Below are 110657 nucleotides of genomic sequence, written 5' to 3' on the forward strand. Positions count from 1 at the left end.
CGCCGGCAATCGCATTCTCGCGTAGAACCGCCAGCCGCAGGTCGGCACTCTTGCCAGGCTCGACCAGCTCAATATGAAACCCTGATTTTTTCCCGGTCGCCAGCTCGTCGAGGACCGAGTTGACCAGCGCCGTCTCCTTGTCGAGACCCTCGGTCGCTGCCGGCCGCGCCACCACGAGCCTGTAGTCGATGGCGAGTTCCGCGACGCGCGCATATGCACTGGCCGGGATGTCGGCCAGTTTCAGCGCCGGCTTGCCGTCGAGTTCCACCGGCTGCACCCAGCTCTCCAGGTTCCTGGCCGACTGCACCTCGACATAGCCGAGCGCGTCGGAAAGCTGCGACAGGGCGGAAGGCAGGATGGCGAGCTTGCTGCCGGGGGTGAGGCGCTGCAGCAGCCCGGCGCCGATCGTCGCCGCGCCATCCTTGACGACCAGCGGCCATTGCATCACCGCGTCGGTCCTGTCGGTGCCGAAGACGCGCGCGTCGAGCTCGCCCTCGAAGAGCGGCGTCGGCCGCGTGCGGCTGTCGGCCGAATATTGCTGCAGCACCGCCTGGCCGAGCTGGCGGTAGGTGACGTTGGGGTTCTCCGCCAGCTTGGACAGGATGGTGAAGGTGAACAGGCCGAAGCGCGGCGCGTCGGCGGTGCCCTTGGGCAGCGGCATCTCCGGCGTCGTCTCGATCGTCTGCGCGGCATAGAAGGCGACCAGCTTGCCCCTGCTGGTCGGCTCCGCGCCGGTCGGCGTCAGGTTGAAGGCCGGCTTGCGCTGGCCGTTCTCGTCGAGGCCGCGCGAGGCGCTCGCCGTGATGTCGTCATAGAGCTTCAACGCCGCCGCCCGCTCGGCCGCGCTGCCGCCGACCAGATCGGCGAACTCGACCTTGCGCTCCATCTCGTCGTCGACCTCGGCGGCGCGCGTCGCGGTGCCGGAATGACAGCAGTCGAACAGCACCCAGACGAAGGCGCCCTTGTCGCGGATGGCGTCGAGTGCTGAGCCGACTTCATCGTCGACCAGCGCGTTGGGCACGCCGGCATCGCGCTTGACCCATTTCTCGATGTCGACGGGGAGGAAGATCTCGTCGAGGCCGTCGGTCTCGTTGCCCTTCTTCGCTTCCGGCTGCTGCGCGCCGTGGCCGGACAGGTGCAGATAGACGAAGTCGTCGCGCTTAACCCTCGCGGCGAGGTCGGCCAGCGCCGCCTTGATCGCGGCGTGCGTTGGCAGGCCGGCGGCGCCTTCGACGTCCTTGGCGAGCAGGGTGATGTTTTCCGGCGCGAACTTCACCGGGGACGGCGTGTTCTTCAGCAGGTAGTCACGCACCAGGCCGGCATCGTTCTTCGGCCCGATCAGCCAGTTCTTCTTCGGCAGGTTCGGATAGTCGGTGCAAGCAACCAGCAGCGCATGATAGGTGCGCTGGGCGGCGAGCGCGCGAAACGGCACCGCGCCGGCAAGGCTGAGCGCGGAGGCGCCAGCAAGCAGCGTCCGGCGCGTCAATCTGATCATGGATGCCCCCCAAGCACGATCATATTCCCAAGCGCGGCAACCCTTGTCGATGATTTTGTCAGTATTTTGAAGGTTGACTGCCAGCGCTGTCCATGGCGACGGAAACAGTGGCAAAAGGCACGGTTCGTCGCTATCTCAATGGAATTGAAGCCGTTTGCCTGCGCAAATGGCGTTACCGCGAAGCAAACAGACCGGAAGCAGGATCATGGCGGCAAGGGATGTGCTGACGAAGAACCAGCTGTGCGTGCTCGAAAAGCTCGAGGCCGCCAGCGGACCGCTCAGCGCCTATATGCTGCTCGACCAGTTGCGCGAACGCGGGTTCCGGGCGCCGCTGCAGGTCTACCGTGCGCTCGACACGCTGGTGAAGACCGGCTTCGTGCATCGGCTGGAAAGCATCAACTCCTTCGTCGCCTGCGCCGAGCCGCACGACCACGGCCATTCGATGACCGCCTTCGCCATCTGCGACACATGTGGCCAGGTGACGGAGATGTCCGATCATGATGTCGACCACCGGCTCCACGAATGGGTGCGCTCGACGGGCTTCGCCGCCAAGAAGGCGGTGATCGAGTTCCGCGGTGTATGCGCCAAGTGTCGGGCCGAGGCGGCCTAGGGTCTATCGATATTCAGGTGAGGCCGGCCTGCAAATCGCGGGCTCCTGCGCTTCCGGTGCTCACGTACTTCAAGTACGCTCCGCTCCGGTTCTCGGAACCCGCCTAGTTTGGTCGCTTCGCGCCCGTCTTCGACTCCGGCTCGGCCTGACCTGAATCTCAACAGACCCGGAGCGAATCGCTTCAGCGCGCGGTCGACCAGGCGAACCAGAAAGCGACCAGGGCCAGCAGCGCTGAGAGCAGCCGTCTGGCAAACCGTTCCCTTTGGGGATCGTTGAGGAACGGCTCCAGCGTTCCCGCCAAGGCGACGATGACGCCGTGGACAGCCGTCGCGATCGCGACATAGACCGCGGTGAGCAGGACGGCCTGGGAGAGGACCGGCCGCTCGGCCTCGACGAAGGTCGGCAGCACGGCAACGTAGAAGATCGCCGCCTTGGGGTTCAGGAGGTTGGTGACCAGTCCGCGCAGGAAATGCTTGCCGTCCGTGCCGCCGGCGCTCGATACAACATCCGTCCCCGCGGTCCAGCCCTCCCAGGCGAGGTAGAGAAGGAACAATACCCCGGCCCAGCGAAGTCCCTCGTAGAACAGGTGCGATGCCTGGATCAGTTCAGCGACGCCGAAGGCCGCGATGGCGCCGACGATGGCCAGTCCCGACGCGATGCCCGCCACCGTGGCAAAGCCGGCGCGGCGTCCTTCGCTGGCGGAGATCAGCGCCAGATAGGTCATGTTCGGACCCGGCGTCAGTTCGATCAGCAGGCAGGCAAGCGAGAAGGAGAGGACGGTGGCTGTCGAGGGCGGCAGCAACACGCTCACATCAATGCGCCTCGTCCCAATTGTTGGCGGCCCGCGCATCGACATGCAGCGGCACCGACATCGACACCGCCGGCATCGGCGCGTTCTCCATCACACGGCGCACGACGGGGAGCGTCGCCTCGACCTCGGCCTCCACCGTCTCGAAGATCAACTCGTCATGCACCTGGAGCAACATGCGGGCCGACAGGCCCGCCTTCTCCAGCGCCTCCTCCATGTGGACCATGGCGCGGCGGATGATGTCGGCGGCGGTGCCCTGCAGCCTGGCGTTAATCGAGGCGCGCTCGTTGAAGGCGCGGATCGACGGGTTGGATGACCGTATCTCCGGATAGTGGATGCGGCGGCCGAAGATGGTTTCGACGAAGCCGTGTTCGCGCGCGTAGGCCTTGGTCGCCTCGATGTAGTCGCGGATGCCGGGGAAGCGTTCGAAGTACTTCTTGATGTATGCGCCGGCCTCGTCGCGCGGGATCGACAGCTGGTTGGCGAGACCGAAGGCCGAAATGCCGTAAATGATGCCGAAATTGATCGCCTTGGCGCGGCGGCGCACTTCCGAAGGCATGCCTTCGACCGGCACGTTGAACATCTCGGACGCGGTGATGGCGTGGATGTCGGCGCCGTCGGCGAAGGCCTGCTTGAGCTGCGGGATCTCGGCAACGTGGGCAAGCACGCGCAATTCGATCTGGCTGTAGTCGGCCGAGACCAGCTTGTGGCCCTTCTCGGCGATGAAGGCCGTCCTGATCTTGCGGCCTTCGGCGGTGCGCACCGGGATGTTCTGCAGATTGGGATCTGAGGACGACAGCCGGCCGGTCGTCGTCGCCGCAAGCGCGTAGGAGGTGTGCACGCGCCTGGTGCCGGGATTGATGAAGCCGGGCAGCGCATCGGTGTAGGTCGACTTCAGCTTGGTCAGCTGACGCCAGTCGACGATCTTGCGCGGCAGCTCGTGGCCTTCGGCGGCAAGGTCTTCGAGCAGCTGCGCCGAGGTCGACCATTGCCCGGTCTTGGTCTTCGAGCCGCCCGGCAGGCCCATCTTGCCGAACAATATGTCGCCGAGCTGCTTGGGCGAGCCGATGTTGATGCGCTCGCCGACGATCCCGTAGATCTCCTCCTCGACGCGGGCGGCACCTTGCGCCAGCTCGCCCGACAGCCTGGACAGGATCTGCCGGTCAACGGAGATGCCGCGCTGCTCCATGCGGGCCAGCACCGGCACCAGCGGCCGCTCCAGGCGTTCATAGACGGAAACAAGCCCCTTGGCGGCAAGCCTTGGCTTCAGCACCTGCCAGAGCCTCAGCGCAATGTCGGCCTGTTCGGCGGCGTAGGCGGTCGCGCGCTCGATATCGACCTGGTCGAAGCCGATGGCGCTCTTTCCCGATCCGGCAAGCTCCTTCTTCGAGGCTGGCGCATGGCCCAGCCATTTCTCCGAAAGCCCGGCCAGGTCGTGGCCGCCTGACGTGCCGGCGTCGAGCACGTAGGAGATCAGCATGGTGTCGTCGAACGGCCCTATTTCGATGCCGTGGCGGCTCATCACGACGACGTCGTATTTCAGGTCCTGGACGATCTTGAGGACCGACCGGTCCTCGAGCAGCGGCTTGAGCAGCGCCAGCGCTTCGCGGATGGGGATCTGGTTGTCGAGCAAGCCGCCGCCGAGCAGGTCGCCGTTGCCGCTCTTGTGAACCAGCGGCACATAGGCGGCGCGGCCAGGCGCGATTGCCATGGACAGGCCGACCAGCTCGGCCTGCATCGGGTCGGGCGAGGTGGTCTCTGTGTCGAAGGCAAGGACGCCGGCATTCCTTGCCTCGGCGATCCAGTCCTTCAAGGTCGCCGCATCGCGAATGGCGACATAGGCCGATGTGTCGATCTTGCCGGCTGACGCCTGCTCAAGGCGAAGCGCCGAGAGCAGGGACGGGGTGTCGCCCTGCGGCGGGGCGTTTTCGCCCCTGACGGCCGGTTTTGCGGCGCCGTTGCCGTTGGGCGCGGCCGGCGGCGCGCCGGCGCCGACATCGGGGCCGTGCGCGGTGTCGGCGCGCTCGACGGTAACGGTGGAAGCCTGGACGTCGCCAATCTCGGTTGCGGTCGCTTCGCCGACGCGGCGGGTCAGCGTGGTGAATTCCATCGTCTTCAGGAAGCCGATCAGTTTCGGGCCGTCCGGCGCATGCAGCACCAGTTCGTCCAGGCTCTCCTTCATCGGAATGTCGTTCTTCAGCGTCACCAGCTGACGCGAGATGCGCGCCTTGTCGGCATTGGCGATGATGGTTTCGCGCCGCTTCTCCTGCTTGATCTCGGAGGCGCGCTCAAGCAGCCCGTCGAGGTCGCCGAACTGTTCCAGCAACTGCGCCGCGGTCTTCGGCCCGATACCGGGAACACCCGGCACGTTGTCGACGGAGTCGCCGGTCAGCGCCTGCAGGTCGATCATCTTCTCCGGCGGCACGCCCCATTTCTCGATCACCTCGGGAACGCCGATCTGGCGGTCCTTCATCGGGTCGTACATGCCGACGGTGGGGCCGACCAGCTGCATCAAATCCTTGTCGGAAGAGATGATGGTTGCGTCGGCGCCGGCCTCGCGGGCCAGCCGGCAATAGGTGGCGATGATGTCGTCGGCCTCGAACCCTTCCATTTCGATGCAGGGCAGGTTGAAGGCTACGGTTGCCTGGCGGATCAGGCCGAATTGCGGGATCAGGTCCTCGGGCGGCGCCGAGCGGTTTGCCTTGTATTCCGGATAGAGCTCGCTGCGGAAGGTTTTGGACGAATAGTCGAAGATGACGGCGAAATGCGTCGGCACGACGCCGACATCGGTGTTGCGGGCGTCCTGCATCAGCTTCCACACCATGTTGCAGAAGCCGAGCACGGCATTGGTCGGCAAGCCGTCGGATTTGCGGTTGAGCGGCGGCAGCGCGTGATAGGCGCGGAAAATGTAGCCGGAACCGTCGACAAGAAAGAGATGATCGCCTTTTTTCATGCCGGCAGGGATAGCGCGGCAAGACGGCGCGGTCCATGCCAAAGGCGGCTGAGCCCACTGGTTCCGGCAACACCCTGACAGACCGGCACCGGCAGGTCTGCGCGCTCACGCGCATGTTACAAAAGTGTAATACTGGTGCCCTTGAATCGCCACGTTCACAGACCCAAATAAGGGCCATCGGCAGTTTTCGCCGAAGTCCGGAGCAAGGCCCGTCCCCCGCCTATCCCGGACAACTGCGGCAGCCTATCCCCCCTCTCCGGGCTGCCGCAACGTTTCGAGTAAGGCCGCCGTGGTTCCCCCTCCACCACGGCGGCTTTTTTCGTCTTCAGGTCCGACATTATCGGTCTGAATGTTTTTCGGCGCCCAAACAGCCTTGGTCCAACGATCCCGGCTTTTCGTTTTCGGCTCGTCCCTTTAGGGTCGGCGCAAAAATCGAAAGGCCAGAAATGTCCAGAATCTCCCCCGTCCTCGACCGTCTCGACAAAAATCTCGACCAGAGCCTCGAGCGGCTGTTCGGCCTGCTCGGGATCAAGTCGATCTCCACCGACCCGGCCTATGCCGACGACTGCCGCACGGCGGCCGAATGGCTGGTGGCCGAGTTGAAGCTGATCGGCTTCGACGCCAGCGTGCGCGACACTCCCGGCCATCCGATGGTGGTGGCGCATCATGAAGGACCGGCCGGCGCCCCGCATGTGCTGTTTTACGGCCACTACGACGTGCAGCCGGTCGATCCGATTGAGTTGTGGGAAAACGATCCGTTCGCGCCGGGGATCAAGGAGATCGAGCCCGGCCGCAAGGTGATCACAGGACGAGGCTCCGCCGACGACAAGGGGCAGTTGATGACCTTCGTCGAAGCCTGCCGCGCCTGGAAGCAGGTGTATGGCAATTTGCCGTGCCGCGTCACCATCCTGTTCGAAGGCGAAGAAGAGTCCGGCTCGCCGTCGCTGAAGCCGTTCCTCGACGCCAACAAGGCCGAGCTCAAGACTGATTTCGCGCTGGTCTGCGACACCAGCATGTGGGACCGCGAGACGCCGTCGATCTGCGTCTCGCTGCGCGGCATGGTCGGCGAGGAAGTTGTCGTCAAGGCCGCCAACCGCGACCTGCATTCGGGGCTTTATGGCGGCCCCGCGGCCAACCCAATCCGCATACTGGCCAGGATCCTGGCCGATATCCACGACCAGGACGGCCGCGTCACCATTCCGGGCTTCTATGACGGCGTCGAGGAAACGCCCTCGCAGGTGCTGACATCGTGGGAGACGCTTGGCGAGACCGCCGAGAGCTTCCTCGGGCCCGTCGGCCTTTCGATCCCGGCCGGCGAAAAGGGCCGTTCGGTGCTCGAACTGACCTGGGCGCGGCCGACAGCGGAGTTCAACGGCATTATCGGCGGCTATACCGGCAAGGGCTTCAAGACGGTGATCGCGGCGGAGGCCTCGGCCAAGGTGTCGTTCCGCCTCGTCCACAAGCAGGACCCCAAGAAGATCCGCGCCGCGTTCGAGGCATTCGTGCGGGAGCGCATTCCGGCTGACTGTTCGGTCGAATTCCACCCGCATGGCGGCTCGCCGGCGATCCAGCTTTCCTACGACTCGCCGTTCCTGGCCAAGGCCAAGGAGGCACTGTCCGAGGAATGGGCGAAACAGGCGGTGATCACTGGCGGCGGCGGCTCGATCCCGGTGGTCGGCGATTTCCAGACCTATCTCGGCCTTGAGTCGCTGCTGGTCGGTTTCGGCCTCGACGACGACCGCATCCACTCGCCCAACGAGAAATACGAGCTCACTTCCTTCCACAGGGGGCAGCGTTCCTGGGCCCGCATTCTCGACGCACTGACGCGTTGAGGCGGCGGAAAGACAAGTTTCTGTTGATTTTTCGTCGGATCGCGGTGAGGACGAAACGAATGGCGCACGCCGCGATCCGGAGACAATGATGAGCGACATCCGCTTCCACAAGAACGACTTGCCCGACCTGTCCCACTACAACGTTGGGGCAGTGGCCATCGACACCGAGACGTTGGGCTTGAACCCGCATCGGGATCGGCTCTGTGTCGTGCAGATCTCGCCCGGCGACGGCAGCGCCGACGTCATCCAGATCGCGCCTGGCCAGAAGAAGGCGCCGAACCTGGTCAGCCTACTGCGCAACCGCAGCGTCACCAAGCTGTTCCATTACGGCCGCTTCGACATCGCGGTGCTCTACAACGCCTTCGGCGCAACGGCGGAGCCGGTGTTCTGCACCAAGATCGCCTCGCGCCTGACCCGCACCTATACCGACCGGCATGGGCTGAAGGACATTTGCGGCGAGCTTCTCGGAGTCACCCTGTCGAAGGTGCAGCAATCGTCAGACTGGGCGGCGGAGACTTTGTCGCCCGAACAGCTCGAATATGCCGCCTCCGATGTGCTCTATCTGCACCGGCTGCGCGAGGTGCTGGCCGCGCGGCTGGCGCGCGAAGGCCGCACGAAGGAGGCGGACGCCTGCTTCCGCTTCCTGCCGACGCGTGCCAAACTCGACCTGATGGGCTGGGGCGAGGAGGATATCTTCGCCCATAGCTGACGGCCTCGGGAGGACGACATGGCGGAGAGAAAGCCGATATCAAGCGCGCCGACCGACGGCTCCAAGGTCACCGTCTACTGGAAGGACGGCAATGGGGTGATCAACGAGTCGATCGCGCAATTTCGCGACGGCGGCTGGTGGACCTATATCGACAGTACCACCCAGAAGAAGGTCGAACCGACCAGCTGGCGGCCTGCTTCCAGCGACGATGACGACTAAGCAATTCCAGGAAAAGTGTGAAGCGGTTTTCCGTCCGGAGTTGCGTCAAGACAAAGAGCTTAGGTCGGCCGCTGGCGGGCAGGATTGCTTTGGCTTAGCCTGAACCCGTTGATATCGAGGCCGATTCGGGGGCTCGCCCCTCTGTCGCCCTCCTGCTCAGAGGAAAGCGCAATGGGTATCGAAAGCCTTCTCGTCTTCATCATCATCGGCGCCATCGCCGGCTGGCTCGCCGGCCTGATCGTCAAGGGTTTCGGCTTCGGCCTGATCGGCAATATCGTCGTCGGCATCGTTGGCGCCTTGATCGCCGGCTGGCTCTTCCCAAGGCTGGGGTTCGCCATCGGCGGCGGCATTCTTGCCGCGATCATCCACTCCACCATCGGCGCGGTGATCCTGCTGGTGCTGATCAAGCTGGTGAAGCAGGCTTGATGCCTGGCGTGGGCATCGAGGGCGCGCGATGAAGCAGAACACGCTCTATCTGATCATCGGCGCGCTACTGGTCGTGGTCATCGCGCTGGGCGTCTATGTATACCGCGAGCAAACCCGGCCGAAGGGCGTCGAGCTCAAGATCGACGACAAGGGCATTTCGATCCAGCAGAATTGATGGGATCGGGTCGGCGCCAGTGGCGCCGACCGCTTGACCGGCTCGTCTATCGGCTTTCACCCGGGCCGCCTCTCCGGTTGCCGCGCGATCCCCTGGGCTTTTGCAACCGCCGCGCTACTTCCCTTTCGTGGACCCCGGTTCACTGATTGGCAGATTGGGAGGTTTCTATGGATCGCCGATTATTCTTGACGGGCATGCTGGGCTTGGCGGGGGCGGCCGCAGTCGTCAGCGCGGTTCGGCCCCTCAGCGCCGTGGCCGGCATTCCGGACGCCAGAAGCGGTATCCTCGACGAGCTCGAGGCGCAGGACAAGCAGGCCTGGGAGGACGACGGCACCGAAGCGGAGCTGCAAACCGTCTCGCATCGCCATTGGCATCGGTGGCATCGGCGCAGAAGGCGGCGTGCCTGGAGACGGTACTGTCGCCACTATTGGCGGTATGGCCGCCTGCACAGGCGCTGCTATCGCCGGCGCGTCTGGATCTGGTTCAGGCTTTAGCCGCTAGCGCCTGCTTCTGTCCCGGCCGGATGATCCAGCCGGGGCAGAGGCTCGCAGGCTTCGGGCAGGCAGCGCCGCCGCCGCGCCGCAAACGCTACACGCGCTGCTGGACCATGACGGCAACCGTAGCCGCGAGAGGCTGTAACCGGCGGCTTGCCAAGCATTTGATTATCAATCTCTTTGAATTTTCCCGACTTAACCCGCCTTTAAACCGCCGCATCTACTCTGCACCCGGAGCGCCATAGGCACCGGGACAGCGCAGCGCATGGCGAACCGCAGAGACAGTCGCATCGAACCGAGCTTCGACGGACCGCCCCAGGCGCAATCCTCGGCCGGGTTTTCGGTGAGCGAGGAGGATCGCGTCGTGCCGGGCAGTCGCAAATCCGCCGCTAGACGCAAGCCGGCCAAGAAGTCGTCGCGGCGCGGGCGCGATCGCAGCCGGCGCGGCCTGTTCGGCATTCTCGCCCGGCTGGTCTACTGGTGCTTCGTGCTGACCATCTGGGGCGGCATCGCGGCGGCCGGCATCGTCGTCTATTACGGCGCCAAGATGCCGGCGGCGACCACCTGGTCGATCCCCGACCGCGCGCCCAACATCAAGATCGTCTCGGTCGACGGACAGCTCATCGCCAATCGCGGCATGAGCGGCGGCGAGGCCGTCGGCCTGCACGAGATGTCGCCCTACATCCCCGAGGCCGTCGTCGCCATCGAGGATCGCCGCTTCTATTCGCATATCGGCATCGATCCGATCGGGCTCTCGCGCGCCATGGTCACCAACGTGCTCGGCGGGCATTTCTCGCAGGGCGGCTCGACGCTGACGCAGCAGCTGGCCAAGAACCTGTTCCTGACGCCGGACCGCACGCTCGAGCGCAAAGTGCAGGAGGTGCTCTTGGCGCTGTGGCTGGAGCACAAGCACACCAAGGACCAGATCCTCGAAATGTACCTCAACCGGGTCTATTTCGGCTCCGGCGCCTATGGCGTGGAAGCGGCCTCGCGGCGCTATTTCGGCAAGAGCGCGCGTGACGTGACGCTCTCCGAGGCGGCTCTCCTCGCCGGTCTGCTCAAGGCGCCGTCGCGGCTGTCGCCGGCGCGCGACCCGAAGGCGGCCGAGGAGCGGGCGCAACTCGTGCTCGCGGCCATGCGCGACGAAGGCAAGATCAGCGGCAAGGAGCTGACGAGCGCGATGAGCGCGCCGGCGACGCGCGCGCCGTCCTACTGGACCGGTTCGGAGAACTATGTCGCCGACACCATCATGGGCGAGCTGCCCGACCTGATCGGCGACGTGCGTGGCGATATCGTCGTCGACACGACCGTCGATCTCACCTTGCAGAACCTTGCCGAGCAGTCGATCCGGCGGCTGATCGACGAGAGCGGCAAGAAGCTCAACGTCACGCAGGGCGCGCTGGTGTCGATCGACGATTCCGGCGCCGTGCGCGCCATGGTCGGCGGCTACGACTATTCGACCAGCCAGTTCGACCGCGCCTCAGAAGCGCGCCGCCAGCCGGGCTCGGCCTTCAAGCCCTTCGTCTACATGGCCGCGCTCGAGGCCGGCCGCACGCCGGACAGCGTGCGCAACGACGCGCCGATCAAGATCGGCAAATGGACGCCCGACAATTACGGCGGCAAATACTACGGCAAGGTGACGCTGGCGACCGCGCTGGCGAAATCGCTGAACTCTGTCGCCGCCCAGCTCACCATGGAGGTCGGGCCCGACGCGGTGGTCGAGGCGGCGCACCGCATGGGCATCCAGTCCGATCTGCAGTCGAACACCTCGATCGCGCTCGGCACGTCGGAAGTGACGCCGCTGGAGCTGACCTCGGCGTATGTGCCGTTCGCCAATGGCGGCTACAAGCCGGACATCCATTTCATCCGCCGCGTGACCACGGCCGACGGCAAGGTACTCTACGACAACAATGGCGGCAGCGCGCCGCGCGTCGTCAGGCAGGACATTGTCGGCATGATGAATTCGATGATGACCGGCACGGTCGAGACCGGCACCGCCAAGAAGGCGGCCTTCGCCTGGCCGTCGGCAGGCAAGACCGGCACCAGCCAGAATTCGCGTGACGCCTGGTTCGTCGGCTACACCGCCAACCTCACCACCGGCGTCTGGTTCGGCAATGATGACGGCAGCCCGATGAAAAAGGTCACCGGCGGCGCGCTGCCGGCGCAGGCCTGGCACGAATTCATGGTCGCGGCGCATGAGGGCGTGCCGGCGAGGCCGCTGCCCGGGACCTGGAAGTCGACGCCGTCCGACACCGTCGTGCCCGACGAGATACCGTCGGCCGACGCCTCGCAGCCGGCGCCGGTGCCGCAAGCGTCGGTCGGTCAGTCGGCGCCTGTTGCCAAGGCGCCGACGCGGCAGGCACGTCCGGCGGAAACGGTCGACGCCGATGGGTTCGACATGCCGAGCGATGGCGGGACCACCGCCTCGGTCGGCCATCCGGTTCCGCCGGGCGACGTCGGCGGCCCGACCAAGAAGCGAAAGACGTCGATTCTCGACATCCTCAGTGGTGGCTGAGCGCGTTCCATCCCGGCAGAGCCGGGATGGGCTCTATCTCCTTGTTTGACTGTGTTCTTTTCCGAAAACCGGTTGCCACTTTTCGGGATCACGGAACTCGCCCCTCGCCAGCGCCGCCGCCTTCCGCTACATGTCCGGCCGGAGACCGCGACATGGCTGAACTCGACACCAGGAAAACCATCGTGCTGACCGGCGCCAGCCGCGGCATTGGCCATGCGACGGTGAAGCGCTTTTCGCGCGAGGGCTGGCGCGTCATCACCTGCTCGCGCCAGGCTTTCGCCGAGGACTGTCCCTGGCCGGCCGGGCCGGAGGACCATATCAAGGTCGATCTCGCCGATCAGGAGGATGTCGGCATCGCCGTCTCGGAGATACGTCACCGGCTGGAGGCGCATGGCGGCCAGCTCAACGCGCTGGTCAACAATGCCGGCATCTCGCCGAAGCTGAAGGACGGCAACAGCCGCATGAATTCGATAGACACGCCGATGCATGTCTGGCGCGACGTGTTCCAGGTCAATTTCTTCGCGCCGATCATGCTGGCGCGGGGCCTGTTCAAGGAACTGGCGGCGGCCAAGGGCTCGATCGTCAACGTCACCTCGATCGCCGGTACCCGTGTGCACCCGTTCGCCGGTACAGCCTATGCGACGTCGAAGGCGGCGCTCGGCTCGCTGACGCGCGAGATGGCGCATGATTTCGGCCCGCACGGCATCCGCGTCAACGCGATCGCGCCGGGCGAGATCGATACAGCGATCCTGTCGCCCGGCACCGACAAGATCGTTGAGACGATCCCGCTCAGGCGCCTCGGCGCCACGGCGGAAGTCGCCGACATCATCTTCTTCCTGTGCTCGCAGCAGGCGTCCTATGTGACCGGCTCGGAAATCCACATCAATGGCGGCCAGCACGTGTGAGCGGCTGACTTCGAGCCAGGGACGGCTCATCCGGTCATGGTGAGGACTGCCTTGCCGCTGAAGCTGCGCTGTCGCAGCGCGTCCAGGGCGTGGCCGATTTCGGTCCACGGCACGGTCAAGGCGACCCGGGTGTCCAGTCGGCCAGCCGCGACCAGGTTAAGCAGCGAGGCGATATCCACGCCAATGGCAGGACCCGATGTGTAGTAGGCGAAGGTCTGCAGCCTCGCCCCCTCGTGACCCGGAACGAACTGGCGGAATCCAACGGGCGTGAGTTCGCCGCTGCTCGAACCGAACATGACAATGGTGCCGCCAGGTGCGACGCGTTCGATCGCGTGCGCCAGGCTTTCGCCGCCGATCGACTCGGTGATCAGCGAAAACGGCCCCTCGGCCAGCTCGATCGACTCGACGACCTGTTCGGCCCCAAGGGCGCGCAGATCCTCTTGATGCCGCGCGGCGGCGACCGCGGTCACGAACCCGCCTTGCTGGCGGGCAAGCTGGATCTGGAAACGACCCACCGCGCCGCTTGCGCCGGTGATAAGGACCCGCTGGCCGACCAGGTCGCCGCCCTGGCGTAGCGTCCTCAGCGCCGTCGTGCTCGCGACCGGCAGCGTGGCTGCCGGGACGAAGCCGACCGCATCCGGCAGGACGGCGAGACGGTCGGTCGGAATGGCGACGCGTTCGGCCCAGCCGTGCTCGTCGACCAAAGCCGCAACCCGGGCGCCGACGGCGGGCCCGGAGCCATCGGCTGCTGCACGTTCGACGACGCCTACGACGTCCTGGCCGGGGATCCAGCCCTTCGGGCGGATGGTGAGCAGGCGCAGTTCACCGCGGTTCAACGAGGTTGCGTGGACAGCCACCAATGCTTCATGCGCATTGCAGTTTGGCTAGTCCGTCTCGGTGAGCTTCAGCCTGTCGGGGCTGTCGGAAGAGATAGCGAGAGCAAGCATGGCCCACCTTTGAAATTGGCGGTTCGGAACGTGATCGATTGCGACGATGACGGCAGGACCTTATCGACTTTCGGGGTTGAAGAATTTAGATATAATGCCAAATGATCGCTAAAAGCAGTCAAGCATGAGACAGCCGCTCCGCTGGCCCTGGCTGGATTTCGATGTCGACGACGTAGTTGCGCCAGCGATCGCCGTTCGCGTCGACGTGACCGAGACCAAGGCCGAGGTGCCGTCACATTGGCATCGCAAAGGGCAGCTCGTTTTCGCGCTCGGCGGCGGGGTCACCTGCCGCGTTCCCGGCGGCCTTTGGATGGTGCCGCCGCATTGCGGGGTCTGGGTGCCGAGCCGTATGGAGCACAGCAACATCGCGACCGCCAACGCGCGGATCTTCTTCGTCTATATCGAGCCGGGCGCGGCGGAATTGCCGGACCGCTGCTGCACGCTTTCGATATCGCCGCTGCTGCGCGAGCTGATCATCGAGCTGTCGGATTGCGCGCCGGAGGACCGAAGGTGCGGTTTCCTGGGAAAGGTCCTGCTCGCCGAGCTGCCACTCATGCCGGTACAGCAATTGCACCTGCCGATCTCGGCCGAGCCGCGCTTGCGGCGGATCGCCGAAGCGCTGGCCGACGATCCCGCCGACCGCAGCACATTGGCGGAATGGGCAAAGCGCGTGGCGCTCAGCGAGAGCAGCCTGGCGCGCCTCGTGATGAAGGAGACCGGACTGACCTTCGGACGCTGGCGCCAGCAACTGCACCTGATCGTCGCGTTAAGGGAACTGGCCTCGGGCGCCAGCGTGCAGCGGGTCTCGGGCGATCTCGGCTACGAGTCCGTCACGGCCTTCATCACCATGTTCAAGAAGGCGCTGGGCAAGCCGCCGGCAAGATATCTCAGCGACATCGCGCAAAACGGCGGCTCCGCATTCGTGGCGTGATCAACCAGCCTGCGGGCGGGCGGTTGGCATCCACCGGGCTATCTGCCGTCAGCCATCGTGCAGGATCGGTTCAGGCAGCGGACGGTTCGGCCGCGTCTGGCCTGTGGCCAAGCACCTCTTCGACGATACCGCGGGCAATTTCTCGCTCGCCCATGATCACTGCGTCGGCGCCGAGGCCTTTGAGATGCTCGACCTCGGCATCGGAATGAGCTCGCGCGATCACGCTGATGCCGGGATTGGCGGCGCGCGCCCTGAGCACCACCTGGCCGGCCTCGAAGGCGTTGGGGATGGCGAGGATCAGCCGCTTGGCGCCTCCCGGATTGGCGGCTGAAAAGACGCCCGCATTGGCGGCGTTGCCGGCGACGGTCTCGATGCCGTCCGCCTCGAGTTTTTCCAGCGTCTTGTCGGCGTCCTCGATCACCAGGAAGGGCAGGGCGGCCTGCTTCAGCGCCGCTCCGACCAGGCTGCCGACACGGCCGTAGCCAATCAGGATGGAATGACCGGCAAGTGAGGTTTTCGGTGGCGGGCCGTCTTCCGTTGGCGGTGAAGCCGCTACCGAAGCCACCTGGCCGGGCTCTGTCGCCGGGCCAAGCGGCTTTGCCTCCTCGGCTGGAGCGGTCTTGGCGGCACGCGCCTCCAACCAGGGCTTCATCCAGTCGACAACGAGGAACATCAGCGGATTGAGCAGGATCGACAGGATGGCGCCGGCGAGGATCAGGTCACGGCCCTGTTCGGGCAGGAGCTTCAGCCCGACGCCGAGCTCGGCCAGGATGAAGGAGAACTCACCGATCTGGGCCAGGCTGGCCGAAATCATCAGCGCCGTTGCGATTGGATAGCGGAAGGCGACGACGATGACGAAGGCGGCCAGCGACTTGCCGACGACGATGATGGCCAGCGTCGCCAGGATCGGCCAGCCATTGCTGACCAGGCCGAACGGGTCGAACAACATGCCGACCGAGACGAAGAACAGCACCGAGAAGGCGTCGCGCAGCGGCAACGATTCCTCGGCCGCCCGGTGGCTGAGCTCGGATTCGCTCATGATCATGCCGGCGAAGAAGGCGCCCAGCGCCAGCGAGACGCCGAACAGTTTTGCCGCCCCGAAGGCGACGCCCAAGGCAATCGCCAGCACCGCCAGCCGGAACAGCTCGCGCGACCCGGTATGGGCGACATAATGCAGGATCCAGGGGATGACGCGGCGGCCGACCACCAGCATGACGATGACGAAGGCCACCACCTTGGCCAGCGTGACCCCGACGACGCCCCAGATGCCGTAGCTCGCCGGCAGCGCCAGCAGGCTGGCATGGTCGTCGGCCTGCGGCACTCCGCCGAGCACGCCTGCCAGCGCCGGCAAAAGCACCAGCGCCAGCACCATGGCGAGGTCCTCGACGATCAGCCAGCCGACGGCGATGCGGCCGCGCTCGGTCTCGATCAACCGCCGCTCCTGCAAGGCGCGCAGCAGCACCACCGTCGAGGCGACGGACAGCGCTAGGCCGAAGACCAGGCCGGCGCCCAACGACCAGCCGAGCAGCCAGGCAAGGCCGACGCCGAGTAGCGTGGCGAAGCCGATCTGGACGATGGCGCCGGGCACGGCGATGGCGCGGACCGACAGCAGGTCCTTGAGCGAGAAATGCAGGCCGACGCCGAACATCAGCAGGATGACGCCGATTTCGGCAAGTTCGTTGGCGAGGCTTGCGTCGGCGACGAAGCCCGGCGTGTTCGGCCCGACCAGAACGCCGGCTACGAGGTAGCCGACCAGCGGCGGGATACGGAAACGGTTGGCGAGCGCGCCGAAGACGAAAGCCAGCCCCAGACCGGCGACGATGGTGGCGATAAGGGGCGTGTCATGCGGCATTGTCTATGGGGCGCCTTTCAAAAAATCACGATGTCGGATGGGGGCGCCCGAGGCCGCCGCCCTTCGCAATATGGGGGTTCGGACGACCGCGAGGCAACCCGTAATGCCATGAAATCGAAGGCAAAGGCGAGAAAGGCCAGACGGAACGAACTGTGTCCGCCGGGCCTTGGCCATCAAGCCGCCTGGAGCAGGCTCTCGATCCCGGGGATGGTGTGGTTGGTCAGCGTCTTTGGAATTTCCGCCGTTACCTTGTCGCCGACCAATTTGTGAAGCTTGCGACGCATCTCGCCCAGCACTTGCGGCGGCGCGATCAGCACGATCTCCTTGAAGGCACCGCGATTGGCGAGCCCGTAGAGCCGCTCGGCGATTTCGTCGGCGAAGCGGTCCTTGCCGATGCGATGCCAGTCGGTGTCCTCGACCGCGCTGCGGTGGACGGAAGGCCCATCATTGTAGCGGCCGGGGCGATCGCTGCCTTGCTCCCGCGTGGCGGGGTTCTCCTGCTCCATCTCCTGCACGACCTGCAGGTCCGGATTGCGGGTGTTGCCCTCATTGCGCAGGAACAGCGCCTTCTCGCCATCGGCGACAATTATCCAAAGGCCATGTTTCAGCGTGACATTGCTCATGCGGCTTCTCCTGCTTCTGCTGTGTGGTGAAACCATTTGCGGCGGGAGGCCGAGCGGGTTCCTTATGGCAAACGCCCTCTCAGGCAGGAATGTTCCGATTTCGGCGAACGCTCATTCAATGGCGCGATCGAGCCCCTTCCGAATTTGGCGGCTTTAATCTACTGAATTGGTAGAATTTAGAAAAATCTGTTTTGCGGCACGGAGCATTCGCGGCTAAAAACGCCTTAGATCAGGGCCCGCAACAGCGGCTTGAATCCGATCGTCTCCCGCATGTGGAATTTTTTTCTCCTGCTCTTCGCGCTTGCGAAAAAGCGATTGCCTGCCATCGTGGGATGCGCGAGTGCTTTCCTTCTGGTTTTTCACGCCCGCGCGTAAAACTGCCAAACTGTTCAGGAATCTGCTCGCCATGCCGCAGGCCATTGCCAAGCTCAACGCCTTCCCCGTCTTCATGCGGGTCGAGGGCGAAGCCGTGGCCATTGTCGGCGGCGGCGAGGCGGCGCTGGCCAAGGCGCGTCTCGTTGGCCAGTCGAGCGCCGTGCTGCGCATCATCACGCAAGCCCCCGAGGCCGAGCTTTTGGCCTTCATCGCCGCGACCGGCGCCATCCACATCGATGCCGCCTATGAGGCAGCGCATCTCGAAGGTGCCGCCCTGGTGTTCGCCGCCAGCGGCGAGGAGGTGCTCGACCGCCGTGTTGCCGAGGATGCGCGCCGGTTGGGCATTCCGGTCAATGCGGTCGACCGGCCCGAGCTTTGCGATTTCTTCACGCCGGCGCTGGTCAATCGCGCGCCGGTCGCCATCGCCATCGGCACCGAAGGCGCCGGCCCGGTTCTCGCCCAGATGCTGCGCGGTCGCATCGACCGCATGCTGTCGCCGTCGCTCGGCGCGCTGGCCACGCTTGCCGCCTCCTTCCGCGGCGCCGCCGAGCGGCTGCCGAATGGCACCGGCCGCCGCCGCTTCTGGCGCGATTTCTTCGCCGGCGCGCCGGCGCGTGCCGTTGAGGCCGGCGAACTGTCACAGGCGCATGATGCCGCCGTCGAACTGCTTGTCTCCAATGCGCCGTCCTCGGGTCACATCGCGCTGGTCGGCGCCGGTCCGGGCGCCGAGGATCTGCTCACGCTCCGGGCGCATCGCCTGCTGATGGAGGCCGACGTCATCGTCCATGACGCGCTGGTGCCGGAGGCGATCGTCGCCATGGGCCGCCGGGACGCCGAACGCCTGCCGGTCGGCAAGCGCAAGGGCTGCCATTCGAAGAGCCAGGAAGAGATCAACGCGCTGCTGGTCGAGCTTGGCCGCGAGGGCAAGCGCGTCGTGCGGCTGAAGTCGGGCGACCCGCTGGTGTTTGGCCGCGCCGGCGAGGAAATGGCGGCACTTCGCGATGCCGGCATCGCCTATGAGGTGGTTCCGGGCGTCACCGCCGCCTTCGCCGCGGCCGCCGATTTCGAACTGCCGCTGACGCTGCGCGGGGTGTCGTCGTCGCTGGTGTTCACGACGGGCCATGATCTCAAGGGCAATTCGCTGCCCGACTGGGCCAAGCTCGCCATCTCCGGCGCCACCGTCGCCGTCTATATGGGCCGTTCGGTCGCGGCCGAAGTCGCCGGCCGGCTGATCGAGGCAGGGCTCTCGCCCGACACGGCGGTCGCCGTGGTCGAGAATGCCAGCCTCGGCACCCGCCGCCGCTTCCATGGCACGCTGGCCGACCTGCCGTCGCTGGAGGCGCGCGCCGATCTCACCGGCCCGGTCATGACCATCATCGGCGACGCGGTCGCCGGCGCCAATTTCGACCGTTCCGAGCCGCTCGCGGCACACAGGCATGAAGATACGGCCAGCGTAGCGGCCGAAGGAGTAGAACAATGAAGGTTCTGACCGCGAACAGGCTCACCGACGGGATCGCCGTCTGGTACGCCGATGGCGGCTGGGCGGAGACGGTCGGTGGCGCCGACCTCGCCCATGACAAGGCGGCGGAGGACCGGCTGGAAGCGATCGGCGCCGCGGCGTACGCCAACAACGAGGTGGTCGACGTCAACCTGATCGACGTCATCGTGGTCGACGGGTTGGTCGAGCCGGTGCGGCTGCGCGAAAAGATCCGCGCCGCCGGGCCGACCATCCGCGCCGATCTCGGCAAGCAGGCGAGCCCGGAAGCTGTCCGGGCATAGACCAAAACAGGCAATGCGGGCGGACGCGCCCTGAAAGACGAAGCATGTACCGTTACGATGAGTTCGACCACGATTTCGTTCAGGCCCGCGTCGCCGAGTTCAGCGACCAGGTGCAGCGCCGGCTTGCCGGCGAGATCACCGAGGACCAGTTCCGGCCGCTCAGGCTGATGAACGGCGTCTACCTGCAGCTGCATGCCTATATGCTGCGCATCGCGGTGCCCTATGGCACGCTGAACAGCAAGCAGATGCGCATGCTCGGCCACATCGCGCGCAAATACGACAAGGGCTACGGCCATTTCACGACGCGCCAGAACATCCAGTTCAACTGGCCGGCGCTGTCCGACATTCCGGCGATCCTGGCCGATCTCGCCAGCGTCGAGATGCATGCGATCCAGACCTCCGGCAACTGCATCCGCAATGTCACTGCCGACCATTTCGCCGGTGCCGCCGCCGACGAGGTCGCCGATCCGCGACCCTATGCGGAGATTCTCCGCCAGTGGTCGTCGGTGCATCCGGAGTTCTCGTTCCTGCCGCGCAAGTTCAAGATCGCGGTGACCGGGGCCGAGCGCGACCGCGCCGCCATCCAGACGCACGACATCGGCCTGCACCTGAAGAAGAATGCTGCCGGCGAGCTCGGCTTCGCCGTCTATGTCGGCGGCGGCCAGGGGCGCACGCCGATGGTGGCCAGGAAGATCCGCGACTTCCTGCCGGAAGCCGACCTTTTGTCCTACTGCACGGCGATCCTGCGCGTTTACAATCTCTACGGCCGCCGCGACAACAAGTACAAGGCGCGCATCAAGATCCTCGTCCACGAGACCGGCGTCGAGGAGATCACGCGCCAGGTCGAGGCCGAGTGGCAGGAGCTGAAGGACGCCGAGCTGAAGCTGCCGGAAGCCGACATCGCTGGCATCAACTCCTATTTCGCGCCGCCGGCGCTGGTCGAGCGGCCGGAAGGCGACGCGGCGGTGAAGCTGGCGCGGCTCGATTCCAAGAGTTTCTCGGAATGGCTCGACCAGAATGTGGTGACGCATCGCCACCCCGACTATGCTGCGGTGACGATTTCTCTGAAGGGCATCGGCGAGGTGCCGGGCGATGCCAGCGACAGCCAGATGGAGGCAGTCGCCGACATCGCCGAGAAATACGCCTTCGACGAATTGCGCGTCAGCCATGAGCAGAACCTGATCCTGCCGCATGTGGCGCGCGCCGATCTGAAGGCCGTCTACGACGCGCTGGTCGACATTGGTCTCGCGACCGCGAACTCCAATTTGATCAGCGATATCATCTCCTGCCCGGGCCTCGACTATTGCGCGCTGGCGACGGCGCGTTCCATTCCGGTGGCGCAGGAGATCTCGCAGCGCTTCGCCTCGCTCGAGCGGCAGCGCGAGATCGGCGAGCTGAAGCTGAAGATCTCCGGCTGCATCAATGCCTGCGGCCACCACCATGTCGGCCATATCGGCATCCTCGGCGTGGAGAAGAAGGGCTCGGAACTCTACCAGGTGACGCTCGGCGGCTCGGCCGACGAGAACACCTCCGTCGGCGAGATCATCGGCCGCGGCTTCTCGTCGGAAGAGATCACCGACGCCATCGAGCAGATCGTCGATACCTATCTCGGCCTTCGGCTCAGTCCCTCGGAACGTTTTATCGACGCCTACCGCAGAGTCGGTTCCGCGCCGTTCAAGGAGGCGCTCTATGCTGGCGAAACCAAGGCCGCTTGACCGGGTCCTCGATGTCGAGGCCGGCGTCGCCGCCGAGGCGGCGGGGCTCGACGCGCTTTATGGGCACCTCAGCCCGATCGAGGTCATAGAGCGTTCGGCGAACGAGTTGTTTCGCGGCGGCATCGCCGCCGTCTCCTCCTTCGGCGCCGATTCCGCCGTGCTGCTGCACATGATCGCCAAGGTCGACCGCGCGCTGCCGGTGATCTTCCTCGACACCGGCAAGCATTTTGAGGAGACGCTCGGCTATCGCGATGCGCTGGTCGCCGATTTCGGCTTCACCGATGTCAGGGTGATCAAGCCGGAGGAGGCCGCGCTCGAACGCGTCGATCCGACGGGCAGGCTGCACGAAACCAACACCGACGCCTGCTGCAACGTGCGCAAGGTCGAGCCGATGGCGCGTGGCGTCGAGCCGTTCCGCGCCTGGTTCACGGGGCGCAAGCGCTTCCAGGCCTCGACACGCGCCGCCCTTCCGGTCTTCGAGGCCGTCGGCTCGCGCATCCGCATCAATCCGCTGGCGCACTGGACGACCTCGGACCAGGCCGACTACATGCGCCAGCATGCGCTGCGCGAAAATCCACTGGTCGCCTATGGCTATCTGTCGATCGGCTGCTTCCCGTGCACGCAGCCGGTGCAGCCGGGCGAGGACGCGCGCAGCGGCCGCTGGGCCGGGCATGCCAAGACCGAGTGCGGCATCCATCTGTCGGGGCTAGAAAAGTCGCTGACCGACGCATCACTTTAAGGATACGCCGCTATTCAGATGAGGCCGGCCTGCAAACGGCAGCTTCCTGCGCTTCCGGTGCTTACGTACTTCAAGTACGCTCCGCTCCGGTTCTCGGAAGCCACCATTTTCGACTCGGCCTGACCTGAATAGCGACATATCCTAGCACTCTTAGGGCATTAGGAATTTTGATGACTGAACCGACCAAATCGGAAACCCGTCTCTGGACCCCGAACGGCTTCCGCGAGGACGACTGGACCCATGCCGAGAGCGCCGAGGCGCTGGCCGGCAATGGCCGCTTCATCCTGCCGCTGCAGGCGTTCCTGGGGCTCGACCCGGAGGCTCGCAAGCCGGCCAGGGAGCGCATCGGCGTGCTCTTGCTGCCGGGCGACGAGCTCGACAAGATCGTCGGCCTGCTCGACCAGTTGTCGCTGGTGGCGCTGGCCTTTCCGGCGTTCAATGACGGCCGTTCCTTCTCCAAGGGCGAATTGCTGCGCAGCCGCCACCATTTCGAGGGCGCCGTCCGCGCTACCGGCCAGGTGCTGGTCGACCAGCTGCCGCATATGCTGCGGGTCGGTTTCGACGAGTTCGAAATCTCGAACCCGGTGCTTTTGAAGCGGCTGGAGGACGGACATACCGGCGGGCTGGGGCTCTACTACCAGCCGGCCGCCGAGCCGGAGGCCAAGGGGCCGAAATACTCCTGGCGACGCAAACGCGCCGGCTGACCCTGCGGTAACTCGCTCACGTCTTTACAACGCGTGCAAGCAAGCCTTCTCTGACGCCACGGACGGAAACATCCGCCGGGAGGAGAGGATGCGCTACGACTATGTCATCGCCGGCGGCGGTTCCGCCGGCTGCACGCTTGCCGCCAGGCTTTCAGAAGATCCATCGACGACGGTCTGCCTGATCGAGGCTGGCGGCGAAGGCAAGGATCTCTTGATCCGCGCGCCGGCCGGTATCATCGCGCTGCTGCCGGGGCGGCCGAAGATCAACAATTGGGCCCTCGAGACGGTGCCGCAGGAGGGTCTCAACGGCCGCAAGGGCTATCAGCCGCGCGGCAAGGCTCTGGGCGGCTCAAGCGCCATCAACGCCATGCTCTACACGCGCGGCCACCGCCGCGACTATGACGAATGGGCCGATCTCGGCTGTGACGGCTGGTCGTGGGACGAGGTGCTGCCCTACTTCCGGCGCGCCGAGGGCAACCAGCGCGGCGCCGACGCGCTGCATGGCGGCGATGGCCCGCTGCGCGTTGCCGAGCAGCAGGAGCCGCGTTCGATTTCAAGAGCGTTCGTCGAGGCCTGCGGTGAAAACCAGATCCGCCGCAACGACGACTTCAACGGACCGGAGCAGGAAGGGGCGGGGCTCTACCAGGTCACGCAATTCTGGGGTGAACGCCGCAATGGCGAGCGCTGCTCGGCGGCGGCCGCCTATCTGCATCCGGCGATGAGCCGGCCGAATCTGACAGTGATTACCGGCACGCATGCGACGGGCGTCGTGCTTGACGGCAAGCGGGCGAAGGGCGTGCGCTACCAAGCCGGCAAAGGCGAAGCCGTGGCGGAAGCCAAACGCGAGGTGATCCTTAGCGGCGGCGCGTTCGGCTCGCCGCAGCTGCTGCTTTTGTCGGGCATCGGTCCGGCGGCCGAGCTGGCAGTGCACGGCATTCCGCTCGTCCACGAACTGCCAGGTGTCGGCAAGAACCTGCAGGACCATCTCGATTTCATCCTGGCCTGGAAGTCACTCGAGACGGACCTGATGGGGATCGGCTTGCGTGGCATGCCGAGCCTTATCAGGCATATGCTGCGCTGGCGCAGGGACGGCACCGGCATGATCGCCACGCCCTACGCCGAGGCCGGCGCCTTCCTCAAGTCCGATCCGGCGATCGAACGGCCCGACCTGCAGCTGCATTTTTGTATCGCCATCGTCGACGATCATGGCCGCAAGCTGCATATGGGCTATGGCTTCTCCTGCCATGTCTGCGTGCTGCGGCCCTATTCGCGCGGCGAGGTCGGGCTGTCCAGCCCGGACCCGCTGGCGCCGCCGCGCATCGACCCGCGCTTCCTCGAGGACGAGCGCGACGCCGACCTTCTGCTCAGGGGCGTGCGGATGATGCGCGGCATTTTGGAGGCGCCGGCGCTGACCAGGTATCGCCAGAAGGAAATCTACACCGCCGGCGCTGCCAGCGACGCCGAGCTGATGGCGCATATCAGGGCCCGCGCCGACACGATCTATCACCCCGCCGGCACCTGCAGGATGGGCATCGACGACATGGCCGTGGTCGACCCGCGGCTCAAAGTGCGCGGGCTGGAAGGGCTGCGCGTCGTCGACGCCTCGGTGATGCCGACGCTGGTCGGCGGCAACACCAACGCGCCGACGATCATGATCGCGGAGAAGGCGGCGGATATGATCAGATCCGCCGCCTGACCTTGCTTGGTCGGACCAGCTTGCCCGATTTTTCTCCGGAAGCCTTGGCTTCGTTGCTGGCTTGGTGCCATAGAATCAATCTGGTCTGACCAATCTTGCGTTTTGGCCTTCCCCTCCGGCTCGCTTGCCCTTAGGATAAGGCTATTATTTCGCGGCTCGAAATAAATAGCCAGCTAAGGGAGGAACCGACATGGCAGGCAAGAAGATTCTGATGCTCGTTGGCGAGTTCAGCGAGGAGTATGAGATTTTCGTCTTCGAACAGGCCATGCACGCGGTCGGCCATACGGTGCATGTCGTTTGCCCCGACAAGAAGGCCGGCGACATTCTGAAGACCTCATTGCACGATTTCGAAGGCCACCAGACCTATACGGAAAAGCTCGGCCACGACTACATCCTCAACAAGACCTTCGCCGAGGTGAACCCGGCCGACTACGATGCCGTCTACGCGGCTGGCGGGCGCGGGCCCGAATATATCCGCATCGACAAGCGCGTGCAGGCGCTGGTCAGGCATTTCCATGAGACCGGCAAGCCGATCTTCACCATCTGCCACGGTGTGCAGATCCTGATCGCGGTCGATGGCGTGGTGCGCGGCCGCGAGGTCGCGGCGCTGCAGTATTGCGAGCCGGAGGTGACGCTCGCCGGTGGCATCTACATCGACGTCGCGCCGACGGGTGCCCATGTCGACGGCAATCTGGTGTCGGCGAAGGGCTGGCCCGGCCTTGCCGCCTTCATGCGCGAATGCCTGAAGGTGCTCGGCACCGAGATCCGCGACGGCAAGGCGCTGATGCGCGACGAACGCAAGGCGGCCTGAACGGCTTTCGGCGAAGCCGCCGCGCTTTCGGGTGCGGCGGCCAGTCTGAAGTGGTTCCGGACGGAAGGCTACGGCGAAGTCGCCGAGCCTAACCGTTTCACACTTTTCCTGGGATTGCCCTATGCAGTCGTCATCCGCGCTTCGCGGAACGATACGAGCTTGCGACGGTTCTCGTCCCACAGCGCCAGCTTGACACAGCGCAGGCTGTCGAGAAGCGTGACGCGGCCGATGTGGCGCAGCTCCGGATAATCCCGCAGCACTTCCGGCAAGCGATAGCACGGCACCTTGGCGGAGAGGTGGTGGACGTGGTGGACGCCGATATTGCCGGTGAACCAGTTCAGCACCGGCGGCAGGTCGTAGTAGGACGAACCATGCAGCGCGGCGTGCTGGAATTCCCATTCGGAATCCTTCGCCCATTCGGTCTCCTCGAACTGGTGCTGGACATAGAACAGCCAGACGCCTGCCGAGCCGGCGAGGATGACGATCGGCAGATGGACGACCAGGAAGGCGCCGGGGCCGACACACCAGATCAGCGTTGCCGCGGCGAGCGTGATGCCAAGATTGGTCGCCATGGACGATACCCAGGGCGTGAGGCCGCCGCGCATCATGCCGACCGGCAGCCTCTGCTCGAAGATGAAGAGCCATATCGGACCAAGGCCGAACATCACCAGCGGATGGCGATAGAGCCGGTAAGCGAGGCGGCCGCGCCAGGATAGCTGCCGATACTCGGCGACGGTCAGCGTCCTGATGTCGCCCATGCCGCGCTCGTCGAGATTGCCGGCGCTGGCGTGATGGGTGGCGTGGGCGCGCCGCCAGCAATCATAAGGCGTCAGCGTGAGCACGCCGAGGACGCGGCCGATCCAGTCGTCGGCATAGCGATTGGCGAAGAAAGAGCCGTGGCCGCAATCGTGCTGGATCATGAAAATCCGCACCAGAAAGCCGGCCGCCGGAACGATCAGGATCAAACCCCACCAATGACCGTAGGAATAGGCGGCCGAAGACAGCGCCCAGAGCGTGACGAAAGGGATGAGGGTGATGGCGAGCTCGATGGCGCTGCGCCGCCGGTCAGGCTTCTTGTAACGCGCCAGGATCTTCAACCAGGCGCGCTTGCTGTTGGCCGCCGTCTCGGGGGAAATCATATTCATCAGGAACCATAGGCAGAGCTTCTCGCCGCCGCAAGGCGTGGTTCACGCGAAATTACTGCGCGTAATTGTCACGCGATGTCCGCGTGTGGTGATCTACTGGCGGCGATCGCTGCTGGCGATGCCGGCTTCGATGCCGTCCAGGCGGTCCAGAAGCTCGCGAAAGTGCTCGGGTATGTCGCTCTCCAGGCGAAACGACGGCAGCGTGCGTAGAAAGCGCATCGTCGCCTCATTGCCGAACTGCCGCTTGATATCAGCGGCCAGCTCAGCGCGCTTATCGCCCTTGTTGCCGGTCATCGTCCCAAAACATCCTGTGTTGGTTTCGAAACTCCCTCAACCCGACAATGGTTCCCGCACCATCGCTTTCTTGCAAGTGAAGCCGGTGGTTAGGGTAAAATTTGATTTAATAGCGAATGGGTCGCTTCAGGCGCCTAAGAACACCGCCGGGGCGCTTGCCCCTTGATTTTTGGCCTTCAAACCTCGATATCGGGCGCAAATCCACACCATTCGGAATGACGGGAAACGGCGATGAGCGACCAGGCAAAAGACGAACGCGCGCCCGAGGATATGGAGCCCACCGAGGCGGGCGGCGAACGTACGCAAGGCAGCGTCGACGGCGACTACGAGGCGCTGGTGCGGCTGCTGAAGGAAAACGAGGAATTGAAGGACCGCGCGCTTCGCGTCGCGGCCGAGATGGAGAACCTGCGACGCCGCACCGCGCGCGACGTGCATGACGCGCGCGCTTATGCGGTGGCCAATTTCGCCCGCGACATGCTGTCGGTGTCGGACAATCTGCGTCGCGCGCTGGACGCCATTCCGGCCGAGGCCATGGCGTCGGGCGATGCCGGCTTCAAGGCGCTGATCGAAGGCGTCGACCTTACCGAGCGCGCCATGCTTGCGGCGCTGGAGCGGCATGGGGTGAAGAAGCTCGTGCCGGAAGGTGAGAAGTTCGACCCGAACTTCCATCAGGCGATGTTCGAGGTGCCCAATCCCGACGTTCCCGCCGGCACCGTCGTTCAGGTCGTGCAGCCGGGCTATTCGATCGGCGAGCGGGTTCTCAGGCCCGCCATGGTCGGCGTCGCCAAGGGCGGTCCGAAGGCCGCTGCCGCCGAGGCGCCGGTCGAGCCGGGGCCGGTGAACGAGCAGGCCGAGAAGGATGCGTGAGTAGGATTAGGGATTAGGCAGTAGGCAGTAGGGAAATCAAGGTGGTCGTATGAATCGCGCGGCTTCGTGCTAATCATATTCCCAAACCTCCCAATCCCTACTGCCTAATCCCTACTGCCTCATGCCCTTGAACCCCATCGAGCTTCTCGACTATGCCGGCGTCGCCGTCTTCGCGGCGACCGGTGCGCTTGCCGCCTCGCGCAAGCAACTCGACATCATCGGCTTCCTGTTCCTGGCCTGCGTCACCGGCATCGGTGGCGGCACGTTTCGCGACGTCATCCTCAACCTGCCGGTGTTCTGGGTCGCCAACCGCGACTATGTGCTGATTTGCGTGGTGGTCGCGGTGCTGGTCTTCTTCAGCGCCCATCTGGTCGAATCCCGCTACAAATTGCTGCTTTGGCTCGATGCGATCGGCCTCGCCGCCTTCTCGGTGATGGGCGCCGCCAAGGGCCTCGCCATTACCGGCTCGCCGGTCGTCGCCACCATCACCGGCGTGCTGACCGCCACTTTCGGCGGCATCCTGCGCGATCTGCTGGCGGGGGAGCCATCGGTGCTTCTGCGCCCCGAGATCTACGTCACGGCGGCGCTGGCGGGGGCGGCGCTTTTCACCGTCGGCGACCTTGCCGGACTGCCGCCGCTGGCGGCGGGCCTGTTGGGTTTCGCCGCGGCATTCGTGGTGCGCGGCGGCGCGCTCAAATTCGGCTGGGCCTTCCCGTCCTACAAGAGCCGGCCGGGACGGCGGCCGGAGGATATTCCCTGAGAGAGGGATTAGGGATTAGCGAATAGTCAGTAGTCAGTGGAGCGTGAATATGACGTCTTCACTACTGCCTACTGCCTACTGCCTACTGCCTACTCGCGTCACGCCGCGAAGCGCTGGGCTTCCCCGCCATAGTAGTTGACGTAGCGCGCGCCGATCTCCTTGACCGGCATGACGACGAAGACGTCGACGGTCGAGAATTCGTGATCGATGACGCAGCCGTCGCCGATGCGGGCGCCGACGCGCAGGTAGCCCTTGACCAGCGGCGGCATCGCCGCGATCGCGGCCTTGGCGTTGACCGCCTCGATCGGCATCAGGTCCATGGCGCAGTAGCGGCCGGCGACCGCCTTGACGTCCCAGGCCGAATTGGTGCGGCAGTGATGGGCGAGATAGGTCAGCGCCTCGGCATGCGCCGCCGGCACGATGCCGTGGAACGAGGCGCAGCCGGTCATCACGCCGATGCCATAGTGGTTGATGTAGGCCCAGATGCCTTGCCACAACGCCTCGATGGTGCGCTTGGAGCGGTATTCCGGCAGGACACAGGAGCGGCCGAGCTCGAGGAAACGCTGGCCGGGATGACGGGCGATCAGCTTGGTCAGCTCGAATTCGCCCTCGGAATAGAAGCCGCCGGCCGTCGCCGCGATCTCCTGCCGCAGCAGCCGGTAGGTGCCGACGATGCGGCGGTGTTCAGGGCCGGGGAGGGAGGTGTCGAACACCAAAAGGTGATCGCAGAGCGGGTCGAAACGGTCGGCGTCGCGCCGGTCCTGCGCCTGGAACAGGTCCTTCCGGGCGCCAAGCTCGTCATAGAATACCCGGTAGCGCACTTCCTGGGCGGCGGCGATCTCGGCTTCGTTGCGGGCAAGCCGCACTTCGAGATTGCCGATGCGGCCGAGAGGGGCGCCTGTTGCGACGGCATCGGCGGTCCGCGCGGCGAGCAGGGCGCCGCCGGCGTTCGGCCGAGTGTCACATTCCGGCATAACTGTATGCACGAGTGATTCTCCTTCGAGCCATCCCTCTTGGCACGGGGATACGGTGTAGGTGCAACAGGATTGTGACAGTACCGTGATACGCATCAGCGGGCAATACTTCGTCGGCTGGCGAATGCCCTCAACCGGCTACCTTTAGCTGGGCAAAGCCAGGCAATCCAAGGCGTGTGCGAAGGGCAAAAAATTCAGGCCGCGACCTGCGCCTCGACAGCGCTGACCAGGGCGTCCGGGTCGAGCGGCTTGGTGACGAAGCCGCTGGCGCCGTGCGCCAGCACGGTATGGCGGGTCTTTTCCTGGCTATCCGCCGACAGCACCATGATCGGAACGGGCGGCACGGCCAGCGCCTCCTCGTGGCGGCGGATGGCGGCGATGGCGTCCAGCCCGTCCATGACCGGCATGTGCAGATCCATCAGCACCACGTCGAAGCGGTGCTTCAGGCCGGCATCGGTGACGGCCTCGACGGCGGCCTTGCCGTTGCCGACCACCTTGACACGATGCCCGGCTTTCAAAAGCGTGGCGCGGGCGAGCATGGCGTTGATGTCGTTGTCCTCGGCGATCAGCACCGACAGACCCTGATCGGCACGGCGACCACCGGCGCGCACTGGCGGCGCGCCGTGCTTGTCGGCTTGTGGCTGGGGCGGGGCGGGCGCGTGGCTGGTCAAAAGCACACGCAGCAGCGTCTCGCCGCGCACCGGCCGCGCCAGGAAGGTGGCGTAGCCGTTGGCGCGGAATTCGCCGAGCATGCCGCGGTCGGTCGGCGCGATCAGAGTGATCGCCTCGCAGTTGACAAAGCCGTTCTGGCGCAAGCGCTTGAGCAGGCGCCCGTCGCCGTTTTCCATGGCGGCATCGACCAGAAGCACGTCGCAGCCCGTGGCGAAAGGCATCGCCTGGGCAAGCGTCGTCGCCAGGTCGACGGCGCCGCCATGGGCGCGGATGGCGCGGGCGATGGCGTCGGCCTCGACCGCGTTCTTCGACACGATCACGGCGCGTCGGCCGGACAGGATGTCCTGCCGGTTCTGCGGCGGCTCGGTCGCGGCCACGGCCGGAAGCTCGAAGACGAATTCGGATCCCTCGCCGAGCCGGCTGGACACGGAGATCGAACCGCCCATGGCGGTGACCAGGCGCCTGGAGATGGCAAGGCCGAGGCCTGCGCCGCCATGCACCCGGGTCGAGGTGCCGTCCGACTGTTCGAACTCCTCGAAGATGCGTTCCATGTCCTCTTCGCGCAGCCCCGGACCCGTGTCGGTGACGGTGAAGCAGATGCGGTCGGTGGTCTCGGTGCGCGCCCGCGCGACGCCGAGCAGCACGCCGCCGGTGTCGGTGAATTTGATGGCGTTGCCGATGAGGTTGAGCAGGACCTGGCGCACCCGGCCCGGATCGGCGGTGATCATCTGCGGCACGTCGGGCTCGACATGGCAGCCGAGGCCGATGTTCTTGGCGAAGGCCTTCGCCGCCATCAGCTCGATGATGTTGTCGGCGATTTCGCGCACCGATGTCGGCTGCGGCTCGGGGTCGAAGCGGCCGGCCTCGATCTTGGAGTAGTCGAGCAGATCCTCGATCAACGCCAGCAGCGCGCTGGCCGAAGTCGAGACGGCGCCGACATAAGTGCGCTGCTCGGGCGAGAGGTCGGTGTCGACCAGCAGCTTGGCCATCCCCATGATGCCGTTCATCGGCGTGCGGATCTCGTGGCTGACAGTGGCGAGGAAGCGCGACTTGGCCTGGCTGGCATATTCGGCGCGCTCACGGGCGGTGATCAGCGAGGATTCGGCGCGCTTGCGGGCGGTGATGTCGCGCGCGATCGCCCGGTGCGAGACGGCACCGTTGTCCTTGTCGCGCACCGACAGCTCGATCCAGGAAAACCAGCGCGGGCCGTTCGGCGTGCGGACGGCGACGTCGGTCGAGCTCAGGCATTCATGATCGGAGAAGGCGGCATCGGGAACGATCCCGACATCGATGCCGAGCTCCGACAGCGTCTTGCCGGCAAGATCGCGCTGGTCGATTTCGACGAGGTCGGCGAAAACCTTGTTGGCATAGACGATGTGGCCGTCGCGATCGCGATGGACGACGAGATCGCCGAGCGCGTCGATCAGTCCGCGAAACCGCTCCTCGCTCTCCTGCATCTCCCACATGCGGTCGGCGAGCGTCTCGATCTCGGCGCGGCTGCGGGCGGCGGTCTCGTCGAGCAAGGCCGCGGCGCGGCGCTCGCTGCGCTTGTTGCGCAGATGCATGCCGAGGCCGCCGAGGCCTGTCACCAGCAGACCGAGGGTGACGAAGATCGGCGCGCCGGTGAGGTGCGCCAGACCCGCCAACACGGCGATGGCGACAACGGTGAGAAAAGCCAGGCCTTCGGGATTGGCGGGCGGGAGCACGGGCGCCAGCGGCGGCGCGGCGACAAGCTGCCGCTTCGGAGCGGCAGGGGCCGGCCCGTCCACGCCTGCGGCACGTTCCGCCGCCTTGATGCCGGATTCCGCGATCATGCGGAAAGCCATGCCACAGAGACATTATGGAAGATTGCGGCGGATCGCTCGAATTTTAACGGTCGCGCGGTTTTCGCCCGTCAGCGCTCACATATCGACTACGACGCGGCCCCTGATCCTGCCCTCGACGATATCGCGCGCGGCGTCGATGATGCCGTCGAAACCGATCGTCCTGGACAGCCTCGCGAGTTTGCCGTGGTCGAGGTCGGTGCCGATGCGGCGCCACGCCTCCAGACGGACCGCCTTCGGCGCCATCACCGAATCGATGCCGAGCAGCGAGACGCCGCGCAGGATGAAGGGAGCGACGCTCGCCGGCAGGTCCATGCCGCCGGCAAGTCCGCAGGCGGCCACGGCTCCGCCATAGGCGGTCATCGACAGGACATTCGCCAGCGTGTGGCTGCCAACCGCATCGACGCCGCCGGCCCAGCGCTCCTTGGCCAGCGGCTTCGCCGGCTGAGTGAGCTCATCGCGCGAAATCACCTCGGCGGCGCCGAGGTCGATCAGATACGGTCTTTCGGCATTGCGGCCGGTCGAGGCGATGACATGGTAGCCGAGGCTGGAGAGGATCGAGATCGCGACGGAGCCGACGCCGCCGGCAGCGCCCGTTACCACCACCGGACCGCGATCCGGCACGATGCCGTGCCGTTCCAGCGCCATGACGCTGAGCATGGCGGTATAGCCGGCGGTGCCCACCGCCATCGCATCATGCGGGCTCATGCCGTCGGGCAGCGGCACCAGCCAGTCGCCGTTGACGCGGGCGCGACCGGCAAAAGCGCCGAAATGTGTCTCGCCGACGCCCCAGCCGTTGAGGATCACCTTGTCGCCCTTGCGCCAGTCGGCATGCGAGGTGGAGATCACGGTGCCGGCGAAATCGATGCCCGGCACCAGCGGCCAGCGGCGGATGACCGGCGCCTTGCCGGTGATGGCCAGCCCATCCTTGTAGTTGATCGTCGTCGCCTCGACGGCGACGGTGACGTCGCCCTCCATCAGCTCGGCCTCGGTGAGGTCGGTGATCGCGACCGACTGCTTCTTGTCGGCGTCGCGCGAAACGAGGATGGCTTTGAAGGTTTCGGACATTTTTTCTTCCCGGTTGTGCGCTGCCCGGACTGTGCGGCCTCAGCCGCGCCCGGTCAATCTTGCGAGGGCTTGGGCTCGTGTCGCCAGCCGATCAATTCGTCGAAGAGGACAAGCGCGGCGCCGACCGAAATGAAGGCGTCCGCCAGGTTGAACACGGCGAAGGACCAGACCGGCGTGTGGAACAATATGTAGTCGATGACATGGCCGTAGGCGGCGCGGTCGATCAGGTTGCCGAGCGCGCCGCCGATGATCAGTGCAAAGCCAATCCTGGCAAGCACATGGCCCGCTGGCGTGCGCGTTGCGAGATAGAGCACGAAGGCGACGACGAGGACGGCGATGACCACCAGGCCGGTATCGCCGAAGGACTGGAACATCGAGAAGGCGATGCCGGTGTTGTAGGTGCGGAACAGCGCCAGGAAAGGCAGGAGATCGACCTTCTCCTGGAAAGCGAGGCCGCCCTCCACCAACTGCTTGATCCACTGGTCGAGCGCGATGGCGACGACGGTCAGCAGGGCATACGGGGACCAGGACCTCACGATTTGTTGCCCTCTTCCTTGCCCAAGATCTTGTCCGGAAACCGGACGCCGCTTTTTGGGATCATGGTCTAGTCCGGCCCCAGCTTCAGCGCACCGCGGCGGATCTCGAACAGCATGATGCCGGTGGCGACCGCCAGGTTGAGTGAATCGGCGCGACCGGCCTGCGGAATCCTGAGCAGCCGGTCGCAGCTTTCGGCCAGGCTGTCGGGCAGGCCCTGCTGCTCGTTGCCCATCAAAAGCAGCACCGGCCCCCGGGTGAAATCGACCGAGCGGTAGTCGACCGCGCCCTTCAGATGCGTGCCGGCGACGAGGCCCGGAAAGCCCTTGCGCCAGGCGAGAAAAGCCTCCGGCGTCGCCTTTGCCACCGGCACGGCGAAGATCGAACCCATCGTGGCGCGCACGGTCTCGACGGAAAACGGGTCGGTCGTGTCGCCGACCAGGATGACGCCCTTGGCGCCGACCGCATCGACGGTGCGGATGACGGTGCCGAGATTGCCGGGGTCGCGCACCCGGTCGAGCGCCACCCAGACGTCGCCGTCCGAAGCGCGGATCTCCTTCAGTGGCAGGACCTTTTGGGCAAAGACGCCGACCACCATTTGCGGGTTGTCGCGGCGGGTGATCGCCGTCAGCACCTTTTCGGAGACTTCAAGCACGGTGCCGCCGGCGGCGACGGTGCGCGCCGCGACCTTTTCCACCGCCGCGTTGCCGCGTCCGGCCTTGGCGAAGACCAGCGTCTTGATCGACCAGCCGAGGTCGAGCGCGTCGATGACCAGCTTCAGGCCTTCGGCCATGAAGGCATTCTGCTGGTCGCGGAATTTCTTCAGCGCCAGCGCCTTGATGTCCTTGACGAGCGGGTTGGCAAGGCTGGTGACTTCCTTGACCTGGCCGACGGCGCGCGAGCTCTCATAAGCGTTCATTCAGGCCACCCAGCGCGAGAACAGCGAGGTCGACAGCGCGCGGCCGGCAGACTTCTCGCGGATGATCAGCTCGCCCGATTCGACCGTGCCGCCCATCCCGGCGAAGGTGTCGCGCATCAGGGCATGGATGGCGAAGAAGGAGGCGCGGATCGAATAGGCGGTGAGCACCACGGCAAGCGGCTTCGGCGTCAGGATCGAGCGGCAGAGGTCGGTCAGGCCGGGCAGGTCCTCGAACAGTTGCCAGACCTCGCCCTTCGGTCCTCGGCCATAGGCCGGCGGGTCGAACAATACGATGTCGTAGCGGCTGCCACGGCGCTCCTCGCGCTCGGCGAATTTCACCGCGTCCTCGACGATCCAGCGGATCGGCTTGTTGGAGAGCCCCGCCATCTCCTGGTTCTCGCGGGCCCAGCCGATCGCTTTCTTGGACGCATCGACATGAGTGACCTCGGCGCCGGCGCGCGCCGCGACCAGCGAGGCGAGGCCGGTATAGCCGAACAGGTTGAGCACCTTGACCGGCCGCCTGGCCGCCGCGATCAGCCCGGCCATATGGTCCCAGTGCGAGGCCTGCTCGGGGAAGACGCCGACGTGCCGAAACGAGGTGAAGCGGCCGAGATAGTCGATGCCGTCATGCTTCATCGGCCAGGTCTCGCCGAGCGGTGTTCGCGGAAAACGCCAGCGGCCGATGCCTTCCTCGTCGGTGTCGCCGGTGAAGATGGCGTCGGCGCGCTCCCAGTCCCTGGCCGGCAGCGCCCTTTGCCAGATCGCCTGGCCCTCCGGCCGCACGATGCGGTAGGGGCCGTACTGCTCGAGCTTCTGGCCGGCGCCGCTGTCGAGCAACGCATAATCGGCATTGGGCGCCACTTCGAGGATCAGCGGCAGCCGCTCTGCAGGCGGCAAGCCATCGCGACGCGCAAGGACGCGCGGTGCGGATTTGGGCTCCGATCGCTCCGGAGTCTTGGCCTCATGCCGTTCGCCCGACCTAATCGGTGGTCTCGTTGCCGTGTGCTCCTGGCGCGGCCGCACGGGTTCGGCCCCGCCCTTTGCGGGCGGACGGTTGTCGCGGCGTTTGTCGCGAAAAGACTTCAAGCAGGAGCATCTCCGGGACCGAGTGGCCGCTTTTGGCATGAGGGCCGCGGCGGTGCAACAAGCGATGATGGTCATGCTGTGGCCGCCACGGACTTGTGTTTTTGCGCGTTTCGTCTATGAGGGCCGGCTTGTTGTTTCTGGAATGGGAGCGAAAGATGACGAACATCTTCACAGCGCACCCCGCAGGGGTTCCGGCGTAAGCCAGCGTCTTGCTGCCTGCCGCCGGTCGAACGGATGCCTGAAGGCGTCCGACACCGGACCTGTATCCAGAAGTGTTCCATCATGGGCAATCTTATCGGGGGCCTCGGCCCCTCTTCGTCGTGCGCCGCACCGGCTGCGCATATCCAGCATTGTTTTTCGCCGCAGACATGGATCGAGGGCGCGGCGCTCGAGCAACTCAGGCACGTCGCGGCCTTGCCCGGCGTCACCTCGGTTGCGGCCTTTCCAGACCTGCATCCCGGCAAATACGGCCCGACCGGCATTGCCGTGTTGTCGCAGCGCTTGCACCCGCAGCTGATCGGCAACGACATCGGCTGCGGCATGTCGCTGTTCGAACTCGACTTGCCGCTGCGCAAGCTCAAGATCGACAAAGCGGCCGAGCGTCTGCGCCAGCTCGAGGCGGAGGATGTCTTCGATCCGGCCGAGGCACTTGGCCGATCGGATCTGCCGCCGGATCTCTATCCCGAGGCTTTGGGTACGATCGGCGGCGGCAACCATTTTTGCGAACTGCAGGCGGTCGATGAGACGATCGGCGCTGCCGGCGAAAGCCTGTTCGACCACCAGAAACTCTATCTGCTGGTGCATTCCGGCTCGCGCGGCCTGGGCGCGTATGTCTTCGGGCAGATGCTCGAAGGCCAATCCGCGCTCACGGCCGGGCTCGATCCCGACAGCGCGGACGGCATGCACTGGCGCCGCCAGCATGATGTCTGCGTCGCCTGGGCTTCGCTCAACCGCAACCTGATCGCGGAGCGTGCGGCAAGCGTGCTGAAAAGCGATGTTCGGCTGGTCGCCGACATTCCGCACAACCTTGTGCGCGAACGGGTTGACGGCCTGGTGCACCACAAGGGTTCGGCTGCGGTTGCAGCCGGAGACATTGCGCCGATCGCAGGGTCGCGGGCAAGCCTGAGTTATGTCGTGCAGGCCCGCGATGGCACGGGTTTGTCGCTGGGCGGGATTTCGCATGGCGCCGGCCGCAAGTACGACCGCGCCACGATGCATGGCCGCGTCGGCCGCAACAGGTCGGAGCGCGACGCGCTGTTGCGAAACGCCTGGGGCGGGCAACTGATCTGCGACGATCGCAACCTGGTCATCGAGGAGGCAGCGACCGCCTACAAGGATGCCGGCCAGGTGGTGCGGGACCTCGCCGAGGCGGGCCTGGTAGTGGCACTGGCGGCGATGAAGCCGCTGGTGACCTACAAGAAGGCTGTCGAAGGTCCGCCCGACCGGACACGCGGTAAACCGATCCGTGACCGCCAGGGAAGGAGGGATCGCCATGCCCGCGATTGATCTTCTGGTCACCTCCGGAAGCGGCCCGGCGGAATGCCGCGTCGCGCTGATGGCGCTGGTTGGCATCATCGAAGCCGAGGCCGACAGGCGCGGCTGCACGATCGATGTAACCTTCGGCCACAAGCCGGATAGGCACGGCGCCAAATCCGCTCTGCTCGGTCTCGATGGCGCGAACGCCGCCGCGGTGGCGGCGGAATATTGCGGCACCGTCAAATTCGTCTTCAAGAGCCCAGTGCGCCCGGGCCACAAACGCCAGAACTGGTTTGTCGGCGTGAAGACGGTGGATCTGGCGGCGGCAGCGCCTACCGAGGCTTCGATCGCGGCTTCCGATGTGCGCTTTGAAACGCTGCGCGCCGGCGGTCCCGGCGGCCAGCATCAGAACACCACCGACAGTGCGGTGCGCGCCGTCCATCTGCCAACAGGCATTGTGGTGACGGCACGCAACGAGCGCTCGCAGCACCGCAACAAGGCGATCGCGCTGCGGCGGCTGGAAGCGATGCTGCGGGTTCTCGCCGACCGCGAGGCCGAACAGTCGAAGGCGGAAATCTTCATCGCCAACAAGGCGCTGGAGCGCGGTAATGAGGTCAAGGTGTTTCGCCTCTGAGCGGGCATCTCTGAGCAAAGTGGGCGTGGCCGAGTCGCGGGATGTGGATCGTCCTGGCTTCCTGCCGCGCCCATGCGGTCCTATCGTGGAGTTGGTCCCAAGTCCCGAGAATCATGTCCCGTTCCGAACGTCTGCTCGACCTGATCCAGATCCTGCGCCGTCACCGCCGGCCGGTCAGCGGCCGCACGCTCGCCGGCGAAATGGGCGTCTCCATCCGCACGCTCTACCGCGACATCGCGACGCTGCAGGGGCAGGGCGCGCCGATCGAGGGCGAGGCAGGGCTGGGCTATGTGCTGAAGCCCGGCTTCATGCTGCCGCCGCTGATGTTTACCGACGAGGAGATCGAGGCCATCGTGCTGGGCTCCCGTTGGGTCGCCAAGCAGCCGGACAGGCGGCTTTCAGCCGCCGCGACCGATGCGCTGGCCAAGATCGCGGCCGTGCTGCCGGACGACCTGCGCGAGGATCTCGACGCCACCACGCTGCTGGTCGGGCCGGGCGCCGAGGCCACCGAAGGCATCGACCTCAGCCTGGTGCGCCGGGCCATCCGCGACGAGCGCAAGCTCGGTTTCCTCTATCGCGATGCCTCGGGTGCTGGCTCGGAACGCACGGTCTGGCCCTTCGCGCTCGCCTTCTTCGACAAGGTGCGGGTGGTGGTGGCCTGGTGCGAGACGCGGCAGGATTTTCGCCACTTTCGCGCCGATCGCATTTCTGGGCTCAATGCCACGGATATACGCTATCCGCGCCGGCGGCAGGCTCTACTCAAGGCGTGGCGAGCGACGCTGGACGCACCAAAGCGCGGGCCAGAGGCCTGACGTTTCTTTCCGCGCTCTTGCAAATGACTGCTGCCAGAATCTGACAGTGGGGCGGCCTATGCTCCTCCAATCGAAACCCTGGAGAGCAGACATGAACACCCCAAATTTCATTATCCTCTATGTCGACAGCCCGGAGCGGAGCGGCGCCTTCTACGGCGCGCTGCTCGGGCGGCAGCCGGTCGAGGCGTCGCCGACCTTCGTGCTGTTCGTGCTCGACAACGGCTTCAAGCTCGGGCTGTGGTCGCGCCACACGGTGGAGCCGGCGGCGGCGGCCGCGGGCGGCGGAGCCGAGCTCGTCTTTGCGCAGGACACGCCGGCCGCGGTCGACGCTGCCCATAGGGACTGGGCCGGGCGCGGCCTGAAGATCCTGCAGGCGCCGACGGACATGGATTTCGGCCGCACCTTCGTCGCGCTCGATCCCGACAACCACCGGCTGCGCGTCTATTGGCTGAACGATGGAGAGCAGGGATGAGTGCGCACTGGATCGCCGTCGCCTCGGCGGCGCATGTCAGGATCGGTCGCGAAGGCGGCTTCATGCAGGTCAATCATGGCAAGGCGCCGCCGCTGCGCCGCGTCAAGCCGGGCGACGGCATCGTCTACTATTCGCCGAGCACGGTCCTCGGCGAAAAGGACGGCCTGCAGTCTTTCACCGCCTTCGGCACGGTGCGCGACGGCGAGCCCTACCAGGGCTACATGGGCGCCGGCTTCACGCCGTTCCGGCGCGATGTCGACTGGGCGAAGGCTGAGGAAGCGCCAATCAAGCCGTTGCTCGACCGGCTCGACTTCACCGCTGGCAAGGCGAACTGGGGCTACCAGTTCCGTTTCGGCCTGTTTTCAATCAGCGCGCATGATTTTGCGCTGATCGCCGGGGCAATGGGTGCTGAACTGGCGAGCGAGCCTATCGCTTGAGCGCCTCGTAGACGGCGATGCCGGCGGCGAGGTCCTCGAGCGCGGCGCCGACCGACTTGAACAGAGTGATCTCGCCATCGCCTTGCCGACCCGCTTTCTCGCCGCGCGCCAGCTCATGCAGGTCGGCGATGATGGCGTCCGGCTTGAGCACGCCGGAGGCCAGCGGCTGGACGATGTCGCCCGCTTCCTTGGTGGCGCCGGCGCGGGTGTCGACATAGACGCGGGCGCGCCGGATCGCTTCGTCGTCGCTTTCGCGCATCGTCGGCGTGAAGCCGCCGACAAGGTCGACATGAGCGCCCGGCTTCAACAGCGCGCCCTTGACCAGCGGCTGGGTGGTGATGGTCGCCGAGGAGACGATGTCGGCCTCGGCAAGCTCGGCGTCGAGATCGCCGGCGGCGCTGGCCGGGAGCCCTTCGGCACGCAAGCCGGCGGCGACCTTCTCGGCATTGGCAGGCGTGCGGTTCCAGATGCGGATGCTGTCGATCGGCCGCACCGCCGAATGCGCCTTGGCGAGGAAGGTCGACAGCGCGCCGGCGCCGACAACCAGCAGCCGTGAGGCGTCCTTGCGGGCGAGATAGGAGGCGGCAAGCGCCGAGGCGCACGCGGTGCGCCATTGCGTCAGCCGCTGGCCGTCGATCAGCGCCTCCGGCTCACCGGTTGCGCCGTCGAGCAACAGGTAGAGCCCCATCACGGCCGGCTTGCCGATGGCATTGTTGTCAGGCGAGACAGTGACGATCTTGACGCCGATATGGCCGCCTGCCGAGGTGCCGGCGGCGTTGAAGTCGGTCCAGGCCGGCATCAAAAGCAGCGTCGAGGCGGCGCCATCGGGACGGTCGACCGTGTGATGGTGACGGACCGGCTGCACGGCGCCGTCGCGGAAAGCGGTGCGCAGCGTCTCGACCAGCCCGGGAAAGGTGAGCGCCTGGTCGACCTCGGCGGCCGAAATGGTCAGCATGAGAGACTCCGTGGAGTGAAGGCGCGCCCGGGAAGCCGCAAATCTTGCGGCATCCGTTTCGTGCCCAAAGGCTTCAGGCGGTCGGCTTCGGCAGGGCTGCACCCTGCGGCGACTGGGGCGCGTGGCTGACCGCCTGGCGCAGGTTCTCGGCCTCGACGCCGCGCTGGCGCGCCAGCTTGCGGTAGCGGCCCTGCTTCACCCAGGTTGCCAAGCTGCCGACGATCATGCCGATGGCGAGAGCCAGGAAAAGGAAGACGAAGAGCGGCAGCTTCAGCGTCAGCGCGGGATTGCCGGGGTTGAACGGGTCGAGCGTGAAGGCAATCGGCTCGCGGTTGGCGACGGCGAGCGCGATCAGGATCACGGCCAGCGGCACGAAGACAACGACGAGCATGAAGCGGTTGAACATCTGATTTCCTGTCGAAAGCAGGCCTGTCGGAGGGCCGGCGCGTGAACTCGCGCCTATTTGCCGCCGTTCAGCCTTTCGCGCAATTCCTTGCCGGTCTTGAAGAACGGCACCCACTTCTCCTCGACCTCGACGGATTCGCCGGTGCGCGGGTTGCGACCGGTGCGGGCGGGACGATTTTTCACCGAAAAAGCGCCGAAACCACGCAGCTCGACCCGGTTGCCCTCGGCAAGCGCGTCGGTGATCTCGTCGAAGATCGCACCCACGATGTTTTCGACGTCGCGCAGGAAAAGATGCGGATTGCGCGTGGCAATGATTTGCACAAGCTCTGATTTGATCATGAGAACGGCTCCCCGGAAAGCACTTCGGTCAAATTATGCGGATGATTTTATTTGCTTTTTCGCTCGCCTCGAACGGCGCGTCAAGGGTGCCAGACCGAGACGAGACCGTCAAGAAACAAGCGGTCGGCTCCAATTTCGTGAATGACGTCGTCGCCGGCGTCGGGCAGGCCGAGCGCGCCGGCGATGGTTTTCGCCATCGTCTTGGAGAACAGGAAGCCGCCGCGCCTCTCAGTGTCCTTCCATTCCACCACCTTGAGCTTGGCGTCGACGCCCTTGGTCGACAGCCAGTCGATCGCCTCGGTCTCGCCGCCGACGGCGTCGATCAGATGGTTTGCGAGAGCCTGGCGGCCGGTGAAGATCGAGCCGTCGGCAAGCGCCAGCGCCTGCTCGTGGGTCATCTTGCGGCGGTCGGCGACAATGCCGACGAACCAGTCATAACTGTCGAGGATGAGCTTGCGGACCATGGCGCGCTCGTCGTCGTTGGTCGGCTTGAAGGGCGAGGGCGAGGCCTTCAGCGGCGAGGACTTGACCTCCTCGAGCTTGATGCCGAGCTTGTCCATCAGGCCGCTGACGTCCGGATATTGGATCAGCACGCCGATCGAGCCGACAATCGAGGATTTGCGGGCGACGATATGATCGGCGGCGCTGGCTATCATGTAGCCCGCCGATGCCGCGAGCGTGCCGACCTCCGCCACGACCGGCTTGTCGGCGGCGAGCTTGCGCACCTCCTCGAAGATCGATTCACCGCCGACCGTGGTGCCGCCGGGCGAATCGATCGACAGGATGACGCCCTTCACCTTCGAGGACTCCCGGATGGTCTCCAGCCGCTTGATCAGCTCCTCGTCCTCGGTGATGGTACCCTCGATCCTGACCTTGGCGATGTGGTCGACAGCCTGGCCGGTGAAGTCGTCGCGATAGACCCAGGTCGACAGCGCGATCAACGCGATGGCCGCGACGGCGAGCGCGGCAACACGCCAGAACGTCAATTTGCGGCGCAAGCGGCGGCGGTCGATCAGGTCGTCGGCTCTCATTGCCATGGTCAGCCTCTCGGTCGGTGGGAAGACATGCTTTTAAAGCAAGCGCCAGCGCCCGGCTACCGTTTCGTGGTAGGGTTGCGTCAAAGCGCCCGCGCGATGCGAGCCGGCGTTTCATGAAATTTTAACGCCGCCCGTCCGTATCTGCTATGAAGTGCGTAGATTGTGTCGACTTCACTTTCGTTTGTACGGCGGAAGCTGTCACATTTTTGCGGTTTTCCTCCGCTTGTGCTTGCTTACGGGGGCCGGCATCCCACCTATAGGCGGTGATTTGGCGGGGCAAGGGTTTATTAGAAATTAGTCATGCTAGCGCGATCGAACGAAACGACCAATGCCGAGACGGCTTTGGCGCCAGCGGCGCCAGCCGCCACGCGGGGTGATGCGTTCGACCTCGCGCAGCGGCATTCGCGCCGCGTGCGCGTGCTGAAATTCGCCGTGCCGCTGGTTGCGGCTGTGATCGCCATTGCCTTTCCGGTCTACTCCTATCTTGCAGCCCCGGTGTCGATCTCGGTGCAGGCCGAAGGCAGCGCCTTCGCCGATGGCAAGCTGGTGATGGCCAATCCCAAGCTCAACGGCTTCACCAAGCAGAAGCTGCCCTATTCGCTGACGGCGCTGCGCGCCATACAGGACGTCGGCAAGCAAGGCATCATCGACCTGGAAGGCATCAATGCCAAATTGCCGTTGACGCCTGACAACGTGGCGACCGTCAACGCCACGCGCGGAGTCTACGACCGCGACGGCAACACGATGAGCCTGACCAGCGACATCACGGTGACGACGACCGACGGCATCGAAGCGAAGCTCAAATCGGTCTTCCTCGACATGGGCAAAGGCACTATGAAGACGGATGAACCGGTCGATGTCAGCCGTGGCGGATCGCGGATCACGGCGGATTCGATGGCGGTCCAGGACAATGGCAAGGTTCTGGTCTTCGAAAACAAAGTGCGCGTCAACATCGATCCCGCCAGCTTGAAGGCGGCAGAGCAACGGAGCGGAGAATCGAATGCGTCGCAGTAGTTCGGCACGGCTTTTGGGCGCGGTCTCGGTGCTGCTGCTGCTGGGCGTGGCGCCGTCGCTCGCCCAGTCCGGCGCGACCAGCCAGGTCTCCGGCCTCAAGCTCTCCGGCGACCAGCCAATCCAGATCGAGAGCGACAAGCTCGAGGTCCGCCAGGCCGACAGCGTCGCCGTGTTCAGCGGCAACGTCACCGTGACGCAGGGGCCGACCACGCTCAAGGCCGGCAAAATGACGGTCTACTACGTCAAGGATCCCAATGCCGCCAAGGGCGCGGCCGCCGGTGCATCGGCGATGACCGGCTCGGCCAACATCGACCACCTGGTGGTCGACAACAAGGTCTACATGAAATCGAACGACCAGATCGCCACCGGCGACAATGGCACTTTCGACATGAAGACGCAGGTGCTCGTCCTTTCCGGCAAGGAAGTGGTGCTGTCCCAGGGCCCCAACGTGCTGAAGGGCTGCAAGCTCACCGTGCAGATGAAGAGCGGCCTCGCCCAGGTCGACGGCTGTGGCGGGCGCGTCATCATGTCGATGACGCCGCCGCCGAAGTCGGGAGCGCCGAAGCAATAATGTCTGGCGTATCGTCGCTGCTGGCCCGCCTTCCGGGGTGGGCCGCCGGCAAACCAGCGGCGCCGGCGACGGTTTCCGTCGATTCCGCGAAATTCAAGGGCACCTTGATCGCCAAGGGCCTGACCAAGAGCTACAAGGGCCGCAAGGTCGTCAGTGGCGTGACGCTCGGCGTGCGCGCCGGCGAGGCAGTTGGGCTGCTCGGCCCCAACGGCGCCGGCAAGACAACCTGCTTCTACATGGTTACCGGTCTGGTGCCCGTGGACGAAGGCACGATCGAGATCGACGGTTTCGACGTCACCTCGATGCCGATGTACCGCCGCGCCCGCCTCGGCATCGGCTACCTTCCGCAGGAAGCCTCGATCTTCCGGGGCTTGAGCGTCGAGCAGAACATCCGCGCCGTGCTGGAAGTGGTGGAAAAGAGCCGCAAGGAACGCGAGCGCAGCCTCGACGAACTGCTCGAGGAATTCCACATCAGCCATCTGCGCAAGGCACCGTCGATGTCGCTGTCCGGCGGCGAAAGGCGGCGCCTGGAGATCGCGCGCGCTCTCGCCACGCGCCCGGCCTACATGCTGCTCGACGAGCCTTTCGCCGGCATCGACCCGATCGCGGTGGCCGACATCCAGCAGCTGGTGCGGCATCTTACGGCGCGCGGCATCGGCGTGCTGATCACCGACCACAATGTGCGCGAGACGCTCGGCCTGATCGACCGCGCCTATATCATCCACGCCGGCCAGGTGCTGACGCATGGCCGCGCCGACGAGATCGTCGCCAATGCCGATGTGCGGCGCCTCTATCTCGGCGAGGGTTTTACCCTCTAAACAAGAAACCCAGGTTTCGGCGCAATTTTTCGGTGATTTTCGGGATTCTTGTCCGATTTTTGCCTGAGATAACGCTCCGGTAAGCGGGTTTTGCTACCGTTTCCCTTGACAAGCAAAAGCTGGGCCAGTTTGGTGGTTCGGCCGGAAAATCTGTCCCGGCTGGTCCTGTGCGTAGACGAGGCGTTTGAAAACCAACCATGGCGCTGGCGGCGAAACTACAGCTACGGCAGTCCCAGTCGCTGGTGATGACGCCGCAACTGATGCAGTCGATCCGGCTGCTGCAGCTTACCCATGTCGAGCTTGAACGCTTCATCGACGACGAGATCGAGCGCAACCCGCTGCTGGAGCGCGCCGAGCCGCAGGACGACGCGGCGAGCGACCAGGCGCAGAAGAGCGATGCCGCGCCGGAGCCAGCAGCTGATGGCGACTGGTTCGAAGCCGAAACGCAATGGAGCGCCGAGGCGATCTCGGACAAGCTCGACTCCTCGCTGGAGAATATGTTTCCCGACGATCCCGGCACCAGCGAGCGGCTCGGTCCGGACCTCACCGCGCAATGGAAATCGGCTTCCGGCAGCGGCATGGGCGTGTCCTCGTTGGAAGGTTTCGATGTCGGCGACATGGCGGCCACAGCGATCACGCTGCGCGAGCATGTCGGCGAGCAGATCGCGCTCGCCTTTGCCGATCCGGCGGCGCGGCTGATCGCCGGCGAGCTTGGCGACGGCCTCGACGAGGCCGGCTATCTGCGCGCCGACATGGGCGAGATCGCGGCTCGCCTCGGCGCCAGCGAAGCGACTGTGGCCAAGGTGCTCGGCATCTGCCAGACATTCGAGCCGGCCGGCCTGTTTGCCCGCGACCTCGCCGAATGCCTGTCGCTGCAGCTTGCGGTGCGCGACCGGCTCGATCCGGCGATGCAGGCGCTGGTCGCCAATCTCGAGCTGCTCGCGCGGCGCGATTTCCAGGCGCTGAAGCGGATCTGCGGCGTCGACGAGGAGGATCTCCTGGATATGCTGGCCGAGATCCGGGCGCTCGATCCGCGGCCCGGAATGGCGTTTTCGGGCGGCGCCAGCGACGCCATCGTCGCCGATGTCGAGGTGCGCGCCGCCAATGACGGAAGCTGGACGGTCGAGCTCAATGCCGAGACGCTGCCGCGCGTCCTGGTCGACAATGTCTATTTCGCCAGGGTTTCGGGCCACGCCAAAGGCCAGGCGGAGAAGGACTTCCTGGCCGAATGCCTGCAGAATGCCAACTGGCTGACGCGCAGCCTCGACCAGCGGGCAAAGACCATCCTTAAAGTCGCTTCGGAGATCGTGCGCCAGCAGGACGCGTTCCTCGTCCATGGCGTGCGGCACTTGAAGCCGCTCAATCTGCGCACGGTGGCCGATGCCATCGGCATGCACGAATCGACGGTGAGCCGGGTCACGGCGAACAAATACATGCTGACGCCGCGCGGTGTGTTCGAACTGCGCTATTTCTTCACCGCCTCGATCGCTTCGGCGGGCGGTGGCGACGCGCATTCCTCGGAGGCGGTGCGCGACCGCATCAAGCAGCTGATCGACGAGGAAAAGCCTGTCGACGTGCTCTCCGACGACGCCATCGTCGACATGCTGAGGGAAAGCGGTGTCGACATCGCCCGGCGCACGGTCGCCAAGTACCGGGAAGGCATGAACATTCCCTCCTCCGTGCAGCGGCGGCGCGAGAAGCGGGCGCTGGCCAGCGCCGGCCGCTGATCGCAGCTTCGACACGGTGGCGCCACGGCCGGATTTCCACAGTTTTCAAGCTTCATTGACAAGCTGCAATGAAGTGTCTAGAAGCCCGCCCGCATGAGGCGGGTCTGATGCCCGCAGCGGATGGGTCCGTCACGGCGAAGGCTTCGCGACGGCCAAGAAGGCAACTTGTGATCAACCGGAAAGTTCGGATTTAAAATCGGCGCGAGCGCCGCCGCAAAGCTTGTGCGCGCGGACCACGAGTATAAACTCGGGACAGTTTGAAGCCTGAGCAAGGAAGGTCAGTTTTCAGATGAAACTGCGCATTTCGGGAAAACACATGGACATCGGCGATGCGTTCCGTACGCGCATCAACGACCGTGTCGGCGAAGCGATCGGAAAATATTTCGATCGCGGTTTTTCGGGGCATGTCACGGTCATCAAATCGGGGTCGCGCTTTTCGGCCGACTGCATGATCCGGCTCGATTCCGGCGCCTCATTGCAGGCGACGGGCGACGCGCAGGACCCCACGCTTGCCTTCGAGGCGGCGGCTGATCGCCTCGAAACCCGCCTGCGGCGCTACAAGCGCCGCCTGAAATCGCACAATTCCGGCAATGGCAATGGCGAGCCGACCGACATCGCCTATACGGTGATGGCGCCGCTCGCTGACGACGACGAGGAGATCCCGGAGAATTTCGCTCCGGCGGTCGTTGCCGAATCGACAATGACGCTGCGCACCATGTCGGTGGCGTCGGCCGTCATCGAGCTCGACACCAAGGACAGCCCGGTCTTCGTGTTCCGCAATGCCGGGAACGAGCATCTTAACATCGTCTACCGCCGGCCGGATGGGAACATTGGCTGGATCGATCCGTCCACGACCAAGGTCGCACAGGGATAGCAGCCAGCCGCGCGAGGGGGCGAGGACTGGCTGCGGCGGGCGAACAAGGGATTTTTCAAGCATGGATCTGAGCGATCTGATCAACGTTCCGGCGATCATGCCGGCGTTGAAGGCGAACTCCAAGAAACAACTGCTGCAATTGTTGTCCGAGAGGGCGGCGGCGATTTCGGGCATTCCGGAGCGGGAAGTGTTCGACACCATCCTGCAGCGCGAGCGGCTTGGCTCCACCGGCGTCGGCAACGGCATTGCCATACCGCATGGCAAACTCGCCGGGGTGAAGCGCATTGCCGGCGTTTTCGCCCGGCTCGAAACGCCGGTCGATTTCGAGGCGCTGGACGACCAGCCGGTCGACCTGGTGTTTCTGCTGCTTGCGCCCGAGGGTGCCGGCGCCGATCACCTCAAGGCCCTGTCGCGCATCGCGCGCGTGCTGCGCGACGCCGACACGGTGGCCAAGATCAGGGGCACGCGCGACGCGGTGGCGATCCACGCGCTGTTGTCGGACACGCAGGCCTCGCACGCGGCCTGAAGTTTTTCGGATGAAAGTTCCAGAGGGCCGCCCTGGGCGGCCCTTGCCATTTGAATCCTGACAGGCCGCCTTTAGTGGATGGCGACGGTGGTCAGGTCGTTCTCCATCGCGCCCGCCAGCGCCCGGTCACGGGCGTCCGAGAGCAGGATCGGCTGGCCATTGGCGGCAAACAGCGCCCACAGTTCCAGGCCGGGCGCGATTTCGCCGAGGCCGGGGAAGCGGCCGCGCAGATCGTCGCTCGAGACTTTCCTGAGATAGGCGACCGAGCCTTCGCCGAGATGGGCGAATTCGCCGCTGGTCATGGTCAAGGTTTCGTCGGTTCTGGTCATTTCAAGCCTCCTTGGCGCGAGGACGCCGTCCAAGGCCGCCCCGCATGAGAGCCATCGGTAAAGATCAGTCTTTCACCGATATGTTTATTTTCCGTACCAGCCGCTCGACCTCCGGCCGATCGAGATCGATCGACAACAGGCCGTTCTTCAGCTCCGCCGCGATCACCCGCATGCCGTCGGCCAGCACGAAGCAGCGCTGGAACTGGCGCGCGGCGATGCCGCGGTGAAGGAATTCGCGCTCGGTATCGTCGGTCTGACGGCCGCGCACGATCAGCTGGTTCTCCTCCGTCGTGACATCGAGGTCGCTTTCGGCGAAACCGGCGACGGCGAGCGTGATGCGCAGCCTTTCGGCCATGCCGTCGGCCCCGCTGAGGCGCTCGATGTTGTAAGGAGGGTAGCTGTCACCGGACTTCGCCAGGCGCTCGAGCGTCTTTTCCATGGTGTCGAAGCCCAGGAGAAGCGGGCTCGAAAAGGGCGTCATTCGGCTCATGTTACAGTGTCCTCTAGAGAGCGACATAAACTGGAAAAACCCGGATGGCATTTTTCCCGATTGTCTTGATATGGTCCGCCGCGCGGACAAGTTCAAGCCATCACAAACCCCGCCCAAAAACCCCGCCCAAAAAGACTCCCAGAAGGAATTGAAATGCCGCAGTCACGCAAGATCATCATCGACACGGATCCCGGCCAGGACGACGCCGTCGCCATATTGCTGGCGCTCGGCAGCGCCGAGCTGGAGATCGTCGGCATCACCGCCGTTGCAGGCAATGTGCCGCTGAAACTGACCGAGAAGAACGCGCGCAAGATCTGCGAGCTGGCCGGCCGGCCGGACATCAAGGTCTATGCCGGTGCCATCCGGCCGCTGACGCGCGAGCTCGTCACCGCCGAGGAAGTGCATGGCAAGACCGGCCTCAACGGGCCGCAGCTGCCCGATCCGAAGATGCCGCTTCAGGATCAGTACGCCGTCGATTTCATCGTCGAGACGCTGATGCGCGAAGACAGCGGCACCATCACGCTCTGCCCGCTCGGACCGCTCACCAACATCGCGCTGGCGCTGATCCGCGAGCCGCGGATTGCGGCGCGCATCAAGGAGATCGTGCTGATGGGCGGTGGCTTCTTCGAGGGTGGCAACGTCACGCCGTCCGCCGAATTCAACATCTATGTCGACCCGCAGGCCGCCGATGTGGTGTTCAAGTCCGGCATTCCGATCGTGATGATGCCGCTCGACGTCACCCATAAGGCGCTGACCACCGCCAAGCGCACGCAGGCCTTTCGCAACCTCGGCACCAAGGTGGGCCTAGCGACGGCCGAGATGCTGGAGTTCTTCGAGCGTTTCGACGAGGAGAAATACGGAACCGACGGCGGGCCGCTGCACGATCCTTGCGTGATCGCGTATCTGCTCAAGCCCGAGCTGTTCAAGGGCCGCAACTGCAACGTCAGCGTCGAGACCTCTTCCGAGCTGACCATGGGCATGACCGTCATCGACTGGTGGGGCGTGACCAAGCGGGAAAAGAACGCCATGGTGATGCACGACATCGACCATGACGCATTCTTCGCGCTGCTGGTGGAGCGGCTGGGGCGGCTTTAGGGCCGCCTTTCTCCTTCCCCCCTTGTGGGGGAAGGTGGCCTCGCGAAGCGAGGTCGGATGAGGGGTGTTCCAGGGAACGCCAACGCCTCACTCCGCTGGAACAACCCTCATCCGTCTCGGCGCTAGCGCGCCGATCCACCTTCTCTCACAAGGGAAGAAGGAAGAGCGCTCTCCACCAGTCATTCCGGAAACCGATAGAAGACGAAGCCGTTGTCGCGCGTGACGCGCTCGATGCCGACACGTGAGCCGATCATACGCAGTCGATCGTCGTCGACGAGAAGGGATGAGCCGTCGTCAAGCAAAAGCAGGTAGTTGATGCGGCCATGTCCCCACTGGGCACTTCTCACTGTTGCATCGATGGCGGCAACCCACCGGATCGGGCTAGCGGCATTCGTCCAGCTGGTCAGGGCCGCGGGAATTGCCATGAGCAGAACGGCGATCAGGATCACGCCGAGTGCGTTCCTTTTCACATCCGCAATAGTCCAAGACACCGGCATGAATCCCCGCCTGAGGATTCATGTAATAGACAGAAGGTCGACTTTCAATCGGCCTTCTTCTTCCAGAAGATTGCCGTTCGCGTCTTAGCTTGCTGCCGCGATTACTTCGCCTTCGAGAAGGCCAGCCAGAGACCGCCACCGACCAGGAAGCTGCCGCTGATGCGGGACATCAGCTTGACGCGGCTGGCCGACAGCAGCCGACCGGCGCGGCTGGCGGCAAGCGCGTAGGTCGAATCCGACATGGCGGCAAAGATCATCGCGGTCAGGCCCATGACCACGATCTGCAGCGTGTAGTTGCCCTGCGGCGCGATGAACTGCGGGAAGAAGGCGCCGAAGAACACCAGTGTTTTCGGATTGCTGATCGCCACCAGGAAACCCTGCAGGAAGAAGCCGCCGCGCGGCTTCCTGGCCGACCCGTCGGGGTTCAGCGTGCCTTTCGAACAGAACATCTGCACGCCCATCCAAATCAGATAGGCGGCGCCGATCAGCCTGACCCATTCGAACCAGTGGCCCATGCCTGATATCAGCGTGTTGAGGCCGATGCCGACGATGGCGATCATGATGGCGAGCCCGGCCTGCGTGCCGGCGACGTTGGCAAGGCCGGCGCGCGCGCCGTGGCGGATGCTGTTGGCGATGATCAGCGTGACGGTCGGTCCGGGCACCAGGATGATGACGATGCAGGCAAGGACGTAGGTGGCGTAAAGTTCCAGCGACATGGTCTTCCTCAAGCAGGATGGCGCCGATCCGGCGGCGGCCGGGCTCGATCAATGCACGGCGCCAACGTCGGCGCAAGCGCCAGCCTGCCACCGATAGCCGGCCTTCAGCTTGCCCCAGCCTGCCAGGGCAGCGTCGCCTCATAGGCCGCGCCGGCCCGCAGCACGGCGAGATCGCCGCGTGGCCGCCCGATCAGCTGCATGCCCATCGGCCGACCCTTGCCGTCGAAGCCGACCGGCACATTGAGCGCCGGACAGCCGCCCAGCGTGGCGAAGGCGGAGACCTGCATCCAGCGATGGTAGCTGTCCATGGCGCGACCGGCCACCTCACGCGGCCAGTGGATGGCGACCTCGAAAGGGAAGACCTGCGCGGTGGGCAACGCGACGAGGTCGAACTGGTCGAAGATCGACAGCAGCGTCCGGTGCCAGGACGAGCGCCGCACCGTTGCGGCGTGGACTTGCGGCGCGGTGAGGCGCATCGCCTGCTCCACCTCCCATACGGCTTCGGGTTTCAGCAGCCTGCGCTTGGCCGGATCGTCGTAGTGCGCCTTGAGCGCACAGCCGCTGCTCGACTGGCGCAGCGTGACGAAGGCCTGCCATAGCGCTTCGAAATCGACATCCGGCACCAGCGCCTCGCTGTGGAAGGAGGCATCGGCGAAACGGGCGAGCGCGGCCTGGCAAAGATCGAGGATGCCCGGCTCGACAGGCAGGTGGCCGGCGAGATCGCCAAGCCAGGCGATACGGCCGCCTGTCGCCTTGGTCCGCAATCCGTCGAGGAAGGAGCCTTGCTTGTCGTGCGACAGCGGGGCGCGCGGATGATAGCCCGCCTGCTCGTCGAGCAGCAGCGCGATGTCGCGCACGCTGCGACCCATCGGCCCTTCCACACCCATCTGCGCGTGGAAGACATCGATGTCCGGCCCGGCGGGGACCAGCCCCTGCGAGGGGCGGAAGCCATAGACGTTATTGTAGGCGGCGGGATTGCGCAGCGAGCCGCCGAAGTCGCTGCCGTCGGCGACCGGCAGCATGTCGAGCGCCAGCGCCACCGCCGCGCCGCCGCTCGATCCGCCGGCGGTCAAGGCCGGATCGAAGGCGTTGAGCGTCGGGCCGAACACATTGTTGTAGGTGTTGGAGCCAAGCCCGAATTCGGGAACGTTGGTCTTGCCGATGATGATGGCGCCCGCCTTGCGGACGCGCTCGACGAAGAAGTCGTCCTCGCCGGGGACGAAGTCGGCGAAGATCGGCGAGCCGAAGGAGGTTTTCAGGCCCTTGGTCAGCGCCAGATCCTTGATCGCAATCGGCAGGCCGAACAACGCCCCCGCCTCGCCGCCGCGCGCCAGATGGGCATCGGCGCTGTCGGCTTCGGCGAGGATGCCGGCCCGGTCGCGTAGCGACACGATGGCGTTGACCAGCGGGTTCACCGCCTCGATGCGATCGAGAAAGGCTGCGACCACCTCGCGCACCGCCAGGCGGCGCTGCCTGATCGCGCCGGCAAGCTCCACGGCGGACAGCCGGCAGATCTCGCCCGCGGGCGGGACGGCATGCTTGGTCTTGGGACGCATGGCCGTCACCGCGAGCCCGAGAGGGCGGCGTCGACATCTTTCGCCAACGGAATGGCCGGCTGCGCGCCCGGCTTCAGGCAGGCGAGCGAGCCGGCGGCGGCGGCGCGCGCGAGCGCCTGTTCGAGCGGCAGGCCCGCCGACAGGCTGGCACCGAAATAGCCGCAAAACGTGTCGCCGGCGCCGACCGTGTCGACCGGGGTTATCTCCAGCGCCGGCAAGGTCAGGAACGTGTCGGGCGTCGCGGCCAACACGCCATCGCCGCCGAGGGTGACGACGATAGTACGTCCGGTCTTGCCGGCATAATCGCGCATCCGCGCCGGGCGGTCACGGCCTCCGAGCGACAGCGCCTCGCCATAGAGATCGAATTCAGTCTCGTTGGCGACGGCATAGTCGGCCTTGCCCAGCAGGTTGGATGCCTCGGCGCGAAACGGCGCGGTGTTGAGCACGGTGACAGCGCTAGCGGCGCGTGCCGCCTCGAGCGTGGCATCGATAGTCTGCAGGGGGATCTCGTGCTGCAGCAGGACGACATCGCCCTTCTTCAGTTGCGCCTTGGCGATGTCGCCGGGCAGCACCGAATCGTTGGCGCCCGGCACCACGGCGATGACGTTCTCGCCATCGGCGCCGACCAGGATCAGCGCCGTTCCGGTCGAGGCGAAGCTTTCGTTGATGCCCGAGAGGTCCACCTTGCCGTCCTTGAGCAAAGCGAGCGCCTCGGCGGCGAAGCTATCCTTGCCGACCGCTCCGACCATGCGCACCTTGGCGCCGGCGCGGGCGGCGGCCAGCGCCTGGTTGGCGCCCTTGCCGCCGGGTGCGGTGGCGAAAGTGGATCCGCGCACCGTCTCGCCCGGCGCCGGCAAGCGGTCGACATTGGCGATGAGGTCGAGGTTGATGGAGCCGACAACGATAATCAAGAAGAGCCTCCTGCTGACTGCGCCGGAAGCTAGCCTGTAAGAGCGCCGCTTGCCAGCCCGCAGTAGGGTTCCGCGCCGGCTGCCACACGCTCATTCGCAGCGCACGGTGACCGTGCCCTGATAGTTGCCGGCCGGAAAGATGCCCGGCGACTTGGTGGCGGTGAGGTCGACCTGAATGGTGTGGGTGCCGTTGATCACCCGCTGCGGCGAACTGCCTGGAATGTCCGTGCCCGAGCCGTCGAGCCGGAAGACGGTCGCGAAGGTGACGTTGGTGTCGCCGCCGCTTGGCGCCGAGGTGAAGGCGATCGGCGCCGGCGCGGAAACGGAATAGCAGTCGATCAGGTTTAGCAAGGTGCAGAGCGTCGAGTTGGCGGTGATCGTGGCCCCGGCGCTCGACCCGCCCGCCTGCTTGGAGCCGAGGATGTTGATGGCGAGGTTCGACTTCATTGTTCCCGAGGCGCCGATCACGATCGTGCAGGTGCCGACGATCGCCGCCTGCGCCGGAAGGCAGAGGCCGGCAAGTGCCGCCACCGCAAGCAGGGCGCGGCTATTTCTTCTTCTTTTTCCTGCCATCGCCGTTCGTACCTCTGATGCTCCAGCCCTCGTTGGCCCATCCGGCCGAAGCGGTCGTGGGAGCGGGAGCGGCCGTGGGAGCGGCGGCAGCCACGCTGCCCGTCGTCTGGCCGTCGGCGCCGAGGCCCATCTTGAGCAGCTTCAGTTCCATCTGCAGGCGCTCGACCTCGAGTTCGTAGAGGCGGCTGCAATCGATACGCTTCGGCGTCCGTCCGATCGGGAGAACCACGCGGCCATAGGTGGCGACGTCGCTGTTCGACTGGCTGCTGTTGTTGCCTCTGATGACGCCGACGTCGAGATAGGCGCCACTGCCGGAAACCGAGGAGCGGCATGTGGTGCCGTCGGAAGCATGCACCTCGTCCTGGCCCTGGGGCAGGGTGACACCGGGCAGGGTGAACCCCGTCTGGTTCTGGTTCAGGTTCAGTATGTCCTCGGCAAACCCGTGACTCACGACCGCCAAAGCGGGCAGCAAGGAGAGGGTCAGGACCTGCGATGTCCGAAGAACTTTCCGCATATCTGTGCCCTTATCTGCGTCTGCTCGCTTGGAAAGGGGATACTCTCGGTACAGATACGCACTTTACGCTCGGTCGCGCCGTCGAACGGCACCACCACAAGAACGGGACGCGATGCCTGGCCGGCCAGAAGAAAGGCGCTGGGTGTGATCCTGGCGGCGACCGGCTGGAAATCCTGGTCGTAGACATGAACCTCGACGCGAATGCGCTGGTCGTACGGGTTGCCTGGGAAGACGCGGACGGCGAAAGCATCGGTGAAGGATCTCACCTCGCCGCGCATCGGCGTCATCGACTGGCCCGTCGCGGCAAGGGGGGACAATGCGATGGCCAGCACCGCCGCCAGAATTCCAACCTTTTTCAAAGACCGCTCCTTTCGCGAGAAGGCTATTCGCAGCGCAGTGTCACGGTTGCCTGGTAGTTGCCGGCGGAGAAGCGGTTCGAACCGCTCTTTGTGCCGGCAAGGTTGACTGCGACCGTCGATGTGCCTGGTGCCGTCAGCGCGGTCGCGGTGCCGGTCTCGGCAATCGTCTGCGCGCCGGAGGTGGCAAAGGTCGGGGTCCATGTGGTGGCCGTGACATCCGAGGCCGGCACGGTGGTGGTCGTGACCGGGTCGACGCTGAGCGTGACGCCGCCCGTGGTATCCACCTGGGCGCTGCCGGCCGAACCGCCGGCATTGTGGGAGCTCAGCGACTGAAGATTGGTGCTGACGGTCATCGTGCCGTTGGAGTTGATCGTGATCGTGCAGGTCGCCGTGATCGTGCCGTTGAACAGCACGTTTCCGGTTGCGGCCGATGCGGTCTGGTCGATGCAGGCGACCAGCAGCGCCGCACCGATGACAGCGCGAAAGAATTTCATCGAAACCCTCCTATCAAGCCGATGTCCGGCTTAATACAAAGGCATCTTCGCTTTATCGTAGTTAATTTAGGGTAAACTTAAACGACTTCACTTGCCTACAAAGAGCAAAACCGGCGAAACCATGGGTTGTCGCCGGTTGTATCGCCTGTAGTCATCGGGCAATGAGTGTCATAATACTTGTTTATACTTCGAATCGCGGTTTTGCGCAACAAATCTCGAAAATATCGACGTTTCAGGAGACCTGTCCCGCCTCCCAGCCGAGGATGGCACGCTTGCGGGTCAGGCCCCAGTGGTATCCGGTGAGGGCGCCGGACTTGCCGAGCGCACGGTGACAAGGCACGACGAAGGACATCGGGTTGGCGCCGACGGCCGCGCCCACCGCGCGGCTGGCGCTCGGCGCGCCGATGCTGGCGGCGATCGAGGAGTAGGTGCAGGCCTTGCCCATCGGGATGCGCAGCAGGGCTTCCCAGACGCGCAGCTGGAAGTCGGTGCCGATCATCACCACGCGCAATGGCTGGTCGGCGCGCCACAGCCTTGGATCGAAGATGCGCGCGGCATAGGGTGCCGTAGCGCTCATGTCCTCGACATAGGCCGCGTTCGGCCAGCGGCCGGACATGTCGGCGAAGGCCGCCCGCTCGCCGCCGGGGTCGTTGAAGGCGAGGCCGGCAAGCCCGCGGTCGGTGACCATGATCAGGGCGATGCCGAAGGGCGAGATATGGTAGCCGTAGCGGATGGTGAGGCCGGCGCCGCGCGTCTTGTAGTCGCCCGGCGACATCGCTTCATGGGTGACGAAGAGATCATGCAGCCGGCCCGGGCCCGACATGCCCACCTCGAACGAGGCCTCGAGCAGCGGCATGCCGGAATCGAGCAGCCGGCGCGCATGGTCGAGCGTGACTGCCTGCAGGAAGGCCTTGGGCGACAGGCCGGCCCAGCGGGTGAACAGCTTCTGCAGGCCGGTCGGCGTCTCGCCGACCTCCTCGGCCAGAACCTCGAGCGAAGGCTGGTCGCGATAGTCGAGACTGATCTTCTCGATGGCGCGGCGCACGACCTCGTAGTCGCTGCCTTCCGGAGTGATGTCGTTCTGAAGGATCGCGGTCGGTTTCATCTGCGCATTCATGGTCATCTGGGCGTTCATGGCAATATCTCCTTGACCGCGAATATCGGTCTTCCCGCCCCTTGCCACCACCCGAAACTTGCCTTCCTGCCGCCCGCGCGCGCTGCTGCTTGACGCCCTATGCGGCAGGGCGTGGAAAGCCGGCGGACCGGATGCGCTGCACAGTTCCGCTTCTGTCGGTCAGCGCGCCTTGGCGGTGGCGAGCGCGCGCGAAAAGGCGGCGGCAAAGCTTTCGCGGGAGTTGGGGTCGAGGAAAGACCCGATCGGCACATTCTTGCCCTGCGCTTCCACCGCCATTCTGGTGATGCCGATCTCGGCATGGCGGGCGATCGAGAAGCGCGCCCAGAATGGATTGAAGCGATGCGCCTCCGATTTGCCCGACGGCGCCGTCTTGCGGATGTCGAGGCTGGTGCGAGACACCGATACTTCCTCGCGGGCGCGGGCGGCACGGTAATTGACGCGGAAAGCGATGTAGCCGGCGATCACGTCGAGCCCGAAGAAGCCGAAGACCGGCCAGGCGCCGCGCGACAGGAAGAAGGCGCCGGTGACCAGCCAGCCGAATGAAAGCGCGCCCATCAGGACGAAGAAGCCGGTGCGGCCGAGCGAGCGGTGCGGCGTCAACAAAGCGTGGAAGAAGGGTTCGTCAGCCTGGAAAGAGGCGTTTGTGTCGCTCATGGCTGGATATTATAGGAAGGAAATGGCAAGCCCCAAGACGAAAAAATCCCCAATGCCCAAAAATGCACTGCCGCCCGGCCGGCGCGACGGCTCGAACACCAAGCCGCGACCGAGGCCGGCGCGATCACGGCCGCTCTACAGTCCGGCCGAGGTGCATGAGATCTTCCGGCGGTTTTCCGTGCAGCGGCCGAAGCCGAAGGGCGAGCTCGAACATGTCAATGCCTTCACGCTGCTGGTCGCAGTGGTGCTGTCGGCGCAAGCCACCGATGCCGGCGTCAACAAGGCGACGCGAGCGCTGTTTGCGGTCGCCGACACGCCGCAAGAGATGCTGGCGCTCGGTGAAGCGAAAGTCGGCGACTACATCCGAACCATCGGACTCTGGCGCAACAAGGCCAAGAACGTAATCGCGCTGTCCAAGGCGCTGATCGACGAGCATGGCGGCGAGGTGCCCGCCGACCGCGATCAACTGGTCAAGCTGCCGGGGGTCGGACGCAAGACCGCGAACGTCGTTCTCAACATGGCCTTCGGCCAGCACACAATGGCGGTCGACACCCATATTTTCCGCATCGGCAACCGGCTGGGGCTGGCGCCTGGCAAGACGCCCGAGCAGGTCGAGCAGGGGCTGCTGAAGATCATTCCGGACGAGTATATGCGCCATGCCCATCACTGGCTGATCCTGCACGGCCGCTATGTCTGCAAGGCGCGCAAGCCGGACTGTCCGGCCTGCGTCATCGCCGACATCTGCAAGGCGGCCGAGAAAACGGCCGAGATGCCGGCGCCCCTGGTGCCGATCGCGCCGCTTGCGGAGACAGTTGCCGCCGAGGCTTAGAGCGGTCCAGCGCAATTCCGTACGGAAAACCGCCGCCTTGGAATTGCTCAGTAACCGTAGCCGCGTGCCATCGCGGCGGCGAAGACAGGGATCAGCAGGAAGATGAAGGCCTCGGCGCGGACATAGGTCTTCACCGAGGCGAGCTCGGCGGCGGGCACCGCGAAAGAGGGATTGGTGCCGGCCTGCCTGTTCCAGGAGATGAAACGGACGGTCGGGACGATCGACAAAAGGCCGACGATGACGAAGGCCGCCATCTTTGCCCAGAACATCCAGTTGTAGACGTAGAATTCCCAGCCCTTCAGGCCATAGAAGACGCGGCCGATGCCGACGACGACGATCAGCATGGCGATGATGCCGTAGTGGCGGTCGATGCCGACGAGGCGCTTCAATGTCGCTGCGGGCAAATCGCCCCGGATCAGCACGAACTCGGCGCCGATGATGCCGGCCAGCGAAAACACCAGCAGATGGTGGATGATGGCCAGCACGAGGTCGGTGGTATCCATGCTTTCTCCCTCAGGTCGAATGACGGGCAGGCTGAATCGGTCTGCCCGCGAAGACTAGCATCGTCGGACAGAATTCCCAGACGTGGTCAGCCCGCCCTGGTGTGGCAGGGCATTGGTCTGGAGGATCCTCCGTGCTGCCCGTGGCCCTTGTTCCACGCAATCGATTTGCTAGGCGCTTCTCGCAGGTCAATCGAGGCGAGTTCCATGGGCAGTCCAAAACCAATCGGCGTGCCGGTCATCGAAACGGAGCGGACCATCCTGCGGGCGCACCGGCTGGATGATTTCGACGCCTACGTCGCCATGTGGGCCGATCCCGCCGTCACCCGCTTCATCGGCGGCAAGCCGCGCACTCGCGAGGAAAGCTGGATGCGCTTCCTGCGCCATGCCGGGCTGTGGTCATTGCTCGGCTATGGGTTTTGGGCGATCGAGGAGAAGGCGAGCGGCCGCTTCGTCGGCGAGGCCGGATTCCACGATTTGAAGCGCGATATCGAGCCGTCGATCGAGGGCGTGCCGGAGGCCGGCTGGGCGCTGGCCCCGGAAGCGCATGGCCGGGGACTGGCGAGCGAAGTGGTGCAGCGCGCTCTCGCCTGGGGAGACGTGACGTTCTCGCCGGCCAGAACCGTCTGCATCATCGATCCGGAAAACACCGCTTCGCTCAATGTCGCGGCCAAATGCGGTTACAGGGAAATCCTGCGCACCACCTATCACGACAACGCGACGATCCTGCTGGAGCGGTAGCGCCGTCATCCAGCCTTGCGCAGCTTGCGCGCAAGGGCGTTCTGCGGATCAGCGTGCGGCGCGGCGCCGGGGTGCAGCAATTTCGTGCGTGCGTCGAACGGTTGCGGCCTGGCGATCGCATAGCCCTGGGCATAGTCGACGCCGATCGATTTCAAGGCCGTGACGATGCTCTCGCTTTCGACGAACTCGGCAATGGTGCGCTTACCCATCACCTTGCCGATATGGTCGATCATCTCGACCATGGCACGGTCGATGCGATCCTCCAGCATGTCCTTGACGAAGCTGCCATCGATTTTCAGATAGTCGACGGGCAAGTGCTTCAGATAGGCGAAGGACGACATGCCGGAGCCGAAATCGTCGAGAGCGAAGCGGCATCCCAATTCGCGCAACTGGGCAATGAAGCGCATGGCGTTGGCGAGGTCGGCGATTGCGCTGGTCTCGGTGATCTCGAGGCAGATGAGTTTCGGCGGAATGCCGTTGATGTCGAACTGCTCGCGCAGGAAATCGAGAAACGTTTCGTCACCGAAACTTGCCCCCGAGAGATTGATGGCACAGGTGGCAATCGGAGCGGCCGCAGGATCGGCAAGGCGCGCGGCCAGAACGGCGAAGGTGCTGCGCACGACCCAGCGGTCGATCGACGGCATCAGCCCGTAGCGCTCGGCCGCCGGAATGAAGCTGGCCGGCGAGACAATGGAACCATCCTCGTCCGTCAGCCTGAGCAGGATTTCGAGATGCGCCCCGCCTTCCGCCGCGGCGGCGTTGAGCGGCCATATCTCCTGGGAATAGAGCCTGAAGCGGTTTTCCTCCAGCGCGGCGTGCAGGCGCTGTACCCAGGCCATTTCCGTGAACCGTTCCCGCAGGGCCGTGTCGCTGTCGCTATGCAGTTGAACCCGATTGCGGCCCTTTTCCTTGGCCATGTAGCAGGCGACATCGGCGGCCTGCAGGGTTTCTTCAAGCGTGACCTTGGCATCCACGATCTGAACCATGCCGATGCTGACGCTGATGGCGAACGGTCTTCCGGTCCAGGAGAAATGCAGGTCCTGCACGGTCGCGCGCAGCCGTTCGGCAATGTCGGCGGCGAGATCCGGGCTGCAATCGAGGAGGAGGACGCCGAATTCGTCGCCGCCCAGTCGCGCCAGAATGTCGTCCGGCCGAAGTTCGTTGCTCAGCAATATGGAGACCTGGCGCAGCAACTGGTCGCCGGCAGCATGGCCGCATGTGTCGTTGACCAGCTTGAACTGGTCGAGATCCAGATACATCAGGGCATGCTGGCCGGTCCGATGATGCAAGTCCTGGATGGCCTTCTGCAGGCGGCTCTCGAAGTCGCGGCGATTTGCAAGCCCCGTCAACCCGTCATGCGATGCCTGCCATGAGAGGCGCTCGATGTAGTCCTGCTCGCGCGTCATGTCATGGAAGGCGAGCACGGCGCCGACGACTTGGCCGGATACCAAAAGCGGTGCGCCGGTCAGGGCAACGGGAACGACCGAACCGTCGGCGCGCTGCAGCAGTCGCGGGCGGGCATTGGAACGCCTCGGCTCGCCGGCCAGAAGGCGCTCGATCCATTGCGTCTCCTCGACGCCGTTGTCCTTGTCGATGAGCTTGAACAGCGACGCGATCGGTTTGCCTCTCGCCAGTTCGAACGTGCGCGCCAGCAGACGTTCGGCGACCGCGTTCATGTAGTCCAGCCGCCCGTCGGAACTCGTGCTGATCACGGCCTGGCCGATCGAAGCAAGCGTGATCTGGGCCCGTTCGCGTTCGGCATTGAGCGCGCTCTGGAAAGCCTGGCGTTGCGCCAGGAGTTTGCGCGTGCGCCACACGGCAAGCAGGATGAGCAATGCCGCCGTGGCGAGATTGGCCAGCGTCAACGCCATGTTGATGAAACGCGAACCCTCGCCCAGGCTGTCGGAGAATGCCTTGGAGAGGGGGCCGATCTCATCGTTGAGCCGGTGGATCTCTGCCTTCCAGGCACCGATCTGCTCCGCCGATACCGGTCCTTCCGCGACCTTCCGGTGGATTGTCTCGCCCAGCGCATCGAGCGCCAGGATCATGTCGTCAGCCGCCGCCCAGCGCTGGATGGCGGCGTCGAGATAGCTGAACCAGCGAAAATTCCGGAACAGCCAGATCATTCCCGCGACATCGTCAGCGTGATTTCCACCTTGCAGGAAGCCAGCGCGCGCCGCGTCGGTGTCGGGCTCGGCCTGCTCGAGCGCCAGCCGCGCCGCATGATCGGCCAGTGGAACGGCAATGGCTGCGCGATACTCGTTGAAGAAATCCGTCTTGCCGGTATCGGCATAGAGGCTGAGGAAATAGATGGCCTCTTTCTGTCCTTTCGACCAATGGCTCTCGCCGCCAACGTAGGCGCGAACCGCCGAAAGTGTGTAGAGGCTGCCGCTGGCGACCAGCGCCTGGACAAGGACCACGAGGATGAATGGCCAGACCAACCCGACAAGACGTGGGCTGGAAAGCGCCGGTGACAGCCTCATCAAGCTTCCATGGAAATTGCCATGGCCCCCGTGAACCCGCTGGGCCTGACCAAGGCAATTGCAGGCCAGGCGAAACTTCTCTCCCTCGTGTCGCGGCTCGTCACGCGACAACAGCTCGACTAGCATGTCGGCCTTAACAGCCAATAAACTTGCCGAGTATTTTCACTTGAGACGACTGTCTTCTTCCACAGGGTGCTTACGCAAGGGTATAGGATAGGATTTTAGGCAAATACTATTGCAGTTCGACTTCTTGCAATTTGCTTTCGCTCGAAAGCCCGGCAAGTCGTGGCCAACTCATGGAAACATAATTCAAAGAGATTCCAGTGCTTTACAGGCGTTCGGCCGCTTTCAAACTTGCCCGTTCTAGCATCGAGGCGTCCTCGCCGAAGGCGCGCGTGGCGCGAGCCGCCGCCTCGAGCAACGGCGCGGTCATGCGCCGCAGAAAGGCTGCGTCGACTCGCGTTCTGGGGCCGGCAAGGGTGAGTGCGCCGAGAAGGGTCCGGCCAGGTCCAAAAACAGGCGCCGAGACGCCTGCCGTCTCGGGGTCGCGGTCGCCCACCGACAAATGGTGATAGTCCGCGCGGATGGTCTCGTAGGGCTCGCCCGGCTCGCCGGAGAACGCGGCAAGTACGCGGCCGCCGGAACCCGCCAGCAAGGGCAGCACGTCGCCCTCGCGGATCGTGTAGCGGATCGGATGTTTGGATTCGACGCGGTAGAGGCAGGTGCGGACATCGCCGGAGCGGACATAGAAGGCGACGCTTTCCCAGCTCCGCTCCGACAGATCGCGCATGATCGGCAGCAGGACATCCATGGCCACGACCGACCGCTGGTAGAGCGCGCCAAGCCTGAAGGTGGCCGGCCCGATGCGATAGCGCCCGTCCTCGAGGCGTTCCAGCAACTGTCCGCGCATCAGCGAGTTGGCGAGCCTCAGTATCGTGCTCTTGTAAAGGCCGGTGCGGGTGGCGATCTCGGCCAGGCCGAGCGAGCGATCGGCCGCGGTGAATGCGTCGAGGATGGCGATGGCGCGGTCGAGCGCTGCAACGCCCTCGGCCGATGCCGGACTTGACGATGTGTCTGTCATCTCGATGACGGTTTCATTTCGATGCCCCGCCCGGGCAGGGCCGGGATGGCGGGATTTTGTCGTGTCAAAGCCGTTCTGTCCAGCAGAATGGCATTCCCGTTGACAGAACGCGGTAACATCTGCTTGAACTCGAAGTGCGGGTCTGAATTCAGGCCACGTCTTGGCAGGCACCGGAGGAGGTGTCGTGATTTGGAGGAATCCCATGCTGAACAGACGCAGATTCTTGACGAGCACCGCGGCCGGCATCGCGGCATTGCACTTCACACCCGCCTTCGCGCAGGACGCGCCGCAGCTCCAGATCTTCGTGCCGGCCGCGCCCGGCGGCGGCTGGGACCAGACGGCCCGTACGATCGACCAGGTGCTGCGCTCTGAAAAGCTGATCTCCGGCTCACAGATCACCAATGTCGGCGGCGCCGGCGGCACGGTCGGCCTGCCGCAGTTCGTGAACCAATGGAAGGGCAAGGGCAATTCGCTGATGGTGGCCGGCATGGTCATGGTCGGCGCCATCATCGCCAACAAGTCGGCCAACAACCTGACCGAGGTGACGCCGATCGCCCGCCTGACCGGCGAGTTCGAGGCGCTGGTGGTCCCAGCGGCATCGCCGTTCAAGACGGCGGCCGATTTCGTCGCCGCGCTCAAGGCGGATCCGACCCAGGTTCCGGTGGCGGGCGGCTCCGCCGGCGGTTCGGACCATATCCTGTTCGGGCTGATCGCAAAGTCCGCCGGCGTGCAGGCGACCAATCTCTCCTATGTGCCGTTTGCCGGCGGCGGCGAGGCGCTGTCGGCGCTGCTCGGCAACCAGGTGGCGGCCGGCATTTCCGGCTATGGCGAGTTCTCCGAGCAGATCAAGGCGGGTGCGCTCAGGTTGCTCGCCATCTCCGCCGACAAGCGCCAGGAAGGTATCGACGCGCCGACGCTGAAGGAGGCCGGCATCGATGTCGAACTGTTCAACTGGCGCGGCGTCTTCGCTCCGCCCGGCGTCTCCGACGACGACAAGGCGGCGATGATCAAGCTGGTCGAGACCATGGCCAAGAGCGAGGCCTGGGCGACCGAGTGCAAGAACCGAAACTGGACGCCGATCCTGCTCAGCGGCGACGATTATGCCAAGTTCGTCACCGAGGACACCGCCCGCATCGGCGCCATCCTCAAGGATCTCGGCCTCGCCTGATCCCTTCCCCCGGCGGGGCGGCCAGAGCCGCTCCGCCTGGACCCTCGCCAAGCGCATGGACATGACATCCATCGCGGGCGAGACTGCGGCCAGGCCGGCCGTGGGATGCCGGCCATCGAGGGAGGACGTTCATGAGCACCAGCGACCAGCAGGCGCCGCCGCGCTTTGCCGTACCCGAATTGTTGATCGGCGTCGGGCTTCTGGCCTGCGCCGCCGCCGTGGCCTGGCAGACGCTGGCGATCCCGGTGTCGCCGCTCTATTCCAAGGTCGGACCGACGGTCTTCCCCTACATCACCATGGCCGGCATGGTGGTCCTGTCCTTGCTGCTCATCGTGGCGGCGCTTCGGGGCGGCTGGCAGCCCGAGGAGGAAAAAGAGACGCCGACCGACTGGAAGGCGATGGGTTTCGTGGCTGCAGGCCTCGTCGCCAACCTTGTGCTCATCCAGCCGCTTGGCTTCACCGCCGCCTCGGTGATCATGTTTGTCCTGATCTGCTACGGTTTCGGCAGCCGGAATCCGCTGCGCGACGCGCTGCTCGGCCTCATCCTGGCGCTCGCGGCCTATTTCGGTTTCGCCAGGGCGCTCGGCGTCAACATCGGCGCCGGCTTCGTCGAGAACCAGTTGAACACGGCGATCAACGCCGTCATCGCCATGGTCAGGGGCTGACGCCATGGACACGCTCAACCAACTCGCGCATGGCTTCTCGGTTGCCTTCACTCCGGCCAATCTGTTGTGGTGCCTGGTCGGCACCACATTGGGAACAGCGATCGGCGTGCTGCCCGGCCTCGGGCCGGCGCTGACCATCGCATTGCTTCTGCCGATCACCTACCAGGTGGCGCCGGAAGCCTCCTTCATCCTGTTCGCCGGCATTTATTACGGCGCCATGTATGGCGGTTCGACGACGTCGATCCTGCTCAACACGCCGGGCGAAAGCGCCACCATCGTCACCGCTCTGGAAGGCAACCGGATGGCGCGTTCGGGCCGCGGCGGCGCGGCACTCGCCACCTCGGCGATCGGCTCCTTCGTCGCCGGCACGATCGGCACGCTGGGCGTCGCCTTCCTGGCGCCGATCGTGGTCAAGTTCGCACTGGCCTTCGGCCCGGCCGAATATTTCTCGCTGATGGTGCTTGCCTTCATCACCGTCTCGGCTGTGCTCGGCTCGTCCTCGGTGCGGGGGCTGACCAGCCTGTTCGTCGGCTTCGTCATCGGCATGATAGGCGTCGACCTGCAGACCGGACAGCCGCGCTTCACCTTCGGTACGGCCGAGCTGCTTGACGGCGTCGATGTCATCATCGTCGCCGTCGGCCTGTTCGCGGTCGGCGAGACGCTCTACATGGCCTCGCGCCGCTATGCCGGCAAGGACGAGATCGTGCCGCTCAAGGGCTCTCTCTACATGACCGCCGCCGAATGGGCACGCTCGTGGAGGCCATGGCTGCGCGGCGCCCTGATCGGCTTCCCGATCGGCGCCATGCCGGCCGGCGGCGCCGAGATCCCGACCTTCCTGTCCTATGCGATCGAGAAGAAGCTGTCGAAGCACAAGGAGGAGTTCGGCACGGTCGGCGCCATCGAGGGCGTCGCCGGCCCGGAGGCCGCCAACAATGCGTCCGCCGCCGGCGTGCTGGTGCCGATGCTGACGCTCGGCCTGCCGACCTCGGCGACCGCGGCGATCATGCTGTCGGCCTTCCAGAGCTACGGCATCAATCCGGGGCCGCTGCTCCTGACCACGCAGGCCAATCTCGTCTGGGGCCTGATCGCCAGCCTGTTCATCGCCAACATCATCCTCGTCATCCTCAACCTGCCGTTGATCGGCCTGTGGGTGCGGTTGCTCAAGATCCCGGCGCCGCAGCTCTATGCCGGCATCCTGGTGTTCGCCACCGTCGGCACCTACGGCATCTCGCAGTCGCCGATCGACCTCGTCATCCTCTACCTGCTGGGGGCTGCCGGCTTCCTGATGCGGCGTTTCGATTTCCCGACCGCGCCCGTCATCATCGGCATGATCCTCGGCCCGCTCGCGGAGACGCAGTTCCGCCGCGCGATGACGATCGCCAATGGCGACTGGACGGTGTTCTACCGGCATCCGCTGTCGCTGACGCTGCTGACGCTCGCCTTCATCGGTCTCGTCGGCCCGCATATCTGGGCCTGGGTCGAGCACCGGCGCAGGCGCGGACCGGAGCATGTGCCTGGCGATGCCTGATCGATCTGGAGCGTCATGACCGACCTGCTTTCCGGCATCCGTGTCCTCGACCTGACCAATGTTCTGGCCGGCCCTTACTGCGCCTACCAGCTGGCGCTGCTCGGCGCCGACGTGATCAAGGTCGAGGCGCCGAATGGCGGGGATCTGGCGCGCCAGCTCGGCGCTTCGGCAACGCTCAACCAGGCCGGCATGGGCTCCTCGTTCCTGGCGCAGAACGCCGGCAAACGATCGGTCGTGCTCGATCTCAAGAAGGAGGCCGATCGCGACCGGTTCCTTGACTTGGTCGCCTCCGCCGATGCGCTGGTGGAGAACTTCCGGCCGGGCGTGATGGACCGGCTGGGCCTCGGCCATGCCAGCCTGAAGGCGGTCCGCCCGAGTCTCGTCTATTGCGCCATATCGGGGTTCGGCCAGAGCGGGCCGATGCGCGACAATCCGGCCTACGACCAGATCATCCAGGGGCTGTCGGGCATCATGAGCATCACTGGCACGCCGGAAACGGCGCCGCTGCGTGTCGGCTATCCGGTCGCCGACACACTGGGCGGGCTGGTCGGCGCCTTCGCCATCGCTGCCGCGCTGGTCAGGCAGAAGACAACCGGCGAGGGCGCGTTCCTCGACGTCTCGATGCTGGAGTGCACGCTGTCGGCGCTCGGCTGGCCGGTGTCCAACTATCTGACGGCCGGCGTCGAGCCGCGGCCGATGGGCAATGAGAACATGACGGCGGCACCGTCCGGCGCGTTCCGCACCGGCGATGGGCTGCTCAACATCGCCGCCAACAAGCAGGAGCAGTTCGTCACGCTCTGCCGGCTGATCGATCGGCCGGAGTTGGCGTCCGATCCGCGCTTTGCCGAACGCGAGGCGCGCAAGCAGAACCGCGCGGCGCTGAAGGCGCTGATCGAGGATGCGCTGGCGGGTGCCTCGGCGGCCGCCTGGGAGGAAAAGCTCAATCGCGCCGGCGTGCCGGCAGGGCGGGTGCTGACGATCCCGCAAGTGCTCGGCGAACGCCAAGTGACCGAGCGCGGCATGACGACCCGCTTCGAAAGCGTGCCGGGCATGGATCAGGCGCTTACCGTGGTGCGCGGCGGCTTCATGGTTGACGGCGGAGCGCCATTGCCGGCCACGCCGCCGCCGGCGCTGGGCGAACACATGGATGAGGTCTTCGCCAGCCTGCCGCAGCGCTCGGGAACGAGGGCACGGGCATGAGCGATGCGGAGAAAAAGACCGGCCGCGAGCGCGGCGAGGACTGGTGGCGGAACGGCATCATCGAGATGAGCCCCGGCGTCATCCGGCTGCGCGGCTACGAGATCCAGGACCTCATCGGCCGCGTCAGCTTCCCGGCGATCATCTGGCTGATGCTGCGCGGCGACCTGCCCAGCGAGGACCAGGCGGCGCTGCTCGGCATCGCGCTCGGTGCTGCCGTCGACCATGGGCCGCAGGCGCCGTCGATCGCCATTGCCCGCATGGCCGCTACCTGCGGCGTCGGCATCAACAACGCCATGGCCTCGGCCATCAACGTGCTGGGCGACGTGCATGGCGGCGCCGGCGAGCAGGCGCTTTCCTTCTACGGCGACATCGCCGCTGCGATGGACCAGGGCACGACGCTCGCCGATGCGGTGTCGGTGCGGCTCGATCGCTTCTTCGCCGAGGACAAGGGCTATGTGCCGGGTCTCGGCCATCGCTTCCATCCGGTCGATCCGCGGGCGCCACGCCTCATCGAGCTGACCCGGGCTTTCGCCGCCCGTGGCGTCGTCGTTGGCCGCTTCGCCGATATCGCCGAGGCCATCGAGGCCGAGGTGGCAAGGCGCAAGGGCAAGAGGATCCCGCTCAACATCGATGGCGCGACGGCGGTGATCTACGGCGAGCTCGGCTTCCCGCCGCCACTGACGCGCGGCCTGTTCGTGCTGTCGCGCTCGGTCGGAATCCTGGCGCATGCCTGGGAGCAGTCGCAGCAGGGCGAACGCAACAAGGGGCCGCTGCCGCGGGAATGGCTGTGGGCCTATGCAGGCGCGCCCGCGCGGCCCTTCCCCGGACGCGGGGACGCGAGCGACTGAAGCTTCAGCGTCCGCCTGAAGGCTTTGCCTGCGGAAGCCCTAGATCCCTAAGCAGGGTCGAGAGATCCGGCTCGTCGATAAGCAGCGCCGCATCGGCTGGCGCCAGCCACGCCCGCTGCCGTTTGCCTTCCTCCGCCCAGCTCGGCAGTTCCTCGGTCACTTCCAGCAGATAGACGACGACGTCGACACGGACGAAGCGGTTCTCCAGCCGTTTCCAGTAGGAATAGGTTCCGGCCGGCTGCTTCAGGATGTTGCCGAGGACACCGGCTTCTTCCCGCGCCTCGATCATGGCCGCCTTGCGCCCGCTCTTGCCTTTCATCGGCCAGCCCTTGGGCACGATGAAACGCCTGGTCGTGCGCGACGTCACCAGCATCACTTCGATGCCGCCGCCTGCGCCCAGCCGAAAGGGTATGGCCGCCACCTGGCGGATCCGTTCGCCCTTCTTTGCCTTGCGTACCGCTGTCTTCTTGGTCGCTGCCATTCCCAGAAACCCAGCCGGATCGCGCCCCTGCCGAGCAAGGAGGGCGCTATCCCCAAAACCTCAAAACCGCCGCCAATGCAACATTGCATTTCCGGCAGGTAAGTCGGCTAAATAAATCGAAAACGCCGGCTTGTCAGCGGCACGACGTCAAAATCGCATTGCCCAGCACCTGGCAGCTCGGCTTGACCACCGGCACCTGCGGTCTGGGTTGCGGCACGATCTGGCGATCCAGCTCGCGATTTAGCTGCTGCTGTTGCTGGAATTGCTGTCGCTGCAGCCTGCTCTGCAGCTGCTGCAATTCGTTCTGCTGGACCAGAACATTGCGATTTGTTGGGATAACGACTTGCGCCGAGGCGTGCGGGGCCAAGGCCGGCAATGTCGCCGTCGCCAGCATTGCCGACATGAGAACCGTCGTTGGACGAAGCTGCGGCATCGATCCGCTCCCGCGTTAAAACCTTCCATCCATATAGGGCATTTGACAGGCGGTGCCATGGTTGGTGCGCAGCCACTCCGAATTGATGAATTCGTCCGCCGAGAATCCGCCCGCTGATTTTTGTTCCGACAGGCCGGGACGATCGGCGATTGCCGATCGCCCGTATCACTCCACCTCGCGCAGACGGTAGCCGACGCCGGTTTCGGTGGTGATGTAGCGCGGCTGATCGGGTGTCTTTTCGATCTTCTGCCGGAGCTGGCGGACATAGACCCTCAGATATTGCACGTCGGTGCTGTCGCCCCAGACCTGCTTCAGCAGGAAATGGTGGGTCAGCACCTTGCCGGCGTGCTGCACCAGGATGCGCAATATGTCGTATTCCTTGGGCGAAAGCTTCACCTCCTTGCCCTCGACCCTGACGATGCGCTTGACTAGGTCGACGGTCAGGTCGCCGGTGTGGAAGACCGGCTTCTCGCCCTGTTGCTGGAACTTGTGGCGCAGCGCCACGCGGATGCGCGCGACCAGCTCGTTCATGCCGAACGGCTTGGTGACATAGTCGTCGGCGCCGAGCTCCAGCGCCGAGACGATGCCGGCCTCGTCGGTGCGGCTGGAGAGGATGACGACGGGAATGTCGAGGCCGTCGCCCCGCCACTTGCCGAGCAATTCGTGACCGGTCATGCCGGGCAGGCCGAGATCGAGCAGGATCAGGTCCGGCTTCTCCGTTTCCACCAGCTCAATGGCTACTTTCGCGTTCGGCGCTTCGGACACCGCATAGCCCTGGCTGCCAAGCCCGACGCGCAGCAATTTGCGGATCGGTGGCTCGTCGTCCACGACCAGTATGGTGACGTTCAGATTTGTCATGTCGGGTCACCGTTGGTCTTGTCGTCCGCCCCGGCCTGGTGCAGGCCGGGCAATTCCGTCGGCACCGGCATGCGGATGGTGAAGATCGCGCCGCTGCGGTCGGTGCGGTTTGACGCCACGATCGTGCCGCCCATCGCCTCGATGAAGCCGCGGCTGATCGACAGGCCGAGCCCGGTGCCGGCGCGCACCTGGTCGCGCTTGCGCACCCGGTAGAAGGTGTCGAAGATCCGCTCCAGATCATCCGGCGGAATGCCCGGTCCCTCATCCATGATCTGCAGGATGACGGAGCCGTTGTCGACCCAGCCCTGCAGCCGGATGGTGGAGCCGGGCGGGGCGTATTTCGCGGCATTGTCGAGGAGGTTGAACAGCGCCTGCTCGAACAGCACCGGATCGAGCCTGAGCATCGGCAGGTCGGCCGGGATGTCGACCTCGGTCTTGTGGTCCCCGGTGATCTTGCGTGCCCTGAGCAGGGCCGAGCCGACACTATCGCCGACATAGTGGAGGGCACGGTTCGGCTCCATCGCGCCGGATTCGATCTTGGTCATGTCGAGCAGGTTGGCGATGAAGCGGTTCAGCCGCTCCGACTCGTCGAGCACGGTCGACAAGAGCTCGGCGCGGTCCGTTTCGGGCAGTGCAGCCGAAAAATCCCTCAGCGTGCCGGCAGCGCCCATGATGGCTGCGAGCGGCGTCTTCAAATCATGCGAGATCGAGGTGAGCAGCGCCGAGCGCAAACGGTCGGCCTCGGCGGCGAGCTTGGCGCGGTCGACGTCCGCGACCAGCTGGATGCGCTCGATGGCCACCGCCGCCTGGTCGGCGAGCGCGTCGAGCAGGCGCTGCTGCTCGGGCGTCAGCAGCGGACCCTGCCTGTCGTCGTCGAGGCCGACGACGCCGATCGCCGTGCGGCCGGTCCTGAGTGGAAGATAGAGGCGCTTCGCGCCGGGCAGGGTGTCGGCGCCGCGGCCGGCGGCGCGGTTATGCTCCCACGCCCAGCGTGCCGCCGCGATGTCGGCCTCGGCCAGCGTGTCGTCGGGCGGATAGCCGGCCTTGACGGTAATGGTGCCGTTCTCGGGCAGCAGCAGGACGACACGCAGCTTCAGCATGAGGGCGATCTGGAAGGCGGTGGCCCACAACACGTCGTCCAGCGTGCCGGCGCCGGCAAGCTTCCTGGAAAACTGATAGAGCTCCTCAGTGGCCCGCGCCCGCGAGCGGGCGGCGATCGCCTGGCGCTGCACGCGCGCCGTCAGGTTGCTGGCGATGACGGCGACGACGAGGAAGATGGCAAGCGCGACAATGCTCTCGGGATCCCGGATCGTCAGCGTGTAGCGCGGTTCGAGGAAAAAGAAGTTGAACGCCAAGGCACTGACCAGACAGGCATAAAAGGCTGGCCAGAAGCCGCCGGTCACCGCCGATGCCAGCACCGCCACGAGAAAGACGATGGCGAGGTTGCGGACGTCGAGAAACTGGTCGAGGACCGCGCTGAAGGCGAGAGAGCCCGCGACATACGCCGTGGCAAGCAAATAGGGCCAGATTTCGAAGGGCTTTTGCTCGGCTGCCGTCCCGACAGTCTTCGACGCCGCCTCGGTGCCCTGTTCGGTCCCCGAAATGACGTGGACGCTGATGTCGCCGGCATCACGGATGAGATCATAGGTGAGCGAGCCTTCGATCAATTCCCGCCAGCGCGACCGGGTCGGCCTGCCGATCACGATATGGGTGAAGTTGTTCGCCTTGGCATGGCGAACGATGTCCTGCGCGACATACTGGCCGGGAATGGTAGTCACCTCGGCGCCGAGCTGCTCGGCGAGGCGCAGGTTCGCCGCCAGCCGATCCTTGTCTTTCTCGGGCATGGCGGCCGAGCGAGGCGTATCCACGTGAAGCGCCGTCCAGGGCGCGCGCAGCCTATCGGCCAGCCGGCGTGCATAGCGGATGCGGGCAGCCCCGCCCGGACGCGCATCGACGCAGACGAGCACCCTTTCACCCGCCGCCCATGGCCCCGGTATGGCGTGCGACTGCATGTGGTTCAGCAATTGCTCGTCGACGCGCTGGGCGGTGCGCCTCAGCGCCAGTTCCCGCAGCGCCGTCAGATTGCCCGGCGAGAAGTAGTTCTCGATGGCGCGTTGCGCGGTGTTGGGGAAATAGACCTTGCCTTCCCCCAGCCGCTTGATCAGGTCGTCTGGCGTGAGGTCGATGATCTCGATGTCGTCAGCCTGGTCGATGACGGAATCGGGAACCGTCTCGCGCACCCTGACCCGGGTGATCTGCGCCACGACATCGTTCAGACTTTCGACATGCTGGATGTTGAGCGTGGTGTAGACGTCGATCCCGTGCGTCAGGATCTCCTGGACGTCGAGATAGCGCTTGGGATGGCGGCTGCCTGGTGCGTTGGTGTGGGCGAGCTCGTCGACGAGCACCAGCGCCGGCCGGCGGGAAAGGATGGCGTCGATGTCCATCTCGTCGAGGACGCGCCCCTTGTAGTCGACGTGGCGGCGCGGGATCACCTCATAGCCTTCGACCAGTGCCTGGGTCTCCCTGCGGCCATGCGTCTCGACGACGCCGATCACCACGTCCACGCCGTCGGCCAGCCGGGCGCGACCGGCCATCAGCATTTCGTAGGTCTTGCCGACGCCTGGCGCGGCGCCGAGGAAAATCCGCAGACGGCCGCGCTCTTCCCGTTCGGCATGCTCGAGCAGCGCGTCCGGCGAGGGTCTTTTTTCGGCGTTGCTTCTGTCGTCCGGCATCTGATCCTGCGTCTGGCACCAACCCTAAACATGGATTGCGCCGGGTACGCTGTCGATCCCCGGCGCCACCATTCACTGTTTCGTGGCTTCGTCCAGCGCGAGGTTGAGCGCCAGCACGTTTACCACCGGCTCACCCAGAACACCGAGCTCGCGGTCCTCGACATGGCTGTCGACAAGCGTCTTGACCTTGGCCTCGTCGAGGCCCCTGGCCTTGGCCACCCTGGGAACCTGGAAATAGGCGGCCTCGGGGCTGATGTGCGGGTCAAGCCCGCTGCCGGAGGTCGTCACCAGGTCCATCGGCACCGGCTGGCCCGGGTTTTCCGCCTTCAGCTTCTCCGCGTCGCCCTTGATGCGGTCGATCAGCTTGGGATTGGTCGGGCCGAGGTTGGAGCCACTGGAGGCGGCGGCGTTGTAACCGTCGCCGGCGGCCGAAGGGCGGCCATGGAAATAGCGGTCGCTGGCAAAGGCCTGGCCGATCAGCTCGGAGCCGATGACCTTGCCGTCCTTCTCGATCAGGCTGCCATTGGCCTGGCGCGGGAACAGCGCCTGGGCGATGCCGGTCATGCCGATCGGGTAGATCAGGCCGGTGAGGACGGTGAAGAAGACGATCATGACGATCGCGGGTCTGACTTGCTTGAGCATGGAAATGGTCCTTATGCGAGGCCGAGCGCCGTGATGGCCAAGTCGATCGCCTTGATGCCGACGAAGGGGACGATGACGCCGCCAAGGCCATAGACGAGCAGATTGCGGCTGAGCAGCGCGCCGGCGCCGATGGCGCGGTATTTGACGCCTTTCAGCGACAGCGGGATCAGCGCGATGATGATCAGCGCGTTGAAGATGATGGCCGAGAGGATGGCGCTCTGCGGCGTCGCCAAATGCATGATGTTGAGTGCCTGCAGCGGGCCGGAGGTCTGGCCCGGCGCGACATAGAAGACGGCGAACATCGCCGGGATGATGGCGAAATACTTGGCGACGTCGTTGGCGATGGAGAACGTCGTCAGCGAGCCGCGCGTCATCAAGAGCGCCTTGCCGATCTCGACGATTTCGATCAGCTTGGTCGGGTCGCTGTCGAGGTCGACCATGTTGCCGGCCTCGCGCGCGGCCACAGTGCCGGTGTTCATGGCGACGCCGACATCGGCCTGGGCTAACGCCGGCGCGTCGTTGGTGCCGTCGCCGCACATGGCGACCAGCTTGCCCTTCGACTGCTCGTCGCGGATCAGCTTCAGCTTGTCCTCGGGCGTCGCCTGGGCAAGGAAGTCGTCGACGCCGGCTTCCGCCGCGATCGCCGCCGCCGTCATCGGATTGTCGCCGGTGATCATCACCGTGCGGATGCCCATCTTGCGCAGCTCGGCGAAACGCTCGCGGATACCGCCCTTGACGATGTCCTTCAGGTGGACGATGCCGAGCAGGCGCCCGTCGCGCTCGACCGCCAGCGGCGTGCCGCCGGACTTGGCGACCTCGTCGGCGATCGCCTGCAGATCCCGGATCGTTTCGGTGCCGGGGCGCGTCGCGTGGCTGGCCACGGTCGACTGGTTGACATGGGCGAGCACGGAATCGACGGCGCCCTTGCGCACCGACGAACCGTCTATGTCGACGCCGCTCATGCGGGTCTGCGCGGTGAACGGCACGAAGGTGGCATGCAATGTCGCCATATCGCGGGCGCGGATGGCGTATTTCTCCTTGGCGAGCACGACGATCGAGCGGCCCTCCGGCGTCTCGTCGGCCAGCGAGGCGAGTTGCGCGGCGTCCGCCAGCTCCTGCTCGGTGACGCCCTTGACCGGACGGAACTCCGTCGCCTGGCGGTTGCCCAGCGTGATGGTGCCGGTCTTGTCGAGCAGCAGCGTGTCGACGTCGCCGGCGGCCTCGACGGCGCGGCCTGACATGGCGAGCACGTTGAAGCGCACCAGGCGGTCCATGCCGGCGATGCCGATGGCCGAGAGCAAAGCGCCGATGGTTGTCGGGATCAGCGTCACGAAAAGCGCGACGAGCACCGTCACCGAGATGTAGCCGCCCGAATAGGAGGCGAAGCTCGGAATGGTGGCGGTGGCCAGCACGAAGATCAGCGTCATGCCGACGAGAAGGATGTTGAGCGCGATCTCGTTCGGCGTCTTCTGGCGTTCCGCGCCTTCGACCAGCGAGATCATGCGGTCGAGGAAGGTGTGGCCGGAGGCGGCGGTGATGCGCACGCGGATCCAGTCGGAGAGCACCTGCGTGCCGCCGGTGACGGCCGAGCGGTCGCCGCCGGATTCGCGGATGACCGGCGCGGATTCGCCCGTGATCGCCGCTTCGTTGACGGAAGCGACGCCCTCGATCACCTCGCCGTCGGAGGGGATGGTGTCGCCGGCCTCGACCAGCACGATATCGCCGACCTTCAGGCTGGTGCCGGGCACCAGCTTGAACTTGGAGCGGTCCTCGCCGGCTAGAAGCTTGGCCTGGGTCTCGGTGCGCGCCTTGCGCAGCGAGTCGGCCTGCGCCTTGCCGCGGCCTTCGGCGACGGCTTCGGCGAAGTTGGCGAACAGCACGGTGAACCACAGCCAGATGATGATCTGCAGCGTGAAGCCGAAATCGCCGCCGCCGGTGACGAGATCCCTGACGAACAGCACGGTGGTGAGCAGCGAGACGACGGCGACGACGAACATCACCGGGTTCTTGACCAGCGTGCGCGGGTTGAGCTTCCTGAAGGCGCCGCCGATGGCGGGCCACAGGATGCGGGCATCGATGATACTCGCGGATTTGGACTGGCTCATTTGGAGGCTCCAGTATCGATGTTGGACGGCACCGAGCGGTCGGATGCCGAAAATGGCGGTCCGTAGACCAGCAGCCAGATCACGATCATGACCACTGCCAGGCCGAGGAAGGTGGATATGGTCGGGAAGGGAGGGGGGTTGCCTCGCCCTCATTGTCGGCTCGGGTCCGAGCCTTGCGACGCATGATGTGGAACCAGCGCATAGCGGGCTCAGAAGGTCTGCCCATGGATCATCGCCAAGTGCTCGACGATCGGTCCGATCGCCAGCGCCGGGAAGAAGGTGAGGCCGGCGACGATCAGGATGACGCCGACCAGCAGGCCGACGAACAGCGGGCCGTCGGTGGGGAAAGTGCCGGCCGAGGCTGGCACCGTCTTCTTCGCCACCAGCGATCCGGCGATGGCCAGCGCCGGGATGATGACCAGGAAGCGGCCCATCAGCATGCCGATGCCGAGCGTGATGTTGTACCAGGGCGTGTTGCCGGTGAGACCGCCAAAGGCCGAGCCGTTGTTGGCCGCTGCCGAGGTGTAAGCGTAGAGGACCTCGGAGAAGCCGTGCGGCCCGGCATTGCCCATCGAGGCGACGGCGCTCGGCAGCACGACCGCGATGGCCGTGAAGATCAGCATGGCCAGTGGCAGGCAGAGGATGGCGAGCATTGCCATCTTGACCTCCTTGGCCTCGATCTTCTTGCCGAGATATTCGGGCGTGCGGCCGACCATCAGGCCGGCGACGAAGACGGCGACGACGATGAACATCAGGATGCCGTAGAAGCCGGCGCCGACGCCGCCGACGATGACCTCACCGAGCTGCATGTTGAGGATCGGGACCAGGCCGCCGATGGCGGTGAAGGAGTCATGCATGGCGTTGACCGCGCCGCAGGAGGCGGCCGTGGTAATGACGGCAAACAGCGCCGACGCGGCGATGCCGAAGCGCGTCTCCTTGCCCTCCATATTGCCGCCGTCGATGCCGAGCGCATGGACCAGCGGATTGCCGGCGGCTTCAGCCCAGTAGCAAACGGCGACGCCGGCTATGAACAGCACGCCCATGGCGGCAAGGATCGCCCAACCCTGGCGCTGGTTGCCGACCATGCGGCCGAAGACGTTGGTCAGCGCTGCGCCCAGCGCGAAGATCGTCACCATCTGGATCAGGTTGGAGATCGCGTCGGGGTTTTCGAAGGGATGCGCGGCATTGGCATTGAAGAAGCCGCCGCCATTGGTGCCGAGCATCTTGATGGCGACCTGCGAGGCGACGGGCCCGAGCGCGATGGTCTGCCTGGCACCCTCCAGCGTGGTGGCGTCGACATAGGGGCCAAGCGTCTGCGGCATGCCCAGCCAGACATAGACGAGGGTGAGAGGGACGCAGAGCGGCAGCAGGATGTAGAGGGTGCAGCGGGTCATATCGACCCAGAAATTGCCGATCGACCTCGACGAGGCGCGGGCGAAGCCGCGGATCAGCGCCACTGCGATCGCGATGCCGACGGCCGCCGACACGAAGTTCTGCACGGTGAGGCCGGCCATCTGCACCAGGTAGGACATAGTGCTTTCGCCGCCATAGTTCTGCCAGTTGGTGTTGGTGACGAAGCTGGCGGCGGTGTTGAAGGCGAGGTTCTGCTCGACGGCCGTCATGCCGGCGGGATTGTAGGGCAACACGCCTTGCAGGCGCTGCAGCACGTAGAGCAGCAGGAAGCTCGCCAGGCTGAAGACCATGATGCCGGCGGCATAGGTGGTCCAGTGCTGCTCCTCCCGCTCGCTGGTTCCCGAAATGCGATAGAGCCCGCGTTCGATCGGACCGAGGATCGGCGACAGCAACGTGCGCTCGCCGTTGAAGACCCGGTACATGTAGCCGCCGAGCGGCCTCACCAGCAAAAGAACGATCCCGCAGTAGACGAGGATCTGTATCCATCCGTTGAGAGTCATAAGAATAGCTTTCCGTGCCTTGCGCCAGATGCGGTCAGAAGCGTTCCGGGCGAACGAGGGCGTATGTCAGGTAGACGAGCAGGAACAGGGTCACGCCACCACCGAGCAAATAATCGATAAGCATTTTGGGGACCTTCGGCTCAGAGAATGTCGCAGGCTTTGATGTAGGCGAAGGACAGGGCGAAGAATAAAACACCTATCCCGATAACGATGACGTCCATCGCGTGTGGTCCTTATTTCCGGTTGGCTTCATTTTGACTGCAGTCGGCAGGGTCGAAGCGACACAAAACACCGCCGCCACCATGACGTGGCGGTCGATACAGCGTCTTTGCCCTCGGAAATATGGATCAGAAGGCCATAAAGGTTCGAGACGGGGCGGAGGGGAAAGAAATAGGAATCCTATAAGGATTTCTGGCTCGTCAGGTCGGTGTCGCCTCTCACTGTCCCGCCGGGCATTTGCAGGCTGGCCTCACCGGATTATCAATAGCCTCGAGACACATTCTGGCGCGGCGCCTACGCTTGGCGCCGCCCGGCCGATATTCCGAGGAAGGATCAAAAATGCTCGACATCGCACCATCGCAACAGGCGGCTGCCTGGCTCGGCTCCTTCGGCCGGGCGCTCGAGGCCGGCGACATCGAGGCGGTGGCCAATCTGTTTGTCGAGGACTGCTACTGGCGCGATCTGCTCACCTTCACATGGAACATCAAGACCATGGAAGGCCAGCCCGCGATCCGCGACATGCTCAAGTCAACACTCTCGACGGCGCGGCCGTCGCAATGGCGCCTTGCCGGCGAGGCGAGCGTCGACGACGGCCTCATCGAGGCCTGGTTCAGCTTCGAAACGGTCGTGGCCCGGGGCGAGGGGATCGTTCGCCTCAAGGACGGCCGCTGCCGGACCTTGTTCACGGCAATGAGCGAGCTCAAGGGCTTCGAGGAGCAAAAGGGTCCGGCGCGGCCGCTCGGCATCCGCCACAAGGCCGATCCCGACCGTGAGACCTGGGCGGAGGCGCGAGCGCGCGAGGCGCGAGATCTTGGCGTCAGGGAGCAGCCCTACTGCCTTGTCATCGGCGGCGGGCAAGGCGGCATCATGCTCGGCGCCAGGTTGAGGCAACTCGGCGTACCGGCAATCATCATCGAGAAGAATGCGCGGCCGGGCGATTCCTGGCGCAACCGCTACCGCTCGCTCGTGCTGCACGATCCGGTCTGGTACGACCATCTGCCCTACATTCCGTTCCCGGAAAACTGGCCGGTGTTCACGCCCAAGGACAAGATGGGCGACTGGCTGGAAATGTATGCCCGGGTGATGGAGCTGAACTACTGGGTCGCCACCAAATGCGTCAGCGCCAGCTATGACGAGGCCGAACAGGTCTGGACTGTGGTCGTCGACCGGGTCGGACAGCGCGTCACGCTGAAGCCGAAGCACATCGTCTTCGCCACCGGCGCCTACGGGCCGCCGCGGCGGATCGACCTGCCCGGCGCCGAAGCGTTCAAGGGCGAGATCCTGCATTCCAGCCAGTATTCCAGCGGCGAGAAGTTCCGCGACAAGCGGGTCGCGGTCATCGGCGCCGCAAGCTCCGGCCATGATGTCAGCGTCGACCTGTGGGAAAGCGGCGCCAAGGTCACCATGGTCCAGCGCTCGCCGACGACCGTGGTGAAGTCGGACACGCTTATGGAGGTCGGCTTCGAAATCTTTTCCGAGAAGGCGCTGGAGCGCGGCATCACCACCGACCGGGCCGACATGATCGTCGCCTCGACGCCATTCGCGCTGGTGCCGAAGGGCCAGCGCGCGCTCTACGACGTGATCAGGAAACGCGATGCGGAATTCTACGATCGTCTGCGGGCCTCGGGCTTTGCCATCGACTTCGGCGAGGACGAGACCGGGCTGCTGATGAAGGCCTATCGCACCGGCTCGGGCTTCTACATCGATGTCGGCGCCTGCGAGCTGATCATCAACGGCGAAATCGGCGTGCGCAGCGGCGCCGGCATCAAGTCGCTGACACCGAGCGGCATCCTGTTCGACGACGGCAGCGAACTCGCCGTCGACGCCATCGTCTCCTGCACCGGCTACCAGTCGATGAACGAGACGGTGGCGACGATCGTGTCGCGCGAGGTCGCCGACAAGGTCGGGCCATGCTGGGGCCTGGGGTCCGGCGTGAAGGGTGATCCGGGCCCGTGGCAGGGCGAGTTGCGCAACATGTGGAAGCCGACGGCGCAAGAAGCGCTGTGGTTCCACGGCGGCAATCTCGCGCTGTCGCGCTTCTATTCGAAGTATGTGGCGATGCAGATCAAGGCGCGGATGGAAGGGATTGCGACGCCGGTGTATGGCGAGCCGAGTAATTCGGGGCGGTGAAGCTGCGATCTCCCCCCTTGTGGGGGAGATGGCCGGCAGGCCAGAGGGGGGCGCTGTCCCGCCTGCCTTTCCAGTCAGCTCGCTTTGCGCTCTCGGACTGGCTCTGGTCGGTCGCAAAATGAACGAAGTTGGCGATCCTTCGCGCCCCCCTCTGCCCTGCCGGGCATCTCCCCCACAAGGGGGGAGATCAGCCAATCACCTATGCCCGAAATGCCTCGCCGCCACCTCGACATGGGTGTGATGCGCATGCGCCTCGAAGCGCTCGGTTTCGTTGTGGTCGGCGGCCTCGTTCGGCCACCATGTGCCGCCAAGGACGATACCCTCTGAAACCAGCCGCTGGTCGGCGACCAGCGAGGCGCCGATCGCGTCGACGAAAGTGAAGCGGCCCGGTTGCTGCCTTAGCACAGCGACATCGCCGACACCGCCGACCTTCAGCGCACCGAGATCGGGTCGCGCGATCGCCTCAGCCGGGCGTTGCGTCGCCGCGCGCAGAACCTCGACAAGCGGCATGCCGAGCGCCATCAGCTTCGACATGCAGACGAGGATGTCGAAGGCGGGACCGTCGACGCAGTAGAGATGCACGTCGCTCGAGATGACATCCGGCGCGAGACCTTCCGCCAGCATCGCCTTCGCGACTTCGAAGTCGAAGGAGCCCATGCCGTGGCCGATGTCGAAGATGACGCCGCGCTCGCGTGCCAGCCGCATGTCAGGCCGCACCGCGCCCGAAGCGAAGACCGGCGCGTTGGGGAATGGGCGGAAGCAGTGGGTGAGGATATCGCCGCGGCGCAGGCGTGGCAGCACTTCCGAGCGGCCGGGCGGCGGCTCGTCAATATGCGCCATCAGCGGCAGGCCGGCCTTGTCGGCGGCCTCGAGCGCCAGATCCACCGGGGCGATGCCGCTGGTGCCGCCGGCGTGGCGGCCGGAGCGGACCTTGACGCCGACGACGACGTCGGCGTGCTCGCGCACGGTAGCCACCGTCTCGCGCGGCTCGCAGAGCCTCAGGTCGCTACATTCGCCGACGGAGACGGTTTGCGAGAAACCGAAAATGCCGGCGAAGGAGATGTTGACGTAGGCGAGAATGCGGACCTTCGAGCGCTCGATGACGTGGCGGCGGAAGCCGAGGAAATTGCCGGCGCCGGCGCTGCCGGCGTCGATGAAGGTGGTGGTGCCGCTCTTCGCCGCGAGCCGGTCGGCGTCGACGCCGAGCGAGGTGCCGCCCCAGTAGACGTGGCTGTGCAGGTCGATGAGGCCGGGCGTGACGAGGCAGTCTCGCGCGTCGATCACTTGTGTCGCGTGTTCGGCGTCAATCGCCGCTTCGATCGCGGCGACACGGCCGTTGGCGATGGCAAGGTCGCGTGGCGCATCGAGGCCGGATGCTGGGTCGATGAGGCGGCCGCCCTTTATCAGGAGATCGAATTGCATCGGCCAGCCTCCCGTTGTTCTGGTCTCTATGTCAGAGCGGCCGGTAGGCGACGGCCTCGACCTCGATCTTGATGTCGATCATCAGCCGCGACTCCACCGTCGTGCGGGCCGGCGGGTCCTTCGGGAAATGCCTGGCATAGACGGTGTTGAAGGTGCCGAAGTCGCGCGCGTCCTCCAGCCAGACGGTCGTCTTGACGACGTCGTCCATGACGCAGCCGGCGAGCGCCAGCGCCGCCTTGATGTTCTGAAGCACCTGCTCGGTCTGCTCGGCGATGCCGCCCTTGACCACCATGCCGTCGCTGCCAACCGGCACCTGGCCCGAGACATAGACGAAATCGCCGGCGCGGACGGCCGGCGAAAGCGGCACATGGGACGTTCCAAAACACTGCTTGGGCAAGAAGGGCCTCCTGGTCAGACATGGCGCGACCAGTCGCGATCCCGCCGTTGCCGACCCTCTACCCCTATTGGCGCGATCCTCCTAGTGCCCTTGTTGGAGCGCAACATTTTTCCAGAAGGATGTTGCTTTACCGGAGCCGGATCAGCATCTTGCGCCGCCGTGCCGATCGCAATGCAGGAGCAAGAGAATGACCTTCGACAAGAACCCGTTCCCGGCCGGCGACGCCGATCGCCATGCGTTGTGGGACATGCTTGTGCGGCGTGACATCGACGCCTTCCTCAGCCAGGACTGGTCGATGGTCGAGGACGATTTCGTCGCCGAAAGCTTCTTCGGCATGCATGCGCATTTCCTCAACGACGCCGATGCCTGGCGGCTGCAGTTTCCGACGCTCGCTGCCTATCGCGACGAATGGTTGCGCCAGGCCAAGGAGACGGCGGCCACAAAATTCGCCGAGCCGCTGCGCGAGGCACTGTTCCGCGTCACCAACATGCGCGACATCGATGTCGACGGTGACCGTGCCGTGCTGCACAAGAAGTTCAACGGTTCTGTTGCCAAGGCCGACGGCAGCGTCGACAAGCTGAAGTGGCAGACGCTCTATTTCTGCTCGAAGGTCGGCGGCCGCTGGAAGATAACGGGCTTTGTCGGCTACATGCCGCATCCGCTGGGAAGCTAGCTTCCGGCGGAAGCCCTCGATCTACAGACCCTTGATGCTCTCGGCGATCTCGTGCAGCACCTTGCGGTCGGTGCCGTGCCGCTTGATGAGCGTGCGGGCCTGTTCCGGCGTGATGCCGGCCTCCTCGGCGAAATGCCTGACCTCGTAGTCCTCGTCGCCGGCCACTTGCGAACGGTCGCGGTTGTCGGTCTTGGTCTTGTCGTCGGCCATGACTGCGTTCCTCGTTGAACACGAGATAACGAGAAGGTTCCGGTGGGGTTCCCGGAACCTCGACTGGGCGCGACCTTCCTGGGCGCCGAGAGTTATGGGCAGGCGTTCCTAGTGGGTCCGATGATCGAACACCACGCCCATGGTCTTACCAATTGCCGCCATCACGATCAGTTCGACCAGATGGTCGTCGCTGTCGTCGCAAGCCGGACCGATGCGGCGGATGGCATCGATCGCCGCCCTGGTCGATATGGTGTCGCCGGCGCGGAATCTTGAAAGCGTAGAGGAAACAAGTTCTTCGGCCGTCAGGTCTATGGCCGGCACTTTTGGCACCACGTTCATTGGCCTCCTCCTGCCATGAACCCTCACCCAAAAGGATGATACGCCAATGGCTGGCCGGTGCCAGCGAAATGGTGGTCCTACCAGTTCGATGGCGACAGCCTGCCGCCATTTCCTATCTCTCCTCGATGATCCTCAAATAGGCCGTCGTGACGAACAGCACGATCAGGCCGAACAGGATGCGGCAACCGCCTTCGGGCATCTGCAGGATGGTGAGCAGCGTCGTCAGCACGGTGAGGATCAGCGCGCCGATGATGGTCGTGTGATGTCCCCGCGCTCGCCGCTCCCAGGCACCTTCGTTCAGGTTCGACGTTTGGGTGATGCGAGCAGAACGGCCGCGCTCGCACGTGGTTGCGATGTGGCCCTCAGCGTCGGTCGCGGCGTGCGGTCACGTCGTCCCCAAAATGATTCACGACGCGGCCCGTTCCGGGTCTTGCCGGCCTCCGGCGGCGCCATAATTCCACATCGGGGGTGGGTCATTTGCCGAAACAGGAGGCGGCCGTGAAACACCAAACCGTAGACCAACTCAATGCCGTTGCCGACGTCCATGCCGAGGCGACGTATCTCTTCGCAACCCGCGGCCAGCGCCTCGAACGCTGGGCGCAACTTCTGGAGCAGGATCCCGACCGGCGCCTCGGCGCGCTCGCCGGCACCGAATACACGGCTCCCGACCTGCGCGACAGGATGCGCGCTTCGGGATCGCCGATCACGGTCGCCTTCGAGGATCCGGTTTTTCGCGCACAGGGCCTGAGCGATGACAGTTACGGCGAAGCCAGGCGCTTCTTCGAGTTGAGCGACTGGCAGCTGCACGAGATCGTCTGCCATTGCCATGTCGGCGCGACGCTGCCGGCCAGATGGGCGGCCTCCCGCGTTCGCGCGGCGAACTCCCCGGGATCCGGCTTCTTCGCCTGGCTGCGCGGCGTGTTCATGCACTGACGGCGCTGGCGAGCAGCGCGCCGATGGCCAGGAACGGCTCCGGTTCGCCTCGAACCGGAGCCGGCTGATCGAGGATAGAGCGAGATCGAGGCCGATCCGGCTTTCCGCGCGGATTGCGGTCTTGAGGCCGAGGACCGCCAGTCAGGCGCCTTTCCCCGGGGCGCCTGTCATGTCGTGGTCTGGATGATCAGCGTCAGCGTGCCGTCATAATCGATGTTGGCCGCGACGACCTGCGAGGAGTTGAGCCCGTTGGCCTGCAAGACCGACAACGCCTGCGGTGAGGCATCGACGGAACGTTGCAGTTTCAAGAGATCCTCGGCGCTGGTTTCGGTGATCACAGCCTCCGCCTGCGCCTTGATTTCCGCTGGCAGGTCCTCGACCGCCACCAGGGCGATATTGGTGAAATCCTGTCCGGAAAGATCCTGATCGGGCGCCGCCTGGTCCGGCAGGGGCTCTTGTGCCGGGGGCAGGTTCTGCTGCGGCCCGGCGATCTGCGCCGAGACCGGCAGCGTCAGGGCGAGCGCCGAGAGCGTGACGATCATCGTCAACATCCGCATCGTCTATCCTTCCGTTCTTTCGAGGGTGGTGTCCTTGCGACAAGAACCCCTCTGCCGAACGATGGTTCCCGACAATATCGGGCCGTTGGGACGGAGCGGAATCCCTCAGCGCCAGCCGAGGGCCGGCGCAACGAATTTGAGGATCGCCTCGATCACATGCGCGTTGTAGGCGACGCCGAGCTGGTTGGGCACGGTGAGAAGCAGCGTATCGGCTTCGGCGATGGCTTCGTCCGCCTTCAGCTGTTCGATGAGCACGTCCGGCTCAGCGGCATAGGTGCGGCCGAACACAGCGCGCTTCTCGGGCTCGATATAGCCGAAATGATCCTCGCCCTCGCTGCCGCCGAAATAGGCGCGGTCCATGTCGTTGACCAGCGCGAAGATGCTGCGGCTCACCGAGACCCGTGGCTCGCGCGTGTGGCCGGCCTCGGCCCATGCCTTGCGGAAGGCGCGGATCTGCTCGGCCTGCTGGACATGCAGCGGCTGGCCGCCCTCGTCGAATTTGAGCGTCGAGCTCTGCAGGTTCATGCCGAGCTTGGCCGCCCATTCCGCCGTGGCGTTGGTGGCGGCGCCCCACCAGATCCTGTCGCGCAGGCCCTCGGACAAAGGTTCCAGGCGCAGCAGGCCGGGCGGATTGGGGAACATCGGCCGCGGATTTGGCTGGGCAAAGCCATGGCCGCGCAGCACTTCGAGGAAGACCTCGGCATGGCGCCGGGCCATGTCGGCATCGCTCTTGCCCTCCTCGGGAACGTAGCCGAAATAGCGCCAGCCATCGATCACCTGCTCCGGCGAGCCGCGGCTGATGCCGAGCTGCAGCCGGCCGCCGGCGATCAGGTCGGCGGCGCCAGCGTCCTCGACCATGTAGAGCGGGTTCTCGTAGCGCATGTCGATGACCGCGGTGCCGAGCTCGATGCGCTTTGTCTTAGCGCCGGCGGCGGCCAGCAGCGGAAAGGGCGAAGCGAGCTGGCGGGCAAAGTGGTGGACGCGGAAATAGGCGCCGTCGGCGCCTAGCTCCTCGGCGGCGACGGCAAGGTCGATCGACTGCAGCAGCGCATCGGACGCCGAGCGCGTCCCCGATTGCGGCGACGGCGACCAATGCCCGAACGACAGAAAGCCAATTTTCTTCATGAGGTCACCGGATGCGGGATGGGCGGAATGCGATGGCATATAGGGGTTCACGCGGTATCGCCGCAAGGCGGGGTCGATGAGCGGCCGAACGACAAGGCGCAGAGCAATGGGAATTTCCACTCGGTCCGCAGCTGTTTCATCCGGAAGGCGCGTGATGCCTAGCAGGCACAGATAGCGACTGGGCGAAGAGCCTGGACTCAGCCAGCCGTAGCGGCGGTGCGCTTTCGCCAACGGTCAGCCTGATTGGCACCTTGATGACGCTGGACCTTGCCCACGCCCTCGCTCCTGGGAAGAGCATGGAACTTAAGAGGTAGCTAGAGCAAGCCTGGCCGCAAGCAGCAGCACAGCGGCGATGAGGGTCATGACGATCGCGGCGAGCCGGATGCGCTTCATCCCACCTTGTTGCAAGCGTTGTCGAACCTTCGCCGCTTCGTAGGCGCTATAGAGGTACAGGCCGTCGTCGCCGAAGCGATCGGCGTTCGGACGGTTGTTCTGCGTCTTTGGGCGGAGCTTCGCCATCGTTGGACCGTCGAAAGAAAACTCGCCGGGCACAAAACCCCAAGCCCATGGCCCGGCGAGATTGACAACCCGACCACCCGATCGGGACCGGTGGAGGAGTACCGGCAATCTCTTCAGAGCAAGACAGGTGCCAGCTCTTTAGTCCCGAAGTGAGACAGGGTACGCGCCGCCGTCCGTCTTGAACAAAACCGGCTCGGCCTTCATCACGGCAAATCGTTCTCCTCCAAGCCTCCTTCGGTTGCGGTTTCGTTTGAAAACGCATTGGGAAGGATGCAAATGGCAATGACAGATAGTCTGTTAAATCAATCTGTTACGCGATAAGATCTGGCGGAGAGAGCGGGATTCGAACCCGCGTTACGGTCTCCCGTAAACACACTTTCCAGGCGTGCGCCTTCAACCACTCGGCCACCTCTCCGTCCTTGCATGGCGCGCCGGCCGGTTTTGCCGCGCGGGTTGGGGATATGCGCTCCCTTGGGAATTTCGCGCGGTATATCCGCACCTCGAGCGCCCTCAACCGGCGGGCACTCCATCCCGGCGCCCAAAGCCGTCGAAGCAACAGGCGCGGGGCTCATCTAGTCGATCCCGCGGCGAATGCCAAGCCATAATGGCGCTTTGTCAGCTTTGCCGCATACCGTTCGTTCGCCAGGGTTCCCCGCGGTGGCTTTGGCGTGTCCCGGTGGCCGAATGATGTGCACAGGCAGGGCGGCACAGCCGGTCGTTGCTTGACTTCGCCATCCGTCCGCTGTCCTTGTGGACGCAAGGCTTTGCGGGGGCACAGTCCGGAGATGACTTCGACCAATCAGGAGCCGGCGACGCGGCCGGATAGCGGGCTGTCCTACATGCCCGTGGCGTGGCTCGTCATCGTCATGGCCATGTCGGTCTACGGCCTGATGTCGACGTGGCGGCTGATCGGCGATTCCAGCCTGCCGGGAAGCGTCTCCTTCCTCATCTATGGCGGTCTTGTCGCGGGCATCGTCACCATCCTGTGGGGGCTCTACCTGCTCGGCCTCGCCTTCAACCGCTCGGCGCGCTTCCCGCGCCATTTCACCATCTGGCAGGTTGCGACCATCCTTTGGCTGCTGGCGCGGCAGGCCTATGTGCTGCTCACGCCCGACTTCGTCTTCTCGGCCAACAGCCTTGTCTTCACCGGCGGCGAGATCGCCATCGGCGTGCTTTGCCTCTATCTGCTGCGCCGCGGCGCCGGCGCCGATGCCGTCTACGCCAATCCGGAAACCGAGAGCCCGCCGGTGCTGGTTTCGGTGGTGGCGGCCTTGCTCGGCATCATCCTTGGCGCCGCGATCGGCGCCTGCGCCGGGTTTGCCGCGGGCTCGCTGATCGCGGACGCCTCCGATATGAGCTGCTTCGAGGGCGCCTGCGGTTATTTCGCCGTGCTCATCGGCCTGGCCGGGCTGGTGGTCGGCGCCATCGCCGGCGGGGTGTTCGCGGTCTGGCGCGTCAACCGGCGCAAACGCAAGCCGGCGGCGTAGCCTCAAATTCGCGTGTCGCGATTGCCGGCGGGGCGCGCGCGTTCTATCTCTCATGCGGGGAGGGTGCGAATACGGGTCTGTGTGACGGGCCTGGTTTCGTGGGGAGGAAGCCTGGATGCTACGTTTCATCTTTCGTCTGGCGGCGATGGTCGCGCTTTCGGTCTCCGTCATCATGGCGGTGATCGACGCGACGCGCTCGGTGGCGGCCTCAGCCCTGGTCGTGACGCCGCTCAACACAAGCTGGCTGGCAGTATCGCCCGACACCCGCGCGGCCTTCGAAAGCTACGTGCGCGAAAAGGCGAGCCCGCTTCTGTGGGATGGCGTCATTGCCTGGGTGCTGGCCCAGCCCGGCTTCGCGGTGTTCGCCGTGGTGGCCTTCCTGTTCTACGCCATCGGCTACCGGCGGCAGCGGCGGGGCGGTGCGTTCGCCCCGACCTGATCGTCCGCGGTGTGCATCCGCCGCCCAAGCCGGCCGGCGAACCGAATGATGCGCGGCGGCGCCTGTCCGCGCCATGCTTTTCCAAAAGGTCAAAATTCCACGTGAATTTTGTTTCGGGCCGTGCCAGATTGGCCGCGAGCGGGAGGAGCATACTTCCTGCCAGACGTCGTCTGCCCGCCGGAGAACCGGGCTGGCAGGCGGTGCGTAACGGAAAAATAACCGACAGGGTGTGGATCACATGAAACGTATCGTTCTTGGCCTTCTGGCCGCAACCGCAATGGTTCTTCCGGCTTTCGCCGCGGATATCCAGCCGGCGATCCTGTACGATCTCGGCGGCAAGTTCGACAAATCGTTCAACGAGGCATCCTATAACGGCGCCGAGAAGTTCAAGACCGAGACCGGCATCGCCTATGTCGAATTCGAAGTCTCCAACGCCACCCAACGAGAGCAGGCGCTGCGCCGCTTCGCCGAGGACGGCCGCAATCCGATCGTGATGGCCGGCTTCTCCTGGGCGGACGCACTGGACAAGATCGCCACCGAATTCCCCGACACCAAGTTCGCCATCATCGACATGGTCGTCGACAAGCCCAACGTCCGCTCCGTCGTCTACAAGGAGCAGGAAGGCTCCTACCTCGTCGGCGTGATGGCGGCGATGGCCTCGAAGTCCAAGAAGGTCGGCTTCATCGGTGGCATGGACATTCCGCTGATCCGCAAGTTCGGCTGCGGCTATGTCGGCGGCGCCAAGTCGGCCGGCGCCACCGACGTCATCCAGAACATGACGGGCGACACGCCCGCCGCCTGGAACGACCCGGCCAAGGGCGGCGAGATCGCCAAGACGCAGATCGACCAGGGCGCTGACGTGATCTACGCGGCGGCCGGCGGCACCGGCGTCGGCGTGCTGCAGGCAGCGGCCGATTCCGGCAAGCTCGGCATCGGCGTCGATTCCAACCAGAACGGGCTGCAGCCCGGCAAGGTGCTGACCTCGATGGTCAAGCGCGTCGACGTCGCCGTCTACAACACCTTCATGGATGCCAAGAACGACAAGTTCACCGCCGGCATCAACGACCTCGGCCTCAAGGAAGGCGGCGTCGACTACGCCATGGACGACAACAACAAGGCGCTCGTCGACGATGCCATGAAGACGGCCGTCGAGAAGGCCAAGGCCGACATCATCGCCGGCACCGTCAAGGTGCACGACTACATGTCGGACAACGCCTGCCCGTATTGATCGGCTCTGGTATTCAGCAAAGCGGACCGCCGGGTGAAAGCCCGGCGGTTTCTTTTAATAGCATCGGCCAGAACCGGCTATAAATGATCAGGGCAGAAGCGCGCCGTCGGCCGACCATGCGCCGGAGAGATAGCCAAGCGCAAAAGCGGCCACCAGCGCCATGGCGATGACAAATCGGCGCCGGCCGCCAAGGGCGTGCAGGCCGACGCCGTAGGGCGGGCGCTCCAGCCTGCGGATCGCCGGTGGCCTTTCCTTGCGGCCGTCGTCGACACCAACGCCTGCCTGCCGCATCTGCGGCAGTTCGGCGATGTGCTGAGTGACCTGCTTCCAGCGGTTGTCCGGTGCGCCTCCCGCCGGCTCGGGGTCGAAGGCGCGCATGCGCTCGGCCAGGCGCAGCACCGCGTCGCGGAAGGCGGGGTCGATTTCAAGGTCGCGTTCGGCGCGCCGGCGCTCGATGTCGTTCATCAGGCCGAACACATAGTCGCCGGCGCGGGCGATGCGGTCGCTTTCACTGGCCATGACGCTTCTCCCTTCCTCACCAATGCGGCGGCTTGGTGACCGGCACGTCGGGCGCGGCCTGGTCCTCCAGGGCAAGGAAGCGGTCGGTCAGCGCGCTGAGCTTGCGTTCCATCCGCTCGATCACCTTCCACTGCTCGGCGATCTGGCCGGACAGTTCCTCGATGGTCTTTTCCTGCTCTGCGGCGCGGATTTCTAGCGTCGTCAGCCGGTCGGCAGGCATGGTCATTTCAAAACCCCGGTCTGTTGGTGCTCGCGGGCGATGCGTCCGGCGTTCCCCATATTAGCGAATGTGAAGGCCCCGGCCACGTTCGAAATTGACAAGCGCGCGGGGATTTGTCGAGAGTGGACAACCCTCCGGCCAATTGGCACGGGCGGGGCGGCATGCTAGGCGTTTTGACCAAGCGATAAAAAAACTGAGTGGGACAGGCTGCATGGCGCAAGCCGCAATCGAGCTGATTGGCATCAACAAGAGTTTTGGCGCCGTGCGCGCCAACCGCGACATCAATCTGGAAGTCGTGCGCGGCACCATCCATGGCATTGTCGGCGAGAACGGCGCCGGCAAGTCGACGCTGATGTCGATCCTCTACGGCTTTTACCAGGCCGACAGCGGCGAGATCCGCGTCGGCGGTCAGGCGGCGTCGATCAAGACACCCAACGACGCCATCGCGCTCGGCATCGGCATGGTGCACCAGCATTTCATGCTGGTCGACAATTTCTCGGTGCTGGAAAATGTCATCCTCGGCGCCGAGAGCGATGCCCTGCTGAAGCGCAGCATCGCCAAGGCGCGTTCGGAGTTGGAACGGCTGGAGCGCGAATACGGGCTGGAGGTCGATCCCGACGCGATCATCGAGGAACTGCCCGTCGGCCTGCAGCAGCGCGTCGAAATCCTCAAGGCGCTCTATCGCGGTGCCGAGATCCTGATCCTCGACGAGCCGACCGGCGTCTTGACGCCGGCCGAGGCCGACCATCTGTTCCGCATTCTCAAGCAGCTCAAGGACCAGGGCAAGACGGTGGTGCTGATCACCCACAAGCTGCGCGAGATCATGGCCATCACCGACACGGTCTCGGTGATGCGCCAGGGCACGATGGTGGCGACCAGGGTGACGAAGGAGACAACGGTCGGGGAACTGGCCGAGCTGATGGTCGGGCGTCGCGTGCTGCTCAGGGTCGAGAAGGGCGAAGCGGAAGCCGGCGCCGTCAAGCTCGCGGTCAAGAACCTGACGGTGAAGGATTCCCGCGGCGTCACCATGGTCGACGACATCTCCTTCGACCTGCGCGCCGGCGAGATCGTCGGCATCGCCGGTGTTGCCGGCAACGGACAGTCCGAACTGCTCGAGGCGATTTCCGGCATCCGCCACGCCGTCTCCGGCTCGGTCATGCTCGACGGCAAGCCGATCGACCTCACCGGCAAGGCCGACCCTGGCGAATTGCGCGACCGTGGGCTGGCCCACGTGCCGGAGGACCGCCACCATGTCGGCCTGGTTCTGGCCTTCGAGGAGAACGAGAACTCGATCCTCGGCTATCACGATGACGAGCGCTATCTGAAGGGGCCGCTCCTCGACATCGAGGCCATTCGCAACGACGCCAAGGACAAGATCGCCAAATACGACATCCGTCCCGCCGACTGCCGGCTGAAGACGGCCAATTTCTCCGGCGGCAACCAGCAGAAGATCGTGCTGGCGCGCGAGATGGAGCAGGATCCGGGCGTGCTGATCGTCGGCCAGCCGACACGCGGCGTCGATGTCGGCGCCATCGAATTCATCCACAAGCGGCTGATCGCCATGCGCGACCAGGGCAAGGCTGTGCTGGTGGTGTCGGTCGAGCTCGACGAGATCCGCTCGCTTTCCGACCGTATCCTGGTGATGTTCGCCGGCCGCATTGTCGGCGAGCGTGGCCCCGAGGCGACCGAAGGCGAGCTCGGCCTGCTGATGGCCGGTGTCGAGCAGCGGGAGGCCGCGGAATGAGCACGCCCTACGCCAAGCTTCCGGCCTGGGCCGATTACGGCCTGATCCCGGTGATCAATCTGTTCGTCGCCTTCGTCGTCGCCGGCTTCGTGGTGGTCCTGGTGGGCGAAAATCCGTTCCGCGCCGCGGTCATCCTGGTCCAGGGCGCCTTCGGCAAGGGGACGGGCATCGCGTTCACGCTTTTCTACGCCACCACCTTCATCTTCAGCGGGCTGTCGGTGGCGGTCGCGGCGCATTGCGGCCTGTTCAACATCGGCGGCGAGGGCCAGGGCTACATAGCCGGGCTCGGCATCGGCGTCGTCTGCCTGGCCTTCGACAGTGTGCTGCCTTGGTGGCTGACCTTTCCGCTGGCGATCGTCGCCTCCGCAGCGATGGGGGCGCTGTGGGCGCTGATTCCGGCCTATCTTCAGGCCAGGCGCGGCTCGCACATCGTGATCACTACCATCATGTTCAACTTCATCGCCGCCAGCGTCATGGTCTACGCACTGGTCGGCTTCCTGAAGCCGGCCGGCTCGATGGCGCCGCAGACGCGCACCTTCCTCGACGGCGCGCAGTTGCCGAAGCTCAACTGGGTCATCGAACTGTTCGGCGCCAAGATCCGCTCGGCGCCGCTCAACGTCTGCTTCCTGCTGGCGCTGCTGATGGCGTTCCTGGTCTGGCTGCTGATCTGGCGCACCAGGCTGGGCTACGAGATGCGCACCTATGGCCACAGCCCGAAGGCGGCGCGCTATGCCGGCATTTCGGAAACGCGCATCGTCATCATCGCCATGATGATCTCGGGCGCGCTGGCCGGCATGATGGCGCTCAACCCGACGATGGGCGACCAGCACAATGTCGCGCTCGATTTCGTCTCCGGCGCCGGCTTCGTCGGCATCGCGGTTGCGCTGATGGGACGTCTGCATCCGGTCGGCATCGTGCTGGCGGCGATCCTGTTCGGCATGCTCTACCAGGGCGGCGCCGAGCTCGCCTTCGAGATGCCGGCGATTTCGCGCGACATGATCGTCATCATCCAGGGCCTGGTCATCCTGTTCGCCGGCGCGCTCGAACACATGTTCCGGCCTTACATCCAGGCGCTGTTCGCCTCGGTCAGCCCGAAGACGGTCGGCATCGAAGCGGTCAAGGGGAAGGGCGCCTGAGATGGATATCTTCATCGCCATTGTGCAGATCCTCGACTCGACCATCCGCCTCTCGGTGCCGCTGCTGCTGGCGTGCCTCGCCGGCCTCTATTCCGAGCGCGCGGGCGTCTTCGATATCGGGCTCGAAGGCAAGATGCTGGTCGGCGCTTTCGGCGGCGCCGCCGCCGCCTCGGTGCTGCATTCGGCCCTGCTCGGCCTCGGCACCGCCATCCTGATCTCGGTTGCTTTCGCCCTGATCCACGGTTTTGCCTCGATCACCCATCGCGGCAACCAGATCGTGTCGGGCGTGGCGATCAATTTCATCGCCGCCGGCTCGACCATCATGCTCGGCCAGCACTGGTTCCAGCAGGGCGGCCGCACGCCGGCGCTGGCACCGGGCGAGCGCTTCGAGGCGATCACCTGGCCCGGCGCCGACGCGATGCGCGACGTGCCGATCATCGGACCGATCTATTCGGAACTGATTTCGGGCCACTCGATCCTGGTCTATTTCGCCTTCCTGATGGTGCCATTCGCCTGGTGGGTGCTCTACCGCACCCGCTTCGGCCTCAGGTTGCGCGCCGTCGGCGAGAACCCGGCCGCCGTCGACACGGCCGGCATCTCGGTCGCCTGGCTGCGCTACCGGGCGCTGATCTGCACCGGCATCCTCACCGGCGTCGCCGGCGCCTATCTGTCGATGGTGCAGAACGGCGGCTTCGTGAAGGACATGACCGCCGGCAAGGGCTATATCGCCCTGGCCGCGCTGATCTTCGCCAAATGGAAGCCGGTCAACGCCATGTTCGCCTGCCTGCTGTTCGGCTTCCTAGACGCGCTGTCGATCCGCCTGCAAGGCACGCCGCTGCCGATCATCGGCAAGGTGCCGGTGCAGTTCATGCAGGCGCTGCCCTATGTGCTCACCGTGATCCTGCTCGCCGGCTTCATCGGCAAGGCGATCCCGCCGCGCGCCGGCGGCGTGCCCTATGTCAAGGAACGCTGAGGCGAACGCGACAGCGGACAAGGCCGGCTTTTGGACAAGATCGTGGGAGAGAACAACCGAATGTCGCATGATCTGTTCGAGGCGGCCAAGGCTGCGATGGCCAAGGCCTATGCGCCCTATTCGAAATTCCCGGTGGGCGCCGCATTGCGCACCGAGGATGGGCGCGTCTTCGCCGGCGCCAATGTCGAGGTGGCCTCCTACCCGGAAGGCTGGTGCGCCGAAACCACCGCGCTCGGGCACTACGTCATGGGCGGCGGCGGCACGATCACCGAGATCGCGGTGATTGCCGAGCGGATGGCCAAGTGCTCGCCCTGCGGCGGCTGCCGGCAGCGTCTGGCGGAGTTCTGCCGGCCGGAGACGAAACTCTATCTTTGCGACAATGGCGGCGTGGTCGAGACCGTGACCATGGGCGACATGCTGCCTTACGGCTTCAGGGGCGACATACTGAAATGATGGAAAAGGCGCTCGATCATCTCGTCGAAAGGCTGGACGGGCTGGCGCCCACGGTGGCGCTGGTGCTGGGTTCGGGCCTTGGCGGCCTCGTCGACAAGGTCGAGGATGCCAGTCGCATTTCCTATGCCGAACTGCCGGGCTTCCCGAGAAGCGGCGTCAGCGGCCACGCCGGCGAGGTCGTGGCCGGCAATTTCGCCGGCACGCCGGTGCTGATGCTGTCCGGCCGCGCGCATTACTACGAGCACGGCAATGCCGCGGCGATGCGCCCGGCGCTGGAGGTGCTGGCCGGCATCGGCATTTCGCAGCTCATCCTCACCAATGCCGCGGGCTCGGTCGATCCGGAGATGGGGCCGGGCTCGGTGATGCTGATCACCGACCACATCAATTTCTCTGGCTCCAACCCGCTGATCGGCGAACCCAGCGACCGCCGCTTCGTCGGCCTCACCGAGGCCTATGATGCCGGCCTGCGCAAGGCGATCGAAAAGGCCGCCAAGGCGACCGGCACCAAGCTCGACAAGGGCGTTTACATGTGGTTCTCCGGACCTTGCTTCGAGACGCCGGCCGAGATCCGCATGGCGCGCATCATGGGCGCCAATGCCGTCGGCATGTCGACGGTGCCGGAGGTCATCCTCGCCCGCTTCCTCGGACTTCGCGTCGCCGCCTGCTCGGTCATCACCAACCTCGCCGCCGGGATGACCGGAGCCGAGCTTTCGCACCAGGAGACCAAGGACATGGCGCCCATCGGCGGCGCGCGGCTGGCGACGATCCTCGAGCGCTTGTTCCGCGACGGGCTGCCGGAGAGCTGATGCTTCCGCAGGAAATCATCCGCCGCAAGCGCGACGGCCACAGGCTGTCGGCGCCTGAGATCGCGGCCTTTGTCCAGGGGCTGACCGCCGGCACGGTCACGGAAGGCCAGGTCGGCGCCTTCGCCATGGCGGTGTTCTTCAACGGCATGAGCCGCGAGGAAGCGGTGGCATTGACGATCGCCATGCGCGATTCCGGCGATGTGCTCGACTGGTCCGACCTGCCGGGCCCGGTCACCGACAAGCATTCGACGGGCGGCGTCGGCGACAATGTCTCGCTGATGCTGGCGCCGATCGTGGCCGCCTGCGGCGCCTATGTACCGATGATCTCCGGCCGCGGCCTTGGCCATACCGGCGGCACGCTGGACAAGATGGATGCCATTCCCGGCTACATAAGCCAGCCGGACGTGGCGCGCTTGCGCAAGACGGTGCTCGAGACCGGCTGCGCCATCATCGGCCAGACCGCCGACCTGGCGCCGGCCGACCGCCGCTTTTACGCCATCCGCGACGTCACGGGCACGGTGGAATCGGTGCCGCTGATCACCGCCTCGATCCTGTCGAAGAAGCTCGCCGCCGGGCTCGGTTCGCTCGTGCTCGACGTCAAGGTCGGCAACGGCGCCTTCATGGAGAAGTCGCGCGATGCGACGGCACTTGCCAGCAGCCTGGTCGAGGTCGCCAACGGCGCGGGCCTGAAAACGTCAGCGCTGGTCACCGGCATGAACGAGCCGCTGGCGTCGGCCGCCGGCAACGCCGTCGAGGTGCGCAACGCGGTCGACTTCCTCACCGGACGCCTGCGCGACCGGCGGCTGGAGGATGTGACGCTGGCGCTCGCCGCCGAGATGCTGCAATCGGCCGGACTGGCGGCGTCGAACCAGGACGGCATCCGGCGCGCCACCGAGACGCTGGCCGGCGGCCGCGCGGCAGCCGTCTTCCAGCGCATGGTGGCGGCGCTTGGCGGCCCCGCCGATTTCATCGACAAACCTGAGAAGTATTTGCCGAAAGCGCCGGTGGAACGCGCCGTGACGGCACCCGGAAACGGCTTCGTCAGCGGCATCGCGACGCGCGAGATCGGGCTTGCCGTGGTCGGGCTTGGCGGTGGGCGCACACGGCCCGACGACAGGATCGATCACGCGGTCGGCATCACCAGGCTGTCGCCGGTCGGCGCCGAGGTGCAGGCCGGCGAGCCGCTGGCGCTGGTCCATGCGCGCACCGCCGCGGATGCCGAGGCCGCTGCGGCGGCCGTGCTTTCTGCCTACACGATCGGATCGTCGAAGCCGGCGGCGGAAAAGACGGTCATCCGGCGCGTCCTGCCACGCTGACAGTCTTGTCCGGCGGCTCTACTGGACCAAGAGCAGCGAGCCGTTCTCGACCTGGTATCTCTGCAACCGCTGCAGGAAGCTCATGCCGATCAGGTTGGTCTGCAACGCCCGGTCGTCGATCACCACCGCCTGGACGTTGTCGACCGAGATCTTGCCGATCTGCAAGCGTTCGACCGTCACCACCGCGGCCTTGATGGAACCATTGGCAGTGTCGACCTCGTGGATGAAATCCGAGGGGTTGAGCGAGATGCCGGCGCGGCGCGCCGTCGAGGTGTTGATGGCGACCAGCGTCGCGCCGGTGTCGATCAGCCCGTCGACCTGGCGGCCGTTGAGCTTGAAGTCGGAGGTGAAGTGTCCGCGCGCATCGGCGTTGACCACCACCTTGCGGCCGAGCGGCAGCGGCGCGACCGGCTTGTCGGGAACCGAGGCAAGGTCCAAGGCGGGCTGCGCTTCGGTCGCAGGCTTGGAGGCGACCGCCGGTTTCAGCAGGCCGTCGAACATGCGCGGGTTCGACTGATAGAGGATCGGTATCGATGCCGATGTTCCGGCAAAGACGCCAAGGAAGAGGAGTTTGCGCAGCATGGGACCGGCCTATGTGAAGGCCGATCCTTAACCCCGACATGGTGTCCTCGGCTTTAACGCGCGCCGAAAGCGAAGGTTTGCGTAAACGAGTGGTAAATTCCCGCGCTCACTTCGTCCCGTACATGCGATCGCCGGCATCGCCGAGGCCGGGCATGATGTAGCCCTTGTCGTTCAACTGGCGGTCGATGGAGGCGGTGAAGACGGGAACGTCCGGATGCGCCTTGGTGAAGCGCTCGATGCCTTCGGGCGCCGCCAGCAGGCACAGGAAGCGAATGTTGGTGGCGCCGCGCCCCTTCAGCTTGTCGATCGCCGCGATCGCCGAATTGGCGGTGGCGAGCATCGGATCGACGACGATCACCAGACGGTCGGCGAGATCGCTCGGCGCCTTGAAGAAATATTCGACCGCCTCCAGCGTGTCGTGGTCGCGGTAGAGCCCGATATGGGCGACGCGCGCCGCCGGCACCAGGTCAAGCAGGCCTTCGAGCAGGCCGTTGCCGGCGCGCAGCACCGAAGCGAAGACCAGCTTCTTGCCCTCCAGCGTCGGGGCCTCCATCGTTTCGATCGGGGTCTCGATCTCGGTCGTCGTCAGCTCGAGATTGCGCGTGACCTCATAGCCCAGCAGCAGCGAGATCTCGCGCAGCAGCCGCCGGAAGCCGGCTGTCGAGGTCTCCTTCTTGCGCATGATGGTCAGCTTGTGCTGGACAAGCGGGTGGTCGACGACGGTGACGCCCTGCATGGTGCTCTCCTGGAATTCCGGCAATTCGAAAGACCCTAGCGACAATGCGGCGGGCAAGGAACCGCTTGGCCGCCACCGATCACAGTTTTTGCCGGAAATTTGCCTGTAAAGGGGTCAGCGCGCGGCGCCGTTCAGCCGGGCGAGAAGCGCGGTCTTCGTCTTCCTGTCGACAAAGGCCGCCTCGATCGCCGTCCTGGTGATGGCGGCAAGCGCCTTGTCCTTGATCCCGAAATGCTCGGTGGCGATGTCATATTCGCGCTTGAGCGAGGTCCAGAAATAGGGCGGATCGTCGGAGTTGAGCGTCACCTTGCAGCCCGCCGCCAGCAATTCCGGAAACGGATGGTCGGCGAAACTGTCGAACACTTTGAGCGCGATGTTAGAGCCCGGGCAGCATTCGAGCACCACGCCTTCGTCGGCGATGCGCCGGACAAGGTCGGGGTTCTCGATGGCGCGCACGCCATGGCCGATGCGGGAGGGGCGGATGTGGTCGAGCGCCGCCTTGACGCTCTCCCAGCCCATCAGCTCGCCGGCGTGGATGGTGATGCCGAGGCCCGCCTCGCGCGCGATCTCGAAGGCGCGGACATAGTCCTCGAAGTCGCCGATCCGCTCGTCGCCGGCGACGCCGAAGCCGGTCACCAGCGGGTGGCCGCAGCGGGCGGCGAAGCGCGCCGCCTGCTCGATCGATTCGACGCCGACATGGCGCACGCCTGTGACGATCATGCGGCCTTCGATGCCGGTCTTGGCCTTGGCGCGCGCCATGCCCTCGCCGAGCGCGTCGGTATAGGCCTTGGGCGACAGGCCGGCCTTCTTGGCATGGTCCGGTGAGGTGAAGACCTCGGAATAGATGGCGCCGTCGCGGGCAAGGCTGGTCAGGTAATGGTCGGCCAGCCGCGCATAATCCTCCTCGGTGCGAAACAGATCGGACGAGAAATCGTAGGCTGCCAGGAAAGAGGTGAAGTCATGCCAGACGAAGGACCCGTCCTTGATATAGGGCGCGGTGTCCTTGCCGTATTTGCGAGCCTGGCTGATGACGAGCTCGGGCGCCGCTGCCCCTTCGATGTGGCAGTGCAGTTCCGCTTTCAAAGGCATTCATTCATCCCGTCGGTTCGGTCCAGGTCGATAAGCCCACCACCTGGAAGCGCGGCCGAACACCGCGCCTTAAACAATAGCGCCCGCACCATCGATCGGCTATGGTCCCGCCGGTTTTATGACGGATCAAAATAATGTCAGTTGAGAGAACCACGGCCGCGGGCGGTATGGAAACCTCCTATGGTTTCAAGCGGGTAGGGGCAGGCGACAAGCAGTCGCTGGTCAACGACGTTTTCCACAAGGTCGCCAATCGCTACGACCTGATGAACGATTTGATGTCGGGCGGGCTGCACCGGCTGTGGAAGGACGCCATGGTGACGTGGCTCAACCCGCCGAAACGGCCGGGCTGGAAGGTGCTCGACGTCGCCGGCGGCACCGGCGACGTCGCCTTCCGCATCGTCGAGGCGAGCGATCGCCACGCGCATGCCACGGTGCTCGACATCAACGGCTCGATGCTCGACGTCGGCCGCGACCGCGCCGAGAAGAAAGGCCTTAGCGAAAACACCGATTTCGTCGAGGCCAATGCCGAGGAATTGCCCTTCGCCGACAACATTTTCGACGCCTATACGATCGCCTTCGGCATCCGCAACGTGCCGCGTATCGAGGTGGCGCTCGGCGAAGCCTATCGAGTGTTGAAACGCGGTGGACGCTTGCTGTGCCTCGAATTCTCCGAGGTCGAGATGCCGCTGCTCGACAAGGTCTACGAGGCCTGGTCGTTCAACGCCATACCCCGGATCGGCAAGGCCGTCACAGGCGACGGCGAACCCTACTCCTATCTCGTCGAATCGATCCGCAAGTTCCCCAACCAGCAGAATTTCGCAGCGATGATTTCGCGCGCGGGCTTCGACCGGGTCTCCTTCCGCAACTATTCCGGCGGCATCGCCGCCCTGCATTCGGGCTGGAAGCTTTGAGGCAGAATTCCTTGAGGCTGGCCAGATCATGAGCAGCGTGCGATGAGCAGCGTCGGCGCCGCCTTTCGGCTCGCTCGGGCCGGCTGGGTGCTGGTCCGCGAGGGCGTCGTCTCGGCTTTGCCGGGCGAGGAGCTCGACGGCCTGCCGAAATTCGGCTGGCGGCTGGCGCGCCTGTTCACCCGCCGTCGCGCGCTGGCCTACAAGCGCGGCGACCGGCTGGCCAAGGCGGTGGTGCGGCTCGGTCCCTCCTATGTCAAGCTCGGCCAGTTCCTGGCGACACGGCCCGACGTCGTCGGCAATGACATGGCGCTCGACCTCGCTCTTCTCCAAGACAAGATGCATACGTTCCCGCAGGCCGAGGCGATCGCCGCCATCGAGGCCTCGCTCGGGCGCAAGGTCGGCGATCTCTACGCCAGCTTCGACGGCGCCGTCGCCGCTGCCTCGATCGCTCAGGTGCACAGCGCCGAGACCATGAAGGAAGGGGCCACCTCCCGCGTGGCGGTGAAGGTCATCCGGCCGGGCGTGCGCCGCCGTTTCTTCCACGACCTCGAAAGCTATTTCCTCGCTGCCCGCATCCAGGAGAAGTACATCCCCTCGTCGCGCCGCCTGCGGCCGGTCGAGGTGACCGAGACGCTGGCGCAGACCACCAGGATCGAGATGGATCTCAGGCTCGAGGCGGCGGCGCTGTCCGAGCTCGGCGAAAACACCAAGGACGATCCGGGCTTCCGCGTGCCTTCGGTCGACTGGGAGCGGACCGGCCGCGACGTCTTGACCATGGAATGGGTCGACGGCGTCAAGATGAACGATATTGCCGGGCTGGCGGAGGCCGGCCACGACCTCAAGGCGATCGCCACCAACCTCATCCAGTCATTCCTGCGCCATACGCTTCGGGACGGCTTCTTCCATGCCGACATGCATCCGGGCAATTTGTTCGTTGAGGCCAACGGCACCATCGTCGCCGTCGATCTCGGCATCGCCGGCCGGCTCGGCAAGAAGGAGCGCCGGTTCCTGGCCGAAATTCTCTACGGCTTCATCGTGCGCGACTACCAGCGTGTCGCCGAGGTGCATTTCGAGGCCGGCTATGTGCCGCGCCAGCACAATGTCTCGGCCTTCGCGCAAGCGATCCGCGCCATCGGCGAGCCGATCCACGGCCAGCCGGCCGAAACCATCTCGATGGCCAAGCTTTTGACGCTGCTATTCGAGGTCACCGAGCTGTTCGACATGGCGACCCGGCCGGAGCTGATCCTGCTGCAAAAAACGATGGTGGTGGTCGAGGGCGTCGCCCGCACGCTCGATCCGGCCTTCAACATGTGGAAGACGGCCGAGCCGGTGGTCGGCGACTGGATCGCCGGCAACCTCGGCCCGCGCGGCCTTCTGGTCGATGCGCGCGACGGCACCAGGGCGCTGTTGGCGCTGGCCCGTCAGGCACCCGATATCGCCGCCCGTACAGAGCGCCTGTCGCGCGAGATCGACCTGATGGCCGAGCACGGGCTGCGCTTCGACGAGGCGACGGCGCGCGCGATCGGCAAGGCCGAGGCGCGCCATACCCGCTCCGGCCGCGTGGCCCTGTGGGTGATCGCGCTGACGCTGCTCTATATCGTGTGGAAGCTCGCTTAGCGATTGGCTTGCCGTCTCCTGATAGCATTGCTATCATTGCAATCAGCGATGCCAAGCAGAGTGCAATCACATGGCCAGCATCACCATTCGCAATCTTGACGACGAGATCAAGGATCTGCTGCGCCGGCTCGCGGCGGAGAACGATCGGTCGATGGAGGAGCAGGCGCGGGTGATGCTCCGGGCCTCGGTCGAAGGTCAAGTCGGGCCCTCTGGCCGCCTCGACCAGATCGAGAAGACGCTGCACGAACTGGCAGGCGCACACCGCCCGGGAGCTCCAGTCGCGTCGACATCAGGCAAGGCCGCCCTGCGAGGCAGCCTCTCCGGCAAGCGCATCCTGCTCATCATCGGCGGCGGCATCGCCGCCTACAAGGCGCTCGACTTGATCCGCCGGGTGCGCGAGCGGGGTGCCGCGGTGCGGGTGGTGATGACATCAGCGGCACAGGAATTCGTCACCACGCTTTCGGCCGGCGCGCTTTCGGCCGACCATGTCTTCACCGAACTGTTCGACCGCAATGACGAGCACGATGTCGGCCATATCCGCCTGTCGCGCGAGGCCGACCTGCTGGTGGTGGCGCCGGCGACCGCCGATTTGATGGCGAAGCTCGCCAACGGCCATGCCAACGATCTCGCCTCGACGGTGCTTCTCGCCACCGACAAGAAGGTGCTGATGGCGCCGGCGATGAACCCCAAAATGTGGTCGCATCCGGCGACCCGCCGCAACCGGGCGGCGCTCCAGAAGGACGGCATTGTCTTCGTCGGCCCGGCCAGGGGCGAGATGGCCGAGAGCAACGAGGCGGGCGAAGGCCGCATGGCGGAACCGCTGGAGATCACTGCCGCGATCGAGACGCTGCTCGACGAGCAGCCGAAGCCGCTTTCCGGCCGCAAGATCATCGTCACCTCGGGGCCGACGCATGAGCCGATCGACCCGGTGCGCTACATCGCCAACCGCTCGTCCGGCAAGCAGGGTCATGCCATTGCGACGGCACTTGCCAGGCTGGGCGCCGATGTGCGGCTGGTCTCCGGTCCAGTCAACATCGCCGATCCGGCCGGCGTCATCACCACGCATGTCCAGACCGCGGCCGAAATGAAGGATGCGGTCGAAAGCCTGTTGCCGGCGGATGCCGCGGTGTTCGTCGCCGCCGTCGCCGACTGGCGCACGGCGAATGCAGCCGGCGAGAAGATCAAGAAGGTGGCGGGTGGGGGGCCGCCTTCGCTGCAGATGGTCGAGAACCCGGACATCCTAGCCGGCGTCGGTCATCACAGGCAGCGTCCGAGACTGGTCGTCGGCTTCGCCGCTGAGACGCAGGATCTGATCAGCAACGCCGAAGCCAAGCTCCGGAAGAAGGGCGCCGACTTCATCGTCGCCAACGACGTCTCGCACGAAAGCGGCATCGGTCCGTCGGGCGTGATGGGCGGCGACCGCAACAAGGTGCGGATCGTCTCCAGGGGCGGCGTCGAGGAATGGCCCGAGATGGGCAAGGACGAGGTGGCGGCTCGGCTCGCCGCCCTTATTGCCGAGCGTCTGAAGACCATCGTTGTCTGAACGCTTCGCCGCCGGAGACGGCTGGCCTCGGCAACCTCATTCTGCGGCGATGCCCGCAACGCCCGCATTCGCAGCAAGCCCGGCTTCGATCGACTCTGAAATGATCCTCAGGCCGAGATCCAGTTCCTCCTCGGAGATGGTCAAGGGAGGGGCGATGCGGAAGACGCCGCCCATCCCCGGAAGCTTGACGATGTTCATGCTGAGGCCGCGCCGGAACGCTTCCGCCGCGATCGCTGCGCCAAGCTGGTGATCGGGAACCTTGCCGTCCTTGACGATCTCGACCCCGAGCAGGAGGCCGCGGCCGCGCACGTCGCCGACACATTCGTAGCGCTGCTTCAGTCCCGATAGCCCGTCGAGCAATTTCGCTCCCAGATGCCTGGCGCGGTCGACGAGCTTTTCGTCTTCCACCACATCGAGGACCGCGAGGCCGACGGCCGCCGGCAGCGGGTCGGAGACATGCGTGGTGTAGAACAGGAAGCCTTTCTCATGCGCTTCTTCCTCGATCTCGGCCGTCGTCATGACGGCCGATAGCGGAAGGCCGGCGCCGATCGTCTTGGAAAGCGTAAGGATATCCGGCGTGACGCCGTCTCTCTGGAAAGCGAACATATGTCCGGTGCGGCCGATACCGGTTTGCGCCTCGTCGAGAATCAGCAGCATGCCGCGCTCTCGGCATTTTTGCTGCAGGGCCGCCAGATAGCCTGGCGGCAGTTCCAATATGCCGCCGCTCGACAGGATCGGCTCGGCGACAAAGGCCGCCAGGCTTCCCGTCGACTGGCTGTCGATCAGATCAAACGCATCGTTCAGTTCGGTCAGCCAGTCCAGGGAGCCGTCGGCATTCCTGAAGCGGGGCCGGAAACTGTTGGGCGCCGGGATTGCAAGGGATCCAACCGCGGCCGGTCCATAGCCCTTGCGGCCGGCGCTGTAGGTCGCCGATGCCGCGGCGCCGGTCATTCCATGCCAGCTCTTCGAGAAGGCGACGATCTCATGCCTGCCTGTCACCAGTTTGGCCATCCGGATGGCTGCTTCGTTGGACTCGGCGCCGGTCGAGAGCAACAGAACCCTGTCGAGCCCGGGCGCCAGCGCCGCGAGGCGTTCGGCAAGCTCCACCACCGGGCGGGACAGCATACCGCTGAAAAGATGCGCGGCCTTTTCCACCTGCCGGCTGACTGCCGAGACGATCCTGGGGTGGGCGTGCCCGAGCAGCGCGCTCATCTGCCCGGAGGTGAAGTCGAGGATGGGTCTGTCGTCGGCATCGTAGACGAACGAGCCGGCGGCGCGCTCAATGATGGCCGGCTCGAAGCTGCCGCCATAGCGAATCAGATGCTTGCGGGCTGAATCCCAAAACCCGCGCTCCAGGTTCTTCGACATCACACGGCTCCACGATTGTGTTCACCATGACCAATAGCGGTTGCGGTTGATGCAGTAAAATTGATAGTGTTTGCATTCGGATATCAATGGATTTGATATGCAGGCTCCACTGGATCTCAAGCTGCTGGCGACATTCGTGCGCGCGGCCCATTCGGGGACCCTCAGCGCGGTGGCCGTGCAGGTCGGGCGCACGCAATCGGCCGTGACCATGCAGATACAGCGGCTCGAGGAAGCCCTCGGCCAGAGCCTGTTTCATCGCAGCGGCAGCGGGGTGCGGCTCACCGGCAGCGGTGAGCGCTTCCTGGCCTATGCCGAGCGCATCCTCAAAATCCACGACGAGGCGATCTCGGCGCTCTCCGACAAGGGCCTGCACGGTTCGATCATCTTCGGCAGTCCCGAAGATTATCTGAGCGCGTTCTTTCCGGCGCTGCTGAAGGGCTTCGGCACCGTTTACCCCGATGTCGAAATCAAGGTCGTTTCGGCGCCGACGGTCGAATTGCGAACGCTGCTCAACGCGCGCCAGATCGACCTGGCGCTGGTCTCCAGCCCGAATGCAAACGATGCGCATGTGCGCACGGAACGGCTGGTATGGGTAGGCAGCAAGCCGGCGCTGGACCACTACGATTTTGGCGACATCGTTCCGATGGCGTTGTCGGCGTCGAACGCCATCGACCACAAGGCGGCTTGCGAGGCGATGGCGCGCGCCGGACTGCGCTACAAAATATCCTATGCCAGCAACAGTCTTGCTGGCTTGATCGCCGTTGCGCGGTCAGGTCTGGCAATAAGCGTGATGACCGAGGATGCGGTGCCGTCCGACCTCCATATTCTGGGCGCGCCGCTTCCGAGGCTGCCCCGGCTTGGCATTCTGATCGCCTTTGCCGACTCCGAACGATCCCCGGCGGTCGAGGCTTTCGCCGATCACATCCGCAGCGTTCTTCCGTCTCTGTGAGACTACGGTATCCGATTCCCGACTTTGCTCGGACACTGGGCCAACTCCAGGCCGGGAGGTCAGCCCGCCGCCTCCTGCGGTCGCGCGGTCGGTATCGCGATCTTGATGGCCGCGAGGCAACCGACGACGCCGAGCGGCACGAAGGCGAGGAACAGCCAACTGGCGACGTTCGCCGCCGCGTCGCGGTTCAACCCTTCGGAAAAGCCGCTGGCGTTGGCGATGATGCCGGCGAGCGCCGCGCCCACTGCATAGCCGATGCGCTGCATGGTCGGCACCGCGGCGGAGGCGATGGTCTGCTCGTCGCCGCTGGCCGAGGCGACGATGACGCGCGTCAGGAATGGCCAGCAGACGCCAAAGCCGCCGCCCTGCAGCAAGGCGCAAAGCAGGATCAGCGGGATCGAGCCTGCCGGGATGGTATAGGCGAAGCCGGCGAGGCCGGTTGCGATCATCAGCGCGCCGACGACGATGATCAGCCTCTCGCGCTCCAGCGGCGCATTGGCGATGAGGATCGAGAGGATCGACCAGGCGATCGATTCGGCGGCGATGATGTAGCCCGTGGTCAGGATCGGGATGCCGTGCAGCGTGGTCAGCAACAGCGGGCCATAGATGGCGAAGGAGACGGTCGCCACGGAGAATGCCGCAACCATGGTCATGCCGCTGCCAACCGGCGTGCGCCAGGAGAACAGCCGCGACGGGAACAGCCGTGAGCGCGGCTTCCGCGCATCGACGCGGAAGAACAGCACGAGGCCGAGCAGGCCGAGGCCCAGCAGCAGCGAGGAACGCAGCAGGGCGACATCGACGCCGGCGCTGGCGATCAGCACGACGCTGACGGCGAGGCAGCCGAGCGCGGCATAGGGGAAGGGCGGCGCCCTGCCCTTTTCCACCTGCGGCCTGGTCGCCTGCGGCGTGTCGAGCACGATGAAGCTTGCCAGCGCCATGGCGGTGCCGCCGACCGTGAAGATGCCGAATGCCCAGCGCCACGACAGAAGCTCGGCCATGATGGCGCCAAGCATCGGGCCGCTGAAGGCGGCGACGCCCCAGATCGCCGACATGATGCCGAAAAGCTGCGGCCAGATGTTGCGCGGAAACAGCCGCTCGACCGAGACGAAGGCCAGCGACACCAGCGCGCCGCCGCCCAGCCCCTCGACCAGACGCCCGGCGAGAAAAATCGGCATCGAGGGCGCGGTGGCGCAGATCAGCGCGCCGGTCGCATAGAGCAAGGCGGCAACCATCATGTTGGTGCGCAGCGCCACATAACTTACCAGGCGTCCGGCGGCGGCGCCGGCGACGATGGCGCCAAGCTCGTAGATCGCCAGCGACCAACCGACCAGCTGCACGCCGGCCAGTTCGCCGACCATGGCCGGCATCACCGTCGCCACCATCGTCTCGTTGGTGGCGTGCAGCAGGATGCCAAGGCTGATGAAGCAGAAACGCGCCAGGTCACCGCTGGCCCACAGCGCCCGCCAATCCACCCTGTTGCCGCCCGTCTTGCCGCCGCCTCCCGCCGTCACGTCGATCTCCTGCTTGCCATTCCCACCCTCATCCGCAGCGCGAAGGGGCGCCAGATCCAGTTCGGCAGAGCTTGTAGAACCTCAAGCGCGGTTCAGCTCAAGAGGCTTTTTGAGGAATGGCTCGGCGAGAAGCCCAGCCGGCTTTGATCGAAAGGTCAGTTCTCGGTGCTGCGCAGCTGGAACTGGGCGACGCCGATGGCGATGTTGATGCCGCTCTGCGTCTGCACGCTGAGCGGTTGCAAGGTGAACGCCTGCGAGGAGCCGCCGACCAGAAGGTTGGCGCCGGCGCCGACCGCCGCCGTCACCTCGGCGCTGGCGCCGACATAGTCGCCGGCGAGCGCGCCCGGCGCATAGATGTTCTTCAACGGCGTCAGCACCAGCCACCGCATCACGCTCTGCTTTGTCGTGCCGATGTCGAGCCCATATTTGTTGACGGCGCCGAAGTAGGCTTCCGGCGCAAAGGTCTTGTCCGCCGGGGTGAAGGTGCAGCTCAGATCCTTGCTGGAGCCGAAGATGAAGCCGGTGCCGCCGCCGATGGCGCAATCGAGCGCGCCGAGCTCCACGCCCTGGTCTTGGGCAAGGGCCGATCCCGCACAGGCGGCAGCGGCAGTGACAGCGGCGATGATGATGGTCTTGTGCACGGCGGTCCCCCAAAAGCATGCGGCGCGAAACAGTATCCTGTTCCGCGCCGCACGTAAGGGAGCAACTAAGCCTTATTTGAAGGAGTGGACCAGCTCCAGCGAGGTCACCGCGACCGCCAGGTTGACGCCGGTCTGCGCCTGGACGCTGAGCGGCTCCAGCATGAAGGCGCTGTTCAGCCCGCCGACCAGGAGATTGGCGCCGCCGCCGGTGACGACGCTCGCCTCGGCATTGACGCCGTAATAGTTGCCGGCAAGGTCGCCTTCGTCATGGCTGCGGGTGGCGGCCAGAACCGCCCAGGCGAGCTGGCCCTGATGCGTCTGGCCGACATCGACGCCGAGCTTGGAGATCATCCCGGTATACTGCTCGGATGGCCCATGGTGATAGGGGCGGAAGGTGCAGGACACGCCCTTGTTCGACGTGATGACATAGCCGACGCCGCCATCGATGGTGCAATCGAGCGTGCCAAGCCGGAGCGTGCCGGCGTTGACGGGGAGCGCGAGGACCGTAGTGGCAAGCGCGGCCGCAAAGGCAAGTTTCTTGATCATGGCAAAAAGGTCCTTTCGCAAAAATTGGCCCCGGTTAACGGTCGAGGTGCGTGGAGCGTTCCGCCGAAAACTTGGCACGAACATGGCAAGGGTTAACGCTTTGCCCGCGGCGGTTAGCCTGGGGTGGCGGCAGTTCGTCACCGGACATGGCTTGCGGATTGTCACGCCCACGGGCTGAGAGTCAGTTTTCAGGTGGAGGGCTCAGTGGCGCCACATGCACCCCAAATGCTGACCAGGCCTTCCGGCTCGATACGCAAAAGGTTGCGATTTCCGCGTCCCGCCCGGCCCTACGCTGGGGAGCAGACCCTGTGGACGGGGCGTCGCGGCGTGCCGGCCCGGTATCAGCCGGTGCTGGCAGTGCCGGTGCGCGACAGGCCGTCCTTGGCCGGCTGGTAGGTCGGGTCGAGATGGATCGCCTCGCGGTAGGATTTCGCCGCCCGTGCCTTGTCGCCGCGCCGCTCGTAGATCAGCGCCTGGTTGGCCCAGGCCTCCGCGTTCTTGCCGTCGAGCTTGATGGCCATGTTGAAGTCGGAGAAGGCGTTGTCCTCGTCGTTCATCGCAAGGTAGGAGAGACCGCGGCCGTTGTAGGGCTCGGCGGCGTCCGGCGCCAGCGAGATGGCGGTCGAGAAATCCTCGATGGCGAATTTGTGCTGGCCCTGGCTCTGATAGATCAGGCCGCGATTGTGGTAGGCGCGGGCATCGGTCGTATCGAGCTGGATCGCCTTCTGGAAGTCGTTGAAGGCTTCCTGGGTCCGGCCCGCCTTGCGGTAGAGATTGCCGCGGCCGATATAGGCGGCGTCGTAATTGGCGTTGATCTGGATCGAGCGGTTGTAGTCGGCAAGCGCCGCCGCCTGGTTGCCGAGGAAGCGCTGGATAAGCGCGCGGTTCGAATAGGCCTGGTAGAAATTCGGATTGAGCTGGATGGCGGTGTCGAAGTCCTTCAGCGCCGCCTGGTACTGGCCGCCGCGGCCATAGGCCGAACCGCGCACATTGTAGCCTTCGGGATCCTGCGGATTGCGCTGGATCACGGCCGACAGCGATGAGATGTTCTCGGTCGAGCCTTGCGCCTTGTCGATGTTGTTGAACTCGCCGGTCGGGGCCGTCTGGCATGCGGCAAGCGCCAGGCCCGAGAGCAGGGCCGCCGTCAGGGCGAAGCCGCGAAAAGCGGTTTTGCGCTCCACGGAAATTGCGTTCATCTCTGTCCTCACTGCCGCCGCGCCGTCAGGTCCGTTCCCTCTCCGAACCGGGGTCCAAAACATCTCAAGTGTTAGTGCGTACGTCGTGCGTCCAACAGGCCGCACGTCGCTCTAAACAAAAGGGTGGCGGCGATTCCGCATCGCGCCACCCTTGGGTATCCTTCGAAAAGGACGAAAAATTGGCGGTATCAGCGCGGCGAACGCGCAGCACCCGCAGCGCCAGCCGGAGCCGGACGCGGGGTCATCGGCAGCAGGCCTTCGCGCTGGGCGCGCTTGCGGGCTAGCTTGCGGGCGCGGCGCACGGCTTCCGCCTTTTCGCGGGCGCGCTTCTCGGAAGGCTTCTCGTAGTGACCGCGCATCTTCATTTCGCGGAAAATGCCTTCGCGCTGCATCTTTTTCTTCAGCGCGCGAAGCGCCTGATCAACATTGTTGTCGCGGACGAGTACCTGCACGGGCAATCCTGTCTTTCGGGTTTGATATCAACAGGCAAACGGCCATAGCCGCTATGCCTCCGCGGCGAGTTGCACCGCGAATTGTGGCGGCTGATAGCAGAATCAGGCCGTCCTGTCCACTGCCGAATGCAATCGGGCAGCCAAATTGCAACTGGCCGCCGCCGGTTGGCGTTTCGCTAGGCGGTCGCCAGGTGAAGGCGGGCGAAATCCTCGAAGAATTCGCCGTAGTCGCAGGTTATTTCCTCACCCTCGGCGATGTCGCGGGTCGCCGTCGCGCCGCCATATTGCGAGAAGTCGGTGTTCGGCCGCTCGGCATGGTTCATGAAGCGGCCATTGTCGACCTCATAGACCATGAAGCCCGGCCGATCGGGACTCGGATAGGCGTAACGGTCGAGCAACTCTTTCAGATGCGGGGGCGCTGCGTCGTATTTCTCGATCGGGATCAGCCGGTCGAAATCCGGATCGAGGCGCCAGATCGAGGCTCCCTTGCGGATCGGCTCGGCGGCGAAAACGCCGACGCCTTCGATGGCGCTCTGGGCGACGTAAGTCCTGATCAGCAGCATTGTTACCGTCCGTCTTCGACGACAAAACGGAATCGCCAAATCGGCAGCGAAATGCAAGGCCGCTTCGCGACATTTTCGGCTGGCGGGTGTCGACGATGCCCGCCAATCCGTTCACGTCCGGTTGATCGAGACGCCACCGTCGGCAAACAGCGCGGTGCCGGTGGTGAAGCTCGACGCGTCGGAGGCGAGGTAAAGCGCCGAGCGGGCGATCTCTTCCGGCTGCGCCACGCGCTTCAGCGCATGCAGGTTTTCCACGAAGGCCCGCGTCTCCGGTGTCTTGAATGTCGCCGCGGGCGTATCGGTGCCGCCCGGCAGCAGCGCGTTGACGCGCAGCCCCTGCGGTCCGTACTCGGCGGCCAGCACCTGCGTCAGTCCGATCAGGCCGGCCTTGCTTGCCGCATAGCTGGTCATGCCGGGCATGCCGACGGTGTGACCGACAAAGGTGGAGGTGAAGATCAGCGAGCCGCCGCCCCGCTCGATCATCGCCGGCACCTGGTATTTCGCGCCGAGAAACGCGCTGGTGAGGTTTGTGTCGAGCGTTTCGCGCCATCCCGCTAGCGACAGGTCGGAAACCGGTCCCATCTGGCCGACGGCGCCGATGTCGAGACCGCCGAACCTTTCGACCGCCAGATCGACGAGGGCCTTCGCATAAGTCTCGTCCCTGACATCGCCGGCAAGCGCGACGGCGGTGCCGCCGGCCTCCTCGATCTCGCCGGCCAACATGTCGAGCTCTGTTTGCCGGCGGGCGGCAACGATCAGTCGGGCGCCCTGTTCGGCGAAGAGCTTTGCCGTGGCGCGGCCTATGCCGGAGCTGGCGCCGGTGACGATGGCGACCTTGTTGGTGAGCGCGAACATCTTTTGCATCCTTCTTTCGTGCCGGCCTTGCCGGTGGTCGGATGCTTGGTCGCAAATCGGCATGGTTGCGGCCACCCGAAAGCTGCATCGACTCCGCACCGCGCGGCTTAATCGACCGCCAGCGGATGCGTCGCATTTGTCGCGGCGCAAAACGGCAAGCACCGTCGC

General features: G+C 65.2%; 114 protein-coding genes, 1 tRNA gene and 1 pseudogene (1 of these 116 cut by a window edge). 53 read left to right on the top strand and 63 right to left on the bottom strand.

The genetic code is table 11. The annotated features are described in order from the left end of the window. A protein-coding gene (locus tag JG743_RS08470; protein WP_202299380.1) for a caspase family protein crosses the window boundary here: on the bottom strand, positions 1–1495 show its 5' portion. 722 nt of this gene lie to the left of the window's left edge; only the first 1495 of its 2217 coding nucleotides appear in the window; it begins with the start codon at positions 1493–1495; its stop codon lies beyond the left edge, outside the window. 205 nt (positions 1496–1700) lie between these two features. Here JG743_RS08470 and JG743_RS08475 point away from each other — a divergent pair, with 205 nt between their 5' ends. Continuing rightward, complete coding sequence (locus JG743_RS08475) at positions 1701–2105, top strand: Fur family transcriptional regulator (RefSeq protein ID WP_202299382.1); 405 nt, start codon at positions 1701–1703, stop codon at positions 2103–2105. 181 nt (positions 2106–2286) lie between these two features. Here JG743_RS08475 and JG743_RS08480 read toward each other — a convergent pair whose 3' ends face one another. Both JG743_RS08480 and polA read right to left on the bottom strand, forming a co-directional pair. Then, positions 2287–2916: a LysE family translocator gene (locus JG743_RS08480; protein WP_244673088.1), complete on the bottom strand. Its 630-nt coding sequence runs from the start codon at positions 2914–2916 to the stop codon at positions 2287–2289. A gap of 1 nt (position 2917) precedes the next feature. Continuing rightward, positions 2918–5866, bottom strand: coding sequence for a DNA polymerase I (polA, locus tag JG743_RS08485; protein ID WP_202299384.1), 2949 nt, complete (start codon positions 5864–5866; stop codon positions 2918–2920). A 446-nt stretch (positions 5867–6312) separates the two neighbouring features. Here polA and JG743_RS08490 point away from each other — a divergent pair, with 446 nt between their 5' ends. The 7 genes from JG743_RS08490 to JG743_RS08520 all read left to right on the top strand — a co-directional run bounded on the left by JG743_RS08490 (position 6313) and on the right by JG743_RS08520 (position 13141). Next, positions 6313–7698 (top strand): M20/M25/M40 family metallo-hydrolase, encoded by a 1386-nt coding sequence (locus JG743_RS08490; RefSeq protein WP_202299386.1) that lies wholly within the window; start codon positions 6313–6315, stop codon positions 7696–7698. Positions 7699–7786: 88 nt separating this feature from the next. Then, on the top strand, positions 7787–8407 hold the full coding sequence (locus JG743_RS08495) for a ribonuclease D (RefSeq protein ID WP_202299388.1): 621 nt from the start codon (positions 7787–7789) through the stop codon (positions 8405–8407). A gap of 18 nt (positions 8408–8425) precedes the next feature. Next, positions 8426–8626 (top strand): hypothetical protein, encoded by a 201-nt coding sequence (locus JG743_RS08500; protein ID WP_202299390.1) that lies wholly within the window; start codon positions 8426–8428, stop codon positions 8624–8626. A gap of 171 nt (positions 8627–8797) precedes the next feature. After that, the gene (locus tag JG743_RS08505) at positions 8798–9052 is read left to right on the top strand and encodes a GlsB/YeaQ/YmgE family stress response membrane protein (RefSeq protein ID WP_202299398.1); all 255 of its coding nucleotides are present in this window, start codon (positions 8798–8800) and stop codon (positions 9050–9052) included. A gap of 28 nt (positions 9053–9080) precedes the next feature. After that, complete coding sequence (locus JG743_RS08510) at positions 9081–9227, top strand: hypothetical protein (RefSeq protein WP_127282378.1); 147 nt, start codon at positions 9081–9083, stop codon at positions 9225–9227. 759 nt (positions 9228–9986) lie between these two features. After that, complete coding sequence (locus JG743_RS08515) at positions 9987–12236, top strand: transglycosylase domain-containing protein (protein WP_202299400.1); 2250 nt, start codon at positions 9987–9989, stop codon at positions 12234–12236. A 152-nt stretch (positions 12237–12388) separates the two neighbouring features. Beyond that, positions 12389–13141: an SDR family NAD(P)-dependent oxidoreductase gene (locus JG743_RS08520; RefSeq protein ID WP_202299402.1), complete on the top strand. Its 753-nt coding sequence runs from the start codon at positions 12389–12391 to the stop codon at positions 13139–13141. 26 nt (positions 13142–13167) lie between these two features. Here JG743_RS08520 and JG743_RS08525 read toward each other — a convergent pair whose 3' ends face one another. Further along, entirely contained in the window at positions 13168–14001 is an 834-nt protein-coding gene (locus tag JG743_RS08525) for a zinc-binding dehydrogenase (RefSeq protein WP_446720889.1), read from the bottom strand. A 211-nt stretch (positions 14002–14212) separates the two neighbouring features. Here JG743_RS08525 and JG743_RS08530 point away from each other — a divergent pair, with 211 nt between their 5' ends. Continuing rightward, on the top strand, positions 14213–15019 hold the full coding sequence (locus tag JG743_RS08530) for an AraC family transcriptional regulator (protein ID WP_202299404.1): 807 nt from the start codon (positions 14213–14215) through the stop codon (positions 15017–15019). A gap of 70 nt (positions 15020–15089) precedes the next feature. Here the strand turns inward: JG743_RS08530 and ybaL are convergent, their stop codons facing one another. After that, entirely contained in the window at positions 15090–16871 is a 1782-nt protein-coding gene (gene ybaL, locus JG743_RS08535; protein ID WP_202299406.1) for a YbaL family putative K(+) efflux transporter, read from the bottom strand. A 173-nt stretch (positions 16872–17044) separates the two neighbouring features. Further along, entirely contained in the window at positions 17045–17494 is a 450-nt protein-coding gene (locus JG743_RS08540) for a baeRF12 domain-containing protein (RefSeq protein ID WP_202299415.1), read from the bottom strand. Between the two features lie 406 nt (positions 17495–17900). On the opposite strand from JG743_RS08540, the gene cysG reads away from it, so the two are divergent. The 7 genes from cysG to JG743_RS08575 all read left to right on the top strand — a co-directional run bounded on the left by cysG (position 17901) and on the right by JG743_RS08575 (position 25313). Beyond that, on the top strand, positions 17901–19349 hold the full coding sequence (cysG, locus tag JG743_RS08545) for a siroheme synthase CysG (RefSeq protein ID WP_202299417.1): 1449 nt from the start codon (positions 17901–17903) through the stop codon (positions 19347–19349). After that, a complete protein-coding gene (locus JG743_RS08550; RefSeq protein WP_202299419.1) occupies positions 19346–19648 on the top strand; it encodes a DUF2849 domain-containing protein in 303 nt (100 codons plus the stop codon). The genes cysG and JG743_RS08550 overlap by 4 nt, the downstream gene beginning before the upstream one ends. 44 nt (positions 19649–19692) lie before the next feature. Beyond that, positions 19693–21363 (top strand): nitrite/sulfite reductase, encoded by a 1671-nt coding sequence (locus JG743_RS08555; protein ID WP_202299420.1) that lies wholly within the window; start codon positions 19693–19695, stop codon positions 21361–21363. Further along, positions 21338–22102 carry a phosphoadenylyl-sulfate reductase gene (locus JG743_RS08560; protein WP_202299422.1) on the top strand — a complete coding sequence of 255 codons (765 nt, stop codon included), beginning with the start codon at positions 21338–21340 and terminating at the stop codon, positions 22100–22102. Before JG743_RS08555 ends, JG743_RS08560 begins: the two co-directional genes overlap by 26 nt. Before the next feature lie 170 nt (positions 22103–22272). Further along, complete coding sequence (locus JG743_RS08565; protein ID WP_202299424.1) at positions 22273–22806, top strand: DUF934 domain-containing protein; 534 nt, start codon at positions 22273–22275, stop codon at positions 22804–22806. A gap of 88 nt (positions 22807–22894) precedes the next feature. Then, entirely contained in the window at positions 22895–24502 is a 1608-nt protein-coding gene (locus JG743_RS08570; protein WP_202299426.1) for a GMC family oxidoreductase, read from the top strand. A gap of 190 nt (positions 24503–24692) precedes the next feature. Next, entirely contained in the window at positions 24693–25313 is a 621-nt protein-coding gene (locus JG743_RS08575) for a DJ-1/PfpI family protein (protein WP_008874278.1), read from the top strand. 119 nt (positions 25314–25432) lie between these two features. On the opposite strand, the gene JG743_RS08580 is transcribed toward JG743_RS08575, so the two are convergent. After that, complete coding sequence (locus JG743_RS08580) at positions 25433–26458, bottom strand: fatty acid desaturase (protein ID WP_202299428.1); 1026 nt, start codon at positions 26456–26458, stop codon at positions 25433–25435. A 93-nt stretch (positions 26459–26551) separates the two neighbouring features. Continuing rightward, positions 26552–26752: a hypothetical protein gene (locus JG743_RS08585; protein ID WP_202299430.1), complete on the bottom strand. Its 201-nt coding sequence runs from the start codon at positions 26750–26752 to the stop codon at positions 26552–26554. Between the two features lie 231 nt (positions 26753–26983). On the opposite strand from JG743_RS08585, the gene grpE reads away from it, so the two are divergent. Both grpE and JG743_RS08595 read left to right on the top strand, forming a co-directional pair. Further along, on the top strand, positions 26984–27619 hold the full coding sequence (gene grpE, locus JG743_RS08590; RefSeq protein ID WP_202299432.1) for a nucleotide exchange factor GrpE: 636 nt from the start codon (positions 26984–26986) through the stop codon (positions 27617–27619). Between the two features lie 127 nt (positions 27620–27746). Further along, positions 27747–28379: a trimeric intracellular cation channel family protein gene (locus JG743_RS08595; protein WP_202299434.1), complete on the top strand. Its 633-nt coding sequence runs from the start codon at positions 27747–27749 to the stop codon at positions 28377–28379. Positions 28380–28477: 98 nt separating this feature from the next. Here the strand turns inward: JG743_RS08595 and JG743_RS08600 are convergent, their stop codons facing one another. The 6 genes from JG743_RS08600 to JG743_RS08625 form a co-directional block, all read right to left on the bottom strand. Continuing rightward, a complete protein-coding gene (locus tag JG743_RS08600; protein WP_446720904.1) occupies positions 28478–29353 on the bottom strand; it encodes a GNAT family N-acetyltransferase in 876 nt (291 codons plus the stop codon). Between the two features lie 194 nt (positions 29354–29547). Continuing rightward, on the bottom strand, positions 29548–31839 hold the full coding sequence (locus JG743_RS08605) for a response regulator (RefSeq protein ID WP_202299438.1): 2292 nt from the start codon (positions 31837–31839) through the stop codon (positions 29548–29550). An 87-nt stretch (positions 31840–31926) separates the two neighbouring features. Continuing rightward, positions 31927–32916 carry an acrylyl-CoA reductase (NADPH) gene (gene acuI, locus JG743_RS08610; protein WP_202299440.1) on the bottom strand — a complete coding sequence of 330 codons (990 nt, stop codon included), beginning with the start codon at positions 32914–32916 and terminating at the stop codon, positions 31927–31929. A gap of 53 nt (positions 32917–32969) precedes the next feature. Continuing rightward, complete coding sequence (lspA, locus tag JG743_RS08615) at positions 32970–33452, bottom strand: signal peptidase II (RefSeq protein WP_202299442.1); 483 nt, start codon at positions 33450–33452, stop codon at positions 32970–32972. A gap of 68 nt (positions 33453–33520) precedes the next feature. Further along, the gene (locus JG743_RS08620; RefSeq protein WP_202299444.1) at positions 33521–34369 is read right to left on the bottom strand and encodes a TrmH family RNA methyltransferase; all 849 of its coding nucleotides are present in this window, start codon (positions 34367–34369) and stop codon (positions 33521–33523) included. Beyond that, positions 34370–35455 (bottom strand): class I SAM-dependent rRNA methyltransferase, encoded by a 1086-nt coding sequence (locus tag JG743_RS08625; RefSeq protein ID WP_202299446.1) that lies wholly within the window; start codon positions 35453–35455, stop codon positions 34370–34372. 282 nt (positions 35456–35737) lie between these two features. On the opposite strand from JG743_RS08625, the gene JG743_RS08630 reads away from it, so the two are divergent. The 5 genes from JG743_RS08630 (at position 35738) to JG743_RS08650 (ending at position 39286) form a co-directional block, all read left to right on the top strand. Then, positions 35738–36961, top strand: coding sequence for an RNA ligase RtcB family protein (locus JG743_RS08630; RefSeq protein ID WP_202299448.1), 1224 nt, complete (start codon positions 35738–35740; stop codon positions 36959–36961). After that, positions 36948–37565: a peptide chain release factor H gene (prfH, locus tag JG743_RS08635; RefSeq protein WP_202299450.1), complete on the top strand. Its 618-nt coding sequence runs from the start codon at positions 36948–36950 to the stop codon at positions 37563–37565. The genes JG743_RS08630 and prfH overlap by 14 nt, the downstream gene beginning before the upstream one ends. 113 nt (positions 37566–37678) lie before the next feature. Next, positions 37679–38377, top strand: a complete 699-nt coding sequence (locus JG743_RS08640) for a helix-turn-helix transcriptional regulator (protein WP_202299452.1) — start codon at positions 37679–37681, stop codon at positions 38375–38377. 91 nt (positions 38378–38468) lie between these two features. Beyond that, the gene (locus tag JG743_RS08645; protein WP_202299461.1) at positions 38469–38849 is read left to right on the top strand and encodes a VOC family protein; all 381 of its coding nucleotides are present in this window, start codon (positions 38469–38471) and stop codon (positions 38847–38849) included. After that, positions 38846–39286 (top strand): EVE domain-containing protein, encoded by a 441-nt coding sequence (locus JG743_RS08650; protein WP_202299463.1) that lies wholly within the window; start codon positions 38846–38848, stop codon positions 39284–39286. Before JG743_RS08645 ends, JG743_RS08650 begins: the two co-directional genes overlap by 4 nt. Here JG743_RS08650 and JG743_RS08655 read toward each other — a convergent pair. From JG743_RS08655 to sppA, 4 genes are all read right to left on the bottom strand, one after another. Continuing rightward, on the bottom strand, positions 39276–40241 hold the full coding sequence (locus JG743_RS08655; protein WP_202299465.1) for an ornithine cyclodeaminase family protein: 966 nt from the start codon (positions 40239–40241) through the stop codon (positions 39276–39278). The two genes, JG743_RS08650 and JG743_RS08655, sit on opposite strands and share 11 nt — an antisense overlap. Positions 40242–40314: 73 nt before the next feature. Further along, positions 40315–40647, bottom strand: a complete 333-nt coding sequence (locus JG743_RS08660; RefSeq protein ID WP_202299467.1) for a lipopolysaccharide assembly protein LapA domain-containing protein — start codon at positions 40645–40647, stop codon at positions 40315–40317. A 53-nt stretch (positions 40648–40700) separates the two neighbouring features. Beyond that, positions 40701–40985 carry an integration host factor subunit beta gene (locus JG743_RS08665; RefSeq protein WP_006200394.1) on the bottom strand — a complete coding sequence of 95 codons (285 nt, stop codon included), beginning with the start codon at positions 40983–40985 and terminating at the stop codon, positions 40701–40703. 80 nt (positions 40986–41065) lie between these two features. Then, positions 41066–42022, bottom strand: a complete 957-nt coding sequence (gene sppA / locus JG743_RS08670; RefSeq protein ID WP_202299469.1) for a signal peptide peptidase SppA — start codon at positions 42020–42022, stop codon at positions 41066–41068. Positions 42023–42322: 300 nt separating this feature from the next. Here sppA and lptC point away from each other — a divergent pair, with 300 nt between their 5' ends. From lptC to ptsN, 6 genes are all read left to right on the top strand, one after another. After that, positions 42323–43036: an LPS export ABC transporter periplasmic protein LptC gene (gene lptC / locus JG743_RS08675; protein WP_202299471.1), complete on the top strand. Its 714-nt coding sequence runs from the start codon at positions 42323–42325 to the stop codon at positions 43034–43036. Beyond that, the gene (locus tag JG743_RS08680) at positions 43023–43607 is read left to right on the top strand and encodes an LptA/OstA family protein (protein WP_202299472.1); all 585 of its coding nucleotides are present in this window, start codon (positions 43023–43025) and stop codon (positions 43605–43607) included. The genes lptC and JG743_RS08680 overlap by 14 nt, the downstream gene beginning before the upstream one ends. Further along, the gene (gene lptB, locus JG743_RS08685) at positions 43607–44425 is read left to right on the top strand and encodes an LPS export ABC transporter ATP-binding protein (RefSeq protein ID WP_202299474.1); all 819 of its coding nucleotides are present in this window, start codon (positions 43607–43609) and stop codon (positions 44423–44425) included. Before JG743_RS08680 ends, lptB begins: the two co-directional genes overlap by 1 nt. A 197-nt stretch (positions 44426–44622) precedes the next feature. Then, the gene (gene rpoN / locus JG743_RS08690; RefSeq protein ID WP_202299475.1) at positions 44623–46152 is read left to right on the top strand and encodes an RNA polymerase factor sigma-54; all 1530 of its coding nucleotides are present in this window, start codon (positions 44623–44625) and stop codon (positions 46150–46152) included. 289 nt (positions 46153–46441) lie between these two features. Further along, entirely contained in the window at positions 46442–47026 is a 585-nt protein-coding gene (gene hpf / locus JG743_RS08695) for a ribosome hibernation-promoting factor, HPF/YfiA family (protein WP_127286970.1), read from the top strand. Positions 47027–47087: 61 nt separating this feature from the next. Continuing rightward, entirely contained in the window at positions 47088–47552 is a 465-nt protein-coding gene (gene ptsN / locus JG743_RS08700) for a PTS IIA-like nitrogen regulatory protein PtsN (RefSeq protein ID WP_006200387.1), read from the top strand. Positions 47553–47623: 71 nt separating this feature from the next. Here ptsN and JG743_RS08705 read toward each other — a convergent pair whose 3' ends face one another. Together JG743_RS08705 and JG743_RS08710 are read right to left on the bottom strand one after the other, a co-directional pair. Continuing rightward, entirely contained in the window at positions 47624–47881 is a 258-nt protein-coding gene (locus JG743_RS08705; RefSeq protein WP_202299483.1) for a BQ00720 family protein, read from the bottom strand. Between the two features lie 64 nt (positions 47882–47945). Next, positions 47946–48371, bottom strand: coding sequence for an Hsp20 family protein (locus JG743_RS08710; protein ID WP_126058304.1), 426 nt, complete (start codon positions 48369–48371; stop codon positions 47946–47948). Between the two features lie 153 nt (positions 48372–48524). On the opposite strand from JG743_RS08710, the gene JG743_RS08715 reads away from it, so the two are divergent. Continuing rightward, positions 48525–49466 (top strand): nucleoside hydrolase, encoded by a 942-nt coding sequence (locus tag JG743_RS08715; RefSeq protein ID WP_202299485.1) that lies wholly within the window; start codon positions 48525–48527, stop codon positions 49464–49466. A gap of 179 nt (positions 49467–49645) precedes the next feature. Here the strand turns inward: JG743_RS08715 and JG743_RS08720 are convergent, their stop codons facing one another. The 10 genes from JG743_RS08720 to JG743_RS08765 all read right to left on the bottom strand — a co-directional run bounded on the left by JG743_RS08720 (position 49646) and on the right by JG743_RS08765 (position 56875). Next, on the bottom strand, positions 49646–49915 hold the full coding sequence (locus JG743_RS08720) for a hypothetical protein (protein WP_244673090.1): 270 nt from the start codon (positions 49913–49915) through the stop codon (positions 49646–49648). 149 nt (positions 49916–50064) lie between these two features. Further along, positions 50065–50679 (bottom strand): LysE family translocator, encoded by a 615-nt coding sequence (locus JG743_RS08725; protein WP_202299489.1) that lies wholly within the window; start codon positions 50677–50679, stop codon positions 50065–50067. 104 nt (positions 50680–50783) lie between these two features. After that, positions 50784–52235, bottom strand: a complete 1452-nt coding sequence (locus JG743_RS08730) for an amidase (RefSeq protein WP_202299491.1) — start codon at positions 52233–52235, stop codon at positions 50784–50786. A 5-nt stretch (positions 52236–52240) separates the two neighbouring features. Continuing rightward, positions 52241–53146 carry a ribokinase gene (locus tag JG743_RS08735; RefSeq protein WP_202299493.1) on the bottom strand — a complete coding sequence of 302 codons (906 nt, stop codon included), beginning with the start codon at positions 53144–53146 and terminating at the stop codon, positions 52241–52243. A 90-nt stretch (positions 53147–53236) separates the two neighbouring features. Further along, positions 53237–53719, bottom strand: a complete 483-nt coding sequence (locus tag JG743_RS08740) for a hypothetical protein (RefSeq protein WP_202299495.1) — start codon at positions 53717–53719, stop codon at positions 53237–53239. Further along, complete coding sequence (locus JG743_RS08745) at positions 53694–54233, bottom strand: hypothetical protein (RefSeq protein WP_202299497.1); 540 nt, start codon at positions 54231–54233, stop codon at positions 53694–53696. Before JG743_RS08745 ends, JG743_RS08740 begins: the two co-directional genes overlap by 26 nt. Then, entirely contained in the window at positions 54200–54592 is a 393-nt protein-coding gene (locus JG743_RS08750; protein WP_202299499.1) for a hypothetical protein, read from the bottom strand. The genes JG743_RS08745 and JG743_RS08750 overlap by 34 nt, the downstream gene beginning before the upstream one ends. A 23-nt stretch (positions 54593–54615) precedes the next feature. Continuing rightward, positions 54616–55086, bottom strand: a complete 471-nt coding sequence (locus JG743_RS08755) for a hypothetical protein (protein ID WP_202299501.1) — start codon at positions 55084–55086, stop codon at positions 54616–54618. 232 nt (positions 55087–55318) lie between these two features. Continuing rightward, on the bottom strand, positions 55319–56203 hold the full coding sequence (locus JG743_RS08760) for a methylated-DNA--[protein]-cysteine S-methyltransferase (protein WP_202302520.1): 885 nt from the start codon (positions 56201–56203) through the stop codon (positions 55319–55321). 177 nt (positions 56204–56380) lie between these two features. Beyond that, positions 56381–56875 carry a DUF2244 domain-containing protein gene (locus JG743_RS08765; protein WP_202299503.1) on the bottom strand — a complete coding sequence of 165 codons (495 nt, stop codon included), beginning with the start codon at positions 56873–56875 and terminating at the stop codon, positions 56381–56383. 22 nt (positions 56876–56897) lie between these two features. Here JG743_RS08765 and nth point away from each other — a divergent pair, with 22 nt between their 5' ends. Next, positions 56898–57704, top strand: coding sequence for an endonuclease III (gene nth / locus JG743_RS08770; protein ID WP_202299512.1), 807 nt, complete (start codon positions 56898–56900; stop codon positions 57702–57704). Between the two features lie 47 nt (positions 57705–57751). Here nth and JG743_RS08775 read toward each other — a convergent pair whose 3' ends face one another. Beyond that, positions 57752–58207, bottom strand: coding sequence for a DUF2214 family protein (locus JG743_RS08775; RefSeq protein ID WP_202299514.1), 456 nt, complete (start codon positions 58205–58207; stop codon positions 57752–57754). Between the two features lie 204 nt (positions 58208–58411). Here JG743_RS08775 and JG743_RS08780 point away from each other — a divergent pair, with 204 nt between their 5' ends. Next, a complete protein-coding gene (locus JG743_RS08780; RefSeq protein WP_202299516.1) occupies positions 58412–58945 on the top strand; it encodes a GNAT family N-acetyltransferase in 534 nt (177 codons plus the stop codon). 5 nt (positions 58946–58950) lie between these two features. Here the strand turns inward: JG743_RS08780 and JG743_RS08785 are convergent, their stop codons facing one another. Together JG743_RS08785 and JG743_RS08790 are read right to left on the bottom strand one after the other, a co-directional pair. Beyond that, positions 58951–61428, bottom strand: a complete 2478-nt coding sequence (locus tag JG743_RS08785; protein WP_202299518.1) for an EAL domain-containing protein — start codon at positions 61426–61428, stop codon at positions 58951–58953. A gap of 328 nt (positions 61429–61756) precedes the next feature. Then, entirely contained in the window at positions 61757–62509 is a 753-nt protein-coding gene (locus JG743_RS08790) for an IclR family transcriptional regulator (protein WP_202299526.1), read from the bottom strand. A gap of 202 nt (positions 62510–62711) precedes the next feature. On the opposite strand from JG743_RS08790, the gene JG743_RS08795 reads away from it, so the two are divergent. From JG743_RS08795 to JG743_RS08815, 5 genes are all read left to right on the top strand, one after another. Further along, complete coding sequence (locus JG743_RS08795; protein WP_202299528.1) at positions 62712–63677, top strand: Bug family tripartite tricarboxylate transporter substrate binding protein; 966 nt, start codon at positions 62712–62714, stop codon at positions 63675–63677. 131 nt (positions 63678–63808) lie between these two features. Further along, on the top strand, positions 63809–64342 hold the full coding sequence (locus JG743_RS08800; protein WP_202299530.1) for a tripartite tricarboxylate transporter TctB family protein: 534 nt from the start codon (positions 63809–63811) through the stop codon (positions 64340–64342). A 4-nt stretch (positions 64343–64346) separates the two neighbouring features. Beyond that, entirely contained in the window at positions 64347–65870 is a 1524-nt protein-coding gene (locus JG743_RS08805; RefSeq protein ID WP_202299532.1) for a tripartite tricarboxylate transporter permease, read from the top strand. A gap of 15 nt (positions 65871–65885) precedes the next feature. Continuing rightward, a complete protein-coding gene (locus JG743_RS08810) occupies positions 65886–67070 on the top strand; it encodes a CaiB/BaiF CoA transferase family protein (protein WP_202299534.1) in 1185 nt (394 codons plus the stop codon). After that, positions 67067–67918 carry a citryl-CoA lyase gene (locus JG743_RS08815; protein WP_202299536.1) on the top strand — a complete coding sequence of 284 codons (852 nt, stop codon included), beginning with the start codon at positions 67067–67069 and terminating at the stop codon, positions 67916–67918. The genes JG743_RS08810 and JG743_RS08815 overlap by 4 nt, the downstream gene beginning before the upstream one ends. A 4-nt stretch (positions 67919–67922) precedes the next feature. Here the strand turns inward: JG743_RS08815 and JG743_RS08820 are convergent, their stop codons facing one another. From JG743_RS08820 to JG743_RS08860, 8 genes are all read right to left on the bottom strand, one after another. Beyond that, positions 67923–68399 (bottom strand): NUDIX hydrolase, encoded by a 477-nt coding sequence (locus tag JG743_RS08820; protein ID WP_202299538.1) that lies wholly within the window; start codon positions 68397–68399, stop codon positions 67923–67925. Positions 68400–68532: 133 nt separating this feature from the next. Then, a complete protein-coding gene (locus tag JG743_RS08825; RefSeq protein ID WP_202299540.1) occupies positions 68533–68832 on the bottom strand; it encodes a hypothetical protein in 300 nt (99 codons plus the stop codon). A 165-nt stretch (positions 68833–68997) separates the two neighbouring features. Continuing rightward, the gene (locus tag JG743_RS08830) at positions 68998–69690 is read right to left on the bottom strand and encodes a response regulator transcription factor (RefSeq protein WP_202299542.1); all 693 of its coding nucleotides are present in this window, start codon (positions 69688–69690) and stop codon (positions 68998–69000) included. Continuing rightward, positions 69687–72425: a sensor histidine kinase gene (locus tag JG743_RS08835; protein ID WP_202299544.1), complete on the bottom strand. Its 2739-nt coding sequence runs from the start codon at positions 72423–72425 to the stop codon at positions 69687–69689. The genes JG743_RS08830 and JG743_RS08835 overlap by 4 nt, the downstream gene beginning before the upstream one ends. A 72-nt stretch (positions 72426–72497) precedes the next feature. Then, positions 72498–73067, bottom strand: coding sequence for a potassium-transporting ATPase subunit KdpC (gene kdpC, locus JG743_RS08840; protein WP_202299553.1), 570 nt, complete (start codon positions 73065–73067; stop codon positions 72498–72500). A gap of 11 nt (positions 73068–73078) precedes the next feature. Further along, a complete protein-coding gene (gene kdpB / locus JG743_RS08845; protein WP_202299555.1) occupies positions 73079–75172 on the bottom strand; it encodes a potassium-transporting ATPase subunit KdpB in 2094 nt (697 codons plus the stop codon). 209 nt (positions 75173–75381) lie between these two features. After that, the gene (gene kdpA / locus JG743_RS08855; protein WP_202299557.1) at positions 75382–77085 is read right to left on the bottom strand and encodes a potassium-transporting ATPase subunit KdpA; all 1704 of its coding nucleotides are present in this window, start codon (positions 77083–77085) and stop codon (positions 75382–75384) included. Between the two features lie 34 nt (positions 77086–77119). Further along, a complete protein-coding gene (locus tag JG743_RS08860; protein WP_202299559.1) occupies positions 77120–77209 on the bottom strand; it encodes a K(+)-transporting ATPase subunit F in 90 nt (29 codons plus the stop codon). Between the two features lie 434 nt (positions 77210–77643). Between JG743_RS08860 and JG743_RS08865 the strand changes: the two genes are divergently transcribed. Next, the gene (locus JG743_RS08865; RefSeq protein WP_202299561.1) at positions 77644–79434 is read left to right on the top strand and encodes an NAD(P)/FAD-dependent oxidoreductase; all 1791 of its coding nucleotides are present in this window, start codon (positions 77644–77646) and stop codon (positions 79432–79434) included. 195 nt (positions 79435–79629) lie between these two features. Here the strand turns inward: JG743_RS08865 and JG743_RS08870 are convergent, their stop codons facing one another. Both JG743_RS08870 and JG743_RS08875 read right to left on the bottom strand, forming a co-directional pair. Beyond that, complete coding sequence (locus JG743_RS08870) at positions 79630–80856, bottom strand: amidohydrolase/deacetylase family metallohydrolase (protein ID WP_202299563.1); 1227 nt, start codon at positions 80854–80856, stop codon at positions 79630–79632. A gap of 31 nt (positions 80857–80887) precedes the next feature. Further along, positions 80888–81253, bottom strand: a complete 366-nt coding sequence (locus tag JG743_RS08875; RefSeq protein ID WP_202299565.1) for a RidA family protein — start codon at positions 81251–81253, stop codon at positions 80888–80890. A 187-nt stretch (positions 81254–81440) separates the two neighbouring features. Here JG743_RS08875 and JG743_RS08880 point away from each other — a divergent pair, with 187 nt between their 5' ends. After that, the gene (locus tag JG743_RS08880; protein WP_202299567.1) at positions 81441–81926 is read left to right on the top strand and encodes a hypothetical protein; all 486 of its coding nucleotides are present in this window, start codon (positions 81441–81443) and stop codon (positions 81924–81926) included. A 21-nt stretch (positions 81927–81947) separates the two neighbouring features. On the opposite strand, the gene JG743_RS08885 is transcribed toward JG743_RS08880, so the two are convergent. The 3 genes and pseudogenes from JG743_RS08885 to JG743_RS08895 all read right to left on the bottom strand — a co-directional run. After that, entirely contained in the window at positions 81948–82136 is a 189-nt protein-coding gene (locus JG743_RS08885; RefSeq protein ID WP_202299569.1) for a DUF3606 domain-containing protein, read from the bottom strand. A gap of 108 nt (positions 82137–82244) precedes the next feature. Beyond that, on the bottom strand, positions 82245–82475 hold the full coding sequence (locus tag JG743_RS08890) for a hypothetical protein (RefSeq protein ID WP_202299571.1): 231 nt from the start codon (positions 82473–82475) through the stop codon (positions 82245–82247). Between the two features lie 112 nt (positions 82476–82587). Further along, a pseudogene (locus JG743_RS08895) lies at positions 82588–82743 on the bottom strand (ABC transporter permease); the annotation flags it as partial. A gap of 230 nt (positions 82744–82973) precedes the next feature. Here JG743_RS08895 and JG743_RS08900 point away from each other — a divergent pair. Further along, a complete protein-coding gene (locus tag JG743_RS08900) occupies positions 82974–83408 on the top strand; it encodes a hypothetical protein (RefSeq protein WP_202299573.1) in 435 nt (144 codons plus the stop codon). Positions 83409–83575: 167 nt separating this feature from the next. Here JG743_RS08900 and JG743_RS08905 read toward each other — a convergent pair whose 3' ends face one another. The 4 genes from JG743_RS08905 to JG743_RS08920 all read right to left on the bottom strand — a co-directional run bounded on the left by JG743_RS08905 (position 83576) and on the right by JG743_RS08920 (position 86024). Next, on the bottom strand, positions 83576–83965 hold the full coding sequence (locus JG743_RS08905; RefSeq protein ID WP_202299575.1) for a hypothetical protein: 390 nt from the start codon (positions 83963–83965) through the stop codon (positions 83576–83578). Positions 83966–84070: 105 nt separating this feature from the next. Further along, positions 84071–85090 carry an LLM class flavin-dependent oxidoreductase gene (locus JG743_RS08910; RefSeq protein ID WP_202299577.1) on the bottom strand — a complete coding sequence of 340 codons (1020 nt, stop codon included), beginning with the start codon at positions 85088–85090 and terminating at the stop codon, positions 84071–84073. Between the two features lie 303 nt (positions 85091–85393). Beyond that, entirely contained in the window at positions 85394–85609 is a 216-nt protein-coding gene (locus JG743_RS08915) for a hypothetical protein (RefSeq protein ID WP_202299579.1), read from the bottom strand. 325 nt (positions 85610–85934) lie between these two features. Then, a tRNA-Ser gene (locus tag JG743_RS08920) sits at positions 85935–86024 on the bottom strand. A gap of 370 nt (positions 86025–86394) precedes the next feature. On the opposite strand from JG743_RS08920, the gene JG743_RS08925 reads away from it, so the two are divergent. From JG743_RS08925 to JG743_RS08935, 3 genes are all read left to right on the top strand, one after another. Next, on the top strand, positions 86395–87096 hold the full coding sequence (locus tag JG743_RS08925) for a hypothetical protein (protein WP_202299590.1): 702 nt from the start codon (positions 86395–86397) through the stop codon (positions 87094–87096). A gap of 115 nt (positions 87097–87211) precedes the next feature. Next, positions 87212–87535 (top strand): hypothetical protein, encoded by a 324-nt coding sequence (locus JG743_RS08930; RefSeq protein ID WP_202299592.1) that lies wholly within the window; start codon positions 87212–87214, stop codon positions 87533–87535. A gap of 238 nt (positions 87536–87773) precedes the next feature. Continuing rightward, positions 87774–88763, top strand: coding sequence for a BMP family lipoprotein (locus JG743_RS08935; RefSeq protein WP_202299594.1), 990 nt, complete (start codon positions 87774–87776; stop codon positions 88761–88763). 87 nt (positions 88764–88850) lie between these two features. Here JG743_RS08935 and JG743_RS08940 read toward each other — a convergent pair whose 3' ends face one another. Both JG743_RS08940 and JG743_RS08945 read right to left on the bottom strand, forming a co-directional pair. Next, the gene (locus tag JG743_RS08940; RefSeq protein WP_202299596.1) at positions 88851–89282 is read right to left on the bottom strand and encodes a hypothetical protein; all 432 of its coding nucleotides are present in this window, start codon (positions 89280–89282) and stop codon (positions 88851–88853) included. A 16-nt stretch (positions 89283–89298) separates the two neighbouring features. After that, positions 89299–89508 carry a SlyX family protein gene (locus JG743_RS08945; protein ID WP_202299599.1) on the bottom strand — a complete coding sequence of 70 codons (210 nt, stop codon included), beginning with the start codon at positions 89506–89508 and terminating at the stop codon, positions 89299–89301. A 205-nt stretch (positions 89509–89713) separates the two neighbouring features. On the opposite strand from JG743_RS08945, the gene JG743_RS08950 reads away from it, so the two are divergent. The 6 genes from JG743_RS08950 to deoA are packed head-to-tail and all read left to right on the top strand — an operon-like array spanning position 89714 to position 95930. Beyond that, a complete protein-coding gene (locus tag JG743_RS08950) occupies positions 89714–91246 on the top strand; it encodes an ABC transporter ATP-binding protein (RefSeq protein WP_202299601.1) in 1533 nt (510 codons plus the stop codon). Continuing rightward, positions 91243–92382 (top strand): ABC transporter permease, encoded by a 1140-nt coding sequence (locus tag JG743_RS08955; RefSeq protein WP_202299603.1) that lies wholly within the window; start codon positions 91243–91245, stop codon positions 92380–92382. The genes JG743_RS08950 and JG743_RS08955 overlap by 4 nt, the downstream gene beginning before the upstream one ends. Before the next feature lies 1 nt (position 92383). Then, entirely contained in the window at positions 92384–93355 is a 972-nt protein-coding gene (locus tag JG743_RS08960) for an ABC transporter permease (protein WP_202299606.1), read from the top strand. Between the two features lie 60 nt (positions 93356–93415). Further along, positions 93416–93808, top strand: coding sequence for a cytidine deaminase (cdd, locus tag JG743_RS08965; RefSeq protein WP_202299610.1), 393 nt, complete (start codon positions 93416–93418; stop codon positions 93806–93808). Continuing rightward, the gene (locus JG743_RS08970; RefSeq protein WP_202299613.1) at positions 93805–94614 is read left to right on the top strand and encodes a purine-nucleoside phosphorylase; all 810 of its coding nucleotides are present in this window, start codon (positions 93805–93807) and stop codon (positions 94612–94614) included. Before cdd ends, JG743_RS08970 begins: the two co-directional genes overlap by 4 nt. Next, complete coding sequence (deoA, locus tag JG743_RS08975) at positions 94614–95930, top strand: thymidine phosphorylase (protein ID WP_202299617.1); 1317 nt, start codon at positions 94614–94616, stop codon at positions 95928–95930. Before JG743_RS08970 ends, deoA begins: the two co-directional genes overlap by 1 nt. A gap of 18 nt (positions 95931–95948) precedes the next feature. On the opposite strand, the gene JG743_RS08980 is transcribed toward deoA, so the two are convergent. From JG743_RS08980 to JG743_RS08990, 3 genes are all read right to left on the bottom strand, one after another. Then, on the bottom strand, positions 95949–96512 hold the full coding sequence (locus JG743_RS08980) for a TIGR02281 family clan AA aspartic protease (RefSeq protein ID WP_202299620.1): 564 nt from the start codon (positions 96510–96512) through the stop codon (positions 95949–95951). 106 nt (positions 96513–96618) lie between these two features. Continuing rightward, a complete protein-coding gene (gene upp / locus JG743_RS08985) occupies positions 96619–97248 on the bottom strand; it encodes a uracil phosphoribosyltransferase (protein WP_126058358.1) in 630 nt (209 codons plus the stop codon). 114 nt (positions 97249–97362) lie between these two features. Then, positions 97363–98337: an adenosine deaminase gene (locus tag JG743_RS08990; protein ID WP_202299623.1), complete on the bottom strand. Its 975-nt coding sequence runs from the start codon at positions 98335–98337 to the stop codon at positions 97363–97365. Positions 98338–98471: 134 nt separating this feature from the next. Between JG743_RS08990 and ubiE the strand changes: the two genes are divergently transcribed. The 3 genes from ubiE to coaBC all read left to right on the top strand — a co-directional run bounded on the left by ubiE (position 98472) and on the right by coaBC (position 102408). After that, complete coding sequence (gene ubiE / locus JG743_RS08995; RefSeq protein ID WP_202299626.1) at positions 98472–99248, top strand: bifunctional demethylmenaquinone methyltransferase/2-methoxy-6-polyprenyl-1,4-benzoquinol methylase UbiE; 777 nt, start codon at positions 98472–98474, stop codon at positions 99246–99248. A gap of 42 nt (positions 99249–99290) precedes the next feature. After that, a complete protein-coding gene (gene ubiB / locus JG743_RS09000; protein WP_202299643.1) occupies positions 99291–100865 on the top strand; it encodes a 2-polyprenylphenol 6-hydroxylase in 1575 nt (524 codons plus the stop codon). 70 nt (positions 100866–100935) lie between these two features. Then, entirely contained in the window at positions 100936–102408 is a 1473-nt protein-coding gene (gene coaBC / locus JG743_RS09005) for a bifunctional phosphopantothenoylcysteine decarboxylase/phosphopantothenate--cysteine ligase CoaBC (RefSeq protein ID WP_202299654.1), read from the top strand. Positions 102409–102444: 36 nt separating this feature from the next. On the opposite strand, the gene JG743_RS09010 is transcribed toward coaBC, so the two are convergent. Further along, a complete protein-coding gene (locus JG743_RS09010) occupies positions 102445–103776 on the bottom strand; it encodes an aspartate aminotransferase family protein (protein WP_202299656.1) in 1332 nt (443 codons plus the stop codon). Between the two features lie 97 nt (positions 103777–103873). Between JG743_RS09010 and JG743_RS09015 the strand changes: the two genes are divergently transcribed. Next, positions 103874–104725, top strand: a complete 852-nt coding sequence (locus JG743_RS09015) for a LysR family transcriptional regulator (protein ID WP_202299659.1) — start codon at positions 103874–103876, stop codon at positions 104723–104725. Positions 104726–104784: 59 nt separating this feature from the next. Here the strand turns inward: JG743_RS09015 and JG743_RS09020 are convergent, their stop codons facing one another. The 7 genes from JG743_RS09020 to JG743_RS09050 form a co-directional block, all read right to left on the bottom strand. Next, on the bottom strand, positions 104785–106236 hold the full coding sequence (locus tag JG743_RS09020) for an MFS transporter (RefSeq protein ID WP_202299661.1): 1452 nt from the start codon (positions 106234–106236) through the stop codon (positions 104785–104787). Positions 106237–106391: 155 nt separating this feature from the next. Continuing rightward, positions 106392–106877, bottom strand: coding sequence for a DUF992 domain-containing protein (locus tag JG743_RS09025; protein WP_202299663.1), 486 nt, complete (start codon positions 106875–106877; stop codon positions 106392–106394). A gap of 72 nt (positions 106878–106949) precedes the next feature. After that, complete coding sequence (locus JG743_RS09030) at positions 106950–107423, bottom strand: DUF992 domain-containing protein (protein ID WP_202299665.1); 474 nt, start codon at positions 107421–107423, stop codon at positions 106950–106952. Between the two features lie 341 nt (positions 107424–107764). Continuing rightward, positions 107765–108619: a tetratricopeptide repeat protein gene (locus JG743_RS09035; RefSeq protein WP_202299674.1), complete on the bottom strand. Its 855-nt coding sequence runs from the start codon at positions 108617–108619 to the stop codon at positions 107765–107767. Between the two features lie 188 nt (positions 108620–108807). Next, a complete protein-coding gene (gene rpsU, locus JG743_RS09040) occupies positions 108808–109071 on the bottom strand; it encodes a 30S ribosomal protein S21 (RefSeq protein WP_126058367.1) in 264 nt (87 codons plus the stop codon). A gap of 176 nt (positions 109072–109247) precedes the next feature. Beyond that, positions 109248–109634 (bottom strand): SET domain-containing protein, encoded by a 387-nt coding sequence (locus JG743_RS09045; protein ID WP_202299685.1) that lies wholly within the window; start codon positions 109632–109634, stop codon positions 109248–109250. A gap of 111 nt (positions 109635–109745) precedes the next feature. Further along, on the bottom strand, positions 109746–110489 hold the full coding sequence (locus JG743_RS09050) for an SDR family oxidoreductase (protein ID WP_202302522.1): 744 nt from the start codon (positions 110487–110489) through the stop codon (positions 109746–109748). Between the last annotated feature and the right edge of the window lie 168 nt (positions 110490–110657).

Source organism: Mesorhizobium sp. 131-2-1, assembly GCF_016756535.1.
In the GTDB taxonomy this organism is placed as follows: Bacteria; Pseudomonadota; Alphaproteobacteria; order Rhizobiales; family Rhizobiaceae; genus Mesorhizobium.

What these genes read in the sequence shown, in the direction of transcription:
- JG743_RS08475 (WP_202299382.1), top strand. Translation starts at nt 1,701, where the DNA reads ATGGCGGCAAGGGATGTGCTGACGAAGAACCAGCTGTGCGTGCTCGAA.
- polA (WP_202299384.1), bottom strand. Translation starts at nt 5,866, where the DNA reads ATGAAAAAAGGCGATCATCTCTTTCTTGTCGACGGTTCCGGCTACATT.
- JG743_RS08490 (WP_202299386.1), top strand. Translation starts at nt 6,313, where the DNA reads ATGTCCAGAATCTCCCCCGTCCTCGACCGTCTCGACAAAAATCTCGAC.
- JG743_RS08495 (WP_202299388.1), top strand. Translation starts at nt 7,787, where the DNA reads ATGAGCGACATCCGCTTCCACAAGAACGACTTGCCCGACCTGTCCCAC.
- JG743_RS08500 (WP_202299390.1), top strand. Translation starts at nt 8,426, where the DNA reads ATGGCGGAGAGAAAGCCGATATCAAGCGCGCCGACCGACGGCTCCAAG.
- JG743_RS08505 (WP_202299398.1), top strand. Translation starts at nt 8,798, where the DNA reads ATGGGTATCGAAAGCCTTCTCGTCTTCATCATCATCGGCGCCATCGCC.
- JG743_RS08510 (WP_127282378.1), top strand. Translation starts at nt 9,081, where the DNA reads ATGAAGCAGAACACGCTCTATCTGATCATCGGCGCGCTACTGGTCGTG.
- JG743_RS08515 (WP_202299400.1), top strand. Translation starts at nt 9,987, where the DNA reads ATGGCGAACCGCAGAGACAGTCGCATCGAACCGAGCTTCGACGGACCG.
- JG743_RS08520 (WP_202299402.1), top strand. Translation starts at nt 12,389, where the DNA reads ATGGCTGAACTCGACACCAGGAAAACCATCGTGCTGACCGGCGCCAGC.
- JG743_RS08530 (WP_202299404.1), top strand. Translation starts at nt 14,213, where the DNA reads ATGAGACAGCCGCTCCGCTGGCCCTGGCTGGATTTCGATGTCGACGAC.
- ybaL (WP_202299406.1), bottom strand. Translation starts at nt 16,871, where the DNA reads ATGCCGCATGACACGCCCCTTATCGCCACCATCGTCGCCGGTCTGGGG.
- JG743_RS08540 (WP_202299415.1), bottom strand. Translation starts at nt 17,494, where the DNA reads ATGAGCAATGTCACGCTGAAACATGGCCTTTGGATAATTGTCGCCGAT.
- cysG (WP_202299417.1), top strand. Translation starts at nt 17,901, where the DNA reads ATGCCGCAGGCCATTGCCAAGCTCAACGCCTTCCCCGTCTTCATGCGG.
- JG743_RS08550 (WP_202299419.1), top strand. Translation starts at nt 19,346, where the DNA reads ATGAAGGTTCTGACCGCGAACAGGCTCACCGACGGGATCGCCGTCTGG.
- JG743_RS08555 (WP_202299420.1), top strand. Translation starts at nt 19,693, where the DNA reads ATGTACCGTTACGATGAGTTCGACCACGATTTCGTTCAGGCCCGCGTC.
- JG743_RS08560 (WP_202299422.1), top strand. Translation starts at nt 21,338, where the DNA reads ATGCTGGCGAAACCAAGGCCGCTTGACCGGGTCCTCGATGTCGAGGCC.
- JG743_RS08565 (WP_202299424.1), top strand. Translation starts at nt 22,273, where the DNA reads ATGACTGAACCGACCAAATCGGAAACCCGTCTCTGGACCCCGAACGGC.
- JG743_RS08570 (WP_202299426.1), top strand. Translation starts at nt 22,895, where the DNA reads ATGCGCTACGACTATGTCATCGCCGGCGGCGGTTCCGCCGGCTGCACG.
- JG743_RS08575 (WP_008874278.1), top strand. Translation starts at nt 24,693, where the DNA reads ATGGCAGGCAAGAAGATTCTGATGCTCGTTGGCGAGTTCAGCGAGGAG.
- JG743_RS08580 (WP_202299428.1), bottom strand. Translation starts at nt 26,458, where the DNA reads ATGAATATGATTTCCCCCGAGACGGCGGCCAACAGCAAGCGCGCCTGG.
- JG743_RS08585 (WP_202299430.1), bottom strand. Translation starts at nt 26,752, where the DNA reads ATGACCGGCAACAAGGGCGATAAGCGCGCTGAGCTGGCCGCTGATATC.
- grpE (WP_202299432.1), top strand. Translation starts at nt 26,984, where the DNA reads ATGAGCGACCAGGCAAAAGACGAACGCGCGCCCGAGGATATGGAGCCC.
- JG743_RS08600 (WP_446720904.1), bottom strand. Translation starts at nt 29,353, where the DNA reads ATGCCGGAATGTGACACTCGGCCGAACGCCGGCGGCGCCCTGCTCGCC.
- JG743_RS08605 (WP_202299438.1), bottom strand. Translation starts at nt 31,839, where the DNA reads ATGATCGCGGAATCCGGCATCAAGGCGGCGGAACGTGCCGCAGGCGTG.
- acuI (WP_202299440.1), bottom strand. Translation starts at nt 32,916, where the DNA reads ATGTCCGAAACCTTCAAAGCCATCCTCGTTTCGCGCGACGCCGACAAG.
- JG743_RS08620 (WP_202299444.1), bottom strand. Translation starts at nt 34,369, where the DNA reads ATGAACGCTTATGAGAGCTCGCGCGCCGTCGGCCAGGTCAAGGAAGTC.
- JG743_RS08630 (WP_202299448.1), top strand. Translation starts at nt 35,738, where the DNA reads ATGGGCAATCTTATCGGGGGCCTCGGCCCCTCTTCGTCGTGCGCCGCA.
- prfH (WP_202299450.1), top strand. Translation starts at nt 36,948, where the DNA reads ATGCCCGCGATTGATCTTCTGGTCACCTCCGGAAGCGGCCCGGCGGAA.
- JG743_RS08640 (WP_202299452.1), top strand. Translation starts at nt 37,679, where the DNA reads ATGTCCCGTTCCGAACGTCTGCTCGACCTGATCCAGATCCTGCGCCGT.
- JG743_RS08645 (WP_202299461.1), top strand. Translation starts at nt 38,469, where the DNA reads ATGAACACCCCAAATTTCATTATCCTCTATGTCGACAGCCCGGAGCGG.
- JG743_RS08650 (WP_202299463.1), top strand. Translation starts at nt 38,846, where the DNA reads ATGAGTGCGCACTGGATCGCCGTCGCCTCGGCGGCGCATGTCAGGATC.
- JG743_RS08655 (WP_202299465.1), bottom strand. Translation starts at nt 40,241, where the DNA reads ATGCTGACCATTTCGGCCGCCGAGGTCGACCAGGCGCTCACCTTTCCC.
- JG743_RS08660 (WP_202299467.1), bottom strand. Translation starts at nt 40,647, where the DNA reads ATGTTCAACCGCTTCATGCTCGTCGTTGTCTTCGTGCCGCTGGCCGTG.
- JG743_RS08665 (WP_006200394.1), bottom strand. Translation starts at nt 40,985, where the DNA reads ATGATCAAATCAGAGCTTGTGCAAATCATTGCCACGCGCAATCCGCAT.
- sppA (WP_202299469.1), bottom strand. Translation starts at nt 42,022, where the DNA reads ATGGCAATGAGAGCCGACGACCTGATCGACCGCCGCCGCTTGCGCCGC.
- lptC (WP_202299471.1), top strand. Translation starts at nt 42,323, where the DNA reads ATGCTAGCGCGATCGAACGAAACGACCAATGCCGAGACGGCTTTGGCG.
- JG743_RS08680 (WP_202299472.1), top strand. Translation starts at nt 43,023, where the DNA reads ATGCGTCGCAGTAGTTCGGCACGGCTTTTGGGCGCGGTCTCGGTGCTG.
- lptB (WP_202299474.1), top strand. Translation starts at nt 43,607, where the DNA reads ATGTCTGGCGTATCGTCGCTGCTGGCCCGCCTTCCGGGGTGGGCCGCC.
- rpoN (WP_202299475.1), top strand. Translation starts at nt 44,623, where the DNA reads ATGGCGCTGGCGGCGAAACTACAGCTACGGCAGTCCCAGTCGCTGGTG.
- hpf (WP_127286970.1), top strand. Translation starts at nt 46,442, where the DNA reads ATGAAACTGCGCATTTCGGGAAAACACATGGACATCGGCGATGCGTTC.
- ptsN (WP_006200387.1), top strand. Translation starts at nt 47,088, where the DNA reads ATGGATCTGAGCGATCTGATCAACGTTCCGGCGATCATGCCGGCGTTG.
- JG743_RS08705 (WP_202299483.1), bottom strand. Translation starts at nt 47,881, where the DNA reads ATGACCAGAACCGACGAAACCTTGACCATGACCAGCGGCGAATTCGCC.
- JG743_RS08710 (WP_126058304.1), bottom strand. Translation starts at nt 48,371, where the DNA reads ATGAGCCGAATGACGCCCTTTTCGAGCCCGCTTCTCCTGGGCTTCGAC.
- JG743_RS08715 (WP_202299485.1), top strand. Translation starts at nt 48,525, where the DNA reads ATGCCGCAGTCACGCAAGATCATCATCGACACGGATCCCGGCCAGGAC.
- JG743_RS08725 (WP_202299489.1), bottom strand. Translation starts at nt 50,679, where the DNA reads ATGTCGCTGGAACTTTACGCCACCTACGTCCTTGCCTGCATCGTCATC.
- JG743_RS08730 (WP_202299491.1), bottom strand. Translation starts at nt 52,235, where the DNA reads ATGCGTCCCAAGACCAAGCATGCCGTCCCGCCCGCGGGCGAGATCTGC.
- JG743_RS08740 (WP_202299495.1), bottom strand. Translation starts at nt 53,719, where the DNA reads ATGGCAGGAAAAAGAAGAAGAAATAGCCGCGCCCTGCTTGCGGTGGCG.
- JG743_RS08745 (WP_202299497.1), bottom strand. Translation starts at nt 54,233, where the DNA reads ATGCGGAAAGTTCTTCGGACATCGCAGGTCCTGACCCTCTCCTTGCTG.
- JG743_RS08755 (WP_202299501.1), bottom strand. Translation starts at nt 55,086, where the DNA reads ATGAAATTCTTTCGCGCTGTCATCGGTGCGGCGCTGCTGGTCGCCTGC.
- JG743_RS08760 (WP_202302520.1), bottom strand. Translation starts at nt 56,203, where the DNA reads ATGAATGCGCAGATGAAACCGACCGCGATCCTTCAGAACGACATCACT.
- JG743_RS08765 (WP_202299503.1), bottom strand. Translation starts at nt 56,875, where the DNA reads ATGAGCGACACAAACGCCTCTTTCCAGGCTGACGAACCCTTCTTCCAC.
- nth (WP_202299512.1), top strand. Translation starts at nt 56,898, where the DNA reads ATGGCAAGCCCCAAGACGAAAAAATCCCCAATGCCCAAAAATGCACTG.
- JG743_RS08775 (WP_202299514.1), bottom strand. Translation starts at nt 58,207, where the DNA reads ATGGATACCACCGACCTCGTGCTGGCCATCATCCACCATCTGCTGGTG.
- JG743_RS08780 (WP_202299516.1), top strand. Translation starts at nt 58,412, where the DNA reads ATGGGCAGTCCAAAACCAATCGGCGTGCCGGTCATCGAAACGGAGCGG.
- JG743_RS08785 (WP_202299518.1), bottom strand. Translation starts at nt 61,428, where the DNA reads ATGAGGCTGTCACCGGCGCTTTCCAGCCCACGTCTTGTCGGGTTGGTC.
- JG743_RS08790 (WP_202299526.1), bottom strand. Translation starts at nt 62,509, where the DNA reads ATGACAGACACATCGTCAAGTCCGGCATCGGCCGAGGGCGTTGCAGCG.
- JG743_RS08795 (WP_202299528.1), top strand. Translation starts at nt 62,712, where the DNA reads ATGCTGAACAGACGCAGATTCTTGACGAGCACCGCGGCCGGCATCGCG.
- JG743_RS08800 (WP_202299530.1), top strand. Translation starts at nt 63,809, where the DNA reads ATGAGCACCAGCGACCAGCAGGCGCCGCCGCGCTTTGCCGTACCCGAA.
- JG743_RS08805 (WP_202299532.1), top strand. Translation starts at nt 64,347, where the DNA reads ATGGACACGCTCAACCAACTCGCGCATGGCTTCTCGGTTGCCTTCACT.
- JG743_RS08810 (WP_202299534.1), top strand. Translation starts at nt 65,886, where the DNA reads ATGACCGACCTGCTTTCCGGCATCCGTGTCCTCGACCTGACCAATGTT.
- JG743_RS08815 (WP_202299536.1), top strand. Translation starts at nt 67,067, where the DNA reads ATGAGCGATGCGGAGAAAAAGACCGGCCGCGAGCGCGGCGAGGACTGG.
- JG743_RS08820 (WP_202299538.1), bottom strand. Translation starts at nt 68,399, where the DNA reads ATGGCAGCGACCAAGAAGACAGCGGTACGCAAGGCAAAGAAGGGCGAA.
- JG743_RS08825 (WP_202299540.1), bottom strand. Translation starts at nt 68,832, where the DNA reads ATGCCGCAGCTTCGTCCAACGACGGTTCTCATGTCGGCAATGCTGGCG.
- JG743_RS08830 (WP_202299542.1), bottom strand. Translation starts at nt 69,690, where the DNA reads ATGACAAATCTGAACGTCACCATACTGGTCGTGGACGACGAGCCACCG.
- JG743_RS08835 (WP_202299544.1), bottom strand. Translation starts at nt 72,425, where the DNA reads ATGCCGGACGACAGAAGCAACGCCGAAAAAAGACCCTCGCCGGACGCG.
- kdpC (WP_202299553.1), bottom strand. Translation starts at nt 73,067, where the DNA reads ATGCTCAAGCAAGTCAGACCCGCGATCGTCATGATCGTCTTCTTCACC.
- kdpB (WP_202299555.1), bottom strand. Translation starts at nt 75,172, where the DNA reads ATGAGCCAGTCCAAATCCGCGAGTATCATCGATGCCCGCATCCTGTGG.
- kdpA (WP_202299557.1), bottom strand. Translation starts at nt 77,085, where the DNA reads ATGACTCTCAACGGATGGATACAGATCCTCGTCTACTGCGGGATCGTT.
- JG743_RS08860 (WP_202299559.1), bottom strand. Translation starts at nt 77,209, where the DNA reads ATGCTTATCGATTATTTGCTCGGTGGTGGCGTGACCCTGTTCCTGCTC.
- JG743_RS08865 (WP_202299561.1), top strand. Translation starts at nt 77,644, where the DNA reads ATGCTCGACATCGCACCATCGCAACAGGCGGCTGCCTGGCTCGGCTCC.
- JG743_RS08870 (WP_202299563.1), bottom strand. Translation starts at nt 80,856, where the DNA reads ATGCAATTCGATCTCCTGATAAAGGGCGGCCGCCTCATCGACCCAGCA.
- JG743_RS08880 (WP_202299567.1), top strand. Translation starts at nt 81,441, where the DNA reads ATGACCTTCGACAAGAACCCGTTCCCGGCCGGCGACGCCGATCGCCAT.
- JG743_RS08885 (WP_202299569.1), bottom strand. Translation starts at nt 82,136, where the DNA reads ATGGCCGACGACAAGACCAAGACCGACAACCGCGACCGTTCGCAAGTG.
- JG743_RS08890 (WP_202299571.1), bottom strand. Translation starts at nt 82,475, where the DNA reads ATGAACGTGGTGCCAAAAGTGCCGGCCATAGACCTGACGGCCGAAGAA.
- JG743_RS08905 (WP_202299575.1), bottom strand. Translation starts at nt 83,965, where the DNA reads ATGCGGATGTTGACGATGATCGTCACGCTCTCGGCGCTCGCCCTGACG.
- JG743_RS08910 (WP_202299577.1), bottom strand. Translation starts at nt 85,090, where the DNA reads ATGAAGAAAATTGGCTTTCTGTCGTTCGGGCATTGGTCGCCGTCGCCG.
- JG743_RS08915 (WP_202299579.1), bottom strand. Translation starts at nt 85,609, where the DNA reads ATGGCGAAGCTCCGCCCAAAGACGCAGAACAACCGTCCGAACGCCGAT.
- JG743_RS08925 (WP_202299590.1), top strand. Translation starts at nt 86,395, where the DNA reads ATGACTTCGACCAATCAGGAGCCGGCGACGCGGCCGGATAGCGGGCTG.
- JG743_RS08930 (WP_202299592.1), top strand. Translation starts at nt 87,212, where the DNA reads ATGCTACGTTTCATCTTTCGTCTGGCGGCGATGGTCGCGCTTTCGGTC.
- JG743_RS08935 (WP_202299594.1), top strand. Translation starts at nt 87,774, where the DNA reads ATGAAACGTATCGTTCTTGGCCTTCTGGCCGCAACCGCAATGGTTCTT.
- JG743_RS08940 (WP_202299596.1), bottom strand. Translation starts at nt 89,282, where the DNA reads ATGGCCAGTGAAAGCGACCGCATCGCCCGCGCCGGCGACTATGTGTTC.
- JG743_RS08945 (WP_202299599.1), bottom strand. Translation starts at nt 89,508, where the DNA reads ATGACCATGCCTGCCGACCGGCTGACGACGCTAGAAATCCGCGCCGCA.
- JG743_RS08950 (WP_202299601.1), top strand. Translation starts at nt 89,714, where the DNA reads ATGGCGCAAGCCGCAATCGAGCTGATTGGCATCAACAAGAGTTTTGGC.
- JG743_RS08955 (WP_202299603.1), top strand. Translation starts at nt 91,243, where the DNA reads ATGAGCACGCCCTACGCCAAGCTTCCGGCCTGGGCCGATTACGGCCTG.
- JG743_RS08960 (WP_202299606.1), top strand. Translation starts at nt 92,384, where the DNA reads ATGGATATCTTCATCGCCATTGTGCAGATCCTCGACTCGACCATCCGC.
- cdd (WP_202299610.1), top strand. Translation starts at nt 93,416, where the DNA reads ATGTCGCATGATCTGTTCGAGGCGGCCAAGGCTGCGATGGCCAAGGCC.
- JG743_RS08970 (WP_202299613.1), top strand. Translation starts at nt 93,805, where the DNA reads ATGATGGAAAAGGCGCTCGATCATCTCGTCGAAAGGCTGGACGGGCTG.
- deoA (WP_202299617.1), top strand. Translation starts at nt 94,614, where the DNA reads ATGCTTCCGCAGGAAATCATCCGCCGCAAGCGCGACGGCCACAGGCTG.
- JG743_RS08980 (WP_202299620.1), bottom strand. Translation starts at nt 96,512, where the DNA reads ATGCTGCGCAAACTCCTCTTCCTTGGCGTCTTTGCCGGAACATCGGCA.
- upp (WP_126058358.1), bottom strand. Translation starts at nt 97,248, where the DNA reads ATGCAGGGCGTCACCGTCGTCGACCACCCGCTTGTCCAGCACAAGCTG.
- JG743_RS08990 (WP_202299623.1), bottom strand. Translation starts at nt 98,337, where the DNA reads ATGCCTTTGAAAGCGGAACTGCACTGCCACATCGAAGGGGCAGCGGCG.
- ubiE (WP_202299626.1), top strand. Translation starts at nt 98,472, where the DNA reads ATGTCAGTTGAGAGAACCACGGCCGCGGGCGGTATGGAAACCTCCTAT.
- ubiB (WP_202299643.1), top strand. Translation starts at nt 99,291, where the DNA reads ATGAGCAGCGTCGGCGCCGCCTTTCGGCTCGCTCGGGCCGGCTGGGTG.
- coaBC (WP_202299654.1), top strand. Translation starts at nt 100,936, where the DNA reads ATGGCCAGCATCACCATTCGCAATCTTGACGACGAGATCAAGGATCTG.
- JG743_RS09010 (WP_202299656.1), bottom strand. Translation starts at nt 103,776, where the DNA reads ATGTCGAAGAACCTGGAGCGCGGGTTTTGGGATTCAGCCCGCAAGCAT.
- JG743_RS09015 (WP_202299659.1), top strand. Translation starts at nt 103,874, where the DNA reads ATGCAGGCTCCACTGGATCTCAAGCTGCTGGCGACATTCGTGCGCGCG.
- JG743_RS09030 (WP_202299665.1), bottom strand. Translation starts at nt 107,423, where the DNA reads ATGATCAAGAAACTTGCCTTTGCGGCCGCGCTTGCCACTACGGTCCTC.
- JG743_RS09035 (WP_202299674.1), bottom strand. Translation starts at nt 108,619, where the DNA reads ATGAACGCAATTTCCGTGGAGCGCAAAACCGCTTTTCGCGGCTTCGCC.
- JG743_RS09045 (WP_202299685.1), bottom strand. Translation starts at nt 109,634, where the DNA reads ATGCTGCTGATCAGGACTTACGTCGCCCAGAGCGCCATCGAAGGCGTC.
- JG743_RS09050 (WP_202302522.1), bottom strand. Translation starts at nt 110,489, where the DNA reads ATGTTCGCGCTCACCAACAAGGTCGCCATCGTCACCGGCGCCAGCTCC.